The organism is Psychrobacter sp. PSP (assembly GCF_024085615.1).
Classification (GTDB): domain Bacteria; phylum Pseudomonadota; class Gammaproteobacteria; order Pseudomonadales; family Moraxellaceae; genus Psychrobacter; species Psychrobacter pacificensis.
The window spans coordinates 1-115,343 of the sequence record NZ_JABLTF010000021.1 but is presented as its reverse complement, the minus strand read 5'-3'; the positions used below and the strand labels follow the sequence as shown (position 1 = coordinate 115,343).

Here is a 115,343-nt window from a genome sequence, read left to right as displayed (position 1 = left end):
GATATTGTTGTCATTCATATATTACTGCCATCAGTATTGCTTGCCATAAGCGTTACTTTATTATTCGTGTTTAGCATCCCATTGCTAGATTGCTTTTTAATTTAGTTCCATCATTTTATAGCAGATTGGCAAACGGTGAATTAGCGATGCAACCAAGGAAACGGCTGTACGGTAACCTCACCACCAGATACTACGTTGCCACTGTCTTTGTCTAATACAATAAAGCAATTGGCGCGGCTCAGCTGTTTTATTCTGTGTGATTGTTGACTTGAAAAGCATTCAACTTGGTAATGACCCGCCTTATCTTGTGACAATACGCCGCGCTGAAAGTCTTTGCGGCCAGGGAACTTTTTGATGTCATTTGTGAGTTTAGCGTTGATCGTTAGCGGCATCGGCTGCTCGGACACACTCGCACCTGACATTTGCCATAATGCGGGTATCACAAACTGTAGCGCGCCCACAACTGTGGAGAGCGGATTACCCGGTAGACCAAAATACAATACGGGCTTATCGAGATTTTTATTTAACTCGCCAAATACGAAAGGCTTACCAGGTTTCATCGCCACTTTATAGTGGTTGATTTGCCCAAGCGTTTCGATCACCCTCGTCAGAAAATCATAATCGCCGACTGAGACGCCTGCTGTCGATATGAGCACATCACAGTCTTGCATGGCTTCGTTGACCGCAGCTGTCGTCTTATCCAAATCATCAGGAATGATGCCATAGTCACGAATGATTATAGGTAAACCAGACAGTAAGCTTTTGAGCGTTGGGGTGTTTGAATTATATATTTGGGCTAGATGTTCCAGCTCATCGCCAATAGCGACGAGCTCATCGCCTGTCGCGAGCACACCGACGACGAGTGGTTGAAACACGCTCACTTCGCTGATGCCTAAATTTGCCAGCAAGCTGATATCGGCGGGATTAATTCGTTTTCCTATCTTTAGCACAGCTTCGCCAGACTCAACCTCTTCGCCTTGCGCACGGATATTATCGTTGGTTTCGGCCGTTTGCGTGAGAGTGATGCTGTACGGCTGAGTCTTATCAATGGTCGCTTTGATATCAGCAAAGTTGGTATTTTCTTGCATGATGATTGTATCACAACAGTCAGGGACGACCGCGCCAGTAAAAATACGCACACCCTGCCCTGCTTTTGTCTCACCAGCATAGGCACTGCCTGCTTGAGACTCACCAATGATTTCAATCGTCTTGCCTTCTGACAGCTCACTTCCTTTTGCAATGGCATAACCATCCATAGCAGATAGATTCTGTCTTGGCACATCAAAAGGTGATGCAATATCTTGCGCGAGTATGTGGTTACGGCTGTCTAATAGATCACAGATATTGACGGCTCTTTTGTGCAGCGGAAAATCCATATCATTATAATCATTGATACGCAGCTTTATTGCCGCTTGTAATTCTTCCATAGTAATCATAAAGGTATGCTCTTTTGATCGTTCTCATTATTTGTGATTGAATCTTTATTATTAAAAGCTGTCCTTAGAGTCTATCATTCACAGTGTCGATTTTGTTGTATTAACCTTGTTCTGATAAGTTTTGAAGATTGCGAGATCAAGCCAACTCAAATATTTGATGATTATCACAATATTTATCCATTCAATAAATTTCAGCAAAATCAGACATAGCCTGAGGCAAAAAAAGCACCTTGGCAAGGTGCTTTTTGTAGAGCAAGGTAACATGCTTAATTGATGATTAATGACTGATTTATAATAGCTAAAAGCGTTTATGAATCGTGACCTTCATACGGTGTATAAATACCGTCAGCTTACCTCACCAGCCAGCCAATGAAGAGGCGCTATTTTGAGTGATAAACCCATCTGGCGTTTGCCCATTATCTGCTTGCCAGCGCTGAAATGCCATGCGCGTGTTGGTGCCCACGATACCATCAGCCCCTTTGGTATCGTAACCCATGCTCGTCAGACGGCGCTGTAAGTTGGTCACTTGCGTGGTTGATAACGGACGCTCATAGCGGGGCCATGATTTTCGCAGACCACTTTGTCCATCAATCGTTTTGCCCAATAGGCTCACCCCTAGCGCATAACTCGACGAGTTATTGTAAACCTTGATAACATCAAAGTTTGGGCTTAGCAGCAATACGGGACCATCTTTACCCGCTGGCAACCAAAGCTCCATCTGAGTATTGGCATCTAAATAGACGTCATCTATCGTATCGACACCCATCGCCGCCCATCTGGCTGCAGGTTGCTTACTCCCCATCAGTGAATAATCAAACGAAGCAGGTACAGTCGCCTCATAAAAAGGTGCTAGACCGCGCACCCAGCCTGAGTTGCTCAGATAGTTGGCAGTAGAGGCGAGTGCATCACCTGTGGCCCAAGGGTTACGGTGACCGTTGCCATCACCATCAACGCCTTGCTTGAGCCAAGTCTCAGGAATAAACTGCGTTTGTCCCATGCCGCCTGCCCAAGAACCATCTAATTGCGACCATGATACGTCGCCACGCTGGAGTAGCGTCGCTAAGGATAATAGCTGAGCTTCTGCAAATTCTTGACGACGACCATCGTAGGCGAGACTGGCAAGCGAACTTGGCAAATCACTGTTACCTGTGACCGCGCCATATGACGACTCCATACCCCATATCGCTGCGATCACCTCTGCATCAACGCCATACTGCGACTCTAATTGAGACAAAAACGCACGCTGCTCTGCAAACTTGCGCTTACCTACGCTCACACGCCCACTAGAGACAGCGGAGTCCACATACTCCCATGGCATCTTAGAAAACTCAGGCTGTCCTGAATCCAATGAGATCACTTGCTGATTCAGATAAGCGGAATCGAGTAATCGGCGAATGACTCCCGCATCATAGCCTGAAGATATTGCACGCATAGAAAAGTCTGACTTCCAATCAGAAAAACTGCTATAGCTTGGCTTTGGGGCGGGCTGCGGCTTAATAACTGGCGCTGGTGTTGGCTTGACCTGCACGGTTTGGGTTTGAGTAATCTCAACGCCACCTTGACGCACAGGCTTTTTTTGCATGGCTTGCTGACTTGTACACCCGACCATCACTAATGCCGGCATAAGAGTGAAGTATTGTTTTTTTAATCTCATAAAAAATCTCAAACATAAATAAATAAAATGGACCAAAGCCGCCCAGCCATCAGCGACATGGCTCAATACTAACGCCCAAGTACCGTACGTGGATCAATCGGATTGCCATTTAAGCGAACTTGGAACTCCAGCCCCACTTGATTGGTCTGACCACTGCTACCCATCGTCGCGATACGCTGGCCACGCTGTACCATATCCCCTTCTTTTACCAGCAATTGGCTATTGTGTGCGTAGGCCGTGATGTAATCATCACTATGGCGGATCATAATCAAGTTGCCATATTCTGGTAGACCGTTGCCTGAGTAAAGCACCGTTCCTGATTGGCTAGCAAGTACTGGATCACCGACATTACCAGCAAACCACATGCCCATATTGCCCGCCGCTGGATCAATGTTACGCGTCACTGGATTGCGAGTAGGATAATCATAACCAGAGGTCGAATTGGCCGTTGCCTCGTATGCTGGCGTTCGAGACTGGGTTACAGGTGGGGTATAAGTTGGTTGCGACTGTGCTGGTCTGCTATAGCTGTTGTTACTCGCTGTGGTCGCTGCACCGCCCTGCCATAGTTTGAGCCATTGCCCACTATAAATCGTATATTTACTGTCCAGATTATTTAGTGCGCCAATCTGACGATAGTTAAGACGATAGCGCGCCGCAATTTGGCTGACCGTATCGCCACGCTGTACGCGATGGTAGTTAGGGACGCCTTGTGCGTTGGTAATAATCTTAGGACCTGCTTGGTTTGGTGATTGATAAGTAGGCTTGGTTGCACAGCCGACTACAGACAAGGTAGCAACTGCCATAGTGCCAATCAACGCCGCCTTAGCAAGGTGCGATCCGGTCATGATTCTTTTCATACAAGGTTCCTGTTCTTTGTGTTGCTTATCTATTGTTTTATCATCCAAAAGCGCTTGATATCACTCAAAAGCCTCCAGATATTGTTACTACAATTAGCGATCTAGCAGATGATTTATATCACTCGTACAGCAGGCGATATAGTGACTATCACCTATGTCATTGATAATCATATCCTATCGAACTTATAAATCTAGTGCCAAAAGCTTATCCAATGCCCCCGCTGGGGTATGGTGTAGACGTACTGGCGACAAACTGATGTATCCTCCCGCCACTGCTTGATCATCCGTCATGCCCGATGTTAATACAACATTTTTTTGATTGGTTGATTTAGCTGAACTGTCTAAGGGTCGCTCATTTTTGTGCTTGCTGTTTTTACATTTTCGTAGAGACAGCCAGTACGCATCTCGGCCGCGCGGGTCAATCATATGACGCACGGGCCGGGCGATCTGCTTGTGTCCCAACGAGGTAACCTTTCGCCCTTTGATATCACTGCTGCTATCCACATCAGGAATATTAACGTTTAATACATGATAGGGCAAACTTTTGAGAAACTCTAAAATCGAGGTATCAGTGAGCAATTTGACAATTTCATTTGCCACCACTTGATAATCACTGGCTGATTCTTGTCCACCATTTTTTACGCCGCCACCTACCAAAGACGTGGCAATAGCAGGTATGCCCAATAACTGCGCGGTCAATGCCGCGCCAAAGGTACCAGAAAACATCACGTCCTGTCCTAAGTTTGCACCTGAATTGATACCTGTAATGACACAGTCAAAATCCACGTCACGGTATAGCTCATGCAGCGCCAAATGAACGCAATCAGCTGGTGAACCATTAACCGCTATAAATCCCGATGGCAATTGATGCGTATGCAATGGCTTTGATACACTCAATGCACTAGCATAGCCACTCTGCTCCTCGTTTGGTGCGACTACCACGACCTCACCGATGGTCGATAGTGCTTGAGACAGTGCCAATAATCCTGGCGCATACACCCCATCATCATTACTAATTAAAATCTTCATGTCAGCTCAGTATGTTTGTGTCAAACCGTCTTTCTAGTAGAAATTTTTGCTACCGTACCATATCTTTATTCGTATAAAAATAGCAACCAAAGGCTAGGGCGTGTTGAACATTCGCAAATAGGCACTGCTGATCGCTAAAATTGTTCCAGACAAGGCACAAAGCGACGATAATGCAGATGCCTTAGCGAGATTTGTAACGCAGTATGGGGCAATTTTAGCATCAGCCCCAACGATAAAAGCAGGGGACAGGACTCTTTTTTGCCGCTTCATCGTTAAAAATAAGCGCTTAGAGTGACTAAACTTATTATTTTTAACATCGAATCGCCTAAAAAATAGTCGCTGTCAGTGCCATGGTCGAATGTTCAACACGCCCTAGTATATAAAATAAAAAATTTGGCGATTACTCTTGAAAGCCTTGTGATATCAGTACATTAAAACTAAATTATCTTGATAGCCCGAGCGATTATACCTGAACAATAGATAATCCCGAACTCAGTCTTTGACCAAAAACTGTCTGGCATTTTTGTCTATTGTTATATTATTTGCCTCAAACGGAGTCGAAATGAGAGAAATAAGGCAACGCGTTACAATATGCAACACCGTACAACAATACAAACTGATGCGTTTATACTGATGTGACTTCATTGGTATATGCTACTGATATGTTGCTGTAAAATGCCTTTGGCTCACAAGATATCTACACATAAATCAATATTTTATGTGACTTTTGTTTTTTTACCCATTAACATATCACCATCAAATAAAGATAAGCGAGTGTAATACTGAATGAAGAATCAATCGATATTATCTATAGCTTCTGTGATAGCAAAGACCGCCTCAAAAATCGGGCTGGCAGGACTGATAACGTCTGTTGCCATGCTGTCTCAAGCGTCTAATGCTGCAAACAATCCTGCGACTACTATTCCGCTAGATATGTCTGGCATTAATATCACAAAGCATGAAATTGCTGTGATGCAGGTACTATCAGAGATCTGTCCATCAATGCTGAACGGCAATCAAAAACAACGTTTTTATAAGTCTTATACCGTGCAATTGCATGAGCTGATGCCTTCGTTAGAAGATCCAAAAGCAGCGATTCAATATCTGTCAACGCAGCAAGACTATCGTCAGATACTGCAAGGTATTCGTAGCTGGACAATGGGCTTTTCAAAGCAAGAAAATAAAGCGCTATGCGAAGATCTTGCAAACGCAGAATATTAATCGCTAAAAAGCGTGTAAGCGTAGAGAGCCGTCTTGAGCGCTAGAAAAGCCCGTCATAATTAACGACAATAAACCATGGCCTTGTTCTTTCTGGAGCTCTACTCTCATCATCGTTAAGAACAATACTCTACACTTACCCATTAAGTTTAATGAACAAAAAAGCTTGCTGTCATTGCGCTTATAAACCACAAGCGGTACAGCAGGCTTTTTTGTGGTCGTTGAATTTATACTGATCAAAAGCTATCTATAGGTTAGTAAGAGCAAACACTTAATACCTACTCGCTTTTCTTTTTATTCATGCCTTACTTTTTTGCATTTATCGATTCCCCATCGGTTGGCATTTTGCTAAGATAAGGCGTTAATTTTATGTCTATCGTACAGTCGTTCTTGTTTTGATTAATACATTATTTTAGACATGATGTTTAAGGCATGCTGCTTAAAATAATGTATGAAAATTGACAGTGAATACAAGCGATAGATACATTTGGTTCCATGATGCGGTGTAATGATATATGACAGTAAAGCGTGTAAAAAATCAGCTAGTACAGCTGGTCGTTGGTGTAAGTATCTCAATGAGTGCAGTGATGGCAAACGCAGCCATACAACCACCTGAGATGGATAATACCGCCTATGTATTGATGGACTATAATACTGGTGAGATCTTGGCTCAAAAAAATGCGAATGAGTCATTACCGCCAGCGTCTCTGACGAAAATGATGACCAGTTATATCATCGAACAGCGCTTAGCATCAGGCGACCTCAAAGAAGACGACCAAGTACTCATGAGCCAAAATGCATGGTGCCGTGGTAGCAGCAGTCAGTCTTGCATGTATGTGCCAGTCAATAAGACCGCTAGTGTCATCGATATGCTACGCGGTATCATCATTCAATCAGGTAATGATGCGTCAAAAGCCATGGCTGAGCATATCGCGGGTAGCGAAGCATCATTTGCAATATTGATGAATGAGCAAGCGCAAAAGCTTGGTATGGAAAACTCTCATTTCGTCAACTCTACTGGCATGCCTGCTGAAGGGCATGAGGCATCAGCGCTGGATCTGGCCAAACTTGCTCGCGCTATTGTCAAAAACAGCGGTGATTACTACAGTATTTATTCCGAAAAAGAGTTTACCTATAATGGTATCACTCAGGGCAACCGCAACGCCCTACTCGCAACCGATCCTACCGTTGATGGTCTAAAAACGGGCCATACTGATGCGGCAGGTTATTGCTTAGTCGCTTCGAGTAACCGCGACGGTATGCGCCTCATCTCTGTCATCATGGGCACCAAGAGCCAGCAGGCTCGTGCTGATCAGTCGCGTGAACTACTCAACTGGGGCTTTGGCCACTTCACCACAGTGACCAAAGCACCTGCTGGTCAGTTCGTTAGCAAAGTTCCAGTATGGTTCGGAGAAGCCGATGAGGTAGAACTGGCAACAGGTGATAACTTACAAATCCTAACCAGTAAAACGCAGAAGAATAAAATCACGACCGTGGTTGATATTCCTGACAGCCTAGAAGCACCGATTAAGAAAGGTCAAGAAATCGGCAAGATGATGGCCGTTATTGATGGTAAAGCTGTCGCATCTGTTCCTATTATTGCCACCAATGATATCGAACAATCAGGATTCTTGAGCCGTACTTGGCAACATATCGTACGCTGGGCAAAAAACCTGTTCTAAAAAATTTTAGAGCGTATGTTTTTTCAGCCTAACTCAATTCAAGAAACAAAAAAGACGCCTTAAAATTGGGCGTCTTTTTTATTTGTTGTAAAAAAATCCTGGCTTGTTTGTGCTTTTTATCAGGAAATTACATCTAACGGGCTAGGCGATTTTAAAAAGCCAAATGTATTTTTTATAGTGTTTTAGATCCATACTAGCCAACGTTTTAACAAGTCACTCAAAGCCTTGTGCTCATAAGTCGTACTATGACAGTAATCGATGCCAGCTGCTTTTAAACCATACTCGAAATTATCGACATAACGCGCTTGATGTTGGGGGTACCAATATATCAATAACGCACGTTGCACGCTTTCTTCGTTTTCATGTTGGCGAATAAGCTTGGCTAACAGCTCAGCTTTGTCCGCGAGCACGTCCTCAGCGAACATCACCATATCGACCTTCTGTGCTCTTATCTCATTCATCACTTGCTGTACGTCCTGGTGACAGATCACCGTAGCGCCCAGATACTCTAGCTCATTGAATAACGCACCCGTCTCTTGATCATAATAATAAATAATCGTTAGCCCATTTAAGAGCCGCTGCTGGCGAGATTGTTGTTGGTTTGGCATTACTAACGTCAACGTAAACTGCGTCCCTGATCCCAAGGTACTATCAACTTCGATGGTCGCCCCCATGAGCTGCACCAATTGCTTAACCACAGGCAAGCCCACACCTGAGCCTTCATACTGGCGCGTTTGTGACGAATCCACCTGAAAGAAAGGATTGAAAATATCATCAATATGATTGCTATCAATACCGATGCCCGTATCTTTGACACTGATTTTCCAACGATTACTTTTATCAAAATGCGTCAGTTGTGACGTGATCACTACCTGTCCAGTAGGAGTAAATTTAATGGCATTACTGACTAATATGGATAATATTTGTTGAATTTTTGCTGAGTCGCCATAAAGACTGTAATCTACATGATGAATATTACTGGTTAACGCTAAGCCTTGTTGATTGGCTATAGGTTCAAACTTTATCAAAAGATCAGATATCAACTGTAGCGGATTAAATTCATTGTTATGAATTTTTATTTGTCCTTTTTGTATCTGATTTAATTGAATAATATGATCCAGTGATAGCACCAGTTTATCACTGCCGTTGCTAATAATTTCGACAGCGTCTTTTTGCTCTCTAGTTAAGGTTTCGTAGTCCAATAACTGTAGCCCGCCCACGATAGCATTGAGCGATGTTTTTAGTTCATGGGTAATCATGCTTTGAAAATTATGCAACTGCACATCAAGCGAGACATCTTTGTTATGTAGTTGCTGCTCAAAGGCAGCAAGCGTATCATATCCTTGCTTGGCTTCTTGCAGTCGATCAAACAAGATAGCCAAGGCCTTTTTTATTTGTGTCAGCTCTTGAAAGTTAAAGCGCTGCGGAATAATAGGTAGCTGCTCTAGCTCTGCGTTTTTGATGATAATACCGCAGACACCATTTAATGCTTCGATATCTTTGACCGGCCAATTCAGCTTTCGAAAAATATATATACCTGAAATAATAGTCAGTAGTAACGTGGTCAGCCATAACGGAATAATGCTACGAAACCAATGTAAACGCAGTACTTTCACATCCATAGTGATGTTGATATAGCCAATCAGCCTGTTATTCCTATTCGTGTTACCGATCGATTCATCCGTAACTGATGACGCGCTCATACTCTCAGACAGATCTGTCGCTAACTGCTGATTAGATGTGGGCTTATTGGGTCTGACACTCACAAAATCTTCGTACTTACTAACGACAGGATGGTTGAAGCTGACCGTATCGGCAAATAAAGCATTTTTCCAGTCATCTAGTGATTGGCTGATATCGTTGATAGGCTGGGATGTGGAATAAAACACGATACTCTGAATGCTCGGCTCATTTTCTAATAAAACATTCACTTGCTCAGCGACGACGTCAGCGCCGTCTGGCGTCGATGCACTGGTTGTTAGTAACGAGGCTAACTGCTGGACATGCTGATGTTTTTCTTGGTAATGATGCACCAAACCATAAATAAAAGGCAATACAAAACCTGCCAGCAGAGCCAAAATTACGGCCTGTCCAACAGAGCGCCAAATGAGCATAGAAATGGTTTGAGACGAACGATTGTTCATATCACTCTACTGAGTCAAGAAAAGTTTTACTTATATTACAGGTATTTGAGAGATGTGATAAGCGAAAGATTGAGGTAATTAGCGAGTATACTGAACTGCTAAAAAAAGCACTATATGATTATAGTGCTTTTTTATTTTACCCTGCTGAGCTGCACGATAAAATAAGTCATAGCAAATCATGTGATTAACGAGACTTTTTATCTTTGGTAGTGAATTTTTTTGCACGATTGCGCTCACGCTGACGCAATTGCTGTGTTTTTGCCTTGGTTGGCGTGTCGCTCTTATTGGCGTATGGGTTGTCATTTTGTTTAAAGATGACATTGAGCGGCGTACCTTCAAGCTTAAATACTTGACGGAACTGGTTCTCTAAGTAACGCTGATAGCTCTTAGGAAGCGCACTGGTTTGATTGCCATGGATTACGATAACAGGTGGGTTGTGACCACCGATATGTGCATAACGTAGCTTAATACGGCGACCAGCAATAGTTGGTGGCGGATTGGCAGTGACAGCATCTTGCAAGATTTGCGTCAAGCGATTGGTAGAGACTTCAAACATTGAAGACTTATAAGCACGCAAGATAGATGGGTATAAATTACCCACACCAGTCCCATGTAGTGCTGATATCAAATGTACTTTTACATATGGGATAAAGTTAAAACGACGATCCATCTCAAGCTTAATATAGTCCCTTTGATCTGGCGTCAAACCATCCCATTTGTTGATCGCGACGACTAGAGCACGACCAGCATCAAGTGCATAGCCAATCATATGCAAATCTTGGTCAACAATACCTTCATGCGCATCAATGACAATGACAGTTACATTAGAGTCTTCAATCGCTTGCAAGGTTTTGATAACAGAGAATTTTTCTACTTTTTCATCGATTTTACCGCGGCGACGTACACCAGCCGTATCAATCAATACGTAGTCTCTGCCCTCACGCTGATAAGGGATATAAATACTATCACGCGTCGTACCAGGCATATCGAATACCACCACTCGATCTTCGCCCAACAGACGGTTAACCAGAGTTGATTTACCAACGTTTGGACGACCGATAATCGCAAGCTTCAAACCGTTTGGCTCAACTATATTCTCTTGCTCAGGCATATCAGCCGTTAAGACTTCAAGCAAGTTGCCCACACCGCGACCATGACTGGCCGCCATCGGATACGGCTCGCCCAATCCTAACGCGTAAAACTCTGCTGGCGCTGCCTCGTGGACACCATCAACTTTATTGGCAACGACATAAACCGGTTTGCCTAGGGTATGCAAAAACTTGCCAATCTCAGCATCAGCACCAATCATACCAGCACGAGCATCAACGACAAATACAATGATATCTGCTTCGTGAATCGCAGTATGCGACTGCTCAGACATATAGTCATCGATATTACCGCTGCCGTCATCTGCTTCACCAATACCACCCGTATCCACAACGATGAATGACTTATCTTCATAAGTTGCATCACCGTATTGACGGTCACGAGTCAATCCCGACAAATCAGCAACCAATGCCTGCCGACTTTTTGTGAACTGATTGAATAAGGTGGATTTACCGACGTTTGGACGACCAATTAAGGCGACCACAGGCTTGATACTCATGGGTTACTCTCAGTGAAAGGCACAATGACGGACAGTACAATTATTCTTATGACCATTGATATAACAATAGTAACGAATAGGGCTGCACTTAACCGCAAATTAAAATGAATGATAAAACAATAGCAAAAATAGTAGCTAGCTATTTTTTGGCTAAAAAATAATTGGGACGACTAAATTATATATAGTATATATGGTTAACACATCGGTCGCATAGAGTACGCGAAAGCCTGTACTTAAACAAGCGATTTACACAAAGCACTAAACGCTGACTAAGCAGCGTTTGTGTTTTGTAGATAAAAACCAGTGTACTGTTTTATCAGCGCGTTAACTGCCAGATAGCAACTTGTCCTGACGTGCTTTGAGTCATCAGGCGATTGCCTTGTACTTGCAAGTTCGTCAACGTCCCTTTTGTCTGCACGCGGCTAACAATATTGCCAGTAGCAGGGTCAAATAAATGTACCACACCGTCAAAATCACCGACTGCAATATAATTGCCAATCATGACAGGATTGGTTAGGTCACGATAAGCCAGTGCCTCACTTTCCCACAATGTCTCGCCACTATTGCGATCATAGGCAACCACTTTACCATCTAGGCTAGTAGCAATCACTTGCTGAGGGTTGACGGCAAGTGCTTTTAAACTAGCAAGCTCATTGACAAACATCACTTGACGTGAGGCCAAATCAATACCCAATAGCTGACCACTATAACTAATCGCAAACAGCTGATTTTTATCCACGATAGGCTTGCCATCGACATCGCTCATGCGCTCAACTTCGCTGCTTCCAGACCCAATGCCAACACGTCTTGACCACTTTGGTAAGCCATTATCAACGGTGACTGCATGCAAACGACCATCAGCAGTCGCCAACAATGCCGTTTCATTATCTAGCAAAGTTGGTGCCGCACTACCGCGCACGCTGATCGCTGGTACTTGTGTCGCAAACTGCCACACTGATTCACCAGTCTGTAGTGATAAGCCATGCAAGAAGCCATCATTCGCTGATAATACCACACGATTATTACTGATAAGCGCTGGGGATAAAACCGACCCTGACAACTGCTGCTGCCAGCGTTTTGCGCCAGTCATAGTATCAAACGCCATTACTTGACCATTGCGAGTACTCACAACCGCTGTCTGACTCAGCGCATCCAACGCCACACCGCCTGTGATCTGATCACCGACGTTAACCGACCATAAGCGCTCGCCTGTCTGATTAAACCCTATCAGATCACCACCGCGTGATGCCGTAACGATTTGCCCATTGGCGTAACCAACTTGCAAATCTAGAGGGTCTTTCTTACTGGCTTTTTTGTTACCTACATCGGTACTAAATACTGGCTGGAGCACGTTGATCGGTTGCGCAATCTGTACCAATTTTACTGGGTCATTAACCACTGGCTTGATGCCGCGGTTACACCCAATCACTGCAGTGCTCATTACGGCAAGTACTGCCACATGCATGACTGTCTTCTTGATAGTCTGACTACTTAACGTAGTTTTTAACATTTTGCTAGAGCGAATAGATTGAGTCATTATATGTTCTCACTACAAATGAATTATTATTAATTGGTACATTGGCCAACAGCACATTAGTCATTATGACGTCGTATCAAAAAGCATTTAATCGATTGCTACTGCTCAATACTAGCTTAGTGATTTACCGAGCTTAGTAATTTACTGAACTTAGTGACTTACTGAGCAGCTTCAACGCTCGTATTTTCTGAGTTTTCAACCACTAATGGCTGCTCAGGAGTCGCTGATTCTTGGATAAGACTGGTGGGCTCAGCAATTGGCTCAGGAGTGATACCCAAGCTTTCCATCTTTAAGGCCAATACTGCACGCGTTTCTTGGCGGCTACGTAATAGCTCCCAAGCATTATTGTAAGACTTAATCGCTGATTCTTTGTTGTCTTGTGCCAAGTAGATATCACCCAGCAGCTCTTGCTGACTGGCTTCAAACGAGCTTGGCATATCGTTGTTGGCTTCTGACAAGGCCGCATCTGCATCGCCTGTCGCCAGTAACGTCTTGGCATAACGCAGCTGAGTGATTGCCTTTAGACCGGCATCGCCCAGATCGATTGCTAGCGCTTGCTTAAATGTCTCAGCTGCCGCCGTAAAATCATCATTATCGACCTGTTGGCGAGCTTTTATCATCAGCGCTTGCCAGGCATAAACTGATTCACCATGCGTACTGACTAAAGCATCAATATCTTTGTCTAGCTGTGTACGGCTCTGTACCAGCGACTCTTGTGCGTCGGCTTCTAGATCTGGATTTTGCGAAGCCAAGCTGACTTCTTCATTCAGTCGTTGGATATCGGCATATTGATCAGCGGCGACAGTATCTACTCGCGCATGGTTGTTCTGCCAGTATGTCCAGCCAAAATAAGCAGCCAGTGCCAACAAAATCGCAGTGACAATATAACTACCATACTGCTTTAACGCTTGCATGGAGTTGTCTGCATTCGGCGAATTGGGGGTCAGAGCCATATATATTTACCTGATAAAATGTACATTAAATTGCTGATGCCAAAATCAAAACTGCGGCGTTGCAAGACGATTATTTACGAGAAAAGTTATCTTTACTCGATAGCCAGTCTTGTGTGACAGTCTGCTGCTCACCCGTCTGCATGTCTTTAATACTGACGGTATTATCATCCAGCTCTTGCTGTGCGATGATGACTGTCAATGCTGCGCCGGACTTATCTGCCTTTTTCATTTGCGCTTTTAGACTCGTTGCACTTGCCATCTTCACGCGTACATCTGGACGACTATAACGTAGGTTTTGTGCGTAGCTGATACCTGCACTATAAACGTCAGGATGCGCCACGACAAAGACATCACAAGCGGGTTTGTCAGCAATCGGTGCCACGGCTTCCATCAGTAGCAATAAGCGCTCGAGCCCCATCGCAAAACCAATAGCCGGTTCAGATTTTACAGGTTTTTTATCTGACTTATCATCGTTTGTACCTATGGACTTTAATTGTCCAACCAGACCGTCATAACGACCACCAGCGCATACCGTCGCTTGACTGCCAAGCTTATCCGTTACCCACTCAAAGACCGTTTTATTATAATAATCAAGACCGCGCACCAGATGTGGATTAATCTCAAAATCGATACCAAGCGCAGTCAGATAAGCTTGAACTTGTTCAAAATGCGCCACACTCTCTGTACCCAAGAAGTCAGCAAGCTTTGGTGCGTCTGCTAATACTGCCTGCGTACTTGCCTCTTTACTATCTAAGATACGTAATGGGTTGGTCGTCAAGCGACGTTTGCTGTCTTCGTCTAATTGATCTTTTTTGTCCGTCAAATAGGCAACCAGCGCTTCGCGATAGGCATGGCGTTCATCAAGCTCACCTAGGCTGTTTAACTGTAAGTGCATCTCATCTTTTAGGCCCAGTTCTTGCCACATCAGATGCGTCATTGCAATCAGCTCAGCATCAGCGTCTGGTAGCGCACTACCAAAGCTTTCAACACCTAGCTGATGAAACTGACGATAGCGGCCTTTTTGCGGACGCTCATAGCGGAACATTGGACCAACGTACCAAAGCTTCGGCGTGTCCCCACGCAATAAGTTATGCTCGATAACGGCACGTACTGCTCCTGCTGTACCTTCAGGACGCAAGGCCAAAGGCGTGGGTGGCTCAGATTTATCAGTGAAGCTGTACATCTCTTTTTCAACGATATCTGTCGCACCGCCAATCGCACGTGCGAATAGATCAGTTTGCTCAACGATAGGCAAGCGAATATGCTCATAACCATATCTACCAAGTACATCAGCCAATATCGCTTCTAGATGCAGCCACTTTGCTGATTGGTCAGGCAAAATATCATTAAACCCTTTAATAGCTTTAATCATGATACGGTCATGTCCTTAAAATTTAACAATTATGTCTATTATTGTTATCTACGTATTAACAAAAAAAATGTGCTGCCTACCCTTTGTTTACACAGCAAAAAGCAGATACTTGCATTGCGACTTATTTTACGCGAATAATCTCGTTCTCACGCTTTTTCGCCAAATCTTCTGCATGGGCGCGAACCATACTTTCTATTTCATCGACTACATTGTCGGTATCGATAAGATGACTTTTTTGACCCATACGGTATACCAGTGATCTTGGTGCGGCACCAACGATACCGATATCTGCTTCTTTTGCTTCGCCTGGACCATTCACTTTACAGCCAATCACGGATAAATCCATTGGTTCACGGATGTCTTCCAAACGTGATTCTAAGGCCGTCATCACTTTAATCACGTCAAACTCTTGACGCGAGCAGCTTGGGCAAGCGATAAAGTTTACGCCATTTGAGCGGATATTAAGCGACTTTAAAATATCAAAGCCAATTTTGATTTCTTCTTCAGGCTCAGCCGCTAACGAGATACGAATCGTATCGCCAATACCGTCTAATAACAGACCACCAAGCGCAATGGCAGATTTGACAGCACCAGTACGGTAGACACCTGCTTCAGTGACACCTAAATGCAGTGGGTTATCAATCTGCGCTGATAGCAGGCGATACGCATCCAATGTCAAAAACACATTACTGGCTTTGACAGACACTTTGTATTGGTCAAAATTAAGACGCTCTAAAATGTCGATATGACGCATTGCTGACTCAAGCATCGCCTCCCCAGTCGGCTCAGTATACTTACGCTGAATGTCTTTTTCTAAAGAGCCTGCATTGACGCCGATACGAATAGGAATATTGTGATACTTAGCACAAGCAACCACTTCACGCACCTTGGCATCGCTACCGATGTTACCAGGATTGATACGCAAACAATCAGCGCCGGCTTCAGCCACTGCTAAGGCAATCTTATGATCAAAATGCACGTCTGCAACCAAAGGTACGCTCACCAATTTACGAATCTCGCCAAAGGCTTTGACGGTATCCATCGTCGGCGTTGATACGCGCATCAAATCAGCGCCGGCTTCTACGCAGCGCTCGATTTGGGCGACGGTTGCCGCCACATCGCAAGTGTCAGTGTTGGTCATGCTCTGTACGCTAATTGGCGCATCACCACCAATCGCAACATCGCCGACATAGATTTTTTTGGTCAAACGGCGGTTAATAGGCGATGGCATTGACATAGATAAATCCTTAAATCAAAAATAGAAAAACCACAGGCTTGTATATATAAATGAGCTTAGACGTATAGTAGTTTTATTAAACGCTAGTAATCATGCTCGATAAGAGGCCAATGATGACTAAGGTACTAGCTCAAAGGTAGCTTGCTTATCCGTTGCATAAGTATCTAAAGCAACCGTTTCTTGATTGAGCATCAAGCTAACATTATCGATATTATCAATTTGTACACTAAATGGTGGCACGCCTGTTAGGTCATAGTCACCTGCCGTCTGTGAACCACTGATGAGACTATTACCCGATGCATCCGTGATGCTAACCACAGCATCATCGGTCAACTTCACGTTTAAAAAAGCCGTATCTGCACTGGCAGCACCTAAATTCAACGCAGAGCCAGACGCACCGATATCACTTGCATCATTGCTAATCGCAGCCCCTTGCGCTTGCTCAATAGCAGATACATCTTCAACAGTAGAGACAGGCTCTTGGCTATTTTCTTTACTCGCATTACTCACCATACGGAATAAAAATACTGCCAAGATAATGAGTCCAATCACACCGATGATCAATAGCGGATTAAAACGAATGCGATTGTGTGTATCGCGTTGCAGCGTGCCCATTGGTTGCAATGGTGTATCAGTATTATTGACCGATTTGGCTTTGAGTTCACTGGGGTAAGCGGCATCAAAACTACTCGCGATTTTGGCTGAGTCTAGGCCCAAATATTTGGCATAGTTAATAGCGAAGCCACGAGCAAATGCCGCTTGCGGTAATTCAGCAAAGTTTTCGCTCTCTAGTGCTTCTAGATGACGTTTTAAGATAAATAACTCGGCGGCTGCCTCTTCTAAACTGACTTGCTTCGTTTTACGGGCTTGCTGCAACGTGGCACCAAATGATCCCTGAGCGTTAGATTGAGTGTTTGATGATGGGGTGATCATTTCCATGGTGCCTCTGGATTGTTAAGCCAAGTCTTAAGTTGTTTCGCTTCGTCGCTCAATGGATAAGCGGATAAAAGCTGCTGTGCCAATTGCTGGCGAGTTGTAATGTTGTTTTGTGCTGCCGCAAGTTTGATACCTTGTAGGAGCAATCTAGGACTGATGCCCTGCCCTTGTACCAATATCAAGGTCTCGTCATACAAGCGCTGAGCCTGCGGTACTCGCTGCTGCTCAAGCAATAAATCTACCAGCTCAATATGAGCAATAATACTATTGCGATTGCCATCTAGGGCCCGCAAAAACGCTTTAGCAGCGGCACTATTGTCACCCAACTGAAGGTATGTACGCCCTAAATTCTCTAACGCACCGATACGGCCTTCATAACCTAATGAGGCGCCTGCAATCTCAAACTGCTCTGCCGCCTCACGATAGCGCTTCATCTGTGATAAATAAACACCGTAATTATTGTGTGCTTGCACAAAGTCTTTATCCAGCGCGATGGCTTTTTTAAAGTACTGATCGGCTTTTGCAAGATTGATGCGGCTGCCTTCTTGCTGCAACAAAACGCCCATCATATCATAGGCTGGCGCGTAACGGCTATCAGCAGCAAAGGCTTTTTCGAGTTGACGCTGCGCCGTATCGAGCTCATTTTTGCGGATATATTGTGCAGCAAGTGAGGTACGTACACGAGCAATTTCTTGCTGATCTAAGTTGCGGTCACCGCTGGGCTTCGTGGATGTCTGATAAGGCGCGATGCCTGACAAGTCATTGTTTGGTGTACTCTGACAGCCACTTAGCAATGATAATGCGAGTGCGGCAGCCAGTAATGCGCACTTCGGTGCAGTGACTCGGTTCGTCACCACACCTGCCTTTTTATAAAGGTTAAAAAATGGTTTTTGCTCTACCAACTGATAAAAATTTTTAGAAGTCATCATAGCCGCCATCATAAAACTGTGGTTCAATGCATTCGATCTTCGAGGCATCAGTTTAATAGATTTAGCCCCTATAAGTACAATTTAGTTGTTATTAATTGCTATGTTCTTCAATCTTGACCGTTATTGATACATTTTCATTACCGTTGCGACAGATAAAAGACAGCTAAGCTTCTTTTAGAACAGACGGATATTTATCCTGTCATATGCAAAACGTATCAAACATTTTCACGATCTTTGATGCTTTGTTGCCATGCAGCCGAGCGTCTGGTACGGTCAGCCACTTGTCCGACCAATTGACCACAAGCGGCATCAATATCATCACCGCGTGTTTGACGAATGGTGCAAACAAACCCAGCTTCACTCAGTATATTGCTAAACGCATGAATGCGGTTGTTGCTTGACTTATCGTACGACGCATGTGGGAACGGATTGAACGGAATAAGATTTATCTTACTTGGTAGCCCTTCTAATAGCACGACCAACTGATGAGCATGCTCATTGCTATCATTGACACCATCAAGCATCACATACTCAATCGTGACGTGCTTTTTATGACGCGGATTGACATCATAGACGTAGTTTTTTGCAGCGGCAATCAGCTCTTCTAGCGGGTACTTTTTATTAATTGGCACCAGCTCATTACGCAGTTCATCATTGGGGGCATGCAGTGAGATAGCCAGTGCTACATCGATATCTTGTGCTAGTTGGTACATTTTAGGTACCACGCCTGAGGTTGACAAGGTCACTCGACGTTTTGATAGTCCATAAGCGTGATCGCTCAGCATCAGCTCCATTGAGCCAACCACTGGTTTATAGTTTAATAATGGTTCACCCATGCCCATCATGACCACGTTGGTGACATTGTTTTCCCACAGGCTATGATCAACGTGTTCTAGACTATCATTGTTATCAGTCATATAAGAGGCATTGGCCACCCACAGCTGACCGATAATCTCAGCAGCGCTTAAATCACGCTCAAAGCCCTGCTTACCAGTACTGCAAAAACTACAATCTAGCGCACAGCCCACTTGTGAAGACACACACAAAGTCTTACGACCATTTAATTTACTGTCATCCGCTGGAATCAATACCGTCTCAACCAATGAGCCGCCCGTCACTTCAAACACCCATTTACGCGTACCATCATCACTATATTGACGATGAATCACTTTTGGTGGCGTAACGCAGGCATTGGCTGATAACTTATCCCGCAATGATTTGCTCAGATTGGTCATCTGCTCAAAGTCAGTGACTCCGTGCTGATATATCCATTTAATCACTTGCGTCGAGCGAAATGGCTTTTCACCGATACTTTTAAAGTAATCGGCAAGTTGCGACTGCGTCATCCCTAATAGATTGGTCTTGGCCTGCGCCTCATCTACTATCTTGATACTAGCCGTCTTGTTAGTGGGTGTGTGTTGGATCGGTGATTGAACAGTGGACATAATAGGTAACCTTTTGGCATAAGCCATGAACGTCGTTATACAATTAAATGATGCATTGAGCAATCCGTTATGAGCGCAAAATTTGTCCTATATAGAATGCAAATAATTATCTATATTGACAATGTGCTGATAAAGGATTGATAACGCTAGTAAATCTAATAATGAGGCAAGCGCCTATGAATTTCAATAAGCAACGACACTGTTATTACATATAACAGCTAAAACGGCTTATACCCATAAGATATAAGCCGTCTCGCGATACTATTTATTAACAATCAATATTGCAAATAATAGCTGCTATTAACGCGTACGTGCACAAACTTCGTCTTCATTGAAGAAGTAGCTGATTTCACGTGCCGCTGATTCAGCTGAATCTGAACCATGTACCGCGTTTTCATCGATGCTGCTAGCGAAGTCAGCACGGATAGTGCCTTCAGCAGCTTCTTTAGGATTGGTTGCGCCCATGATTTCACGGTGCTTAGCGATAGCATTTTCGCCTTCTAGTACTGATACCAATACTGGACCTGAAGTCATGAATGATACTAGGTCGTTGTAAAATGGACGCTCAGCGTGCTCAGCGTAGAAACCGCCTGCTTTTTCGTCATCAAGTTGTAGCATTTTAGCGGCAACAATTTTTAGACCAGCTTGCTCAAAACGATCATAGATAGCACCAATGTGGTTGCCAGCAACTGCGTCAGGTTTGATGATAGATAAAGTACGTTCGTTAGCCATGAAAAGCTCCTAATGGATGAGTGGGTTAAAAAATTGAACTAAAATAAGAAATGAAATAGCAAAGAAGTCGCCTTATCACGAACCTCTCATTTTATCTCCGACTACTATATTGGCTTAGACTTATTGAAATGGTTCATGATTTATCAATATAAATATAAATTCAAGACAGACCAAAACAGAATTATTGCTTATCAAAACGTGAAAAAGGACTCCACCTGATGTTAGGGTGGAATTGAATTTCGCCTAGCGTTTCGTTTATTATATTATATCTTTACACAAATAATATATTGAAATAAATTATTGTAAACTTTAGAGTTTATATTATATCAAAAAAAATGAATCGGCGTTATGAAAATCAACAAAGCGTATAAATTTAGGCTTGAGCCTAATGCAGAGCAACAGATTATTCTAAATAATCTTGTCGGCTCTGCACGCTTTGTTTGGAATCAAATGCTAGCGATCTCATTTGAGATGTTTGCCAAAAATGAATTTATTAATGCCACCAACTTGGTTAATAAAATCATGGTTCTAAAGAACAATCCTGATTTTGACTTCTTAAGAACCCATGCCAATGCTGTGTCTTTACAACAAAAAGTACGTGATCTTGCCTCTGCTTGGTCACGATTTTTCGACCCTAAAGTTCATGCTAGGCTCAAAGAAAACAAAAAGAAGTTTCGAAAACCCAAGTTTTTTAAGCTAAGTGATGGCACAGAGATTCAACTACGACAACTGATGCCAAGATTTAAACGTAAATCCGATGGCTGCGACTCAATCAGGCTTGTTCAGTTTGATAAATATTGCCGTGTTGAAGGTAATCGCGTCAAACTACCTAATGGCGTGGGCTTTGTAAAATTTAAAAAATCACAAGATATCATCGGCACCATTAAAAACGTCACCATCAGCAAGAAATCAGGTCACTGGTACGTGTCGTTTGGCACTGAGCGAGCATTATCTGAGAACCCAACTCACCCCTCCAAAAGCGCCATAGGTATTGATTTAGGTATCACTAAACTCATTACCACCTCAGACGGTCAATACATCAAACCCAAAAACAGCTTTAAAGCCAATCAAATTAAACTTGCCAAATTGCAGCGTCAATTAAGTAAGAAAGTAAAGTTCAGTGAAAACTGGAAAAGGCAAAACCGTAAGATTCAAAAATTACACAATCACATCGCCAATATTCGCCATGACTACTTGCATAAAATCACTACCGCGATCAGCAAAAACCACGCCATGATTGCCTGTGAAGATTTAAAAGTCGCCAATATGTCGAGATCAGCTAGCGGTACGATGGAGAAAAAAGGTCGGCATGTCAAAGCCAAATCAGCATTAAACAAATCAATCTTAGATCAAGGCTGGGGCATGATGGTTAATATGTTTGAGTACAAGCAACAATGGCAAGGCGGGTTGCAAACAGTTAAATAAAACATATACAAACCTACCTATTTATTACTATAATAGATAGATTATATCTATAATATAGAGAGCAAGTTATGGGGAAACTGGTTAGTATTGGGGAGGCTGCCAAACATTTCGGGGTTGCTCAATCCACATTAAGACGTTGGGATGAGGATGGTACGTTAGTCGCCAAGCGAACCGAAAACGGGCATAGGCGATATGATTTAAGTGAAATCAGACCGCATTCCTTGAATACACCACCTAAATTAGACCGAAAAACCATTGCTTATGCTCGTGTGTCGAGTCGTGATCAAAAAGACGACTTACTTCGCCAGTCTCAAGTTTTGGAACTTTATTGTGCCAGGCAAGGCTGGACTTTTGAGACGATTACCGATCTTGGTAGTGGAATGAATTATAAAAAGAAAGGCTTAAAAGACCTGCTTGATGACATACTGAGCAATAAAGTTGAACGGCTGGTAATTACCCATCAAGACAGGCTTTTACGATTTGGTGCAGAACTGGTTTTCATGTTGTGTGAGGCTCGTGACGTTGAAGTGGTAATAATCAATCAAGGTGAAGAGTTGAGTTTTGAGCAAGAATTAGCCCAAGATTTATTGGAGATTATCACCGTATTTTCAGCGAGGCTATACGGCTCTTGCAGCAAGAAAAACCAACAATTAATAGAGGCGGTTAAAAAAGCATTATGATCCGTGGACACATTATCGAACTCAAGCCAAACAACGTACAGGCAAATCACCTTGCTCGTGCTTGTGGCGTGGCGAGAAAAGCCTACAACTGGGCTTTGCATGAGTGGCAGCGGCAGTATGCGCTTGACAAAGCGTACCGTGATGCGTGTTTGGCCGCAGGCGTTGAGGTTGATACTAAAAATCTAAACAAGCCCTCACAGGCGAAGCTCAGACGCGAATTGAACGCCATTAAGCGTGAATTATTCCCCTATATGCTGGAAGTGACCAAATGCGCTCCGCAGGCGGCAATCATGCAGTTGGGTGATGCTTATAACAACTTCTTTAAAGGCTTAGCGAAATACCCAACCGCTCGTAAAAAAGGCCGTGACGATAGATTCAGTTTATCCAACGACCAATTTGCCATTAAAGGTAAATCCATTCGTATCCCAAACTTGGGCTGGGTTCGCTTAAAAGAAGCTTTACGTTTTGACGGCAAGATCATGTCAGCCACCATCTCTAAACGTGGCGGTAAGTGGTTTGTTAGTGTGGCTGTTGAAATACAAAAAGCTGTAATTCCTACTAAAAAGACAGGTAAAAGCGTTGGTGTTGATCTTGGTATTACCGACTTACTGGTTTTATCAGACGGCACTAAAATTAAAGCGCCAAAACCACTTCAAGCAAACCTTAAAAAACTAAGAACGCTAAACAAAGCGCTCAGTCGCACTAAAAAAGGCAGTAAAAACAGAGAAAAAGCGAAAACCAAGCTCTCTCGTTTGCACTATAAGATCAGGTGTATTAGGCAAGATTCTCTCCATCAAATCACAACAAGTCTGGTTAATGAGTTCGATGTGATTGCGATTGAGGATTTGAATGTCAAAGGTATGGTTAAGAACAGGCGGCTATCAAGAGCTATCAGTGACTTGGGTTTCTTTGAGTTTAAGCGACAGCTTATCTACAAAGCCACTGAGCAAGGCAAGGTTGTGAAATCAGTCGGACCCTTCTACCCAAGCTCAAAAACCTGTTCAAACTGCAATCATATCCTTGGTAAAGATGAGCTAACATTGAAAATGCGTGAGTGGTTGTGCCCTAACTGTCAGGTTTCTCATGACCGTGACCTCAACGCCAGCATCAATATTTTAAATAACGCGACTGTTATTTTAACAGCTGCATAATCCTGTTTATTGGACGGTGAGTTCCATCGCCAATTAAAAAAGTCTGTGGAGTCGTGGTCAGTCTAAATCTCAAATGAGAAATAGCGCGTGACAATGAAGCAGAAAGAAAACGTCAAACCTATCTAATAGTCAATATTGGCTAGGTTTGAGTAAGATTTTTGGAACGGTTGCTCATTAAGGTAAACCCACGTTACACCAGCCAAACCTGCTTTGAATGCAAGCATATTGCCAAGGAAAATAGACGCACTCAAGCAAACTTTGAGTGCGTCGAATGCAGGTATGTTACGAACGCAGATGTTAATGCGGCTCGTAATATATTAGCGGCAGGACATGCCGTTTTGTCTGCGGAGGGAGGATGCGTTAAAGGTCGCCCTTTGAAACAGAAAACTTGTGACCTTCGTGAGAAAGCCACCTAAGAGCTTATGCTTTTAGAATTCCCCACTTGAGCTTGGCGAAAGTGGTGGAAGTATGTCAATATAATGATTAAGCGTATAAATGATAGGATTAATTTATGGCGATAACTTACACAAAGATAAATTGAGCAAGGTTTTACCGCTCATCAATCTTCTTATTTACCAAAAATAAAACCCCAATGTTTGGCATCAGGGTTTTGTAAATAAAACAGACAATATCTTTATAACCAATTAAGCATCATACGGATCGCGTAATACAATCGTTTCTTCACGGTCAGGACCGGTCGAGATGATATCAACTGGGCAACCAATCAATTCTTCGATACGTTTGATGTAAATTTTAGCGTTTTCTGGTAGGTCATCATAGCTTGTGATACCAACGGTTGACTCGCTCCAGCCTTGTAGGGTTTCGTACTTAGGCGTTACTGACTCATAGAACTCAGCATCATGTGCGCCTGCACACTCAGTCTCAGGCAGGTTGTAGCCCACACCAATGAGCAACTCTTCAAGACCATCTAGTACGTCAAGCTTGGTCAGGCAGATACCTGACATAGAGTTCAGTACCACTGCACGGCGTAATGCCTCAGCATCAAACCAGCCACAGCGACGCGCACGACCAGTTGTTGCACCAAATTCGTGACCGACTTTGGCTAAGTGAGCACCAACATCATCGAACAATTCGGTTGGGAATGGACCACTACCAACACGCGTGGTATAAGCCTTGGTGATGCCCAATACATAATCTAAGTACAATGGACCGATACCTGTCCCCGTTGATACGCCACCAGCGGTTACGCTTGAGCTGGTCACAAACGGATAAGTACCATGATCGATATCAAGTAGGGTACCTTGCGCACCTTCAAACATTAGGTTTTTGCCAGCCAGACGCAATTGGTTAAGGTCTTCGGTGACATCAGTAACCATGCCATTAATCTCATCGCGCCACTCTTGGCAAAGCTTGTACGTCTCATCAAAGTCAATCGCGTCAACTTTGTAATACTCAGTTAATTGAAAGTTGTGATACTCAATCAAGTTACGTAGTTTTTCTTCTAGATCTTCACGGAACAAGTCAGCAAGCTTGATAGCACGGCGTGCGACTTTGTCTTCGTAGGCAGGGCCGATACCGCGACCTGTTGTACCAATTTTGCCGCTGCCGCGCTTGGCTTCACGAGCTTGGTCAAGGGCCACATGATAAGGCATGATAAGTGGGCAGTTGGGAGAGATACGTAGACGCTCACGTACTGGTACGTTGTTGTCTTCCAACTCTTTCATCTCTTTGAGCAATGCATCAGGCGCTAACACTACGCCATTACCGATAAAGCAAGTAACGCCTTCACGCAAGATACCTGATGGAATCAAATGCAAGACCGTGGTTTTGCCATCGACAACCAACGTGTGACCAGCATTATGACCGCCTTGGAAGCGAGCTACTGCTGAGGCTTTTTCGGTAAGTAAATCAACGATTTTACCCTTACCTTCGTCGCCCCATTGGCTACCCAAGACTACAACATTCTTACCCATGATCAATCCTTACCTTTATGTATTGAGGTGTGTGCAATAAAAGCTAAAAAATTAAAGTGACTTTATTGACTGTATCTTTTTATCTAACGAACAACATAGCGTTTTAATAACTGGTGCTTGATGCGCGTGTGTTTCACAAATGACTCATTAAACCGTTTGTAGCTGCCACTGATTGTCAGCAAAACTTAAGCGATGAGTGACGTCATTTGGGCTGTCCTGTGCGTCTAGTGGCATGGTGACGCGATAGCCTTGCTGACGTAGACTCTCAACTTGTTGTAAGAGTGTCTGCATCTCATCTTCGTTGGCATTGTTTATAGCAGCAAAATCAACTAGTACTGTGGTTGGTGCATCAAGCTGCGTATTCGCCAGCAAGCGACTAACATCCATACTAAAGCCTGTGGCAGCACGAAGTGTTTGCGTCTGGCTTTGCATACCGTCAAAACGTCCGCCGCGTACTAGTGGCTGCGTCTCACTATTAATATAACCGTTGAACACGATACCTGTATGATAGTGGTAGCCTGACAACTCTGTCACATCGATACTGACTGGGCACTGCCAGTGATTTTCTAAATAAGATTTGAGGCGTTGTAACTCATCGACAGCGGCCGCGATTTGATCGTCTTGTTGAGCTGTGTCTGACAATTTAGATAATAAGTTTGCAATATCATGACCAAAGCGTGCCAACACATAAAAATCATCGCCCATCGGCAAGTCTCGGCAGAGACGCTTAAGCTCTGGTAGGTTTTTATTGGCGTACAAGTACATCAATTGCTCAGTGGCGCTGTCTGGCAACTCAGCCAATTCGGCTAAACGCTTAAATATCGCCACATGACCCAAATCAATATGGAGCGCTGCACTTATATTGAGTTTATTGACCATGGTAAACAACACATCGATCAACTCAATATCTGCTGCCAGTGATGCACAGCCAAATATCTCAGCACCTAGCTGCAATGGTGTGCGTGAGCCAAACAATCCTGATGGCAGGGTATGAATCACATCACCGACATAGCAATAACGAGCAATCCCCGTACCGCCATGATGCGCATCAATACGCAAGATCTGCGGAGTAATATCAGCACGCACGCCCATTAGACGGCCCGTCAACTGATCGATAATCTTAAAGGTTTGACGTTTCAGATCTTCTGATGCATCACTCAGCAAAGATTCAGTAAACTCAATCATCGGCGGACAAACCAGCTGATAACCATGAGTGATAAGCTGCTCAATCAGTTGATGTCTAAGCACTTCTTGCTTATGGGCATCTTCAAACAGGACATCGACCACCCCATCAGGCAACAGCCAGCTATTGGCAACATCGCTGCCAAAGTTACTCAAGTACGGCATGCTATTAGATGCAGTACTGCTTTTGGCAGACTGAGTCACTGTTTCACTTGGAGGGTTTTGCTGGGCAGGTTTTGCAGAATCAGAACTAACAGACACAATAAATCCTTGTTTGGCGTATCGCTTACCAAAAACGCGGTACTGATGCGGTACTCAAAGGTTGTTTTACCAAGTATTGACGCCGAGTGTTTTTATTTTTAACGCGCAACATCATTGACCCAATTATTTATAAACAAACCAGGTGACTTTAAGAGGGTGAGTAATAAGTATAATTTGGAATGATAAGACGAGTATCTTCATGCGCTAAAAAATTGCGACCAATAATCAAGGCACTTTATGCTTTAGTTTAGCATAGCACTCAAGGTTCGCCTAGTGACAATTAGCCACAATCCGCATCTAATTACTGTCTAAATGCTTCTCATTAGTACGGTAGAGGCAGCCGTTGACACTCATATATTCAGCTCGGCATTGACTGACCACAATAGCGTTTATTTTTTGTTATACATACACTGATGAGCGTGATTACGGCAGCGTTATCAATACCGACTCATGGTACACTAACACATATTTTTATCTCGGAAGCCTTATGTCATCTGATTACCACCCAAACCCTGCCATCAACCAAACCAATGTCTTAGGTACAGCGCTTGCCAGCTGTTGCTTCGACCCTATCACTGGCTATTATCGCAATGGCTTTTGTCATACGGGCAACCATGATGTTGGTCAACATACCGTTTGTGCCAAGATGACCAGTGAGTTTTTAAACTTCTCAGCCAGTCGTGGCAATGACCTTATCACCCCGCTACCTGAATATAACTTTGCCGGTCTCAAGCCTGGTGATTACTGGTGTATCTGCGCCCTGCGTTGGGTCGAAGCACTAGATTTTGACATTGCTCCGCAGATAAAACTAGAAGCTTGCCACGAGAGCCTATTGGCATTGGTAGATATCGACACGCTAAAAAGCTATGCATTGTAAAAGGTTGTTCATAGATAGTGCGATCAAATGATAATGGCTTTGCTTAAGACAAGTTTTGATTCTTGCAGCTGTTTATTATATGACAGGAGGGTGTGTGGAAAACGACAACAACCAATTAATCAAAAAAACGGCTCACATTGCACCTGACTCTAATATGAGCCACATTTATGCCAATATGAATGACAGGCATCTCTACCTAGATGACGATGACAGCTATATCTACGGCGATGCTGAAGCCACGACTCAGGATACCATCGAGACCATGACGGTCTACGATCCTGACTCTGAGCGCTATGAAGACATTGATTCATCAAGTAAAGACGAAGTGGTTAATTGCTATGCGTATTCGCGAAAAACAGGCGAAAATCTAGACAAAATCGCCCTTACTGATGTGAGCCGTGCGCTGAGTAATAATGGTCAGTTTATTTGGCTCGGTCTTTACGACCCCAGCCTAGAGACCATGGTCAAGGTGAAAGACGCCTTTGATCTACACGAATTGGCGATTGAGGATGCCTTTGCTGACCACCAGCGAGCCAAGGTAGAGAACTATGACAATGATATGGTCTTTGTGGTGCTACGTACGGCCAAACTCGAAGACAACGTCATTCGTTATGGTACGACTGCGATATTTATGGGCAAAAACTACCTAATTACGATTCGTAATGGTCCGTCAAACTCCTATGCGCCTGTACGCGAGCACTGTCATCGTCGCCCAGAAAAGCTACGCATGGGTCCCATATTTGTACTCCATGCCATACTCGATTTTATCGTTGATAACTATATGCCGATCACTGATCGATTGGGACGATATTTGCGTGAGCAAGAGCGTTATGTCTTCACCTATGAATTTGATAAAGGCACATTAAAAAATCTGTATCAGCTCAAATCACAGCTGGTACATATGCGCGCTATCATCCTACCCGTGCAAGACATCTGTAGCTTCTTTATCAATCATAAAAAAAGCGAGATAGTCTCAGGGTTTTCTCAAGCAGCCAAGCCATATTTTCGCGATGTGAACGATCATCTCCTGCACTCATTGGATGCCATTAATGGTCTTAATGAGATGCTAAGCGTGGTCATGAACACTTATATGGCCATGGTCAATATGGGACAGAACGAAGTCGTTCGTAAACTTGCCGCCTGGGCGGGTATCCTTGCCGTCCCAACCGCTATCGCTGGTATTTACGGTATGAACTTTGATTTTATGCCCGAGCTGCATTGGAAATACGCTTACTTCGTTATTATGATAATCATCATCGCTCTTTGTAGCTTCTTGTATTACAACTTTAAGCGACTCAAATGGTTGTGATAACTCATTCATACACAAAAAAGGGCTACCACTGGTAGCCCTTTTTTATGCTGATCGTCAATCATTATTCGCGGCGGTGCTTGGTATGGCTGTCTGGATCTTGCGCATTATCAGGCAGTATAGCCTTGACCGTTAAATTTGCATACTGTCTATCAAGATTGTCTTCTGGGCGACCAAATGTTTTTGCCGTCCAAGTGAGTATGACAATAGCCCCACTCAATAGCATGATTGCCACGGAAATGGTGGCCAGCAACCATAGATGAAAATAATCTGACACTGCCTGCACATCAACCACTAGATGTCGTGATAAAGCCGTTATCGCAATAAATATCAAAAACTGTACGGGCAGACGATGGGTTTTAAAGTAAATCCCTATCATAGCCAGCAGCTCAAGATAAATGAATAGCATCAAAATATCTTTTAAATCCGCTGAGCCTTTTTGGACAATATAGATAAACTCTTTACCTGCCGTCCAGACCACCACCACGCTGATTAAAAATAAGATAACGTAATGACAGACATCGACAAACTCTCTACCAATACCTTGTAGTCGCTCATGAATACCTACGTCTTTTTTAGCCATTTTTAGGTCCTATCAACTAAGAGGTGGTTGATTTGGTCTGAGGCTACTTTGCCTCAAGCCCGTTATTTATTGGCAATCAGCACTCACATGACTATCTTTTTAGTTAATACCCAAACCTGCTGATTTTTCAGCCGCATCGACTGTCTGGCGAATAAGCGTGTTGATGGTCATTGGGCCAACGCCACCTGGCACTGGTGTATACGCGCTGGCAATGTTTTCCATGCCTTGCATTTCGATATCGCCAACACCGCCGTTATCCGTTGGATGAAAACCTGCATCAACAACTACCGCACCTTTTTTGATCCAAGCGGCTTTGATCAGCTCAGGCACACCCACAGCACCAACTACAATATCGGCACGCTTGATATGAGATTCTAAGTCTTGCGTTCTTGAATGACAGATAGTCACCGTACAGTTCGCATTCAATAGCATCATTGCCATTGGCTTACCCAAAATGGCACTACGTCCTACGACCACAGCCTCCAAACCCGCAAGCTCGATATTATGATGCGCGAGTAAATGCATAATGCCTTGCGGTGTGCATGAGCCGTAAGCGGATTGCTGCATCGCCATACGACCAAAACCAAGACAAGTCACACCATCGACGTCTTTTGCCAAATCGATTTGCTCAAAGCAAGCACGTTCATCGATATGCTCAGGGACAGGATGCTGTAACAAAATACCGTGTACGTCTGGATTGCTGTTTAGCTCATTTATCTTTGCCATGAGCTGCTCAGTGGTCGTGGCGCTTGGCATCTCAACACGTATAGAGTCCATGCCAACACGCTTGCAAGCGTTGCCTTTCATACGGACATAAGTGGCAGAGGCGGGATCGTCACCAACCAATATCGTCGCTAAGCTTGGGGTGCGTCCCGTTTTATCTTTGATCGCATCCACGCGCGTGCGTAGATCCTGTTCTATTTGTTTGGCAAGTGCTTTGCCGTCCAAAACGGTGGCGGACTCGTGGGCAATAGACATAGTAACTCCAATAGAGGATACGATATAAAAAAACAAAGACAGCGCGTGCAAGTACTTTGCATGCCTGTCTTTTGCTTCGTCAACCTTTGACTGATAATAATATTGTACCTGTGTACGCTGCAAAATCCTAGCGTGTATTGGGATACAACAAAAAAATGGCCTACTATAATTTAGTAGACCATTTGACTCTCATGTATTCACGTTATTTATTAGCCGCTATAGGCTTTGGCTAATAAGTCTGAAACTCTAGCCCAACGCCTGCTCCAATATCACTCGACTGAGTATCAGAGTCTACGCCCCATAAGCGAGATGTCACTAAAGTTTTTGGATTCAACTGATGCGCCCATGATATGTCAATAGCGGTCAGTTTATCTTTCATTGGAAATGCTTGGTTATCAGACTTTCCAGTGCGACGATCCAACTCTCCTGACTGATTAACCTTAGCATATTGCAGTTTTGTATTAACAAAGTTTCGACTATCTAGCCATAGCTTGCCACCTACTGATATGCTCTCTGCATCGCCGCCCAAAGAATGCCCGAGTGGATAGCCTTGCTGGTAGTACCCATCCGTATATGTACTATGATCATAGGATACGCCTCGGACTTTACCACTAGTACGTGTGTCTGCATATTCTGTATACAATTGATATGGCATACCATAAGCTTCAGAAGCGTAGTCTGCACCCGCCAAATACATGTTTTTAGCAGGCAAGCCGCCCGCTTCATCTTCACCAATATATTGACCGTAGATACTCGCAGGAATATTGATCAGTGGGGCAAGCTGCACCTTAGCATCAAAACCACCTAATTGATTAGCAGGGTCTTCACCAATCGTCGCACCATTGTCACCATTATCTTTAGTGCCTAAAATAGCATCACCAAAGGAGCTAAAACTCTCTGGACGACCCTCACCGCCCCACATAAAGGTTCGAGACGCACCAACTTCTAGCCATGGTAAAGGACTGGCCGTCAGACGAGCACCAAATAGCTTAGCATCTGGTACGGCATCATAATCTTCAAATTGACCTGCAAATAATTGATACTGCCATGGACCAACCCATGAAAGATAAGGCGAGGTTGGTGCATTTTGCGCATCACGTTGCATGGTGATACCTGCAACAGGGCGACTGGCATCGCCACGAATCAAACTGCCGTCAGTACCAGGACCCCACCATGTCGGGATCTGACCGGCAATCAACCATTGATTGGCAGCAGAGCCAGCAATATATGAGCCTTCAAAACTCAAATCATTACTGTCTTCGAGCAAACTGTCGTTTTTTAGATTGGCTTGAAGTTTCATTTCCCAATTTTCTTCACTCAAACTGAGCGCTGCTGAAACCTCTTGCCCTGCTAAATGGTTATCAGCAAAAGTTTGCGGCAACTGCTGACGATCGGTCTGTACATAAGCGTCTACTTCAGCCTTCACTAAGGAGTTGGGGTTTTTAGCAAGTGTGGCACGGACTGACTGTAGTACTTTTTGCTGTGCGTCAGTACTCACCTGAGCCGTGGTGATTGCTTTTGTAATTTCATTAGCAGTTAAAGGCCATGTACTGGTACTAATGTGAGTGACGCCTTGCGCATTTAACCATTCTAGCTCTGACTTGAGCTTCATATCATTCATATACAAATTCTGTGCTGAAGCACTCATCGACAATGTAGAAATAGCAAGTGAGCTACTGATAATGGCCAGCAAAGTCATTTTTTTAGACATGTTTGAATACTTCCCAATATTTAAGTTTATTTAACAGCATCCCCACTACCTTTGCCTAAAGCTGTTCTAGCAATATAGTAAAAGTAATTTTTCAAGTTGAGATTATCGATCATTTCTTTATCAGTTTTGGCTAAAAGCTTGGGAGTAGACATATCTACGCCACTTAACTGAGCTAGCCCTGTAATACCAGGTAACACGTCATAAACGCCTTGATCTGTTCTGGCTTTTATGAGTTCCTCTTGATTGAATAGATTAGGTCTCGGTCCGACTAAGCTCATCTCGCCTTTTAATACATTAATCAGCTGTGGCAGTTCATCAAGTTTGCTCTTGCGTAATACCTTACCCAATTTAGTGATAGAGCTGTTATCAGCTAAGTGACTAGCTACAGACGCTGTATCTACTTTCATAGTACGAAACTTCACTAGTTTAAAGGGCTTTTGGTCTTTACCGACACGTTCTTGCACAAATAAAGGCGAGCCTGTATCCAAGTAACCAATAGCAGTTGCACCAATTAACAAGGGTGACGCTGCTACTAACCCCGCAGCTGAGAACATAATATCCAATGGTCTTTGTAAAGGCATAGACTGGGAAGTTGCTAAACTTGACTTATAACATTTAGCAGTTTCCTGAATGGACTCACTAGTTGAATATTTAGGCTTCCAACCTAATAAGGTTTTAGCCTTACTAATATCTACTTGCAATGAGCCTGATAGCCTTTGAGCCACACCTGACTTACCAACTGCACTTGCTGCCGTATTAATAAATTCAACAGGTATATTTACCGCTTTGTTTTTAACGCCTAAGCCTTTTGATATCTCTTCTAACAAACCAGCGGTAGAAATATCATCATTGTCAGATATCAAAAATACTTCATTTTTAGCATCTTTGTGCTCGATACAGGTAATAATAGAATCAACCAAATTATCGACATATACTAAGCTACGTAAGTTCTTTTTGATGCCACCTATAGGAAGTGGAACACCTTTATAAGTCCATTTCATTAGCGATTGAAAATTACCTTTTACATTTTTACCATAAACTAAGGTCGGACGAATAATTACAACTTCTAATGGCGTAGTCTCTGCTAACTTGAGTAAACCCTGCTCAGCTTCATATTTTGAGATGCCATAAGGATCGGTAGGATTAGGCTTAGAACCTTCTGTATAAGGTTTACCGATCTTCGTGCCTTCACCATTAACTTTAATTGAGCTAATAAATATAAAACGCTTTACACCTGAATCAGCTGCTTGGCGAGCTAGATTTAAAGTCCCTTCCACATTTACTTTACGAAACTCAGTTAAAGGATCGGTAGACTTGTCATCCATTACATGCACACGAGCAGCTGTATGAACAACTACATCGACACTTTTTAGTGCATCACTCCAATCAGTGCTAGTTGTCAAATCATCAACTTTGACAATCCGTACAGCGTCCGACTGCTCATTAACATTACGCACAGCAATCGTTAAATCATAGCTCCCATCTGCTACAATACGTTTTTGTATAGCACTCCCAACAAACCCAGTTGCCCCAGTGAGAAGTAATCTATGTTTATTACTCATGGATAGATATCCTAAATCAAATTTCAATTGGTTTGCTGATAAATAGATAGATGCTGCTCTATCACTTTTTCAATCGCAAACTCTCGCTCTGCTAGCCGACGTCCAGCAATACCCATTTCTACTCGAAGCTCAGTATCTGTCACTAGCTTTTCAATAGCATTAGCTAATTCCTTCGAGTCTTTAACTGGAACTAATAATCCCGTCTTATTTTCTTCTATAGCATCACGGCATCCGGGTACATCTGTAGTAATCACAGCCCTTCCCGATGCGGCAGCCTCAATTAAAACTTTGGGTAATCCTTCGCGATAAGACGGTAGCACTACAACATTAGAGTCTCTAAATACAGTAGACATATCCTCCTGATATCCCAAAACAACTAGATTAGGAATGGTTTTCCATTCTTCAATATCTTTTTCTGTAGCGCTCGTATTATTACCTAAATCTAGATCTCCCACTATCTGATAGTTGGCTACCACACCTTTTTTATTCAGTAGTCTGATAGCTTCAATATATTCTGCTAACCCTTTATCGAATAGCAGACGTGCTGCGAAAGTCACTACAGGCGTATCATTTAAGTTTTCAGGAATAGACTGGAAGGTAGATAGGTCTATACCTGAACCACGTATGAGTGTAGTTTGCTCAGCCTTGACAGCTTTTAAATCTATTAATAACTGCTTGTCATCAGGATTTTGCAGTATAACTGTGGTTTTTTTAGAGCGTAAAGCAAAACGATATAAGCCTACTCCAATTTTTCGTTTTAAGTCTGCTTTAACACCTTCTGCCAAAAATAAAGTGCCTAACCCTGATACAGCAGCCACTACCTTATTAACTGATGTAAAGCGAGAAGCTATACCGCCATATAAAACAGGCTTAATAGTAACTAGATGCAATACATCTGGCTTAACATTATTTATAAGCTTCCAAATCGTCAATAAACTATTTAGCTCACTTGGAACACTACTACCATTACGGGTTAATGGTATCTCATGATGGACAAAACCGTTTTTTATAATAACTTGCACGGCTTCGCCAGTTCTAGTAGCTACGTGTACTCTGTACCCCTGCTCTTGAGCCGCTAGAGCGATTGGCAAGCGATGTGATAAGAAGAACCAAGGCTCGTTAATTATATATAATATTTTCAATTTTATTCCTATAAAACTAGTATAGACTCACTGCCTATAGAACAATATTCTTTTATTTGGAAATAGTTTATCAACCTTACAGTCAGCACAGACGAATAACACATACATAACTACGAAAGCATAGCGATAGCGTACTGCTGTACCATAATTCGCTACAACTAGTCCATATACAGACATGGATAGAGCTAAAAATAGTAGCCAGAATGCCAATCTGTCTGGACTTTTGTTCCAAGCCTGCCGAGTAATTAAGAATAAAATACCTAGCACTATTAAGTTTTCAAACGATTGTATAAATTGCAATGCGCTAGCAGCTTCCCAAGGTAAAGGCTTAGATAGAAAATAAAACCCCGAAGTTAAACCTTGAAATACAAAATCACTTATTCCTGATATCAGCCTAACATCACTTGGATCTCCACCATCTTCAACGAACATAGATACTCTATATTTATTGACTAAGGGTAAAGCTAAAGGAGCAGATAAAAGCAACGAACCCAAACCAATCATACCAATCGCTAATGCTTTAGTTAGCCCCATACCTTTTTTAGCTACATTAAATATAAAATAAATTAATACTATTGGAGCAACGATATAGAAATTTTGGAATTTAATAAGGTATATGGGTATTATACTAATAACACTCTTTAATATACTTGACTCTCTAGCATAAATGATAGCTAAAACCATAAAAAATAATATCAAAGTATCTCTTAAACTAAGCCCAGTATATAAAGCCAGACTCGGAAACAATAAGTAGAACCATATAGAGAAGCCTGTAAATATATTTTTTTTATACAGAACAAAAAAAAGTACTATATATATAAAAGTATTATAAAACCCCAAACTAATAACAGAAAATGGGGCTGGGAACGGTAATACTGATAAGAAAGCACTAGCCTGTAAAACATTTCCAGAATCGCTCAAAGCTTCGAAAAAACTAACCTCACCCGATCTTATTTGATTTACTGCAGTCCAGTATTTAAATTGATCAGGCATATATGAGGAGCTAAATAAGAAATCATTAAGAAAAAAAGGTAGTAAGCAGTGTGTGAATAGTAAAAGTTGATAATTAAGTGGAACTCGAAATTTGTATCCAAAAATAATTACCGTAAGCAAACAGATTAGCAAGCTTGGTAAATCAAACAAACGAATGCCTAAGAAGCCATAGCTATGAATCAAATTTAAATGTGACATCCGAAATCTCTACAATTATAATGTAAGAACTAGCTCAAAAAACAACATACAACATTATGATTTTTTAGAACTTTTAAAATTATATACTTTTTATATTAGTTATATAGTTTAAGGTAGGATTTCACACTGGCATCAAGGGAATAAATATTGATTATTCGTTTACGCGCATTTATACCAATTTTATGACTTTCCTCAATATTCAAACTTAATGCTTTATTTATTGTTTTCGCTAACAGAGAACTATTACTAGGATCAACAAGAAAACCTTCTGAACCAACTACTTCTGAAACACCACCACAATCTGTAGCAACAACAATACGCTCACAACTCATCGCTTCTGCAACAACAAGTCCGAAGCCCTCCCATGCTGAAGGTAATACAAATATATCTGCCATAGAAAGTAACGACGGGATATCTCGCCTAACACCTAAAAAAGTAATATTATCTTTTAAGCCCATTGAATTTACTAGACTATGCAGCTCATCTTTCAATGAACCATCCCCCACAATAAAAAACCTATAATCCTGTCGATTAGCAAGTTTTTGGACTGCTCTAAATAGATTGGGATAATCTTTTTGCTCAGAGAGACTTCCTATAGAAATCAGCACTTTTGTATCTTTATTAATATCAAATTGATTGCGCAATAAATCTCGTTCGACTTGATCAAATTTGAAATAGTCTGTGTCTATACCATTATATACAGTAGATATCTGTGACTTCTTAAAAGCTTTTTTTGCAACTAAACTGTCTGTCGCCTCTTCGCTAACATTAGTATTAATATCAGACAAAAAATTAGTTAATTTATATGCAAACATTCTAATCTGTCCACCCTCATTAGAATTATGGACAGTACAAATCAATTTGTTAATAGGGGTAATACTATTTACTATTCTACAAAGAATATTTGAATGAAACATATGAGAATGCACAACATCAGGTTGATAGTTTAAAATAATATTTCGTAAGCGTTTTGCTGCAGCAAACAGTCTAGAAAAGGATTCTAAATTTAACCTTATAATTTCTATATCTTTAGAGTTTGGTGTAACGTCAGCATTCCCAACTAAGTAGACTATTTTTACAGAGTGACCTGCATCAACCATACGATCAGCAACTGTAGTGACTACTCTTTCTGCCCCTCCCACCCCTAATCCTGTAATCACATATAAAATTTTCATAACGTTCACCCACTTTCCACTAAACTAAAAAACTTTTCGACATGATTTTTTATAGAATATTCCTTACTTAGCTTTTTAACTTTATTAGATTTTTTTATTGCTACATCAATATTATTTTTTACCTTAAGAAAGGTACTGGCTAATTCTGTTTTATTATCTTGTTCAACAAAATACGCACTTGTATCATCTACAACGTTTCTAAAGATATTATTGTCCCAACAAACCATTATTTTTCCTGCTGCCATCTGTTCTATAAGCGCATTTGAAACACCACCACCACCCAAAAAATCCGTCAGATAAGTGAGAGCTACGCAGCAATGCATTTTTGCTAACAGCTCAGGTAGCTCAGAGTTTGGAACAGCGCCATAACTTTTAACAATGCCTCTTTTTGCATAAGTTTCAACCTCTTCTCGATATGGACCGTCACCAATAATATGAAACTCAATATCACTCATATTTTTGTTTTTGTACAAAATATCTGCTGCTTCTAAGAACGCTTTTATGCCTTTTACTTCTGAAAGCCTGCCTACGAATGCAATCTTAAAATTACCTTCGAAACTTGGCTCTTCTAAATTACTCCACCTTTCCAAATCAATAGAGTTTTTTATAACACTGCATTTCACACCTTTTTCTCTATAAAAATCTGCGGTATCATTACCATTTGCAATAATGATATCAAAGAAATTATTTATCAAGAATATCTCTAATTTCAAAATCAATTTTTGAGTGAACGGGTTTAGTGCATATCCTTTTTCTTTCGTGTAGATGGTACGCAGCCATAGTATTTTATTTCCCGAAACCCCTCTCAAGGAATATCCTGCCAACGTTGCCAGAGCTTCATTTAGACTACCTACTGCTAAAACATCAGTTGCTTGTTTTTTCTTAAAGAAAAAATTTTTCAGAACAAAACCTATATATCCTATTGATATAGGAACTTTCTTACAGTTGTGGGTATATGTATAGTGTTGATCAATAAGATTCTTATTGTTTTCCAGCAGTATATTATTACTATCTAAATCCAATGTTATTAGATTAAATCTTACCTTGCCATTATCTTCATCGATATAATTTAAAAAATTATTTAACCAGGTTTCTCTACCACCGTCACCCAAGCCAAGCTTAGACAGCATTACTAAATCAATATTTTTCATTTTTGGGAATCCTTTTTGCTGGTATTCCTACTAAAATAGAGTCTTCTTCAGAAAAGCTTTTAGTAACCACAGCATTTGCACCTACAGAACATCCATTTGCGATACTTACAGGACCAAATATTTTTGCCCCGGGACCTATATAGCAATTATCACCAATGACAGGGCATAAGGTTTTCGCTATCTCTGGTGCATAAAAGCCAGCTTGACCACCAATATTTACTCCAACATGAATACGGCAGTTTTTACCAATTCTGGCATTTGGATTCACGACAATATTGCCATAATGTACAATACATAACCCATGACCAAATACATTAGGCGGAATAGAAAATCCTAATCGAATAGATAGACGATAAAAGTATATTTTGAATATATGACGCCATATTGATTTTTTATTTACTAGTAGTTCGTAATACCTAAGTGCTACTTGAAACCTAATAACAGGATTGGCAAGATGACGCCAGCGAAATTTTATTTTTCTTTGTTCAAGATCTTTTGATACAAAGTATTTAAAGTTTTTATAGTTATTTACCATTTGCAAGTCCTTCTCCTAACCTCAAATATCTCATAATAACAGCCAGGTATAGGGCATAGAATATAAATCCAGATATAGCGTAATACTCAAAAGATAAGTCTGGTTCGATCTTACATATTAAGAGCAAGACTATAACTCTAAGAAAAAAACCTACTAGTTGTAGTATTAGCGCGGCTTTTTGATTACCTGTAACATGTAATGCCATAGATACAGGAGAACTCAAGATCTGCATGATAAACCAAGGTATCATCCATACCATCATATAACCCGCTTCGCTCCACTCACTACCAAAAGCAATCGGAAATAAAAATGGCGAGGCTACTCCTATCAATATAAGGGGCAGTATAGAGATTTTCGCTATCTTTTTTACTGTTTCAATGGTATAGCTTCGAAGCTCATTGTTATTATAGTATTCAGATGCATGGGAAAGGTATACTTGTGCAATGGCACCACCTATTAATGCAGTAGGTATAGCCATTACTTTCATAGCAAGCATAAGGTAGCCTGCTTCGGCGTCTTCTGATACTGCCCCAATAATAACTATTGGTAACTGTATAGCTGTAATATGGGCTAATGCTTCAAACGTAGAAAACTTTGGGAATTTATCGTATTTCTTGGCATTTTTCTTTAGCTTTCTAACAGATATATTTTTGAACAGATGACCGCTCTCTTTCCATAATGCAGAAAACAATCTGATAATACCTGCTGAAAAGTTCACAATTTGTCCAATGATTAGACCGATAGCGCCAAAACCTATATAACCTCCAGCAATCTGTACTGTTGAGCTAGATATTGATTGTGTCATGCGCGTCTTGGCTATTGTAGAAAACTGTTTCTGTCTGGTAGTCCAATACTGTAAGGTATTGTATAAACCAGCAAAGAAGACACCTATCGGTATGAGCCATAAATAAGGCTCGAGGTCAGGCTGCTGAATCAGTGATATTATCTGATCCTCAAAAAACAAGACAGCAATTAATAATAACAGCGTTATGAAAACATTACTTAGCAGAGCCAAAGTAAATAAACATAAAGCATTTTCGTCATTTTTTGGTAAAGGAATAGCAATTTCAAAACGTAAACAAGTAGCGACTGCCAATATACCTAATATTGAAGAATAAATTGCAAATAGAGCAAACTCCTGTGGGCTATAGAGCCTAGTAATAATGGGTAAAACTAGAACGCCTATAGCTTGAGCAAAAGCCGTACCACCTGCCAGAATACTGACAGATTTCAAAAAACCACCTTGTGCTTGAAATCTATCCTTAACTTTTCGTATAACAGATGGCATTTTTTTAGCCTAAAATAGCGTTTGTGATAACTTGCTGATCTGCTTCTGTCAAATAAGGGTGTATGGGTAAACTAAGTACTTCTTCTGCAACTAAGTCACCTATGGGCAAAACTGCATCAATATTTTTAACAGCAGGCTGTTTGTTTAAAGGAATAGGATAATGGACCGCAGTAGGAATACCTTGCTCTTTCAACTTAGTTTGTATTCCATTACGATTCTTTACTCTAATCGTGTATTGAGCCCATGCACTACTATTATAACTTTCAATAAAAGGTGTTATTAATGTACTAGCACCTGAAAATAAGTCGTTGTACCTTTCTGCAATTCGCTCCTTCGCCTGAATCTCTTCGTCCAAGATTTTTAATTTTGGTAGTAAAATAGCAGCTTGGAGAGTGTCCAAACGACTATTTACACCTATACGCACATGGTGATACCGACGATCTTGACCGTGACGCGCTATTTGGCGTATAACAGTAGCTAATTCTTCATCATTAGTAAAGATAGCACCACCATCACCATAACAACCTAAGGGTTTGCTAGGAAAAAAACTGGTACAAGCGATTGTGGTCAGGTTGCAAGACTTTTTGCCTTTATAACTTGCACCAAAGCTCTGTGCAGCATCTTCAATGACTGGCAGATTATATTTAGCAGCAATAGCATTGATAGCATCAAAGTCTGCACACTGACCATAGAGGCTAACACCGATGATGGCTTTGGTACGCGGTGTAATGGCAGCCTCAAGCTGTTCAACATCGAGATTATATGTCTTTGGATTAATATCCACATAGATAGGTTTGGCACCAAGTACGGCAACGGTTTCCGCTGTCGCAATGTAGGTAAACCCTGGTGTAATGACTTCATCACCAGGACCTATGCCAAATGCCATCTGTGCTATTTGTAGCGCATCAGTACCATTGGCACAAGTAATACAATATTTTGCACCCGTATACTCTACTAGCTTTTCTTCAAGCTCATGAACTTCAGGGCCTAAAATATACTGACCGTGAGCCAATACTTTTTGGATATTAGCATTTAGTTTATCTTTTATTCTATCTTGCTGTGCGACTAGATCAATGAAATTCATCTTAGCACTCCTTAGTTACTGTACCGTCGGCTAATCTATACTTAGCGCCTGTATGGATACAGCTGGTCTCACCACTACCCGTTAATGGTAAATCTAAACGCTCACCGTACTCACTCATCCAGCCTATTTGCTTGGCAGGAACACCGACCATCAATGCATAATCTGGCACATCTTTATTGACCAATGTTGCAGCACCGATAAAAGCAAACTTACCAATAGTGTTGCCACATATGATCGTACAATTAGCACCCATAGAAGCGCCTGTCTTTACCAGTGTGCTCATGTACTCATCTTTTCTATCAACGAATGATCTAGGGTTATAGACATTGGTAAAGACCATACTTGGACCACAAAACACACCATCTTCCAAAGTAACATTGTCATAAATAGAGACATTATTTTGTATTTTGCAATCGTTGCCGATGACAACTTTATTACCGATAAAAACGTTTTGACCCATAGAACATCTTTCACCGATTACAGCTTCAGCACAGATATGAACGAAGTGCCAAACACGGCTATCTTTCCCTATTTGAGCACCATTATCGACTATTGCGCTCGGGTGCTGGTAGTAATCACTCATTATTCTATCTCCTTATTTATTCAAGAATGGATGATAATCACCTGTCAACCCAATAGGCTGCGTATCGCGAATATGTTTAACTGTGTTGATTGCTGTACGATTTTCTTCTAACCCAAAACCATTACCTTTTAATATTTCTTCATAACTACGATTATGTAAGTCCGTAAAACCACCTGAAAACTCGATTTCTTCACCATCTACAGTGATTGAACGAAATGTACGTTGTCCGGTACTTAAGACCTCATTTGGCACATCTTCTACATCAATAGATAAAAACCAGCGTACACGCGCATTTTCATACTCTAAATAGCCTGAAGATTTAGTTTCTGAAACATAATGTACAATATTTTGCTGTAAATCGCCAAATATAAAGTGCAGCATATCGAAGAAATGCACGCCTATATTAGTTGCAATTCCTCCCGACTTATTGATATCACCTTTCCATGACTGTAGATACCACTTTCCTCTTGAAGTGATATAAGTTAGATCGACTTCGTATTTATGATCACGAATTTGGCTTTTAACTTTTTCTCTAAGTTCAATAATTGCAGGATGTACTCTCAATTGTAGAATGGTATTTATTCTATGACCAGTATCTTTCTCTATTTCCAACAGACCATCAATATTCCACGGATTTAACACTAATGGCTTTTCACAAATCGCATCTGCGCCACTGCGTAAAGCAAAACGCATATGAGAATCGTGTAGATAGTTTGGTGAACAAATTGACATAAAATCAATTTTATTATCATTAGATTGACGACTTAATTTATCTACATGACGATCAAATCTCTCAAATTCTGTAAAAAAATGTGCTTGAGGGAAGTGACTATCGATAATACCTACTGAATCGTTAGGATCATAAGCAGCAGATAGGTCATTTCCAGTAGCTTTAATCGCTTGCATATGTCTTGGAGCGATATAACCAGCCGCTCCTATTAAGGCAAATCTCTTCATTTTGTATCCTATTATTAAATTCAAGACTATTTTTTGTTTGTCACATACCAAGGCATTGCTTTCTCAATACCTTGAATAATATCGAACTGTGGCTCGTAGCCTAGTGCATTTTGTATTTTGCTAATGTCGGCTTGGCTATGACGAACATCCCCTGCTCTAAAATCTCGATAGACTGCTTCTTGAGTGTAGCTAATTCCATTAGTACTTAAATGCTCTTTAAGTGCTGAAAACAGTGTATTAAGGGTCGTACGACCACCGACAGCGACATTATATACCTGATTTTTAGCGTCAGGGTCAGTCGTAGTTGCTGCTAGGATATTTGCTTGTACAGCATTTTCAATAAAATTGAAGTCACGACTGGTCTCGCCATCGCCATTGATGAAAACCTCATCACCTGTAATCATAGCGGCCGTCCATTTCGGTATCACCGCCGCATAGGCACCATCTGGTGTTTGACGCTTACCAAAGATATTGAAATACCGTAGACCGATCGTCTTAAAGCCATAAGTACGTGAGAATACATCTGCATATAGCTCATTGACATATTTAGTCACCGCATACGGCGATAAAGGATTACCGATATTTTCTTCAACCTTAGGCAACGCCGGATGATCACCGTATGTTGAGCTACTAGCAGCATAAGTAAAGCTAGCTACATTAGCATCACGAGCGGCTACCAACATATTTAAGAAGCCTGAAATATTAGTCTCATTGGTTGCGATAGGATCAGCGATAGAGCGCGGTACTGAGCCTAGCGCTGCTTGGTGCAGCACGTAATCAACGCCTTGACAGGCTTTCGAACAATCAGTTAACTGACGAATATCACCTTCTATAAAAGTAAAACCTTCCCACTGTTCAGCGCTTACTAAACTTTTCACTTCATCTAAATTATGCTGAAAACCTGTGGCAAAATTGTCCAGTCCCACCACAGTCTGATTAAGTTTAAGTAACGTCTCAAGCAAATTAGAACCTATAAAGCCTGCTACACCTGTGATAAGCCATGTTTTAGGTGATTCTATTAGTAACTCTTTAATTTTCTGGTATGCTGTCGCTGTCATATACTCTTCTCTTATGTGGCACTACAAAGTTATAGGCGAATATCGGTATCTTCTTTAGCGAATACATATTTTAAATCATAGAGTACATGATTGACTTTACCTAAGTTTCGAATGTGCTCTGCCCCCATATCGACAAACTCACTGTGAGCTACTGCTAAAATAATGCTGTCATAGCTATCGGCTGTAGGCTCATTGACAGGCTTAACACCGTACTCTTTTTGAGCCTCTACAGCATCTACCCATGGGTCGTACACATCGACATCGATATTATATTCTTGCAGCTCGTGTACGATATCGATGACTTTGGTATTACGTACATCAGGACAGTTTTCTTTAAAACTCAAGCCTAATACCAGAACCTTGGCACCTTCAACCTGAATACGTTTTTTGATCATGGTTTTGACCAGTTGTGTGACCACATACTCACCCATACTGTCATTTAGGCGGCGGCCAGCCAATATAATCTCGGGGTTATAACCGATTGCTTGAGCCTTATGCGTCAAGTAATACGGATCGACACCGATGCAGTGACCACCGACCAGACCTGGGCGGAATGGCAAAAAGTTCCATTTAGTGCCTGCCGCTTCTAAGACTGCTTGGGTATCGATATTCATTTTGTTAAAGATAACCGCAAGCTCATTGATCAGCGCAATATTGACATCTCGTTGTGTATTTTCGATAACTTTTGCTGCCTCCGCTACCTTAATACTAGGTGCTTTATGAGTACCAGCAGTGATGATTAAGTTATAGACTTCGTCGACAAAGTCCGCAATCTCAGGCGTTGAACCAGCTGTGACTTTCAGGATGTTAGTAACACGGTGCTCTTTATCACCAGGATTGATACGCTCAGGACTATAACCCGCATAGAAATCTTGATTAAAGGTTAGGCCTGATACCTGCTCTAGTACAGGGATACAAACTTCTTCTGTGGCGCCAGGGTAAACGGTCGATTCATAAACCACAATGTCATCTTTTTTAAGTAGACTACCGATGGCTTCTGAGGCTTTGATTAAAGGGGTCAGATCTGGCTGCTTATACCCATCAATCGGTGTCGGTACAGTCACAATAAAGAAGTTACAGTCCTTTAACTCATTGATATCTGAGCTGTATCTTAAATGTGTAGCTTCTGCTAACTCCTCTTCACTGACCTCTAAAGTATGATCAATACCTGTATTAAGTGCTGAAATACGTTCAGCATTGATATCAAAGCCTATAACCGAATGATTTTTACCGAACTCTACTGCTAATGGTAGCCCCACGTAACCAAGACCAATAACGGCAATTTTAATATTATCAATATTTAGCATAGTATCTATCAACCAACCTTATCAATGAATGTTTTCCAAATTAGGAGTGAACTGTAGTATCTTCTTTATATCCATCTACAAAATGTTTGAACTGCAACTTTAACCATACAACGTCGTATAATTGAGATTTTTCTGGTAACTTCTCTAATACCTGCTCAAGATCTGTTAAAGAAAACCTATGCTCCATCGCTTGCATAATAAGAGGATGAGCAGTTTCTTCAATATTATCATCACCGATTATAAGCTCTTCATAGAGCTTCTCACCAGGACGAAGACCTGTAAAGACAATTTCGATATCACCATTAGGATGCTTATCGTCTTTGACCTCATGCCCACTTAGGTGAATCATACGCTGAGCCAGATCGACAATCTTTACTGGCTCTCCCATATTAAGCACAAAAACCTCACCTCCTTGCGCCATGGCACCTGCCTGTATTACTAGATTAGCAGCCTCTGGGATAGTCATAAAATAGCGCGTGACATCAGGATGGGTGACAGTAATCGGAAGCCCCTGCTCAATCTGCTTGGTAAAAACAGGTACTACAGATCCTGATGAGCCTAGCACATTGCCGAATCTAACCATACTAATACAGGTTTTGCTACCTGGCTTGATTGAATTGGCTTCATAACTTAATGCCTGACACACAAGCTCAGCTAAACGCTTTGTGGCACCCATCACATTAGTAGGTCTAACAGCTTTGTCAGTAGATATCAAAACAAAAGTTTCTACATCCGATCGAATAGCAGCACGCGCACAATGGTAAGTACCGCGACTATTATTAATAACCCCTTGAAACGGATTGTGCTCGACCATAGGCACATGTTTATATGCTGCTGCATGGTAGACTGTTTGTACATGATAAGTCTGAAATATCCTCATAAGGTTATGCTCATCAGTCACATTACCAATAATGGATACAATTTGAATGTCCTGATATTCATTACTACTAGCCTGTTTTGCCAAAAGCTCTTGGTGAATACTATAAAGGGCAAACTCTGATAGCTCGTATAACACCAGACAAGTCGGTTTATTTTTGATGATTTGACGGCACAACTCACTACCGATAGAGCCACCAGCCCCTGTTACCAAGACAGATTTATGAGCGATATTTTTCTTCAGCAACTCTTCGTCAGGCTCTACAGTTTGGCGGTCTAATACGTCTAATATATCGATCTTGCGCATATGGCTAACCGTGACTTTTTCGTCAGCCAATTCTTTTAGACTGGGTAGCTCTTTTATCTTGATAGAGATATGTGAAAGCTTCTCAATAATTTTGCGCTTACGAGCACGGCTAATCGAGGGTACTGCCAAAAATACTTGGGCAATATCAAGGGTATTTACGATATCCAATAAGTTATCAGTATGGTAAATCTTTTTACCCATAATATGGGCACCTGTTAGCTGACGATCATCATCAACAAAAGCAACCACACTATATTTATGTGTGTTACTCAAACCTTTCATCAACTCCTGCCCTGCTTCACCTGCACCATAAATCAAAATATTATCGTAATCTATAAGTTCACCCTCAAAACGCTTACCTTGCCATCGCTTCAATAATTCTTTAATTGTCAGACGACTGTTCCACAGCCAGATATAAAGCAAAAACAGAAACAAAATAGGGGTCGATCGAGGGATTTGTGGCAGTACATCAAAGTAGATAATCAGTTCATAAAAAACAATCAGCACAAAAAACAGCTGCAATACACCACTCATAACCGTATCAAGAAACCCTCTAGATACGCCATGATAAAAGCCTACAAGGTATAAACCAATGACAGGAATTAAGGCATATAAACTTAACGTCCATAAACTAATATGAAGCTCGATATAACCATATCGCAATAATAGTGACAAAAACAGACAGGCAATAGCCATTATAAAGTCTGCGCTAATCAAAATCAGACGCTTGACATATCTTGGCAGCGACAACAGGTACTGAGCGATAGATTGCAACACATTTCCACCTATAAGCTTCGGCTTACGTTTGACACTATGTAAAGACTTTTCAACCATATGGATTGTTTATTCATCCCACATCGTTTTTAAGAACTAAGTTAGCTAATAGCATACTACTGGTTGTTACCATAGGCATAACTATAATGATAGCTGTATTTGCTCATGATACCCTGCTGTACGTCATTTAAGATAATACCATCTACTTCTATATTTGCCTTATTCATCTGATTGACCGCATAGACCAGTTGTCCCTCAATTGAGTTATCGTATCTAGTTACCATCAATACTTTATTAGCATATTGCGCCAGTATCATTGCATCGGAAGCTGCGAGGATCGGCGGTGAATCAATAATGATATAGTCATAGTGTGAGCTTAACTCTGTCATTAGGTTATTGAGCCTGCTATCAGACAACAGTGATGCAGGATTGCGTGGATACTCACCTCTTGGCATAAAATCAATATTATCTATATTGGTCGGATGGATAAAGCTCGCTAGATTACTGTTCTTTTGGGTGGTGATAGCTTCTGGGATTTGAGCGTTATTCTGCGCAAAATCAGTCATATTTTGTGATAATTTATCTTGCGATATATAGTCGGCCAAACCGTTATCTTGGGTCATACCAAATATTTTATGCAGCTCACCCAAGCGCATATCTGCGTCCATAATCAGCACCTTCTTGTCTAACTGAGCAAAAACTTCCGTTAGATTGGCCGAGATAAATGATTTACCAACGCCAGGACTCTCACCAGTGATAAGTATAACTTTCGCCCTTTGGCCCCCTTGCTCTGGGGTCGTCATACCGAACATCAGGCTCGTTCTTAGGCTTTTGATGGCTTCATAACTCAAGCTGTTACTATCAGCATAAGCCAGCAAACGATTAGGCACTTTCTTATCTTTACGTAATCTGGTCAGTAGAGGTGAACGAGGAATCGTTGCGACCACAGGTACACCCGTTTTTGCTTCAATACGTTCAGGGTCTTTAACCACATTTCTAAGCATGTTTTTCAGGAGTACGAGCATTGTTCCAAGCATTACCCCTGACAACATCGCCAATATGATAATTTGTGGCTTATTTGGCGCAATAGCATTGAAAGTATTGATAGGCAAATCAATAATACGAGCGTAGCCGATCTGACCAGCTCTCACGACTTTTAGCTGTTCATAATTTTTTAGCAGTGTTAGGTATATTTCTCTATTAATCGCTGTATCTTCAGACAACTGTAAGAACTCCCTTTGTATTTCCGGCAATCCTTCAATGGTGTCATCTATATTTTGTTTTCTACGATTAAGTACGTCGAGTTGTTCGTTGATCTGGATGACTAATGGATGCTCTTCCGTATAATAGGTAGTCAAATCAGCTTTTTTCAGCTTGAGCTCATTAATCTGTGTATCAATTTGAGAGTTCTCTGATAATAAAAGTTCAGCTTCTTTGCTAACGTCAATAGTACCGTTATTTTCACGGAATTTATTAAATACTGCTTCAGAGTCTTCTAACTTTTTCTTCAAGTCTGGAATCTGTGTTTCCATAAACTTGATTGTTCTGGTTGTTTCTTCAGTGCCCCGCGTTTGGTTCTGATCTACATAAGACAGAATTATTTCTTTCAATATCAAACTGACTTGCTGTTGGTTAGACCCTGTCATAGACAGCTCAACAATACCAGTCTGTTGCCCTTGCTCAACTACGGATAGCTTGCTGTTTATTGAATCAGTAGTAGTCTGTAGAGATTGCTTGGCTAAGTTGATAGGATGAGAGTTGTCAGGTAAATCAGTCACAGTAATCTGAATCTGACCATCTACACCCTTAAATAAATGCGGTTTATTCAACTGGCCTTTAAAATCATCGAACCCATTGCTCAAGACAAAACCTGTTTCGGATTTGGTCAGAGTAAATGTTTGATTAAGATAAGCTTGCGATACATTGAACTGGCTAATCTGAGCATCGCCGTCTTCTGTTTGTAACGATACACCATCAGGAGTATTAATTTGGGTAGCGACGCGATCACTTTTGATCCGATCAATATAGCCGATAGAAGGATCCATTAGACGTATACGCAAGTTTAACTTATCTACTACAGGCTCAAGTATCATACGAGATCTTATCAGCTCGGACTCTGTCTGAGCTTTGCTCGATTGTGGAGCGATGAGCTCTGATGCAGTTGTACCTAATGCTGATATACCTTGAGAGTTTTCCTCTATTTGTATCAAAGCATCGGATTTGAAAGTGGGGTTCACATAGCGCCCGTACAGCACACCAATCAATAAGCCAATTAATGCGAAAAACAATACAGTTTTCCAGCCACGCAAAATGGCAAATAGCAGCGCCATAAGATCAATGTCATCATTATTTTCTTTCGAAACAGGGTTTGATAAATTTTTCGAATCTGTACTCATAACTATAGGTCTACCACTTCAGCTTGTTCATCGGATAAGCATTACTTAGTTAATTTTATCGGCCCACTGATCGAGACCATCAACAATATCTTGATATGCTGTCTCAAAAGCGCTCATTTCATGTTTATATGGGTCAGCAATATCCTTATTTTGCCAGTGACCAAGCTTAAAGGTTTTACCACGGCAAAATGGCCAACGTTCCTCAATCCATTTAGTCTGACTATCTGACATGGTAAAAATAAGATCAGCCTTTTTTACTAATTTTTCGTCGATTTGTTTGGCTATATGGTCTGTAATATCTATCTGCTGTTCAGTCATAATTTTGAGAGCAGATGAATCTGCAGGATGCCCAATTAAAGCGCCAACGCCTGCGGAGTCAATTACTTTGTTAGGATAACGCTTTTTTAGCAAAGCTTCTGCCATTGGGCTACGGCAAATATTACCTACACAAACAACCAAAATATTATCAAAAGCCATGCTTATCACTTCCTATAAAGTTGAAAAACTTCTGATTGCTGAAGTTGATGGTAACAAAGCACTGATAACACGGTTCCAGCGCGTCAGACCAGTTGGGTCGACATAGACAATATCATTAGGCAACATCTCAAACCGGCTAGTCAGTGGAAAGCTAGTGAGCGCCTGCATATCTACATAGTATATATTTGTACGCTGATATTCAGGTTGATCACGTACTACGTAGATCTTAGCCGCATTAGCCGTATTAGAATTCAGACCAGCTGACTCCCCAATCACCTGCGCTAAGCTCAACCCCTGGTCAATAATAGGTACAGGTGCAACTTTGCCAAACTCTCCCAAAACATACACTTTATTGATGTCTTCGCTACTGACACGAATAGAGTCACCATCTTGTACATAAATTTGATTGGCTGATAATCCCGCCTGCTGCAGAGACTGTAATCCCATACGATAATCAATACCATTTCTTCTCAATACAATACTGTTTGAGTTACCTTCTCTCGTCGTACCACCAGCCATAGATATTGCACTGTACAATGACACAGGTTCGTCAGCAATATTGAATTGACCAGGCTTGTTAACCTCACCATCGATAAAAAACTTATTGCCTCGATACTCAGCAACTTTCACTTGCGGATCTGCATACTTTAGGTAGCGTTGCAATCTTGAACTTAGGTTTGCGGTGAACTGTGGAACACTTAGCCCGCCAGCTTGTATACGACCTATCAACGGAAACTGTATAAACCCCTGCTGATCAACAGGATAACCAGATGCTCCTGCAGCATTAATATCAGGATAATCTACCAAAATAATACTTAATACATCAGAGGATGCAATACGGTAATTCATCCTATTAGACGATCGTACTAGGTCAGATAGGTTGGCACTCATTTGTGAGCGAGCGATTTGTTTAGGTGGCAGTGTGGCGAGAGTCAATGGCAGTACATTGAAATTAATACCATTCTCTGCAGTAAAAGATCCACTGGGCGGTAACTGACCAGCTTGAAGCCCAGAATTGATGGTTGTAGTAGCACATCCATAGAGCATACTACTGGCTAACAAACACGCTGCACTCAACAACTTAGTTGTCTGTCTCATATCAAAAAGCCTCTTCTATTACTGCAATCACATAAAACGACTAAAAACAGTTTTGTATTAATAAATTTGTATCGATGTTATTTTTTTACATCTTTCACAAAAATAATCGGCATCATAACATAAGTTATCTGTTATACAGTAATGTTCTTATTGATTGATACAAAAAGCTATTTTTAAACTAATTACTCCATGTAGCATATAAATTCTTTTTATCAATTACAATTAAATATATTACGTATATTAATAATTGATTGAATTTATATTAAATTCTTACACTGCTATGTTGCTGCATATGTACGACTACCTAAAAGCTGTTAAACATTCTTAGTAAAAATATGCAAGATTTTGTTCAAATTGGCTTGAGTACAGTTGCGAGGTGTATAAGTCAAAGAAATAAGTCAAAAAATACAGTATAAGCAGTCTTTTACTAGTATAATGCTGCTCACAGCAAACAATGCATTTTCTTACCTATTATCATTTATAATCTAGTATAAACAATTGTGAATCATTATACATTGAGAAATGTAAACCCACCGACTCAAGGACATTAAGATGAAAGACGAAAAATTGCAAAAAGCACTCGCCCGTATGGGCCTTGGCTCACGCCGTCAAATGGAAGAAGTGATTAAAGCAGGTCGCGTATCTGTTAATAACGGTCCAGCAACGATTGGTGATCGTGTATCGCAAGGCGATGAAATACGTGTGGATGGTCGTCAGATCAAATATACCGCCGAAAATGAAAAGCGTCGCCGAGTGATCGCTTATTACAAGCCAGAAGGCGAAGTCTGCTCAGCCAAGGATCCAGAAGGTCGTCCGACTGTGTTTGAGCGCTTGCCAAAGCTCACTCATGATCGTTGGGTCATGGTTGGACGTTTGGATATCAATTCAACTGGCTTACTATTATTTACCAATGATGGTGAGATGGCGCATCGCCTGATGCATCCTTCTAGCGAAGTGACGCGTGAATATGCCGTTCGTGTGTTGGGTGAAGTCACTCCCGATATCGCCCGCAACTTGACTGCTGGTGTCATGTTAGAAGACGGCATGGCGCAGTTTGACGACATCAAAGAAGGCGGCGGTGAAGGCGTTAATAAGTGGTATCACGTCAAGCTTAAAGAAGGTCGTAACCGTGAAGTACGCCGCTTGTTTGAGTCACAAGGTCTGAAAGTTAGCCGCCTATTGCGTACACGTTACGGTACGATTGCCTTGCCAAAAGAGTTACGTACAGGTCGTTTCTTAGAGCTCGATAAAAAAGAGATCAATACATTGACCGATTTGGTGAGCTTACGCCCACGTTATGGCACAGGTCTACATGGTGCGGCTAAAAAAAAGCAAGAGCGTATCAGAAACAAGCCGCTTAAAGCGCGTCGCACGGACACTCGTAATGACAATCGCAACAGCAGCGCGAAGCCTAAAAGCAGTGCTAGCCCTGCCAGCCGCGGTACGCGTAATAGTCGTGACCGCAATGATAAGCGCTAATTCAATTGATTTAACATTATTCTAAGTTTTTGATAGATTTAGAATAAACATAAAAAAGGGGTCAATGACTATTCATCATTGACCCCTTTTTTTATGTATTTTTTACAGGCCTCACAGTGACTCAGTATAAAAATAACGCCTCAGCTATCGTGGGTATTAATATAATGCGTCATGACTCGCAGCTCTTTTAGCTGCTCCTCGTCCATTTGTGCCAGTAGTCTATCCAAACGCTGTTCGATGTTATCTAAAACACTTTGCAATAACTCACTAGCCTCTAACCTCTTTTCACTATTCTCATTAGTGACATTTATATTTGTTAATTGGTAGTGAGTGGCTAGCATTTCGGGTAGCCGAGTTTGCAACATTTTGTTCAATACAAACTGTGCTTCTGTTATAGCAGGTGTTTTATGTTGAGCTTGTAATGCTGCCTGATAAGCTTGATAGCCACTCACTTTGTTATCGATACGTTTTAATTGCCGTAGCTGCTGATCTGACAAGCTTTTTAAGTGCTTTTTATTTAAGTTAAGCTGCTCCCAACTTAACGTAGCCAGTGACAATGGCGCATGATCATCTTGATATATAAGCACACCTGGAGTAATACCGACCGCTTTGTGCAATGCATGCCAGCCTTTTCTACCTAGATAAAAAGTTGTGACGGTCGTTACAATACCGATGCCTATTAATATACTCATAACTGCTCGCTACTCATCACTCAATTCTATGTATGACTACTTATCGTTGGCACTTAGCATTTAGCATTTAGCGTTTAATATCTTCTGCTACTGGATTTTTCACATCCGCGCTACTCAAAGTAGGTGACTCAATAGCCTCTGTTTTCTTACTGAGATTACTCAGCGGCTGCATTGTTGAATCCATATTTGGATGATCAAAGCGTGTTTGCAGATAGCGATTGGTCGCGAGCAGTTTTTGCCCATCTTGATGGTATGAGGCATTGAGTAAATCGTCAAACTGGGTATTGATCGTTTTAAGCACTTCTAACAATGCTTGTTTACCAGTGACATCTGAATGTTTGATTTTGGTGGTATCAGCACGCGCCCCATCTGTCACATCTAAGTCATATAAGCGGCGATAATCGGCCACAGCTTGCGGAATGTGTCGGTCCATCAGATTTTGGATCATAATATAAGTTTCATTGATGGTGTCTTTATCGTCAATTTTGCCGTCATTATTGGTATCACCATAAATCAAGCGGAGTTTTTTGCCTTTTCGATTGATTTGCTCAAGTGCTGTTTTGACTTCAACAGGTAGGCTTTTCTCTGGTATATATCCCAGTTGCGGCATGGCAGTATATTCCAGCATTTTGGGCGCGGTAACTTTCTTAATACCACGATACCCCAAATATAACCCAGCGGCCGGCAGCACTCCGTATAATACAAACATCACTAACATAGCAGTCACTTGGGTCATCGGGTTTTCCTTATTGTTTTGACAGAATAGTTTGGCAGATTTCTTGTTATTTTAATCAGTATTTTAAGCTAGGCGGTTTTAGTGTCGTCAACTTTATTGCTTAGCACTGCTTTTATTAAACAAAAAAATAAGGCTCTATGAAAGCCTTATATTGTTATACATTGAGTCTGTTATGTTTTTGGATAATCTTTTATTTTATAAAATACGCTAGCTTTGCGTGCGGCTCTTGACATAACGATGGGTTGAGGCAAGACGATTTAAAACGGTTTGATGCAACTCATCCAATAGCTCATCAAGCTCATAATCGATTTCTAAAAACAAATCGGTCAACATATCACCTGCGGTCATTTTTCCCTGAACCATATTGTTTTTGGTGCGATGCGGACTAAAGCGCTGCAACTGCTCATAATGATGTAGCGCTTCAGGGATGCTCTCGGACACCAGCTTATCAATGACAAACTGGCGCTCATTATGTTGCTGCTGCTGTTGCTCGTTTAGCTCACTACTCCACTCACGATAGCGTTTTAGCTTACCATTGATACGATCTAATATCGCAACGGCTTCGATAGGCATCGCATTTAGGGTGGCCTCATCGACCACATCAACAAGCTCAGTCATAATCGGACAACGTCCATGTTTGAGATACCACAAGGTATCGGGGTCAAAAGGTGGTCTATTGGTCGGTTGCATTTGGGCGCGATTGGACAAATAGCGATCAGTCAGCGGGGTTGATGAGTGAATATCGTTCACTTGCGCTAGTGCATCACGTATACGGTGTACCCGCTCAGGTGGCGTTAATGCAGCACGCTCGTGATTTGATTGAGTGCCGTCATTATTATGATGGATATCGATATTATCACTATTGTCATTTAAATTATGGTTAACACCCATCTCCTGCGCATTGTTGGCAGCTAACGTTGGTAGGTCATCTTGCGCTTGCCCAAATGACTTTAGCATTCTTGTCAAACTGACTACCATGACTTGCTCTGCCCCTCATCCAGTACACACACGTTGTGCTCGTATTGCATACGTTCATTCAATAGCTTATCTTAACAGGTTTTTGCTGACCTGCCAGTACGCAAAGTGTCAACATTCCTACTCTCTCCGCTCACTTCCTAAATGCTAAGCGACTTGTTATGAATGCTCCCGATTATATTTCTGGTTTCCTGCTTGGGTTATCGCTCATCATCGCCATTGGCTCACAAAATGCCTTTGTACTCAAACAAGGTCTCAAACGTGAGCACATATTTTTTGTTTGCCTGTTTTGCGCAGTGAGCGACGCGCTGTTGATATCAGCAGGCGTTGGTGGATTTGGTGCGGTCACCGCACGCTATCCGCATGTGATAGATATCGCAAAAATAGCAGGCGTTTTATTTTTGTTGGGTTATGGCTTACAAAGTTTGTATGCCAGTATCCGTGTATCACACGCTTTGAACGTTGATGGGCAAGTAGTGACCAGCTTAAAAAAAGCGCTACTACTCTGCTTTGGTTTCACTTGGCTCAATCCGCACGTCTACTTAGATACATTGGTGCTCGTTGGGATGGTTTCAACAGGCGCTGCTAGCAAACTTACCTTTGCCATTGGGGCAATTAGCGCCTCATTCTTTTTCTTTTTTGCGCTCGGTTACGGTGCACGCCTGCTCAGGCCGTTATTTGAAAAGCCAAAAGCTTGGAACATACTCGATGCGTTGGTAGGACTGCTGATGTTGTATCTGGCTTGGCATTTATACCAAAGCTAAACACAACATTAGGCGTTAAATCTAGATAAACTAAGATGCCATTATCAGCTATCTGATAAGGCCTCTTAATTCAATTATTAGGATTTTAAGTGCTCAATATTAGAGACAGAATAAATAGCTTAGATTAAAGCAGGAAACAGTGTGCGCAGACCGCTAACGATAATCTCGATAGACACGGCTGCTAATAGCATACCCATGATCCGGCTCATAATATTCAGACCAGTATCACCGAGCAAGCGGCTGATACGACCAGCAGCCATCAATGCCAGGTAGCAAAATAGACTAATAAAGAGACCAGCAATGATGATGGCAGATACCTGCAAAATGCCTGAGACTTGCGATGAATAAATAATAACGGTAGAAATACCACCTGGTCCAATCATCATCGGTATCGCAATGGGGACCACTGCTGAGGCCATCGTCGGCGGTGCATCTTGCACGTGGTCGACATCGAAGTTCTCTTGATCAGGCTTAACAGGGTTGCCTTCACCGTTCATCATATTTAGTGAAATCAAGAACACCAATATTCCACCAGCCAGCTGAAACGAGCCAATAGAAATACCTAGTGCTTTTAGTAAGGTCTCACCCGCCACCGTAAAAAAACTGATGGTGATAAAAATGGTCAGACAAGCAACACGCGCAACTTTGCGTCGATTGTTCATCGAATAGCCGCGAGTCAAATCCAAGAACAACGTCAATGCGCTAAATGGATTGATCAATACCATAAAGGCTAGGATTATCTTGATAATTTCAGTATTCACTGAGCGCTCGCTTGTCTATTGATACCACTGGTGCAAAAAGATAAGGCCATCGTGCGAGTGCAACGATGACCCAATAGGCAATTCATAGTAGCATTGTAACATAGGCAGATAAGCGAGTTAAATCATTAACTTTGCTCGGTTACCCTTCTATGTCATCTTGGCGAGAAATCCAGCGAATATAAAAGCTATGAATCAGATGAAGCTGAAATACTTGATGGCCTATGCACTAAAATCTAAGCCAATATCCAGCGCAGTAGTACTGTGCGTTAGGTAGCCCATCGCGATAAAATCAACCCCTGTACTGGCGGCGGCTCGTACCGTTTCAGGCGTAATACCACCGGATGCTTCAGTCTTTGCGCGACCTTTACACATAGCAACCGCTTGCGATAGCGTTTCTGGCGACATATTGTCTAGCAATACCAAACTCACACCCGCCTCTAGCGCCTGCTCTAATTGCTCTAGCGTATCGACTTCAACCTCAATCGGAATCAGATGCCCAGCAAAGTGTTGCGCTTGCTCGATAGCCGTCTTTATATCACCTGCGATGGCAATGTGATTGTCTTTGATTAAGATCGCATCATCCAGTCCCAAACGATGATTGCGACCGCCACCGCAGCGTACCGCGTATTTTTGTACAATACGCAGACCTGGGATGGTTTTACGCGTACAAGTAATCTGCGCTGGATATTGCGCCACGCTATCGACGATCTGGCGGGTCGCAGTCGCAATACCGCTAAGATGCGTCATGAAGTTCAATGCTGTACGTTCTGCTGTTAGCAGATGGCGTGCATTACCTTTTACAGTAGCCAATACGGCACCAGCGGCGACTGTTTCGCCATCCTGCACTTGAGCCACAAACTCAATGTTTGCATCAACTAAGGCAAAAGACAACCGCGCCAAATCCATACCGCATATCACACCTGATTGTCGCGCCTTGATTTGTAGCTGGGCTTGCATATCTGCTGGGATAGTGGCTTGCGAGGTGACATCTCCACGCCTGCCCAAATCTTCCGCTAGCGCATCTTCTACCAAAGGTTTAAGCAATACGTCATCCAATACTGGCTCTTTTTCAATTGTCATGTTTGACCCTTATGTAGGCGTAATATGAATAAAAACGTCTAAATATTTAAACTCAAAATGAGCATAAATATAGCGTAAAGTTGACGCTCCTGCAAGGGAAGGTGAAACAGTTTTTATTGAGCAAGTCGATTTCTATATGAAATTGACCTAGCTGTATTTGTTAGTAGCAATTATTTACGCTTAGGAAGTTTGCTGTCCATCAATAAGCTTTGTAGCTCGATATCATGGCGAAAACGATAGAGTTTGGCGGGGCGACCACGCTGAGCACTACTACTCTCTCCTGTCTCCATCACAAGATTCTGAGATTCCAGCAAACGGCGAAAGTTTTGTTTGTGCAAGCGTATGCCTGATAAGGCCTCAACACTCTGCTGCAACTGGGATAAAGTAAACACATCTGGCATCAACCCAAAGATAAGCGGTCGATATTCAATCTTGGCGCGTAGTCTGGAGATAGCGGTGGCAATCACGCGGCGATGATCGTAATACATCGGTATGCCGATACGCTGAGACCAGTCGCTTGGCAATTGAACCGTTTGGTAATTAGGCGGATAATTGGGCGCTTCTGGTATCAGTCCTGCTTCATACAGCATCTCGTAGCGCAGCAGCACATGCTCTGCGATCCATTCTCTGCTTTCATCAGCCTTATCGCCAACTGGTTCAGTTTCTATGAACTCGCTATCTGTCAAAAACTCTTCGCTAAGTCCCCAGCACAAACCAATACGTTGACGCCTGCGCTGCCGGGCAACTGAATCTTCAGCGCTACTCGCCCACTCCAATAGCATAGGGATGATAAAGTCCATAATGATACTAGGCATACCATCTAGATGGTTCTCCCATGGGAAATAATCATACCAATTTCGCCATAGCGCTTGGCTTTGCAATGCCTGCATTTGAGTTTCTTGTACCAAACCAAGGTAGCTGACGTACACCAATGCATGACCATCAACGTTACGTCTGTTGGTATCAACAAAGGTATATAGCTGCTCTAAATATCCGAGCGGCTGCTGCGTCTGCTCTTCTACCCATTGACGTACGCCTGCCTGTAGCGAGCGATGTAGCGGCATAAGCGGCCCATTTGGCAGCAGCTTACCTTGATCAACGGTTAGGACACGAGCGATATGATCGGTAATCGCGACCAATACGGCGACCACTTCTGTCGTGCCGCTACCTTGCTGGTGCGCATGTGAATAAGACAACGTCATAATTTAGGGGGTTATCCTATCTGTATAAAGTGTGATGAGTGGACTATCAATGCTGATAATAATAAGACTCAGTATAACGTGAATCTAAAAATATCATAGTCTGCCGTTGCAATCAGACAACATCAAAATGGTCCTTCTACTATCAAGGATGGTGCAGAGAAATGCTAGAGAATCTCTATCACATAACCAAGAATAAATGATGACAACAGAGGAAATAAATCAGTAAACCTATAAAAAACACTTGTATTTATACTCAAAATGAGCATAATTAAAGACCAATTAAATTTATTTAACCAAATATCTTGTTTTAGCACACCATTTATCACTATAGCGCCAACAGAGGTTGCCATTATGAAAATTTATCCTTACGACGCACCCATCATGAGTACCGACAATCGCATCGCCACTCAGATGAACATCGAATATGCCAGAGCAAAAATGCCAGCAGACTTGCCTCGTGCTGAACGACTCGTGGTTGAAGAAAACATCAAAAAATTATTGAAAGATAATAACGCGGTACTCGTTGCACACTACTATGTCGATCCTTTTATCCAAGACTTAGCACTTGCGACAGGTGGCTGCGTCGGTGACTCGCTTGAGATGGCTCGGTTTGGACAAGCCCATAGCGCCCAGACCCTAGTCGTCGCTGGTGTACGCTTTATGGGCGAATCAGCAAAGATTTTAAGTATGGAAAAAACCGTGCTTATGCCAGATTTGGAGGCGGAATGTTCGCTCGATTTGGGTTGTCCTGCTGATGAGTTTTCCGCATTTTGTGATGCCCACCCTGAACGTACCGTCGTCGTTTATGCCAATACCAGCGCCGCGGTGAAAGCCCGCGCTGACTGGGTTGTGACATCATCGGTCGGTATCGATATCGTCCGTCATTTGCATGCACAAGGTGAGCCGATCATCTGGGGGCCTGACCGTCATTTGGGCAAATACATCGCTCGTGAGACGGGTGCAGATATGCTGCTTTGGCAAGGGTCTTGCCTCGTGCATAATGAGTTTAAAGCCACTGAATTGCTGCAATTAAAAGCCGAGTACCCAGAAGCCAAAGTCTTGGTACATCCTGAGTCGCCCGATAGCGTGGTGGCACTCGCTGATGTCGTTGGTTCAACCAGTAAACTGTTGCAATCAACGTATGAGATGGATGCTGACACCTTTATCGTTGCAACTGACCTCGGCATATTGCATGAAATGCAAAAACGCTCGCCGAACAAACGCTTTTTGGCAGCGCCTACCGCTGGTGAAAGCGCAAGCTGTAAAAGCTGTGCCTTTTGTCCTTGGATGGCGATGAATGGCCTAAAAGGTATCGAGCAATGCTTGACCAATAACAGCGGTGAGGTACTAATGACGCCTGAGCTTGCCGCCGCCGCTAGAAAACCCTTACAACGTATGCTTGATTTTGCTGAATCGCAAAAGCAACGTGTGGCCGCCAGTGGCGATATCGTTCAAGACCGTGCATTGTTTGCCAATGTTGGGGCAGCCTAGCATGAGTCAGCCGCGCTCAGCCAATCAAACCCGTACCACCATCCCTGATAACTGTATTCCTGATAACTGTAGGAGTAGTCGCATGAGCCATATTGTCAACACTGACGTCCTTATCATTGGCGCTGGACTGGCAGGCTTGAGTACAGCGTTATCGCTACCAAAGTCACTGAATATCACGGTTTTGAGTAAAGCGGCACTTGAGGTTTGCTCAAGTCACTATGCTCAAGGTGGCATTGCCGCTAGTCTAGACAAAGATGACTCTGTGTCTGACCATGTTGCTGATACCTTAGTGGCTGGTGCCGGGCTTTGCACACCCGATAATACTGCCCGTATCTTGGGTGCAGGACAGCAAGCGGTTCAGTGGCTATGCGCGCAAGGTGTCCCTTTTACGCAGAACTCACCTAACGCTTTGGATAATACAAGCGCACAGGAATTTTCTCAGTTACAGACTAGCGACTTGCATTTAACAAAAGAAGGCGGTCACGGCTGTAGACGCGTCGCCCATGCGGACGATGCGACGGGTCGACACGTGATGGACGCATTAACCATCAAAGCGCAAGCTGCTACCAATATCACTATTTTGCCTTATCATGAAGCGCTTGAGTTACTGACACTGCCTATAGCGAGCGACAAGCCTTTTTTTACAGATAATAGCGATGCTAAGCATTGCCGAGGGGTGCTTGTCTTTGATCATATCAATGGGCGCCCGCTCACCTTTCATAGTCGTGCAGTGGTACTGGCTAGTGGCGGCTTAGGTCAATTATTCAAGCGTGCCAGCGCGCCTAACGTCTGCGTCGGTGATGGCGTGATGATGGCATGGCAAGCAGGCTGCCGCTTGGCAAACTTGGAGTTCATTCAGTTTCACCCAACAGGCTTAGCGCTAGATGACAGCAGCTTTTTGATATCTGAGGCACTGCGCGGTGAAGGTGGACGGTTATATTGTCCAAAGACGGGTGTCCGCTTTATGTTGGACGTGGATGCCCGTGCTGAATTGGCACCGCGCGATATCGTCGCTCGGGCGATAGCCGCGCAGATTGATAACAACGGGCTTGGCTACGTGCATCTTGATGTCAGTCACTTAGCCACTGACTTTATAAAAGCGCATTTCCCGCAGATTTACCAAACGCTATTAACGCTCGGGATTGATATCACGACAGATCCTATTCCAGTTGCCCCGACTGCGCATTATAGCTGTGGCGGTGTGGTGACTGATGCCAATGGATTGACGGATGTACCAGGACTTTATGCGGCTGGTGAAGTCGCTTATACAGGGCTACATGGGGCGAACCGCTTAGCAAGTAATTCGTTGTTGGAGTGCGTGGTGGTTGGTCGTAATATCGCAGACCATTTGCCTCAGTATGTCACCCGTTTAGCAAACGCAGAGAAGATAGGTAATGATGCTTATCGTGACATAAATCAATCCGTCATTGAATCTTGGTCAGTGCCTACGCTCACAGATGCGCAGTCAATTATTTTGACTGATACGTTATTTACAGCGTCCGAATATGACAATGATGACAAGCTATCTGGCGCTGAGGCGGACATGACCAAAATCACTGCCGCACTAAAAGTGCTCATGACCACTAACATGGGTATCACCCGTAGCGCGGGACAATTAGAACAAGCATTAACCCAAATACAAAAGTGGCAAGTTTCGCTTGCCAGTACTGAGCTTGGACAACAAAATATCATTAAAAATGACAGCCCCACGAACATACATGAGCTGGCATATTTTCAATTAACCAGACAGCTTGCTTTAGCGACCTTAATTATTCAGTCTGCTTATCAGCGTATGGAGAGTCGCGGCGGACATTATCGCCATGATTATCCAAAGCTATCGGATATACCTCGGGCAAGTGTGGTTGAGCCGCAGCGTGAGCCATATCAGCAACATATCTCCTCTGCTCAATCTATAAATATATCGAAAACGCTAAACAATATGTGGAAAACGTTGATTGCTTGACGGAGCAGTGTGCACATCAACGTTCTAGAAAAAGTCAGCCAATAGCAGAGATTGATTGACTTGTCGCAAGTCCTATCAGCTCACAAAATATCAATCAATGTAGGCTACCTAGTGGGTTTTTAGTATTCGGTCAGGGTTATGGTACAATCGCAAGCTTCCTAAAATGTCTTGTTAAAATCGCTGCGAGCTGACCACCATGCAAAGCCTAATTACCCTCGTTTTGGTCTTGATGCCAATGTTTATTGGCTTTGCCATTCCGTCTAACCCAACCATGACCAAACTAGCCGATACAGGCTTGTCTTATTTAGTCTATCTTATCTTGGCACTGATCGGTATTGAGCTATCACAGGTAGAAGGGCTGGGTAATCAAGTTGGCGAAATTGCACTGTACGTGACTGTCTTATCCATATTGACGATTGGCACAGGATTGTTTGCACTGATGGTATTTGATCATGTACGACCATGGCATGCCAAAAAACCAAGCGTCAAATCTAAAGAGCACCGCGTCAGTATCCGCGGTAGCTTGGCACAAGTGGTTTGTGTCGTGATTGGCATGGTGATTGGTTATTTTTTACCGGCAGGTTATATGCCGCCTGAAAACTCTATGACGGTCATGCTGATGATTTTGATTTTGCTGGTCGGTATCGGTCTCAAAGGCTCAGGCATTACCTTAAAAGAAGTCATGCTCAATAAGCGCGGCGTCGAGATGAGCGTTATTTTTACGCTATCGGTGTTGGTTGGTGGGCTTGTGTTTGCCTTACTATTTACCGATGTGTCGTGGACGAAAGGCTTGGCTATGGCATCAGGGTTTGGTTGGTATTCACTATCCGCGATTGTCATGACTGATGCTTACGGCGCGGTATGGGGCAGTGTCGCGCTATTTAATGATTTGATACGGGAATTTTTTGCGCTGCTATTCATTCCTGTATTTATGCGCAAATATCCTTCTGCTGCGGTGGGGCTTGGCGGCGCGACGAGTCTCGATTTTACCTTACCGATTATTCAGCAATCAGGCGGTCTCAAGGTCGTGCCACTGGCAATTAGCTTTGGCTTTTTGATTAATATCATCTCGCCCGTACTGATGGTGGTGTTTTCGGCTTTGGGGTAGCATTTGATAAATTTACTTTTTTAATTTTCAAACGCTGAATACACTATTCAACATTGCTAATAAGCACATAAATACGCTGATTGAGCCAACTGTTTTCAGCATCATTAGGCGCAATCGGTCGCTCCGATCCATAATAGGACGTTTCGATACGAGCGGGATCTATATTGTATTTCATAACGATATAATTTTTGATTCCTTCTACACGGTATCTTGATAGTGTTTGGTTGCCGCGACTGTCTTCACGCTTGGATATATGCCCTTCAACACGCATGATAGCGTCCAAATGATCTTGCATTTTCTTGCCTGCGTTATCTAGCTGTTCATAATACTCACTTTTTATCTCACTGCTATTTTCATCATAATAGGCTCTAGCTTCCATTCTGAATTCATTTTCAGCAAAAAGTAAGGAGTGCGGACAGCCTCTTTCATCTATTACCATATTATGTGGCGTCCTTGGGCATTCGTCCATAGCATCAAGTACGCCATCACCGTCGCTATCTAAAATAACTTTAGCAACTGGAGCATTAATATTTTGAGTTGCTTGATTTTGTGAAACAGATGTTTGGCAGGCTGATAACGCCAAAGCACTTACCAAAATTAAAAATGCATTTCCCAATTGAGTTTTCATAATATTTTTCCTTTAAAACTCTCTGCATTCGAGTAACATTTGATCATACCTATCTCGCGCTGATATCCAACCGAACGCTCGCTGATTCATAATAGCTCCCTCCTCGGTATCATTAGGAGCAATAGGATTATTAGCGCTACAATCAAAGGTGCGAATTCTATACGCTGGCAGGTCAAGATTAACCAAATAATTTTTGATACTTTGTGCACGAGCACTCGCTAATGAGATAAAGTCCAGTGGCTGAGACGAGCCTTTGAGATGTAGAGCTTTCTCGTCAATGGCTTGCTGTTCAATTTTGGAGGTATGCCCTTGGACAAAAAAAGTCAGGTTAGAACAGCGATCCGCGAACGCTATGATCTTATTTAATTCCGGAGTATATTGTTCCTTTAATTCGGCACTATCTTTATCAAAAAATACTCGTAACTCCATAGACAATGTATCGTCCAAATCTACTGGCATAGGTTTGCCATTTTCATCAACAGGTGGCGGTTCAACCACGCAAATGGAGGGCTTTAAAACCTCTTGTGCTATGTTACTTGTGACTGGAGTCACTGATTGGCAGCCTGCTATTACCACAGCTCCTATCATCCATAAGGCAGTAGAGAATTTTGTTTTCTTAAACTTTGTCATAGTGAATGCCTTACTGGTTATGATAGGTCATACTTATACTCATGCTATGCCACTAACTCTGTGTCACTAAGAACAAGCAAACTAAACCCCACTAGCCTGCTTCGCAAACAGCCGCATTAAAGGTTTAATCTTGCCAACGCGGTACATGCCTTCGCTACGCAGTTGCTGCATAGGACGAGTTTGTGCAAGCGACCCTGCAAACAACCAATTCAGTGCCGAAAAGCTGTGCATCATCAGGCTATTATGCGGACGACGCGAGCGCTCATAATGACGCAGCGTTTGATTACTGCCCCACAGCGTGCCGCCACTACGGGTAAAGTCATGCATCAACTGCTCACACAACACTTTTACATCTAGCATACCGAGGTTCAACCCTTGGCCTGCTAGCGGATGCACGCCATGGGCGGCATCACCGATGAGTACCAAGTTATCAGCGACGTAGTTTTTTGCTTGTTGTGCTGCTAAAGGAAAACTGGCGATGGACTCAATCTGCTTTATAGCACCCAGCTCGTAATGACTTGCCGCTGCGAGTTTATCTGCGATAAAGCGGTCGTCTTCCTCTATCAATGCCAATGCCTGATTGCGCGGCAAGGTCCATACGATAGATTGCCAATGTTGTGGATTTGCCTTATCGTCATCAGTAATATCCGCTAGCGGCAAGAGCGCTAGCGTCCCCGTTGGCAACATGGCTTGACGAGCAGTCGCTTGATGTGGTTTCTCTGTTTGAATCGCACAGCAAATCGCGGTTTGATTGTAATCAAGCGTATCAAGTCCAATCCCTGCTTGACGACGCACAAACGAGCCACGACCATCAGCCCCAACTAACAGACGCGCGTCAATCGCTGTTCCATCATCCAAGGTCACACGGTAGCCTTGCTGCGCGCCTAGCCAGTCCATATTGACCACTTTATGCCCAGCGATAACCGTCAGATAGTCGCTGACATCCTCCTCAGACAGACGCTGCCATAAGGCGTGCTCAATAACGGCTGGCTCCACCATACTACCGAGTATCTCAGGCGCAGCGCTCTGGTCATGACTATCACCAAATAATAGCTCGCCCATGCCGTTCAACTGCCAAACCTGCATTTGTGAATAGTCGGCTTTACGCTTGGATGCGGTAATGTGTTGCCACGCGCCAACCTCTGTAAGCAGGTTAATACTCGCCAAACTAAGCGCATAGACACGCGCGTCACGTTTGCTTAGCACCGCTTGCCATGCAGACTCATCTCGAGCAGGACGGGCATCAACCAAGGTCACTGGCATTTTGTGCTGCGCAAGCTTTAGCGCGAGCGTCGCCCCAACGATACCGCCACCGATAATCAGCGTATGATTGTTTTTCATAAGGTGTCTCTCAATATTGCTCAATATTAGAATACTTATTATCAATCTCAATTACATATAGTTGATTCAGTTTAAAAGAGAGACAAGGCAACCGAGTGCAGATGTATAGGCAATACTGCAAGCGAGGTTAACGCTGTCACTCTTTTAAAGAGGATTAACTATAGCGCTATGACTTTAAACCCATCGCGTAGGTTGCCACCAATGGCTTAATGTTTGGCAATTTATCAAAGGCCAGTAATGCCATATTACGTACAAACTTAATGGCGGGATTAGGATGCGTGAAGCCATGTACCACGGCATCACAGAATCGAATCACCCGCTTTTGATCCGTTTGACGCGCTTTTTCATAGCGCTTTAGTAGTTGTGCATTACCGATGTCCTCGCCTTTGAGCACTTGTGCGCTCATCATTTGCGCCAATACATGAGCATCTCGCATACAAAGATTAAAGCCTTGACCCGCGACAGGATGCAAAGTATGAGCGGCATTGCCCATGATAACGCAGCGACCCTCGACCTGCTTATCTGCTAGCACACGCGATAACGGATACGCGCCGCGGCGACCAGCAGCAACGAATTTGCCAGCGCGTTGTCCAAACGCTTGCTGTAGCGTCTGCAAGAAATGCGCGTCGTCTTCTAGATATTTGGTTTCTTCACCTGTTGGACAGACCCAAACCACAGATCGTCTATAACCGTGTTGATATTTATCATTGCCGTCGCCCTCTGGATCTGTCAGTGGCAGCACAGCTAGCGGCCCTGCTGGACTAAAGCGCTCAATGGCGACATGCTCATGCGGTCTATCGGTCTCTACCACACCAACGATAGCGGTTTGCTGATAGTCATAGGTTGTGGTGCCGATATTTAACAACTGACGTACCGTAGAATCGCGCCCATCACAAGCGACTAACACGCTGGCTTGTAGCTGTTGCTCGTTTTCTGCTGCGTCATCGTTGCTAAAGCTCAGCATCACGCCATCCGCTTGTTGGGCAACGGCGTTGACACTGGCATTATCAATCAAGGTAATAAGTGGCGACTGCTGCGCGGCTAATAAAAGCTTACGCCCGAGCCACGCGTTTTCAATGACTTGTCCAAAAGACTCTACTTTCTCCTCGGCTTTGTTGAGCTGTGCGCGACCAAAGCTACCTTGCTCGCTAATCTGCACGCTATCAATTCGGCACGCATGGCTTTGCAATTCATCCCACAATCCAATCTCTTGATAGATCTGTACCGTACGCCGAGATAACGCTGTATTACGACTGTCCAAATAATGACTGCGCGTACGGTCATCGGTCGGACTGATGGTTGGATAACGGTTTTTTTCTAATAGCGTGCTAGCAATGCCGTGATGCGCCAGTAGTAAGGCAAAAGACAAACCGACATGACCGCCACCGACGATAAGCACTTGCTGGTCGGTGATTGCTTCTCTTCTTTCAGGTAGGCTTTTAGAATTGGATAAAGGTGAACCTGTCTCTTGCATCGTTGTTGTTCCTATTATAATTGTTGGGCAGACACGTCTTTAGCGATTGATAGTCGTTTTATTGGATAGCCTTTATCTGGTAAAGGCCGCTTCTGACTCAATCGTAAAGTGCTGTAATATCGCTCATAGATTACCACAAATTGCCTATCATGCTGCGCTCTTAACCGTAGACAAATCGTTCGTCCATCCTCATCGCAAGAAGGTTTATATCGGTAAAAACTCAACTTATCAATATCTCAATGCGAGCGTTACTTTTCCCTGATGATGTTATCTAACTGATAAATGAACTTAATAGACATGCTGTTGACTCGATTTGGAGTAGGCCTGTATGTTGATTGCAATCGACATACAAAAACAACGCTATATGCTCAATGTATCGCTTGAATTTTAAAAATTCTCTACCATAATGAAGGCAAGACTTTTATTTATTATCTTCCACAAAACCAACAATAATATTACCGTTATTTTTAGTATTTACTATAACTACTCAACACCCATATAACGCTACTAACTACTTTATCTCTGAAACCCGTGACGCTATCAAAATGAAATCACAGCGCCGGGCATACAATACAAGGATAATCGCTTGACTGATACCATGAGCCGCCGTATAAAGTTCGAATCCCTAACGCCAGCACAGCTCAAAACCGTGCTTGGCGAATATAACAACCACATGAAATACATCCAAGAACGCCTCGATATCAAAATCATGCAACGCCAAGGCGATTTTTGCTTAAGTGGCGATGTGACCGCTGTCGAGCGCGGTGAACGTATCATCTATAAGATGGTCGATGAAGCCCAAAACACCAAAGATATCAGCGCAGAAGAGCTGCATCTGATTATTCAATCTAGCATCTCGCGTGATGAGGATATGGACGACGATGAGCAGGATGATGATATTGAGGATGCAGAATCAGATGAGGCTAATGAGTTTACGCCCGTCAGTCTGCGTACGCGCAAAGGTCGCATCATACCGCGCGGTGGCAACCAGCAGCGCTATGTAAAAAACGTCTTAAGCTCTGATGTGTCGTTTGGTATTGGCCCTGCTGGTACTGGTAAAACCTATCTTGCGGTCGCTTGTGCAGTCGATATGCTAGAGCGTAACGAGATTGAGCGTATCTTGCTCGTACGTCCAGCCGTAGAAGCTGGCGAAAAACTAGGCTTCTTGCCTGGTGATTTGACGCAAAAAATTGACCCTTACTTGCGTCCATTGTATGACGCGCTCTATGAGATGATAGGTTTTGAGAAAGTTGGCAAGATGATCGAAAAACAAATCATCGAAATCGCCCCGCTTGCGTATATGCGTGGTCGTACGCTCAATAACTCCTTTGTCATTTTGGATGAAGCACAGAACACCACGCCTGAACAGATGAAAATGTTTTTGACACGTTTGGGCTTTGGCTCACGGGCTGTGATTACTGGTGACATCACGCAGGTCGATTTGCCGCGCGGTCATAAGTCAGGTCTCGCGCAGGCGATGGATATCTTGAAAGACATCGAAGAAATTCATATCACCAAATTTGATTCAAAAGACGTGGTACGCCATCAGTTGGTACAACAAATCGTTGAAGCGTATGACGTGTACGATGAAGCGCAAATGGCTCTAGAAGAAAAACGTAAGTTTGAACGTATCAAAGAACAAGAACGTAGACAAGCTGTGGCTAATGCTGCTGCCAAACTATAATATAGTCAATCCACTATAAAAGCGTTATAGCGTTAACCTCGCTTGAAGTATGACATATACATCTGCACTCGGTTGCCTTGTACCGCTCTTAAATTGGATCAACTATAATAACGCTAGAACAATTTACTATAAAGATTTATATTGCATAGAAAAACCGGATTACTAAAGTAGTCCGGTTTTTTCTTGACAGAGATTGCTTAGGTTTAGCATTACTTGGGTGAGGCATGGTCTAGATTGAGTATAGCCAACTAAACACGCCCATTTATAATAAAACAGGACACCGATATGAACCAATTTGACAGTAATAATAGCCACCAAGATCATAGTACCACTAATGATGATGACAGCTTGGTAGCACTGGATATTAATGCAGCCGATAGTATCGATGATGAGACGCTTGATACGTTTTATGATCGTAAGTATCTATTATCTGTCATGATGGCAACTTTAGATTATATGAACGCGCGCATCAATGAAGGTCTGACACTACCCTACTTTGCAGATATCGGTTCTGAGCTGTGGCAAGAAAAACCTAAAACCTTGGATATATATATTACAGATGAAATCGAAGGCCAAGCCCTCAATTTAGAGGCACGCGGTAAGGACTATGCGACCAATATTTTGTCTTATCCAAGTGAGTTGCCTGTCGCCATCATCGGACTAATGCCAACACTGTCTCTTGGTGAGCTTATTATCTGTCATGAGGTCATGGTACGTGAGGCACAAGAGCAAGACAAAACCGTGGCACAGCACATCAGTCATTTACTGATACATGGCGTGCTGCACCTACTGGGTTTTGATCATGAGCTCGGAGAGGCCGAGCAAGATGAGATGGAGCGCTTTGAGATTGAGATTTTGGCAGGCCTAAACCTACCAAACCCTTATCTTTGATTCGGTCTTAATCAATCTTTAGTGGTCGGCAGCTTTTGTGCTTGACCCATTTGATTGATCATTTGATCCAAGCCTTTGACATGGATACTGCGCTGCGGGAATGGAATCTCAATATTCTCATCATCCAATGCGTGTTTGAACTGCTCAAGCAACTGGCACTGCATGGTCCACCAGTCAGCATTGGTTGTCCACACGTTCAATGTCAAATCAACTGAATTGTCACCAAGATTGGTCACTCGTACAATAGGCTCAGGATCGGTGAAAGACAACGGGTTATTTCTGGCGAGGCTCAGCATCAGATCTTTGGCCGTTTTGATATCTGCATCATAGCCAATGCCCACGGTGATATCGACGCGGCGATTGGGTAGTGCTGTATAGTTGACCACCGCTGAGGTTGTGATGTCGCTGTTAGGAATAATGATGTCATGATTGTTAATGGTCGTTAGATGCGTGTTGACCAAGGTAATCTCGGTCACTGTACCCGTATAGCTGCTGATTTGCACATAATCACCGCGTACAAATGGGCGAAAAGTCACGATCATAATGCCAGCGGCAAAATTTGATAATTGATCCTTTAGTGACAAACCAACTGCAACCGCGGCACCGCCCAAGATAGCAACGACCGAGGTGGTCTGTACGCCAACTTTGCTAAGTGCGGCTAAGACTACGACAACCAATAGCACGCCATACAACAGACGGCTTAAAAAGCCAGAGACTGTTTCATCTAAATGACTACGCGCCATGAGACGGCCAAAAAAGTCGACGGCTTTTTTGGCAAGCCAGCGCCCAACGATAAATATAAGTATTGCCAAAGCCACCTTGATGACTATCTCTAATGCATTGCTGGTGAGCGTTGCAACATCTACTGTAAAACCTAAAAATTCCATACTAACTCTTTACTCGATAGCGGTGTGTTATAAATTTGGGTGTCGATTAATCTTAATTGCCGATTAATCTTAATTATTGTCGTCAAATATTATGACGTATTCGTTGATATTCTATGTTTATTTATCGTGTCACTGATTTTTTATCGCTTTAGTTTTGTAGTTTTCGTTTTGTGGCGTCAGTAGGTGACATCCACTTCGTCGCTATAGCGATAAGTACGTATCAGTCGTAACTCGACAATATCACTCATCTCTTTGGTAAATTGTCCAAAAGGTGCTGCTTGTCGTACTGACTGTTTTGCGGCCTCATCCAGTATCGTCGAATTTGAGCTTTCTAGCAGACGAATGGCTTTGATATTGCCATTATTACTAATAATGACCATGAGCCGCACTTCACCCGTAATGCCTTGCGCCCGTGCTTGCACAGGATAATGCAGATTGCCGACACGCTCGACATGCTCACGGAAGGTATTGATATAGTCAGCTGCTGCCCCGCGCGTGGTCGAGTTACTATCCATAGTGACCACTTTGGATTTGGTCGCATAGACTTGCTGACGTTGAGACAATTGCGCTTCTAAAGTAGCGATTTGCTTACGCAGACGCGCTTCTTGTGCCATGATGTCATCTTGTGCTTGTTTGCTATCATTATCCGACTCTACGCTCGCCTGACGCCAGCTTAACGTGGTGCGCAGATAGCTCTCTTGGTAGCGCTGCTGTCGAACTTGGCGCTGTAGATTGATGACGTCTTGTGTCTCGCTCATTTGCTCAGCAGACAATGGACTCATTTGGTCATTCTCTTGTCTTAGTCGCTCCTCTATGGTGCCGCCGCCTTCTTGTGAGGCGTTGGCAATAAAATGCGCGTCTTCGTTTGGCTGCATATTATCGGTGAGCGCCTTTGCCACATCCTGCATCATGGCAGCCGGGTCTTTACCCATCGAAAAGCTGATGCCAAAAATAATCAATACGTGTATGGCGACCGCAATGACAATCGCTACAGGTAAGCTCACATCACGCTTGGGAGGCTGCGCCGAAAAATGGTAGCTCTGTGAGTCTTTGATATAGGCCACAATGGGTCTCAGCTGATAGGTAAGGGTATGGTTTATAAATGAGCATGTAGTGATATGCACGATATATGTCGGCGCTATCATAACATGACATAGAATTAAGTCGCTAGCCCAACCGATAGTGTCGAGAGATGGCGCTAATCAGTCATTGTTTACAACCTTTCATCTACTTAAAACAAATCTCTATCACTAAAAATGTTATAAAACAGGTATCGTCTTTATGATATCAAATGAATTGTCATAAAACGCATGTGTCCATTTTGAAGCCACGGTATTTGTTATATACTGTTTTAGAATGGTAGTGCTAAGCCCTATAATTATAAGGATAATAAGTTTGAGCGACTTTGATAACGTGAATAATTCAGACAGTTTTGACGAGCTCTTTGAGAACATCGGCTATCGTTTTGACGAGTCACTTGATAGTGGTTGGGAGCGTATCGCTCAATCGGTTAAAGACATCTATCATAAAACGACAGACAAACTCGAAGATGAGATATCCCTACCAGTCGCACAAAAATACGTCAACGAGGCGCTACAAAGCTTTGTAACGGATAATGTAAAAGCCATACTAGAGCTGCGCGTTGAAATGCATGATGATTGGTTTCGCTTATACTGCACGGTTAATGCTGGCGGTATTTACGCTGAAGTGGCCAGTAATTTTAGTTTGGTCCATGTGCAGCTAGATCGTAATGTCCAACGTTTTGTGTTTGGTCAGCAGACGTATACCGATATATTAAATCTACGCTGCGAGTCTTTTGTTAAGCGCCAAGGGATCAAGCTTGCTATTTGGTTTTATCATAGCGTCCTTAAAAAAGACCCATTGGGCTTTATTCTCTCCTACGTCAATATTGCTCGCCCAAAAGACGAAGTGATTTACCTCGATATTAACCGCTGGCTAAAAAACAACAAAAAGATCATGAGTACGTTGTATAAAGTACAGGTCAACTATGGAAAGCTTGAAGAAGAGCAAATGGTTTTGAAGGCGCAGATTAACTATCGTGACTTATTGGCCTCAAGCAATAACGAAGATATCATTAGCGACGATGATGAGCCGCAATTGATGCAAGGCCCCATCAACCCTGTAGACGATGCCACCGAACCCAGCCAAGAATAACGATCCATAAACGATGTCTCCAAAAAAACGCTACATCTCACAGGTTATTAGCCTGATAGATGTAGCGTTTTTTATTAAATAAGACAATCGTCAGCTGCCCCTACCAATAGTTCTCAACAGCGATATTACCCTCACCTCGGCGATTCATCACCAATCCTAGTGTCTTCAATGCCTCTTTGGTATCATCCACCATATCTGGGTTACCACATAGCATGACATGCGTCGTATCGACATCCAAATCGATACCCGCGCGCGCTTGCAACGTGCCTTCTAATAACAGCTTTGGTAGTCGCTCTGATAACGCGCCGTCGACAGACTCACGGGTGACGATAGGAATGAAAATCAGCTTTGCAGGATTATCAACCAGCGAGCCAAAATCGTCTTGCAAGCGCTCGATTTGCTCAACGTACGCAAGCTCATCCGTCGAGCGTGCGCTATAGGCTAGCACGATATGCTCGTAATCTTCCCATGTCTTTAGGTCTTGTAGCATCGATAAAAATGGTGCAAGACCAGTGCCTGTGGCAAGCAGCCACAAGTCCTTAGGCAGGGGTTTTTGGTAACGCGCCAAGGTCAAAAACCCAAATGGCATGGTATTAAGTAATAGCTCATCGCCCACTTGTAGATGCTGCAACTGTGAGGTAAAAGCACCGTCAGGAATAACAATAGAAAAAAACTCTAGTACCTCATCAAAGGGCGAAGACACAATCGAATACGCTCGAAAGATATCTTCATTCAATGCTTCATTAGAGACTTCATCACTTGCCTTAACCTGTTGGTAATATTTTAATTGACTCGGATTGACACCCAAGCGCACAAACTGTCCGGCAGTAAACTTAAAACTATCAGGACGGCTGACGGTAAAGCTAAATAAATTTGGCGTCCATGTGGTTTTGCTGAGCACCGTTACCGTTTGAATATTATCACTCATAACTGTTCATCACTCATATTTTATTAAATGGTATTTTTATAAGATAAGTTTGCCAAAGACAAAAATTAAGCAAAAAAAGATGCGCCAAGCTTATCATAAAGCGGGCGCATCTTGGTTTTTTAACCGTAACAACAGATAAGCAACAAATGGCTTATCTTATCGCATAAATCATTGAATCTACCAAATACGAGCCAAGCTTGCCCATTCGATCATACTATTTGGCAAAATACCAAAGAACAGGATAATGGCCGTCACCGCAATAACCATAATACCGCCGGTACGAATACCCCATTGTCCGGACACGTCAAACTCGATGAACTGCTTAGGACGCTTGAACAGTGTGAGTAACACGCGCAAGTAGTAGAATAGACCAATCGCACTACCTAGGATAATCATCGCAGCTAAGAACCAGTTGGTTCCTTGTACAGCAGCCAATATCGCAAATAGTTTGGTGATAAAGCCTGCGGTCAATGGAATACCAGCCAGTGATAACATCATGATAGTCATCACTGCCGTCAATACTGGACGACGCCAGAATAGCCCTTGATAATGTGTCAGCTCATCGGCCTCACCAGATAGGCGATATGGACTCGACATCAATGTCACCACACCAAAGGCACCGATAGACGTAAAGGCATACACCGCCATATACATACTAGAAATGCTATCAGCAGCAGCGCCAATACTGACGATGACGATCATCACATAACCCATATGGGCAATGGATGAATAACCCAATAGACGTTTGAGGCTGGTCTGACGCACAGCTAACAAGTTACCTACCAAGATAGACAAGGTTGCCATCACCATTAATAACATTTGCACCGATGGCAATGCCAATAAAGAGGTATCGATTAAGAATCGAACCGCTAGCGCCATCATGGCAACTTTTGAGACAGACGCCAAAAAGGTCGCGATAGGGACAGGCGCGCCTTCATAAACATCTGGTGTCCACATATGAAAGGGAGCTGCAGAAAGCTTAAAGGCGATACCAAACATCATCATCGCCGCACCCAATATCAGTAGTGGCGATTCAAAAATATTGCCCAATACCATGCTGATTGGCTTAAATGCCAACGAGCCAACCTCTGCATAAATAAAGGCCATACCCATGAGTAAAGTCGCTGACGCTGTCGCCGACAGTACTAGATATTTTAGTCCTGACTCAAGCGAGCGGTTACGCATATAAGTATAAGCGAGCAAACCATATAAAGGCACTGACAGCATCTCAAGACTCATAAAGAATGATGCCATATGCTGCGCGCTTACCATGAGTAATGCACCAATGGTCGATAGCAGCATGAGCAAGTATAGCTCTTCTTTATTGTCTTTTAGATCGGCCAGATACGCATACGATAGCGTACAACACGCCAAGGCACAAACTAGAACTATCACCATATTGAACTGTGCAAAGTTATCAATCACAAATAACTGCTCAGCATTTGGCGCAATAGCACCGCTTTCAATAAAGCCCGTCATTTGCCCAAGTAACGTAACCAGAGCAATATTCAAACCGACTACGGTGATTGTACCAGTGACCATATGCGAGCGCTTGATAGTGATGGCAATCATCACCACGAGTACCGTAATCACTACGGCGATAATCGGTGCGTAAGGCACAAGCCCTATCAAATCATTCATTGTAATCTCATTCATGACTTAACGTGCCTCCATTACATCAAGCAGTTGCGACGCATCTACCTGTGTCACTTGACTGTATATATATGCATTGTTGATCCACTGCATCGCGTGACTTGAGGTATCAAGGAACGGCTGTGGATATAATCCGAGCCAGACCAAACCAGCCGCTAACATCAATAGTAATGACAGCTCGCGCTTGCCCAAATCTTTTAATCTACGTGCAGGCAAACCATGTGACTTAGTCTCTCGCTCTGCCAATGCAGCGATGTTGTTTTCACCAAATAACGCGCGATAAATCAAAATAAGCGAGTATAGACCTGCAAGCACCAAGCTGAATGTCGCAAATACCACAAACACAGGATACTGAGCAAAGGAGCCAAATAAAATCATAAACTCGCCAATGAAGTTACCTGTACCTGGAATACCAAGCAACGCCGCACAGAAGAACATCAATATCGGTGCGTAGTAACGGAACTGTCCCCACATACCACCCATCAAGGTCAAATCACGTGTATGCAGACGCTCATATAGCTGCCCTGCCATGATAAATAGTGCGGCTGAGCTAAGCCCGTGCGCAAGCATCTGAATCATCAGACCTTGTAAGCTGAGCAATGTTCCAGCATAGATTGCTAATACCACAAAGCCCATATGCGAGATACTGGTATACGCTAGCAAACGCTTCATGTCGGTCTGCATAAACGCGAGCCAAGCACCGTAGAAGATACCAATCGTCCCCAAGGTAATGGCAATCGGTGCAAACTCTTGTGACGCTACTGGGAATAACGGCAACACAAAACGAATCAAACCATAGGCGGCAGTTTTAATGAGCACACCTGCCAAATCCACCGAACCTGCCGTTGGTGCCTGCGCATGCGCATCTGGCAACCAGCCATGAAAAGGTACAATAGGCAACTTCACCGCAAAACCAATGAAGAAGCACAGCATGATGGGATATTCCCAGCCGCCAAGTGACGTACCGAGTAAGTCATTATAGTTAAAGCTGACCACCCCAGTTTGGGCGTAGCTGATAATGACCAATACCAAAATACCGATGAGCATGATAAGCCCAGACGCTTGGGTATAGATAAAGAATTTGGTTGCGGCATATTCTTTGGTTTTGCCAACCACATCATGACCCCAAAGCGCGATCAAGAAATAGATAGGAACCAGCATCATCTCCCAAAAGAAGAAGAATAAGAACAGATCAATCGCTAAGAAAACCCCGATAACGCCGCCCAAACTCCATAGCAAGTTTAGGTGGAAAAAGCCAACGCGGCGCTGAATCTCATTCCACGAACAGGCAACAGCTGCCACACCAAGCAAACCTGTTAAGGCTACCATCATCAGTGACAAACCATCTAGCGCCAAGTGAAAGCTAATACCAAAGCTCGGTATCCACGGCACACTAAATTCTGCGACCCAAGGCACGGCAGCATCTGGCGCGATGACCTGCTTACTCATACCGCTAAAATCACCCTGCTGCCAAAGTATTAATGACAAAGCAAAGGTCAACATCATACCGATCAAGGCAATCCAGCGCGGCAGACGTTTATTAAATCGCTCCACCAACCAGCATAGCAATCCTGCAATAAAAGGAATTGCGATTAATGCTGGTAGCATCCACGTTTGTTGTAACTCCATCATCTTTACACCACCGTTATCATTACCAGCACCAGCAATACAGCCATACCCAAGCCAAAGCTTGTGGCATAACCTCGAAGAGACCCTGTTTGCGTCGCAGACAATACTTTATTACCTGCCGAAGCCAGCTTAGGCAAGAATAGCCACGTTTTATCGATAGGGTCGGCTTTTAATAAGCGGCCGATGAACAAAAAGGGTTTTACAAAAATTATATCGTATAGCGCATCAAAACCTAGACCGTGATAGCACCAATGATATAGCGCCCCGCCAATACGTGAGCGCTTAAAGCTCATGAGCATGCGACCTTTATTGACGACATATAATAGTGCTGCCAATATCAAACCGGCCACCATCGCACCCATCGCGATATACTCTGCGGTGTGCTTAGCATGGTCTTGACCCGCGACTTCTAATAAGTGACCTACGCTCTCTGGCAATACACCTTGTAGTGGCGGCGTAATCCATGCACCAACAGCGGTAGACAATACAAGTAATACCGTTAAAGGTAACCAGTACGACACCCCTGATAGCTTGTGCGCATGGGTTTTTTCTTCACCGAAGAATATGATCCAAATCATACGGAATGTATAGATTGCTGTTAGGAACGCACCAAATACACCCATATAGAATAGTACTAAGTGACCTGTGGCATAAGTTTCCCAAAGAATCGCTTCTTTAGAATAAAAACCAACGGTAACCCAAGGTATCGCCGCGAGCGCACCGCCACCAATGATATAACACCAAAATACCAATGGTATCTTTTTACGCAGACCGCCCATTTTAAAGATATCTTGCTCGTGATGTACCGCAAGAATAACCGCACCTGATGATAAGAATAGCAATGCTTTAAAGAAAGCATGGGTCATCAAATGGAAGATTGCCCCTTGCCACGCACCCACGCCAAGCGCTAAGAACATATAGCCAATTTGACTCATGGTTGAATACGCAAGGATACGTTTGATGTCTGTTTGCGCGAGCGCACAGAATCCAGCAACGACCAGCGTCAATGCCCCGACGCCACCAACCCAATATAATAAGATGCCTGGGGTCAACTCAAATAATGGATGCAAGCGGGCAATCAGATAAACGCCAGCCGTTACCATTGTTGCCGCGTGAATCAATGCCGATACGGGTGTTGGACCTGCCATCGCATCAGCAAGCCATGTGTGTAGTGGCAACTGCGCTGATTTACCCATCGCGCCGCCGACCAACATCATCGTGGTAAGCATCATCGTTGGGTTATTTACATCGAACACTTCTGGCGCGCGCGTAATAATCTCTTGAATATTAAGCGTACCGAATTCGCGGAATAATAAGAACAAACCAAAGGCTAAGAACACATCACCAACACGTGTGACGGTAAAGGCTTTCATCGCGGCGCGACCGTTGGCTCTGTCATGGTAATAATAACCAATCAATAAGTACGAACAGATACCCACGCCTTCCCAGCCAAGATATAGCAAGAACAAATCATCTGCGAGTACCAGTAACAGCATGCTGGCCACGAACAAATTCATATAGCTAAAGAAACGGGCAAAGCCAGTGTCGCCTTTCATATACCAAGAGGCAAACAGATGAATCAAAAAGCCAATCCCAGTAATGACGCCTGTCATAGTCAATGCCAAACCGTCAAAGCTCAAACCGAAATGCGGCGCAAAGTCGCCAACTTGGAACCACGTCCATAGCGGAACTTCAATTACCGTTCCAGCTGGATTGGTGGTCAAAAAGGTATAGCTAACGACTAGCGTACATAATGCTGATAACAGCATGCTACCCACGCCAACAATCGCTGCGACCGTCTCTGATAATTTGTCGCGCATAAAGGCTAAAATCAAAAAGCCAATGAGCGGGAATATAAAGGTTAATGGTAATAAACTCATGACATCATCCTTTCATCTCATTGGCGCTATCGACATCGAGATGCCCACGCTGATGATAAAAACGCAATAATATTGCCAGACCAATCGACGCTTCAGCCGCAGCCAAGGTCAAAATAAAGATAAACATAATCTGCCCGTCTGGATCGACCCAGCGACTACCTGCCACGACAAATGCTAGTGCTGCCGCATTCATCATGATCTCAAGACTCATGAGCATAAATAAGAAGTTACGTCGTACCATGACGCCGCACAGACCAATAGCAAATAAAATACCTGCCAAAATCAGTCCATGGCTCATGGGTATCATACCCAGTACATTTTGCGCCTCAGCAACTGGCTGTACTAAGCCTGCCACCTCGTGGGCAAACGGCACGTTTGACACCTCTTGTGCCACGCTTGCTGCTAGTACCATTAGTCTGCCTCCTTGCGCGTCACTTTGTTCGCACCTGTTTTCATGCCTACCTTCATACCAACATAGTCATGCGGGTCAACATCTTTATATTCGTAGGGCTTAGCCATTTTTACGCCATCATGCTGTGTAAGCGCACTGTCATTGTCGTATTGTTTGATACTGCCTACACTTGGCTGAACGTCTTGACTCGCATGACCGACGATCTCTTCATCAATCGACTCTTTACCTAAGTGATATGCCGCCACCAAAGCCGCTAGTAGTAACAAAGCTGCAATTTCAACCAGCATGATATATTTGGTAAATAGCACCGTACCGACTGCTTTGGCAGAGATAGTCGTGCCACCCATCATAACGGCTTCATCATGACCCATACCAATCATTGCATAGAGCACAACGGCAATGATTATCGTCAATCCTGTCGGTATCGCCCAAGTACCAGCATCGAGCCAACGCTCTTCGCGCTCGTCATTACTCATGCCCAAGTTCAGCATCATGATAACGAAAACAAATAGCACCATAATGGCACCAGCATAAACAACAATCTCTAGCGCACCTGCAAACGGCGCTCCTAATACAAAGAATATCCCAGCAATTGCCAGCAACGATACAATCATCGATAAGATAGCATGCACTGGATTGGCCTGAGTCACGACGCGCAGACTGGCAAATATCGCCACTGCTGCAAGTGAATAAAACCCAGCCAGTTCAGGATGGTTCAAAATATTCATCATGGTAGCAAGCTCCTTAGATCAATCGGTGCAGACTCATTTTGTGCTGCACCTTTTGGTTTATCTGCTACCGCCATACCTGTCACACGATAATAGTTATAATCAGGGTATTTACCTGGTCCTGAAATGAGCAAATGCTCTTTTTCATAGACCAAATCTTGGCGCTTATATTCACCCAGCTCAAAATCTGGGGTCATTTGAATCGCTGTCGTTGGACAGGCTTCTTCACACAATCCACAAAAGATACAGCGTGAGAAGTTAATTCTAAAAAACTCTGGATACCAGCGTCCATCTTCACGCTCGGCTTTTTGTAATGAGATACACCCTACCGGACATGCCACCGCACACAAGTTACAAGCCACGCAGCGCTCGTCTCCATCAGGATCACGCGTAAGGACAATACGTCCACGAAAACGCGGCGGCACAGGTACCGGCTCTTCAGGATAAAGGATGGTGTCACGCGGTCTGAGTGCATGACTATTGACCATCCACATGCTGCGGACAATGGTAAATATACCAATGACGGTCTTTTTTATGGTAGTAAACATGGGATTATTATCCTTATCAGCTTTACCCTAGTTCATCAGTGATGGCTAGTAATGACTATAACGTTGGGGAAAAGATCAAAATGACCGCAGCAGTGATTAATAGATTAATCAGCGTTACTGGCAGACATACTTTCCAGCCAAAGTTCATCACCTGATCATAACGCGGACGCATGAGTGAGCCTCGAGCCAAAATAAACATGGTCATAAAGAACAGCGTTTTAATCATGAACCAAAAAACTGGTGGAATAAATGGGATATCTAAATTGAACGGCGCAAGCCAACCGCCAAAGAACAAGCAAGTCATCAAGGCAGAAATCAAGACAACGTTGACATACTCACCAATGAAGAACATACCAAACTTCATGCCCGAATATTCGACATGATAGCCTTCAGCCAGTTCTTGCTCTGCTTCTGGTTGGTCAAATGGATGTCTGTGCGTAACCGCCACACCCGCGACCACAAAGGTCAAAAATCCAAAAAACTGCGGAATGATATACCAGCCGTCGACTTGTGACTCAACAATAGCGCGTAAGTTAAATGAACCTGTTAGTGCAACAACGCCCATCAACGACAAACCTAAAAACACTTCGTAACTGATCGTCTGTGCAGCTGAGCGCAAACCACCGAGTAGCGAGAATTTGTTAGCAGATGCCCAACCACCGAACATCACGGCATATACCGCAATACCCGCCATGGCAAAGAAAAACAAAATACCAATATCCCAATCAACCACGCCAAGTGTTGGCGAGATAGGAATAATGGCAAATGAAGCCAGTGCCGTGAACATCGCGACCGCAGGTGCCAAGGTGAACATAAACTTGTCAGTAAAGTTTGGTGTCCAGTCTTCTTTAAAGAAGATTTTGAGCATGTCAGCGACTAACTGCAACGAACCAAAAGGCCCTACGCGGTTTGGACCATAACGATCTTGCCATAATGCCAGCATGCGGCGCTCATAGACAATCATCATTGCGGCAACCAATACCACGACCAAAAAGATGACTAGCGATTGACCCACCAAAAACAGAATAGACCAAGTATCAAAGCTCATGCTACCCGCCAAAAAGCTTGGCACATCAGGGATAATACGGGTAACTTGCATATTACACCTCCTGTGTGGTGGTCGGCGCTGCGTTCATTTGCGCTGTGTCGTTATTGTTCATCATATCGTTAGCCATGCTACCCATCATCGTTACTGGCGCATCTACTTTACGTACCGACGCTGGCATTGATGGGTGAATGATACTCACCTGCCCGACTGGGTAACCGATACAGCCTTCTGCCAAATAACCAACCAGCTGTACTGGCAAGGTGATTTGTTGCTTGTCAATTTCAATCGCCAAGTAATCACCAGCAGCAATATTCCAGTCTTTGGCATCATCTATACCGATACGCCATGCTGCAACTGGCAGCTGCTCTGCGACGATTGGGCTACGTGATGCCATCATTGAGCTGGCATAGATGTTATGAATCGGTACTAGCTTCGCTTGGCCTTGTTGTAAGTCAGTTGTATTCGAAGACATGGCTTCTGGCGCCACATATTGACGAGTGGCTAGACGCTCTAGCTGATCGAACAAACGCACCCCTGGATCACCATTTTTCAGATGTCCGCCGACTTTGTCTTGGTATTTGTTCCATGCCTGCGGGGAGTTCCAACCTGCCGCATTGGCAAAAGGAATCATCGAGCTTGGTGCTTCTTTACCGCTATAACCTTCCATTGAGAAGGTCAAACCAGTGTCCAAATCTTTTGGCTGCATCGGCTCATGCACTGAGATTGGCGCACGCATAGCAGTACGACCTGAGTAACGGCGCGGTTGACGCGCGATTTTCAGACCAGTCATACGGTAGTCCGCTTCAGGCGCAGCGCCTTTGATACCTGCAAGCTTAGGATGGGTGGCAATCAATGCATTGATAACATCATCTAGCTGCGTCCAGTCGACATCACGACCTTCAATACTGCTATGCACAGCATGTATCCAGCGCCAGCCTTCTTTAATACTGCTCATCGGATGGTAGTATTCGTTGTCATAAACTTGGAAGAAACGCTGCGCACGACCTTCAGCTGATATCAATGTGCCATCCGCTTCTGCAAAGCTAGCCGCTGGCAATACAATATCGACGTCCTTATGCCAATCAAGCAGCTGATGATCTAACGCAATGACCGTTTTATCAGTCAGTAGCTGTGTCAATTTATTGGCATCAATCGCATCTGTTAGCTGGTTTTCTGCAACCACAACCACATCGTAATCAGTGGCTAGCAGCTCTTCAACTGACTGACCGCCAAGCATACAAACGCCCATGCTGTTGGCATCAGGAACCGTTAGATAGATACCGGCTTGCGCATGATAGCTATCATTCACTTCTTTTAGCTCAAGCTTGGTTGCAGGCTCACGCTCGACATCGTCTTGTGCTTCTGTATCAACGCCCGTTTCCGGTTTGTTGGGTTTAGCAGACAAGTCTTTGTCTTCGCTTTGCTGAGCAGTTGCTGTTTGTGCTTCAGCGGCGCGAACCTGCTCATTATGTGCCTCAACTTGCTGCTGTTCCGTTGCTTTAATCGCAGCACGTTTTTGTGTTAATGCTTGAGTAATCTGTGCCGCCGCTTCTATTAATGCGGTAGACGACAGGCTAGTACCAGAGATGATTAATGGCTTATCCGCTTGAACCAAATCATAAGCGATCTGCTGAGCCAATGCTTGCATCGCATCCACATTAGCGTCTTGTTCAGCCGCTTGTGGGTCCGCTACTTCTGCTAAATCATCAGCGAAGTTAGCAATTTCATCAGCGACTTTAAAACCAAGTTTAGTGATGTCTTCAGGTGTCGCGACTACGCTCACTTTACTGATGTCTTCTAGCTTGGTTTGGGTCACATCAATGACATAAACTGGGCTTAATGCATCTTGCGCGATACGCTTAACTGGTTCAGCAAGCCAAGGCTGCGTTTGCAGCGCCGCCGCCATTTTTAGGCCTTCGTTCTTTGCGGCTTGGCGTACTGATAGCGCCACTCGTGATGAGGTTTGCGTGATGTCCTCACCTAATACGAGCACTGCATCATGCGTTTCGATATCGGTCATGCTAGGGTTATAAATGCCTTCCGTGCTAAGCACTTCGATGCATTTATTGACCAGTGCTTGTTGCTGATGATTCAGACCTGTTGAGAAGTTATCAAAGCCAACGAGGTTTTTTAGGGCAAAGTTAGTCTCAAGGCTGGCGCGCGGCGAGCCAATACCAATGACTTTTTTATCTTTGATACGTTTGATGGTTTCATCAAGAGCATAGTCGATATTGATTTTGACATGTTTATCATTGATGCGCTCAAGCGCTTGGGTTGGACGATCAGCGCGGTTGACATAACCGTAACCAAAGCGACCACGGTCACATAAGAAGTAACGGTTTACTTCGCCGTTATAGCGGTTTTCGATGCGGCGCAATTCACCATATCTCTCACCCGGTGAGATATTACAACCTGCTGAGCAACCATGACAGATGCTTGGTGCGTACTGCATATCCCATTTGCGGTTATAGCGTTCAGAATGCGTTTTATCGGTAAATACACCCGTTGGGCATACTTCGGTTAAGTTGCCTGAGAACTCGCTTTCAAACTGACCATCTTTATCACGGCCAAAGTAGACGCGATTGTTTGAGCCATAAACACCCAAATCTTCGCCGCCTGCGTAGTCTTTATAAAAACGGACACAACGATAGCAAGCGATGCAACGGTTCATCTCATGGGCGATAAATGGCCCAAGCTCTTGGTTATGATGGGTGCGTTTGGTAAAGCGATAGCGACGACGGCTATGACCTGACATATAAGTCATGTCCTGCAAATGACAATGTCCGCCTTCTTCACAAGTTGGACAGTCATGTGGATGGTTGGTCATGAGTAGCTCAACCATCGACTTGCGGAATGCTTTGGCTTCATCGTCAGTCACGGAGATGTACATATCATCGCCAGGGGCGACCATACATGACATGACGAGACGACCACGACCTGCTTCCATATCGTCTTTATTCTGGAATTGCTTGACCGCGCACTGACGGCACGAGCCTACTGAGCCTAGGGCTGGATGATAACAAAAATACGGCACATCAATGCCGAGTGATAAGCAGGCTTGTAGTAAGTTGTCGCTGCTATCTACTTCGACAGTGGTTCCATCAATATGTATGACTGCCATGCCGCTCTCCTTATTTCACTGCTGGCTGTTGGTTGGCTGCCGCATCAATCACATCGACACCAACCGCCTGCGCGATTTTTTGATCAAACTCTGGACGGAAATATTTAATCGCACTCATTAGTGGTTCCATCGCACCTGGTGCATGGGCACAAAACGTCTTGCCAATCCATAAGTCACGCGTCAGGCCCTCTAGTTTTTCGACATCGCCCACTTGTCCCTCACCGTTATTGATAGCGGTCAGCAATTTGACGCCCCACGGTAAGCCATCACGACACGGTGTACACCAGCCGCACGACTCGCGTTGAAAGAAAATCTCAAGGTTACGAAGTAACGGCACCATATCTTGCGACTCATCGACGACCATGATAAGCCCAGTACCCATACGGCTACCCGCTTCTTGAATGGTGTCAAAATCTACGACCACATCCAAATAATCGGCGGTTAAAAAGTCCGTCGAGGCGCCGCCCGGTAACCAAGCCTTCAGCGTTTTACCATCTTTCATACCACCGGCTAAATCTTCAATGATTTCGCGAGCCGTATAACCAAAGGGTAACTCCCAGAGGCCTGGATCATTGACCAAGCCTGAACAGCCAAATAATTTGGTGCCTGGCGTTTTACTTTTACCTTTAATCTCGGATAGTGATTGATACCACTCTACGCCGTGATTCAAGATGGCTGGCATATTGCATAAGGTCTCAACGTTATTGACAACCGTTGGTCTGCCCCATGCACCAGAGATTTGCGGGAAAGGGGGTTTGGTACGTGGGTTAGCACGGCGACCTTCTAAGCTGTTAATCAATGCGGTTTCTTCACCGCAAATATAACGTCCAGCGCCAGTATGCACATGCAGATTAAAACTAAAATCTGAGCCTAAAATATTGTCGCCCATGAGATTGTTGGCCAAACATTCTTCGATAGCAGCGACCAAACGTTCAGCGGCCAAGATATACTCACCGCGGATAAAGATATAACCGTCAGTGGCACCAATCGCATGCGCGGTAATAAGCATACCTTCAATCAACTGAAACGGTAAACGCTCCATTAATAGACGGTCTTTAAAAGTACCCGGCTCCATTTCATCAGCATTACAGATAAGATAACGCGGCAAACCGTCCGGCGGCGACATAAACGACCACTTTAGACCCGCGTTAAAACCTGCACCGCCGCGACCTCGGACATTGGCGGCTTTAATCATATTGCCGACGTCTTTTGGCGATTTAGATAGCGCTTCTTTTAGACCAGTGAAGCCTTTTAGAGACTCATAAGTGGCTAAATCAAGCACCGCATCATGATGCGCCAAACGCCAAGTCAATGGCTTGGTTTCGCTAGTGGCTGTCGCTTTATCGCCATAAATTGGAACACGCTGTGCATTTAGCTGGCTTGGCGCTTGGCCTTGACCGCGACGAGCAATCTGCTCTGAAATCGTTAAACTCATGCGTATAGCTCCAATAATTGCGCGACCTCGGAGGGCTGGACAGGGCCGTAAGTGTCTTCATCAATTAGTACCGCTGGCCCCTTATCACAGTTGCCCAAGCAGCAAATTGGCAATAGCGTAAAACGTCCATCAGCAGTTGTCTGACCATACTCAATACCCAGCTGTGATCTGATCTCAGCTGACAACGCTTCATAACCTGTCAAATAACAAGCCACGGAGTCACAGATGAGAATCACATGGCGACCGACAGGCTGGCGATAGATACGGTTAAAGAAAGTGGCGACCCCATCCATGTCTGACATCGGGATGTCTAGGATGTTGGCAATAGCGTTTGCTTGCGCATCATCGACCCAGCCGTTGCGCTTTTGCACAATTTTTAGCGCATCTAATGAGGCAGCACGCGCCTGTGGGTAATGGTGCATAAACTCATGAATGGCAGCGATTTCCTCAGTGGTGAGGATGCTTTCCACATCTACTTTTGGCATTTTGTCGGAAACAATTTTCATAATCTTCTGTCTTTCCTCACTCATCCTGCTCTATCACAAGCCAATATCAGTCTACTTAAAACCGTGGTTATATCGACAAGCGACAGCATTTTGGTGTGCCATCAGGCAATAATATATTGATGAACAAATACTTTTTAAGCAGCGGTTTAACCTTAAAGATCAAAATCTTAACGATCGCAGTCCGCCATCACAATATCAATCGATGCCAAATACATAATGGCATCAGAAACCAGTGAGCCATTAATGACCGATGGCATCTGCTGTATATGAGCAAACGTTGGCGTACGGATACGCGTACGATAGCTCATTGTGGCTTTGTCTGAGGTAATATAATAACTGTTCAGACCTTTGGTCGCCTCGACAATCGTCGTACACTCACCCGCTGGCATTACAGGACCCCATGATACGGAGATAAAGTGGTTAATCAGCGTTTCGATATCGTTCAGTGTACGGTCTTTCGGCGGTGGTACGGCCAGTGGATGATCTGCCTTATAAGGGCCTTGTGGCATGTTGTCCATACATTGACGAATGATACGTAATGACTGACGCATCTCCTCAACTTTGACCATACAGCGATCATAAGCGTCACCGTTGTAACCAACTGGCACTGCAAAATCGTAATTCTCATAGCCCATGTAAGGACGCGCTTTACGCATATCGAAATCCACGCCTGTCGCGCGCAGACCAGCGCCCGTCACGCCCCAAGCCAATGCTTGCTTGGCATTGTACTGAGCGACGCCTTGGGTACGACCTTTGAGCACGCTGTTTTGTAGTGCTGCTTTGACATACTCGTCCAGGCGCTTAGGCATCCAATCTAAGAACTCACGCACCAAACGCTGCCAGCCACGTGGCAGATCAGCCGCCGTACCACCGATACGGAACCAAGCCGGATGCATACGGTAGCCTGTCACGGCTTCGATGACGTCATAGGCTTTTTGGCGATCGGTAAACATATAAAATACAGGGGTCATACCACCTGCATCCTGAATGAATGTACCGACGTATAGCAAATTGTTGGTAATACGGAAAAACTCGCTCATCATCACACGGATAGTCTCGGCGCGAGGTGGGACGGTAATCCCAGCGAGCTTTTCGACTGACATGATATAAGGCAGCTCATTCATCACACCGCCTAAATAATCGATACGGTCGGTATAAGGAATAAATGAGTGCCATGTTTGACGCTCAGCCATCTTTTCTGCGCCGCGATGGTGATAGCCAATATCAGGGATACAGTCGACGACTTCCTCGCCATCCAACTGTAGTACCAAACGAAACGCACCGTGAGCGGAGGGGTGGTTAGGACCGATGTTCAAGAACATAAAGTCTTCATCACGACCTGAGCGCTTCATGCCCCACTCTTCTGGGACAAAACGTAGGTTTTCTTGCTCGTATTGCTGCTTGGCGGTATTCAAGAAATACGGGGTAAATTCAGTCGCACGCGCATGATATTCTTTACGCAGTGGATGACCTTCCCAGTATTTTGGCAATAAAATACGGGTCAAATGCGGATGATCTGTAAAGACAATACCGAACATGTCCCACACTTCGCGCTCATACCAGTTGGCATTTGGCCAAATATTGGTCGCGCTTGGGACATTGAGGTCATCTTCGCTCAGTGCGACCTTGACACGTATATCACTATTGCGCTCAAGCGACATCAGGTGATAAAACACCGTAAAGTCACTGTCAGGCAACCCTGCGCGATGCTGACGCAGACGCTCATCTATCGCTGACAAGTCAAATAGCATGACGTAGGGCTTGGGCAGTTTGCGCAAAAATAAAAGCACGTCTAATAAATCTGCACGCGCCACCCAGACTGTTGGAATCTCATCCACAGTGTGCTGTACGACAAATTTACCAGCATACTTTTGCTCCAGCTCTGTAATGACGGCTGGGACGGGCTTGATCTTAGGATCTGTGTTTTCGACTACCGTGACCATGAATGATGTATTCCTTCATTAATCATAACTGAGCGATGTCAATCAAAGTGAGGCTATGTCAGTCATAACCAAACCATGATGAGCGCATAAAATATTGAGGTTGCTAAATCTACATGCTATCTAAATTTAGATACTGTCTAAACTTAGATGCTGTCTGGGCTACGCAAGTTTTTGACAGCGATACGATCTGCTTGCTTACGGTCACGCTCAGGCGTCATTTGCGGCTGATAGATACCCTGCTCATTGACATGGATGCCCAGCGGACGACGCTCTTTGGTGATAGATTCTTGCAATAACATCAAGCCTTGAATCAATGCTTCTGGACGCGGCGGACAGCCTGGCACATACACATCGACAGGGATCACTTTATCCACCCCTTGTACGACCGAGTAGATATCATACATGCCGCCTGAATTGGCACAAGCACCCATAGAGATGACCCATTTTGGCTCAAGCATTTGCTCATAAAGACGCTGAATAACAGGGGCCATTTTGACAAAACATGTACCAGCAACGATCATCACATCTGCCTGACGGGGTGAGGCGCGGATAACTTCGGCCCCAAAGCGTGACAAATCATGAACGGCGGTTAAGGTAGTGGCGTATTCAACATAACAGCAAGACGTACCAAAGTTAAATGGCCAGAGCGAGTGCTTGCGCCCCCAGTTTGCTGTCGAATGAACGAGGTCTTCGAGACGACCCATAAAGACGTTTTTATTGACTTCATCTTCGATAGGATCATTGACCGTTTGGCGGGTCTGTGCAGGGTAGGTATCTGCATCAGGGTTGGCTTTTGTTAATGTGTATTTCATAACATACAACCTTTATATTAAGCTTGGCGTCATACTCATCTTGTATACGCTGTCGCCAAAAATTTCGTTATTAATAAGGGGCCAATCACAAGCAATCGTTGCAACAAAATGCGATCAGCGAAAGCCAGCAGTACTCACTAGTGCGCAGGCTTGTCGTTTTGTGCAGACGTCGCAAAGTCCACAGACGTCACATTACCTGTGGTATTGATATGATCAATGTTTTGTAGATGGCGACGGTTGGCTTCGATATTGTTTGAGACATTGATTTGACCGGATGATTGCGCGGGTACTTTACCAGTAGGATCGACCATCAGCTCATGAGCACCATCAAACTTGGTGATGTCTGCCAAATTAAAACCAGCTGGCGCAGCATGTAGCCGAGGTTTTTTGCGGCGCTTGTCAGCAGGTGCCCAGTTCATCGCACCCAAGCTCAGCTCATAAATCAAACCGATAATCAGAATAGTGATAAAGGTAGCAGCAGCGGCAAAACCAAGCCAGCCGGCCTCTCGCACTGACACAGAATACGCGTAGAGATACAGCGCCTCTAAATCGAAAATCACAAAGAAAATCGCGACCAAATAGAATTTAGCAGACAAACGAATACGGGCGTTGCCAGATCCGACAACACCCGCTTCAAATATCTCTTCTTTTTGTAAGCCTTGAGAGCGACCACCAAGTAAACGCGGTACCACCAGCATAAAGACAACTAGCCCAATGGCGGCTAAGATAAAAGCAACTGCTGACCAATTAAAAGCAGACATGATAATACGTGCTCCTCACCCAATCGAGTGTTAGACACAGCGCAGGCACTGACCCATTAAGGCCGCCTCACGACAGGTATAACGCAGACGAAAACACAAAGCAGTTGTCATTCACTGACACTGTGTTTAAGTAACTGTCATTGAGTCACATGTTAGGTATTTTGCTGGTAATAACCAATTATCAAGCTTATTAACGACGATGTCAGACCTGACCAACGGTAGAGATTCCGGTATGCACGCGGATAAAGGCTGGTCGCCCAACGCATCTTCTAACAACGTAAGATCAACGTATTAAATCAATATCATATCTGACTGCGTACTTAATTGATTTAATAGCTCATTACACGTGGTTAATAATGACGTGACAACTGGCATAAATTATTTATGTACTATACGCATATCAGTGCCTAAAAGCTAGTTTTTAACTGTATTCGACGGTCATTTTCTATGAAACAAAATGTGTTTTTTTTACCAAAAATTATGATATAGACGTTACCTTATATTAACCCCAAATCCATGCTTTGTTCGATGCGCAAACGCTGTCACGCTATTTATCAAAAATCAAGCGCGCTCATACCCTATTTTCATCACCCAACTCCTCCCCAAAAGTGACCGTTTTTGCTTTATAATGACCCACCTAATTTTACGATATGTCATCATCAAACCTTAAATTCTATTATCCTTATAACAAACATTATTAAGATATCAATTGTGCTATATCAGCGCTACCCTCTTTTTGCTTTTGTCTTACAGGTCACGTTATGAGTCAACTCAATCCCAAACAACAAGAAGCCATGCTCTACGTATCCGGCCCACTACTTGTGCTCGCAGGTGCTGGCTCCGGTAAGACCTCGGTGATCACGCGTAAAATTGCGTATCTGATTCAAGAGTGCGACATGCCAGCCGAGCGCATCACAGCGGTGACCTTTACTAATAAGGCGGCACGTGAAATGAAAGCCCGTGTGAGCAAACTGCTCCCAAGCGAAAAAACGCGCGGCTTGACTGTATCGACCTTTCACCAATTTGGCCTGCAGTTTTTGCGCTATGAGCTGATGCATACGCCACTAAAAGGCAACTTCTCTATCATGGACAGCGATGACAGTAAGCGCCTCTTGATGGAGCTGATGATGCGCGACAACTTGAGTGGCGCTGAAAGTCGTGAGCTGGTTGGTAAAGCCATCAAGATGATCTCTGATTGGAAAAACGATTTGATTGAGCCTGACAAGGCGATGGAGACGTTAGACGATCCAGAAGACATGATTTTTGCGACCTTGTATGCGCTTTATGAGCGTAACTTGCGTGCGTATAATGCCGTCGATTTTGATGACTTGATTGTACTGCCGACCAAAATCTTGCGTGAAAATAGAGAGCTGCGAGACAAATGGCAAAACCGTATTCGTTATCTATTGGTCGATGAGTATCAAGATACCAATACCGCCCAGTATGAAATGATTAAGCATCTGGTTGGTCCGCAAGGTCGTTTTACCGTGGTAGGTGATGATGACCAATCTATCTATGCGTGGCGCGGGGCGAAGCCTGAAAACATGGCACTGCTAAAAGAAGATTTCCCAAAACTAAAAATCGTCATGCTTGAGCAAAATTATCGCTCAACCACCCGTATCTTGACCTCTGCCAATGCCGTTATTCTGAACAACGAGCATTTATTTGAAAAAAAACTGTGGTCAGATAAAGGTCAAGGCGAAAAAATTCGGATTATCAACTGCCGTAATGATGATGATGAATCTGAGCGCGTCGCCAAAGAAATCGTCACGCACAAATTGCGTTTTGGTAATGAGTGGGAGCAGTATGCAGTACTCTACCGCAGTAACTTTCAGGCACGAATGCTTGAGGCACAATTGCGCCAGCTACAAGTCCCTTATAAGCTATCAGGCGGTCAATCGTTCTTTGCGCGTAGTGAAATCAAAGACATCATGGGCTATCTACGCTTGATTTTGAACCCTGAAGATGACAGCGCGTTTTTACGTATTATCAATACACCCAAGCGCGGTATGGGACCTGCTACGCTAGAAAAGCTTGGCTTATTTGCTCAAGAGCATAGTATCTCGCTACTGGCTTCTTGTACTCATGCCGGCTTGGCTCATGTGTTGCCGTCAAAAGCGTATGGCACGATCAAAGAGTTTGGCGAGTTCATCGAGCACTATACACGTGAGCTCGATCAACACCCTGATCCTGTGCCAATCGTACGCCAAATGATTGATGAGACGGGTTATATAGATTTTGTCCGTAGCGATGCCAAAACCCCGCAGCAAGAAAAAAACCGTATTGATAATATCGATATGCTCTATACCAGTATCCAATCTCTCATTAATCGCGCAGAAGAAGACGAAGACCGCACGATTGATACCATCATTCGTAAGCTGGTCTTGCTCGATATGCTCGAGCAGCAGCAAGAAGAAGAGAACACCAACAAAGTCAATCTAATGACCTTGCATGCTGCAAAAGGTTTGGAGTTTGATTTTGTTTATATCATGGGGCTTGAAGAAGAGATGCTACCGCATCGTAACTCTATTATGAGTGAGACGATCGAAGAAGAGCGTCGTCTGATGTACGTAGGCATCACCCGCGCGCGTCGTGAGCTGACTTTGACGCTTGCGGCCCAGCGCCGTGCCGGTGGTCAGATGCGCGTGACCTCAGAGTCCAGATTTTTGGACGAGCTACCTGAAGATCATGTTGACTGGCCCGCCAAGGCCAAAAAGAAAAAAGCCATCAAAGACCCAGAAGCGGTCGCTGATGAGTACTTAGCCAATATTCGCGCTTTATTGGGTAAGCGCTAACATCAATATTGACAGTGCTGATGCCAAAAAGAACTGACTCGGCAAACGCTAACCCGACGTTTTGCCATTTGCTATTATTAACACTTTATAAAAGATATTGGAATCCTTATGCCTACCTCGATGCCCGATCAGGAACGACCATCAGTGCTACCAGGAGATTATAATCCGGCTGAATACAGTGCCGAATATAAACTGCTGTATTTGCAGGATTTGGTTGCTGATAAAGCATATGAGGCGATTACAGAGTTTTTAGAAAAGCAGTCTGAGTATGAAATTGCAAGCCTACTAGAGTCTTTCCCGACTCAAAACCGCCTACTCATCTGGGAGCAAGTACCAGAGAGCATTAAAGGTGAGGTACTTGCTGAGCTCGAGTACGATACCCGCCAGCCATTATTAGAGAATATTTCTTCTCAAGAAATCTCGCTATTTACCCAAGATCTTGATGCCCAAGACATCTCTGAGATTTTGGATACTGTCACTGAGAGCGTACGTACCTCAGTCATGGCAACGCTCGATGAAGAAACGCGCGTCCAAGTCAATAAACTTGATACGTATGATGACTGGGAAGTTGGGAGCTACATGGATCCCGATATTATCCAAATACGGGATGATATCTGTCTGGCGGATGTACAGGATTGGCTACGCGAAAACGAGGATCTGCTCGATGACGAAAGCCAAGAACTGCTTGTTGTCGATCAAAGCCAGCAATTACTTGGGCTATTGAGTCTGGTAGATCTGATTAAACATGATCAAAACACCCTAGTCTCAGAACTGATTGATACGGCTATCACCATCAATGATCGCCTAGATATCCAAGATGCTGCAGCGATTTTTCGTTCAGAAGACATTCGTTTCGCCCCCGTGACAAATAGCTATGGCGAGCTGGTTGGACAGCTAAATGGCGAGGACATCATGGAGATTATCCAAGATGATGTCGATAGCACTATGAAAAATCTTGCTGGTGTCAGTCAAGACGAAGAGCTGTTTGCGCCTATTTTGACCAGTGCCAAAAGCCGTAGTGTTTGGCTGGGTATCAATCTATGTACCGCGCTCTTGGCAGCCGCGGTGATTGGACAATTCGAGGAAGTCTTGGCACAAGTGGTGGCGCTGGCGATATTGATGCCTGTGGTCGCCAGCATGGGCGGTATTGCAGGCTCGCAAACCTTGACCGTCGTTATCCGCGGGATGGCAATGGGTCAAATCGGTGGTTCTAACCGAGTCTGGCTCCTTAATAAAGAGCTGTGGGTTGGCGCGATAAACGGTATCATTTGGGCGATCATCATGGCATTTATTGCCCAATTATGGTTTCATGACATCGAAATTAGTGCTGTCATTGGCTTTGCCATTGCGATCAACATGACGGCGGCGAATGTCTCGGGAATTAGTATACCGCTGTTACTTAAGCGCATGAACATTGACCCAGCCTTGTCTGCCTCGGTGATTTTGACCACCGTGACGGATATTGTTGGTTTTATGTCATTTTTAGGCTTGGCGAGTGTGTTAATACTCTAGTGAATTGCTAAATAATAAAGTATCCAATAAAAACACAGCATTGCTATTCATATATCATTGTTGTTTATAAAATATTGTTAAATAGTCTTAATTTATAAAACTTCTAAATCGTTAAGTGAGTGTGTTATGCAAGCTGTACAAGTGAAAGTAGTCAATCCTAAAATTATTGAAGATGAAGCATTTTCTCTACCGACTCGCGCTACCGATGGCAGTGCTGGTATCGATCTGCGCGCTTGTATTGATGAGCCTTTAACGATCAAAGCAGGCGAAACCCACTTGATCGGTACGGGCCTTGCTGTTTATATTCAAGACCCTAATTATGCCGGTATGATATTGCCACGCTCAGGCCTTGGCCATAAGCACGGCATCGTCTTGGGTAACTTGGTTGGGCTGATTGATGCCGACTATCAAGGTGAGCTGATGGTCAGTATTTGGAATCGCAGTAACGAAGACTTTGTTCTCAACCCAAGCGATCGCATGGCACAGTATATCGTGGTGCCTGTTGCCCGTCCTGAGTTTGAAGTGGTTGCAGAATTCAGTGATGAAAGCGTGCGCGGTGCTGGCGGATTTGGACATTCAGGCCGTCAGTAATTATTCGCTCAATTAATGATCGTTGAGGTGGCGATTTCAGGTTAGCAGTGCCAGTTTAGTGGCTAAAATAATTATTGGGATGGCGACTAAGAGTAATTGTTTACATTAATAGAATGTTACGCTACCCGTTTTGTATTCATAATTACCTATTTACCACGTCAATAAGGAGAATAAGCCATGCCATCTTTTGCGGCGCAGCAATCCTTATTTCGTGCTTATGACATCCGTGGTACAAACACGCATTTCACCGATGAGTTTGTACAAGCGCTGGGCCATCGTTTTGCTCAGCTCTATAGCGCTGAGTCACACCACCTGACACAAGCGCTAACCCAAGATATCGATGCCAATACTGCTGATGTTACTTATTCTCCCGATAGCACCATGAATGTTCAAGAGGATACAGTAGCCGAAACTATCGTGGTGATCGGCTACGATATGCGTCATGGCAGCGAATCGATTGCACGTACACTCTCTACTGTATTAGCCCAACAGGGTTTATGCGTTATCCAGCTCGGTCTTGTTACCACACCCATGATGGCGTTTTGGGCAAAGCAGTATCAAGGTCATGGCATTATTGTAACCGCCAGCCACTCTGCCAAAGACGTATTGGGTATCAAGTGGTTGGTCAATCATAAATCTCCTAGTAGCTTAGAGATACAAGCCCTTTATCAACAATTAATCTCTCATACTCATTACTTATCTAAAAATCAGGTCGAGCAAGCAACCTTAGACTCAGAACCAGACTCACACTATATAAATATTAGCAGCAATACTGAATTGTCTAGAGCTTTGCTTAAAGAGCTGCTTGCCAAGCAAGTAGCAGATGTCTATATCGCGGCTATTGAGCAAGTCTTTTGCCAGTTGACTCAGGATAATCAGACAGCACCTACAAACAACCGAAAAACAGCGTCTAAGCTTGATTTGGTTGTGGTTATTGATTGTATGCACGGTGCCACTGGCAACATCACTCAGCGCTTATTTGACCGTTTTTGCCAGCATGTCATTGTGCTCAATGACACGCCAGATGGCAGTTTTCCTCTTGGTAATCCTGATCCAGCCGAGCCCAACCGTCTAACAGCGCTGCAGCAAGCTGTTGCTTTTCATTGTGCCGATATTGGTTTAGCATTTGATGGTGATGGTGATCGTTTGATGATCGTTGATAATAACGGCAAAGTGGTCATGCCTGATCACCTACTCTACTTGTTAGCACGCATTGCCATAACAGAACGTCCGGATTCTTTGACCAGCTCCTTAGCGTCTGAGGTGCTATTTGATATTAAATGCGCGCATCATCTGCCAAAGCTACTGGCGGATCTTGGCGCGATGCCAGTGATTAGCAAAACCGGTAGCAGCTTTATGCGCCAACAGGTACAGCATCCTGATAGTCAAATTGTCTTTGCAGGTGAGCTATCAGGGCATTTTATTTTTAATGATGGCCGCTTTATCCCTTATGATGATGCCATATATGCTGCATTGCGCTTACTGCATTGGTTTGTCAAGTCTCGTAATATCTTAGATGATAAAAATGCACTATCAGATATTCTCCAACGCTTGCCCGCCATGGTCAGTACAGCAGATCATTATCTGCCGATGCCGCAGACTGCTAGGACAGATTGCTCAATCATGGAGCAATTAACGAGGGTTTGTACCTACTTGCAGCAGCTAGCGAGCGTGACGACTCATGCTGATTCGTTTGATATTTCTGATTACCGACTAGACGCCGCCAATCTACCAACGGCTTTATGTGCGTCACCAGTCTGTACTTGCTCCACTATCAGATCCCATATAGCTGTCGAACAAGCCAAGTCTTTATTGCCAGCAGGCACTAGACTTAGCTGCATTGATGGTGTGCGCTTGGATTTTGCGCACGGATTTGGCGTGTTGCGTCAATCAAATACCAGTAATAGCCTGACTGCGCGCTTCGCTGGTGACAGCATGGATGATCTAAAAGACATTCAAGCGACCTTTGCCGCGTTGTGTCGCCCATTTGATGCAGAGCTGGCAACACAGATTATCGCCATGCCTGCTGAATAACGGCATTAAACCTGTATCGATTAAATATGCTAAAAAGAACAACCCATTTAAAACCCGCCCTTTAGGAGTTAGGAATGACACTTAATTTAGATGACGCCAAAAACACCGCTGAAGTATTAACCACTGCCCTGCCCTATATTCAGCGCTTTGTTGATAAACTCATCGTGGTGAAATATGGCGGCAATGCCATGACCGATCCTGAACTCGAAAGCTCATTTGCTCGTGATATTGTCTTGCTGAAAACGGTCGGTATACATCCAGTCGTTGTACATGGTGGTGGCCCACAAGTTGATAACTTGTTAAAAGAGCTGGGTCGTCAGTCTGATCGTATCGATGGGATGCGTGTGACTGACAAAAGCACGATGGATATCGTAGAAATGGTGCTTGGCGGCAGTGTCAACAAATCGATTGTTAGCTTGATTAACAAGCACGGCGGTCGCGCAATTGGCCTCACGGGTAAAGACGCCAATTTGATTCGTGCCAAAAAACTGATGATGGAAAAAATCGGTAACGACGGTGTCGTGGTGCCTGTCGATTTAGGATTTGTGGGCGACGTAGTCAGTGTCAATAAAGACGTCATCAATATGCTCATCTCCTCTGATTTCATTCCCGTTATCGCACCACTTGGTGTCGATAAAGAAGGCAATACTTATAATATCAATGCAGACCTAGTCGCTGGTAAGGTGGCGGAGTTTTTACAAGCAGAGAAGCTGATGCTATTGACCAATATCAAAGGCGTATTGGGCCGTGACGGCGAGGTAGTGACTGGGCTAACACCCAAGAAAGTCGATGCTTTAATCGAAGATGGGACGATCTCAGGCGGTATGATTCCCAAAATACAGTGTGCGCTTGATGCCGTGCGTAGCGGTGTTAAAAGTGCCGTTATCGTTGATGGCCGTGTGCCTCATGCCACGTTACTGGAAATTTTCACTAACGAAGGGGTTGGTACACTGATTAGCCGTGAGATAGAGGCCTAATTCAGCTAAAAACAGGAATCAGTCATGTCTCTTCCGCTATGGTTTCTGCTATTTATCTTAGAAAGTATCTACTGCTGGTGGGTCATTGGCTATGGCGGCGCAAAGTGGATAGAGGGCTGGAAGTCGTTTTTTATGATTGACTGGTTTGCCCTTGATTGGACAGCGGAGCAAATCCGCCTCTATGTGCTCATTATTTAGGGCTTTAGTGTAATTTGGTTTATTGTTGGCGTTATCAAGCCCGAGCTAAGATTTAATTATTAGCTCAGGCGTTTTATGACCGTTTTTAACCAAACACACGCTCAAACTCCGCTTCATCAAAACCGCACAGCAGTATCGGCTGATCTTTATCTGCTAATTGACCTTCTACAATCGGACGTTTGATCATACTGGTGTTTTCAACCAATAGCTCAATGGCATTGTCCACACTGGCGTCAGCTGCTTGCTTTTGCTCATCGGTCAGCTTGCGCCATGTTGTGCCGCGCTTATTGAGCACTTTATCAATCCCTAACGCATTCACCCAGCGCTGTACTGTATCTTTATCGACACCTTGTTTTTTATAATCATGAAACTCATAGCTAACGCCTAGCTCGTCAAGCTTATTGAACGCCTTTTTCATCGTGCTACATGATTTGATACCGTAAATGGTGATGGTCATGATGACTCCTTATCATTACTCATAAATACTGGTGAACGTTTCTATTATACCGGAGGCTGATTGGATATAAAAAATACCTCACTTTTAATCGTCAAACCTGATGAGCAAATGCATCATATCGTCGCAATTTTTGCCAAATTACGCTATGCTATGGCATTGTCAAATTCCACCTATTTTGAACAGTATTAAACAAATCCGTATTAAATAAATCAGTATCAACCAATTTCGAGCCGACTATGAGCAACGCCGTGACAGCAGACCAAACCGACAACCATCATTATAACCCGCAAGCGATCGAAGCCGCTCAGCAGACCAAATGGGCCACTGACAAGCGCTTTGAAGTCAGCAATGAGCCAAGCGACAAGCCAAGTCGTTACATGCTGTCGATGTTCCCTTACCCAAGCGGCAAGCTGCATATGGGCCACGTACGTAACTATACGATTTCTGACGTCTTAAGCCGTTATTATCGCCTAAAAGGGTATGAGGTCATGCAGCCAATGGGCTGGGATGGTTTTGGCTTGCCAGCTGAGAACGCCGCGATTGCCAATCAAACGCCACCTGCTGCATGGACGTTTGCCAATATCGACAATATGCGCGCGCAGCTTAAATTGTTAGGCCTGTCTATTGATTGGTCACGCGAGTTTGCCACTTGTAGCCCTGAATACTATCAGTGGGAGCAGTGGCTATTCTTGCAGTTGTACAAAAAAGGCCTAGTGTACAAAAAGCTATCGACGGTCAACTGGGATCCCGTTGATAATACTGTCTTAGCAAACGAGCAAGTCATTGATGGTAAAGGCTGGCGTAGTGGTGCGGCAGTCGAAAAACGTGACATCCCCATGTATTACTTCAACATCACTGACTATGCCGATGAATTGCTCGACGATTTGGATCAACTAGAAGGTCACTGGCCTTCTGAAGTATTGACCATGCAGCGCAACTGGATTGGTCGTAGTGCCGGTATGGAAGTACATTTCCCTTATGAGATTGCTGGCGAAGAAAACACCTTAGATGTGTTCACCACTCGTCCTGATACTTTGATGGGCGTGACTTATGTCGCCGTTGCCGCAGAACACCCACTCGCACAGTACGCTGCTGAAAAAGACGACATGATTGCCCAATTCTGTGCGATGTGCAAAAAAGGTTCAGTGGCTGAGGCCGATCTCGCCAAAGCCGAGAAAATCGGTATGGATACCGGCCTGACCGTCACTCATCCACTGACTGGTGAAGAAGTGCCTGTTTGGGTCGCCAACTATGTACTGATGAGCTACGGCTCAGGTGCAGTGATGGCCGTGCCTGCTCACGATGAGCGTGATTATGAATTTGCGGTAAAGTACAACCTACCGATTAAACAAGTCATCAATACCCCTGATGGCTATTTTGATGATTTAAAAGCAGATGCTAAGGCAAATGATAGTGAAGTCAATCTTGCTTATACCGAGCGCAACACTCTGGTCAATTCAGGTGAGTTTGACGGTTTAGATTTTGAGCAGGCGTTTGATGCCATGCTTGCCAAACTTGAGCCAAAATCGCTTGCCAAGAAAAAAATCCAATACCGCCTGCGGGATTGGGGCGTGTCGCGCCAGCGCTATTGGGGCTGCCCTATCCCAATGATCAACTGTGAGCATTGTGGTACGGTTCCTGTCGAAGAGCAAGACTTGCCCGTTGTGTTGCCAACCGACGTCGTACCTGATGGTCGTGGTAATCCACTCAAGAATATACCAGAGTTTGTCAATACCACTTGTCCTAAATGTGGTAATCCTGCTGAGCGTGAGACCGATACCTTTGACACATTCGTGGAGTCAAGCTGGTATTACGCCCGCTTTGCTAGTCCAACTGACACACAAAACATGGTCAACAAGTCTGCTGCCAATAAATGGCTGCCAGTCGATCAATACGTGGGCGGTGTTGAGCATGCAGTGATGCATCTGTTGTATGCGCGCTTCTTCCATAAGCTCATGCGAGATGAAAACTTGGTCACTGGCGACGAGCCATTTGCCAACCTAATGACGCAAGGTATGGTACTCGCTGGCACCTTCTACCGTGTCAACGCGGATGGCAGTACCACTTACTACTTTGCAGAAGACATCGATATCGACTACAACGACCGTGGACAGCCGATCAAAGCGACCTTAAAGCTGGATGGTCAGCCAGTCACGATTGGCAAAATCGAAAAAATGTCTAAATCAAAAAACAACGGTGTCGATCCACAGCTGACTATTGATAAATACGGTGCGGACACGGTTCGTCTATATACACTATTTACCGCACCTGCCGATCAGACGCTTGAATGGTCAGATGACGCGCTAAAAGGCCCTTACAACTTTGTGAAAAAAGTATGGCGCATCGCTAATGATCACATGCAAGCGCTAACGGCCGCCAATATCAGCATTGATACGCTGAACGGTGCGACATTGAACACAGAGGGATTGAGCAAAGAAGCCAAAAACTTACGCCGTAAAACGCACGAAACCATCGCCAAGATTGATAGTGATTTGGGTGATCGTTTAGCACTCAACACACCTGTATCAAGCCTGATGGAACTTGCCAACGAGTTGACTGCCTTTAACGCCAGTAGTGAGCAAGAGCTACACGTTAAAAACGAAGCGTTGACCAATCTGCTGATTATGCTGTCTGTCTATGCGCCGCACGTTGGTGAGCATTTACTTGAGCAGCTCGGCCTTGATACTTTAACCTTAGATTACCCGACTGTTGATGAAAGTGCGCTGGTACAGGACATGATTACGATGGTCGTTCAGGTCAATGGTAAAATGCGTGGTAAGATGGATGTCGCACCGAACAGCGATCCTGAGCAGCTAAAAGCACAAGCTCGAACGATGGAAAGCGTAGCAAAGTTCATCACAGGCGAGATCAAAAAAGAAATCGTCGTACCCAACAAGCTGGTTAATATCGTGGTTGCAGGCTAGTCGCCTAGGCTTAGTGCTCTAAGCCTTTTTATCATATGAGGATAGCGTTTATGTCGTATAAGCATCGAGCTTGGCAATCACAACCAACGCCAAGCGCACGGCACGTTGGTACAAAACAATCTGGTGGAAAGAAGCTTGCGACGGCATTGCTCACAGCATTACCTATGTTTGCGATATTGGGTACAACGGCAGGTCTAAGTGGTTGCGGTTTTCAGCTACGCGGCTATGATTCGCCAATGCTGCTCAATGCCAACAAAACAGCCGTCATTATCGAAGACAATCGCACCTCATTTCCTCTAAAATTGCCATTGACACGCCGCCTAACCACATTAGGTGTCGATGTCATTGGCAATATGACAGTTGATGATGTGATTCGCAGCAATCAACAAGCTGGTGCTAAACCGATTGCAGCGATCGATATCAGTAACGTGCGTTTTAAACGTTACGAGTTGGTGGGTGTATTGACAGAGATTCGCTTGGTACTCTCTGCTGATGTCAGCTACCAGACGATCGAGAATGGCAAGCCCGTCACGCTTACCAATCCCATTCAAGTCGAGCGTAGCTATCAATACAATGAAGCATCCGTCAGTACTGATGACCAGCAAGGCGACCAAATTCGTGATTGGCTCTATGACAGCTTAGCACGCCGTATCACGGATCAATATGTGGCGATCTCCTTACCAAAAGTTGCACCTGCTGCCAAGCAGTCTGTACTGATGAATAAAGGCACAACGCCAACGGTTGTTGTCTTACCTGAGAAGTAACTTTTAACAAATATTGTTATTAAGCTCTATCATTTGCAGCCATTTAAGTATGAAGAACAACGAGCGTACGCACTAACTTAGTCAGCTAAGCAAGTTCGACAGCGCTCGTCATATTTCTACAAATGCTATCATCTGTTTACCAACCTGTGTCCTACCACGCTATGCAACACACCTTTATACAAGCTTATCCCAAACTCCTGCAATCTTCGGTTGCGGTAGCTGGCTTGTGGCTGGCGCATGGTGACGAGCCATTACTCAGTCAATGGCTCATCGATGCACTACGTCCCCATTGGCGCGCGCAAAACTACGCCATCAAACGTATAGAGCTGATATCGGTGAAGAGTTGGCAAGAAGTATTGTCAGAGCTTGGCAGCCAGTCTCTATTTGATGATGCGAGTGCGGTAATCGTGACTGGCAATCATAAACCTGATAAAGCAGTTATTGCTGAGCTTGAGCGCTTTGCTGTTGAGGCGCAAACAGGTGCGCACAGTCATAGCGTATTATGGCTAACACCTAAGCAAGACAAACGCAGTCAGAGCAGCAAGTGGTTTGCCCCTTTTGCTCAATACGGCACTGTCATTGATTGCAATTTATACAACGAGCAGCAGCGCCAGCAGTTGTTGCAAATACAGGCGCAGAAGTTTGGATTACGACTGTCACAAGAAGCGTGGCAACTTCTTATGTCACACACTGAGCATCATCTACTCAGTGCTTATCAAACGCTATGGCGCCTGTCTTATCTGTTTGCACCGCAATTAGCTACTAGCAATAGTGATAATAATGAAGATAACGAGCACTCTAATAGTTTTACACAGCCGGTAAATAATGTGACATTGGATATTGCAGACTTACAAGCAGCCTTAGTCAGCGACGCGCAATTTAGCGTGTTTGATTTGTCTGATGCGATGCTCGCGGGTAATAGCACGCAGGTTGCCAAAATCATGTTTCAGCTAAAGTCGACCGATGAGCCTACTACTTTAGTACTCTGGGCTATTAGCAAAGACATGCGTCAAATTATCCAACTGCTGGATGGTCAAGACCCTCAAGCATTAGGCATTTGGCGTAGTAAGCAAGGGTTATACCAACAAGCATGCCGCCGTCAGTCAAAAGAACAAACGAGCGAATGGCCTGCTCTGCTCTATCGCTGTGACCAAGCCATCAAAGGCCTTATTCGCCAACCAGCATGGGAGCTGTTATTGCAAGCAGCATTGGAGCTGGCAGGCAAGCGTTTATTTACCATACGATAGTACTTCGTGATAGCCAGTCATCATTCACTATCACACCCTATGCCTTATTTTACCAAGTAGTATTTTAAAGGCCTCTCCCTTACTACCTCTTATCATGTCCACCCTTTCCTCATATTTATCCATTAACAGCCGCTTACTTGCTGTTATGTAAACTGTACTACATAGGCCTTAACCTTTCGTAAACTAATTATCATTCCCTTTCGTACATGAAGTCTCTACTATATCTACACTTGATTTAATTGTGATTGGATTGTTGTCATGCGCAAAATAAGCAGAAAATCTGCTATTAAATGGGGTGTCATCACCTTAATTATCGTAGCATTAGGGGCTTTGGCCTATACTTTTTTAAAACCAGAAGAAACCACACCTAACTATTTAACCGCAACCGTTGAAGTCGGTGATATTGAAAACAATGTCATGGCCTCTGGTAAAGTAAAAGCGTTAAATACCGTTGATGTCGGCGCGCAGGTATCTGGCGAGGTAAAACGCCTATACGTTGAAGTCGGTGATGAAGTCAAGCAAGGCGACTTGATTGCACAGATTGACCAAGTGACCCAAAAAAACAACCTGAGCAACGAACAAGCCAGCCTTGAGCAAAGTGAAGCCGCGCTACAAAGTGCGCAAGCAGAATTGCTCAGCAAACAGGCAGCACTAAAAAGTGCCTATTCCGATCTTGCTAGCCGCCAATCTGAGCTCAAACAAGCACAGTCTGATTTTGCGCGTTTGCAAGACTTAGTCGCTATCGATGCTATCTCACAACAAGAATATGACACGCAGGCGACCAGTGTCGAGACAGCAAAAGCAGCCGTTGCCAATGCACGTGCGGCTATCGACACAGCTAAAGCCGCGATTGCGACCACAGAAGCCAATATCAACAGTCAGCAAGCAGCATTACGCAAATCACGAACTAACGTCAGTACTGCTGAAGAAGATCTAAGCTATACCACGATTCGTGCACCAATATCAGGTACAGTCGTTTCTATTACGACTGAGCAAGGTACTACGGTCAATGCTAACCAAACGGCGCCCACATTGGTGACGTTAGCAGATTTATCGACCGTACGTATCAACGCGCAAATCTCAGAAGCTGATGTCATTAACGTCAGTGCTGGTATGCCTGCTTATTTCAATATTATCGGTAATCCAGACAAACAGTATGATGCGACATTAACCGCTATCGAACCTGCCCCAGAGCAGATCAGTAGCACCAGCTCGACAGACGCTGCTATCTATTACGTCGGCTACGTAGAAGTACCAAACCCTGACCGCTTGTTCCGAATCGATATGACGGCACAGATATATATCATCGTCAACGAAGCCAAAAATACTCTATTAGTACCATCAACAGTGATCCAAGAAAAGCGAGCTAAAGAAAAAGGCAAATCAACAACGGGCAAGTTTGTACGTGTATTAAAAGATGACGGAACCGTAGAAGAGCGTACTGTAGAAGTCGGTATTGATAACCGAGTAAATGCGCAAATCTTAAGTGGTTTGAAAGAAGGGGAAGAAGTAATCATCAGTGAAGAGAGCGGTAAGAAATCAGATAGCGGCCGCGTACCTGGCGGACCTCGAATGTAACTTGTGCTTTGACTATGTTGAGTAAGAAAGGCTTGCTAAACATAGCAGCCCTTTCATAACAACACTATAACGCTTATTAGCCTTTATTAAAGACACTGCTATGACTATATCTCAATCTCCTAAACCGTCGACTGAAGATAGCTCTGAAAGTAGCACGGCTCAAAACTTAGGGTCACACACTTCTGCTAATCGCTCAAACAACTCAGCAAAAACCAATACCGCTACCCACTCTGCATCAGGCAAGCCCATTATGGAACTATCTGGCATTATCAGAGAGTTCCCTGCTGGTGAGCAAACCATTCGCGTCTTGCATGATATCAGTCTGACGATTCACCAAGGTGAGATGGTCGCTATCATTGGACAGTCAGGCTCTGGTAAGTCCACCTTGATGAATATCTTAGGTTGTCTAGATCAAGCCACTGCTGGTGATTATAAGATTTATGGTCAATCCGCCCGTAAGCTTGATGCCGATCAGCTAGCAGAACTGCGCCGTGAGCACTTTGGTTTTATTTTTCAGCGCTATCATTTGCTTGGTGATATCAGTGCCAAAGACAACGTCGCCGTCCCTGCCGTGTATGCGGGCATGGATACCGAGGCACGCACCAATCGTGCTGAGAAGCTACTAACTGACCTCGGCCTTGGCAATAAGGTCAACAATCGTCCCAATCAGCTCTCAGGTGGACAGCAGCAGCGTGTTTCTGTCGCTCGTGCACTGATGAATGGTGGCGATGTTATCTTAGCAGATGAGCCAACTGGTGCCCTAGACAGTAAGTCTGGCGAAGATGTCATGGCGATTTTGCATGACCTCAGCGCACAAGGTCATACCATTATCATGGTCACTCATGATCCAAAACTAGCAGCACAAGCAGAGCGTGTGATTGAGCTCAAAGATGGCCATATCATCGCTGACTATCAAACTGAGCATTATAAGCACACAGACAAAAAACCAGAATCTATCCTTGGCGAGCATCGCAAAAGTGCCTTTGGTAGTTTTATTGATCGACTGCTTGAAGCGTTCAAAATGTCTTTGCTTGCCATGCGCGCGCATAAGATGCGTACTCTACTAACGATGCTCGGCATTATCATCGGTATTGCCGCAGTCGTATCTATCGTAGGTCTTGGACAAGGCTCTCAGCAGCAAATCCTTGCCAATATCAGCTCATTAGGTACCAATACCATTACCGTCAATGATGGCTACCCTAGAGGCGATCCTAGACGCCGCTATAACGATGACAATTTGACACCAGAAGATGCAGAGGCGGTCGGCAATCAGCCCTATATTATCAGTGTCAGCCCTCAGGTAAGTGCCAGCTCTAGTGTCCGCTATCGTAATATACAAGAGGATGCTACCGTCAATGGCGTTGGTGAAGACTATCTAACCGTCACTGGTGAGACATTAGCACTTGGCCAAGGGTTTGATGCAAAAAGCATTACTTTACGTAGTCAAGATATCATCATCGATGACAACGCTAAACAGACCTTTTTCTCAGATATTGATAACCCTGTTGGCGAGGTAATATTGGTTGGTAGTGTGCCTGGACGCGTGATTGGCGTACTTGAAGAGAGCGATGGTGGCTTTGGTCCCAGTGTAACGACGCCTACTATCTATATGCCTTATACGACAGTGATGTCGCGCGTCACCGGTAGTACCAATATCGACCGCTTTGTGGCGTTGTTAGATGATAGTATCTCTTCTAGTGCCGCAGAGACGGCCATCTCTGACTTGATAGAGAGTCGCCATGGCAAAGATGACTTTGAGCTACGAAATTCAGATTCTATCCGTCAAACCATTGAGTCGACGACAGGTACGATGACCCTACTTATCTCATCAGTTGCAGTTATTTCGTTAATTGTTGGTGGTATTGGGGTCATGAACATCATGCTAGTCTCTGTCACCGAGCGCACTAATGAAATTGGTGTTCGTATGGCAGTAGGTGCGCGTCAAAGCGATATCATGCAGCAATTTCTCATTGAGGCCGTTCTAGTCTGTATCCTAGGGGGACTGATTGGTATTGGAATGGCATTTGCCATTGGTGAGCTGATTAATAGTGTGGGCGGTGATAGTTTCAAAGTCATCTACTCACCGACTTCTATTATTGCCGCGTTTGTTTGCTCGACATTGATTGGCGTAGTATTTGGATTCTTGCCAGCACGTAATGCTGCCAAACTAGATCCTGTTGAGGCGCTTTCTCGAGACTAATAATTGATTATTGGCTCGCTTTAGCCAAATAGAGCAGTCAATATCGATATAATGGCAAAAATTTAAAGAAACTGGAATAAATTGGCAATTTTATAAGAGAATTACACTTTTTTTATCATGTGGGGTTGTAATTGTCAGAATTATATATATAATGTGCTCTCACGTTTAGGGATACAAATACTTTAAACGTTAGGGCTGTTAGCTCAGTTGGTAGAGCAGTTGACTTTTAATCAATTGGTCCCGCGTTCGAGTCGCGGACAGCCCACCATATTTTAGTTTAACCTTTATTCATCGTTCTACCCTATCCGGTAGTTGTTTAATAAAGTTAAGTTTAAAAAGCTCTTTTTTAAATGAATTACTCTTGTTGGCAATAATATACATTTATTGTTAGCATAACTTTTAGAAAATTCTATTTAAAGAATTTTCTCTTGCGAAGCTAAAATTGCAGTGTCATTTTTATACGCTTCTCAGGGCTGTTAGCTCAGTTGGTAGAGCAGTTGACTTTTAATCAATTGGTCCCGCGTTCGAGTCGCGGACAGCCCACCATATTTGAAAAGCCCAGTTACTATCATAGTAACTGGGCTTTTTTTCGTCTGCACTTTCTATCCTTTATTTTATATCTACTTATGATGTCGCCGTTTAAAAAGTCGGAAGCTGCCTTTCTTACGCCATAGCAGTTTATGTCTGATCGTATCTTTAATCGTGCGCGGATACTTGGGTGCTTGAGCGATGAACGCATCAAACTCTACCTCACTCATTGCACGCTCTCGGCCATGAGCCATCATTACCATTGATGGTTTTAAATCTCTGATTTTTTTTAACGATTGCTTATAAGCTTTGGGATCATAGACAGGAAATGGCGCCACAAACTTATGACGCAATTTAATGATGAGATCAGCCGTATATACCTGACGACTGGGCAAATGAAATAAAGACAGATCGCGATCGGTATGCCCAGGCGTCTCTAACACTTGCCATTCATCAAACTCTGGGACAAAGTCACCATCGGTGACAGTGATGTCTGGCTGAAGACTTGCTGGATAATATAAGTTTTTAAATGGGCGACCTTGCCGCCTCGCCACATAGTACGCAAGATTCATATCGACCAGATGCATCGCTCGTCCACCAATACCGCCGTACCACTGACTTTTCTTATCAGCAGAGATAATGCGGCATCCAGTCTCTTGGCGAAACCTGCGCGCACCACCCGCATGATCCGGATGCATATGGGTGACCACCACCACTTTTAGGTCTGTTATCGGCCTATTTAGAGTATCTTTGATATACCCAAGTACCATTGGCACATCGGCACGGCAACAGCCGTCTAGTAACATGATTTTATCTGGATATACTGCCAAGTAGCTACTTTGGATATAGCCCTCTAGACGTACAATTTCACACGAACTCATTTATCATCCCTGATCATTTGATCCTAGTGTCTCTGTATTTTTAGTATAGCGATAATCAATACAAAACAAATTGTTTTCAGTGAACGCTTGTGACTATAGATACGGTTGATAATAGTCGCATAATGCGTAACATCATTAATGACAACGTTTATACTTCCAGTAAAAACGCAAAAAACCCAGCGCTTAGGCTGGGTTTTCTACATTAAGTATTTACTTTATAGATTTAAAGCTGATACCATCAATTATGCTAGCGATTACGCAAGGTCACGAACCTTAGGCTCACGCTCCCATAGACGAGATTTTGCATTTTCTACAAAGCTGTCAAGCTTAGCGAGCGGTGTGACAAACTCATCTTTTTCTACAGGAAGTTTACTTAAGATAAACTCATCCGTTGCACCGCAATAAGCAATGGCTTTACAGTGTACATAAGCATCAGTGAACCAATCTAGCGTTGAGCTATCCTCCGCCAGTTTCTTAGCTTGATCCGGCATAATGATACTCACTACCGCATCGAAGAATACAGAGGGTGCGCCAGCAACACGCTCATCTGCTTGGATACGCGTATTGTCGTCAAGCTTGACTTCTTTGCTAGGAGCAACAATTTTGACCATACCGCCTTGAGCATTAATAGCATCTTCAAACTTCTTAACTTGCTCATGGTTTGATCCTTCAGCCACTAAGATACCAACCAAACGGCCTTTTAGTGATTTAGGCGTACGACCAATCGTTTGCAGAGGCTTAGAGGTGTCCATATCTTGTACTGGTGCTGCTGGTTCTGCCGCTTCTGGTAGCTCCATACCTAAGGCATTGGCAACACGATTAGCTAGATCTTCATCAATATTGATAAGGTGACTGAGCACGCGAGTACGAACATGCGCAGTATCTACTTTACCCAGCTCAAACGCGTAGGCTGATGCAATGTGTGCTTGTTCAGCAGGGGTTTGGCTACGATAGAACATACGTGGCTGACTATAGTGATCAGCGAAGCTCTCAGCACGGATACGACCTTTTACGCCATCGTCCAGTTTTTCATGAAACGAGTTAAAACCTTTTTGAGGACTTTCACGTGGACGGTCTAGATCTAGACTTTGAGGCTCATAAAGCACACGAGTCTTAGGCACTTGCATTTGCATATGACCGTCTTGCTGGTTATTTGCAAACGGACATTTAGGCGCATTGATAGGAATCTGAACAAAGTTTGGTGAGCCCAATCGTGACAACTGAGTATCTAAGTAACTAAATAGACGGCCTTGCAGTAAGGGATCGTTACTAAAGTCGATACCAGGTGGTATATGCGATGGACAGAAGGCTACCTGCTCAGTTTCTGCAAAGAAATTATCTGGGTTACGGTTTAGTACCATTTTACCGATGATTTTAACTGGCACTAGCTCTTCTGGAATCAGCTTAGTGGCATCTAAGTGGTCAAATGGAAACTCATTGGCCTCTTCTTCGGTAAAGAGCTGTACACCAAGCTCCCACTCAAAATACATACCATTTTCAATCGCTTCATACATGTCACGGCGGTTATAATCAGGGTCAGCACCAGATATTTTTACAGCTTCATCCCAAATAAGCGACTGTACACCTGCTACTGGTTTCCAATGATAACGGAAGAAAGTACTCTTACCTTCTTTGTTGAGCAAACGGTAGGTATGAATACCAAAACCTTCCATCATGCTAAAGCTACGCGGCAATGCACGATCACTCATCAGCCAAATCAGGTTATGCATCGTCTCTGGGCTTAGCGAGACAAAGTCCCAAAAGGTATCGTGTGCAGAGGCCGCTTGCGGAAACCCGCGATCCGGCTCCGGCTTGACTGCATGAATGAGATCAGGAAACTTAATGGCATCTTGAATAAAGAAGATCGGCATATTATTACCGACTAAATCCCAATTACCTTCTTCGGTATAAATCTTTACCGCAAAGCCGCGGACATCACGCGGCGTATCTTTTGAGCCTTTATTACCGGCAACGGTCGAAAAACGGGTAAAAAGTGGTGTTTGTTTACCAGTCTCAGTCAAAATTTTGGCCGTTGTATACTCTTCTAATGATTCGGTCAGCTCAAAATAACCGTGTGCCGCACTACCACGCGCATGGACAATACGCTCAGGAATACGCTCATGGTCAAAGTGGTTGATCTTTTCACGTAGTACAAAATCTTCTAATAGCGTAGGACCACGTGCGCCTGCTTTTAATGAGTTTTGATTGTCGCTGATAGCCACGCCTTGTTGGGTGGTCAATACTTTGGTGTCATCGTCTGCGCGCTGATGGGTTTCGCCCCCATTGCCGCGTTTAGTATTCATGTCTTTTGCTGGGTCGGTATGATCGATATTATTATTCATAAAACATCCTAGCTAATGAGTAAAATAGTCTCTTCCAAGACCATTAAAAATGTGCTTACACAGGTGTTGTATCCTTTGGGATAATACTGACTTCATCTGTCGATTATTTGTCTGTGCTGCTGCATGACCAATTATTAAAAAAGATAAAGGAATAAAAGGCATACGGCTTATCTTATCCAAAAACTAAGTCGCTTATAGTTACGTACATAGTGAAACTTGTTGATGTTTGGTTAAAGTTTACGTGCGCAGTCACTCAACCGCTTGACGGCTTTTGAGCCAGCCTAAACGTTAACAACCCAATCTTGTAATTTAGTTATTCTTTAAGGTATGCTTTATGGCGTACTAGAGATCATCGATAAATAACATTGGCATGGTTTTTAGCCATATATTTATCTCTTTTTTATATAACTATAAGGCTATCGACTATGTTACCAACTTCGAATTTCTCGTCCAAAAAACCTTACCGCTCATTATTGGCGGGTGCATCAATGGGGCTCCTGGCATTGACCATCAGCCAAACCGCTGCCGCTATCACGACCAAGAACGTCACTTATACGGTGGATAACCAAGCATACGAGGGCTATTACGCTAAAGCAAATAAGCCCTATGCTCCTTTTATCTTGTTGATTCATGACTGGGATGGTCTCACCGACTATGAACGCAAACGCGCTGATATGCTAGCGAATGAAGGTTACAACGTACTGGCCGCAGATATGTTTGGACAAGGTATTCGTCCCACCTCTATCGAAGAAAATAAGCGTTTAACAGGCGAATTGTATGACGATCGCAACAAAATGCGCCGCATACTACAAGGTGCGTTAAATGCTGGACGACTGGAGGGCAATGATGTGCGCAACGGCACGACCATGGGATATTGTTTCGGTGGTACGGTTGCATTAGAGTTAGCACGTTCAGGCTTCCCGCAAAAAGCCTTTGTCCCCTTCCATGGTGCCTTTGATACTCCGACCGGTCAAAGTTATGACAAGACCACTGGCGAGATATTGGTGTTCCACGGCTCAGCTGACCAGTCTGTCTCTCTAGAGAGCTTTGCGACTCTGGGCAAAACGCTAGAAGCGGCAAAAGTTCCTCATGAAATGGTCACTTACAGCGGCGCACCACATGCCTTTAGCGTATTTGGCAGTGACAGATATGATGCACGCGCCGATGAGCGCTCTTGGAAACGTTATTTGGACTTCTTAGCAGATGAGTATAAATAATCTAATCGTATAAAAATATCAGTCACCATATAAGCAATGCAAAAAAAAGACACCTCAACGAATCATCAGTGAGGTGTCTTTTTTTGACGTTCTAATCATTTAATACTTCTGAAAGACCAACAGCTGATTATTGGCAGGCATCGCGTACGTTCTGCTAAGCGTTAGATGATGCATATTTGCTAAATTTACAATGTCTTCTTTATGACGGATACCACTGTCAGAATTACCTTGCCTTAACATCGCATCAAATCGCTGGTTGCCCGCACTGGTATAGTTACCATGTTCGTTAAATGGGCCATAGACAATCAGCTTACCATCCACAGGTAACGCATCACCAGCCAGTGCAAATAATTTTTCGACCAACGCCCAACTGATGATATGTAGCGTATTTGCCGTAAATATCGCATCATAGGGCTTGGCTATATTGCTATTTACTGACTGACTATTAATAGGTACAGAATCGTAAGCCAAATCAAACGTTAATGGTAGAGATAGATTGGGCGCAGGATAAGCATGATACCAAGCCGCTATATGACGATGATTGCTCGTGACATCGCTGGTTTGCCACTGTATCTTAGGTAAACGAGGAGCAAAGTAAACACTATGCTGACCCGTTCCAGAGCCGATTTCTAAGACATGAGTATGCTCTTGTAGCTCGTTTTGCAATACTTCTAGGATAGGCTGCTTATTGTTCTCGCACGCTTGAGAGAATGGCAACGCGTCGATATCCAATTGGCTGTTTAGATGATCGATTTGCATGGATACTCTCCTCAGACTGCCCGTTACCTTTGCAGTATCTTTCGCGAATTATTGGCAAAATATACTACTAGTAAATACCCGCTTCAACGCCAGCGGCTAACGTCATGGCAAGCTCTTTTACTTGGTCAGCAAAGCTGTCTTGCCACTCACCTTGTAGTATCATTGCCTCTTGAATCCACGACCAACGCAGCCCCGTCGTGATCGTCTTTATTGCAAGCTTGGTACCCGTACCATCATGCCCTGCACGTATATATAGTGCAAATGGCATGCCTTGCTTTTCTTCTAGCACAGGATAATAACAGCGATCAAAGAAGTCTTTGGTCAGCCCTGCCATATATGCCAGATTTTCAGTCGTGCCTAATAGCAAAGCATCAGCAGCCAACACATCTTCAGGCTGCGTGTCCTGCGGCGACTTCAAAATGACAGTGATATCTAGATCAGGATGATTGGCACCACCATACGCCGCTTGCGCCAACTTCTCAGTATTGGGTGACGGCGCATGAGCGACAATCAATAACGTTTTTGCCATGGCATTAAAGGCCACGAGCAATACGGAACGTTAAGTTCTGCGTGATATCAGGGTGGAGGCTGTTGGCGACTGGACAAGTCAATGCGGTGTTATAAAAGATCGTTTGCGTTCTATCATCAAGCTCCTTATTAAAGGTCACGATGATATGGATCTCGCTCACGCGTCTTGGATCAGCGGCCATGACTTTGGTCACTTCAGCTGTGGTGCCTGCAAGGTCAATCTCCATGTCACGGGCTTTGATACCAATAATGGTCAACATACAACTGGCCAAACTGGTGGCTAGCAAATCAGTCGGTGAAAACGCTTCGCCCTTGCCTTGATTGTCAGTCGGTGCATCGGTAATAATTTCATTGTTTGATTGCAAATGAATAGCGGTAGTGCGCAAGTCGCCTTGGTATTGAACGGTTGATGTAGTCATAGGTTCTTTCCTAAGCTAAAATTCAGAAGTATACAATCCACTATAAGGTTCAAATAGTGGTTTTATAATGAATCACCAAACTATAGTCAATTCCACCTAAAAGTGTTATAAACTAATTATCAAATTCAATTGTTATTATAAAGACCATGACTTACTCACTAGATTTTCGTATGCAAGTACTAAAAAGCTTAGACGAGGGTATGACCTT

General features: G+C 43.7%; 94 protein-coding genes, 2 tRNA genes and 2 pseudogenes (1 of these 98 running past the window's edge). 30 read left to right on the top strand and 68 right to left on the bottom strand.

Features of this window, described 5'->3' with window-relative positions; genetic code table 11:
* The 5 genes from moaA to surE all read right to left on the bottom strand — a co-directional run.
* Nucleotides 1-18: the 5' end (the start) of a GTP 3',8-cyclase MoaA gene (moaA, locus tag HL061_RS12300; protein WP_071003389.1), read on the bottom strand. It extends 1,083 nt beyond the left edge of the window; the window shows 18 of its 1,101 coding nt (coding positions 1-18); its start codon is at nucleotides 16-18; its stop codon lies beyond the left edge, outside the window.
* Nucleotides 19-140: 122 nt separating this feature from the next.
* Entirely contained in the window at nucleotides 141-1,436 is a 1,296-nt protein-coding gene (gene glp / locus HL061_RS12295) for a gephyrin-like molybdotransferase Glp (RefSeq protein WP_252962884.1), read from the bottom strand.
* Nucleotides 1,437-1,791: 355 nt separating this feature from the next.
* The gene (locus HL061_RS12290; RefSeq protein WP_240365299.1) at nucleotides 1,792-3,090 is read right to left on the bottom strand and encodes a lytic murein transglycosylase; all 1,299 of its coding nucleotides are present in this window, start codon (nucleotides 3,088-3,090) and stop codon (nucleotides 1,792-1,794) included.
* 68 nt (nucleotides 3,091-3,158) lie between these two features.
* Nucleotides 3,159-3,947 (bottom strand): peptidoglycan DD-metalloendopeptidase family protein, encoded by a 789-nt coding sequence (locus tag HL061_RS12285; protein WP_252962883.1) that lies wholly within the window; start codon nucleotides 3,945-3,947, stop codon nucleotides 3,159-3,161.
* 183 nt (nucleotides 3,948-4,130) lie between these two features.
* Entirely contained in the window at nucleotides 4,131-4,976 is an 846-nt protein-coding gene (surE, locus tag HL061_RS12280; protein ID WP_252962882.1) for a 5'/3'-nucleotidase SurE, read from the bottom strand.
* A 786-nt stretch (nucleotides 4,977-5,762) separates the two neighbouring features.
* Here surE and HL061_RS12275 point away from each other — a divergent pair.
* Together HL061_RS12275 and HL061_RS12270 are read left to right on the top strand one after the other, a co-directional pair.
* Nucleotides 5,763-6,197, top strand: coding sequence for a hypothetical protein (locus HL061_RS12275; RefSeq protein WP_058025084.1), 435 nt, complete (start codon nucleotides 5,763-5,765; stop codon nucleotides 6,195-6,197).
* Between the two features lie 512 nt (nucleotides 6,198-6,709).
* Nucleotides 6,710-7,876 carry a D-alanyl-D-alanine carboxypeptidase family protein gene (locus tag HL061_RS12270; protein WP_252962881.1) on the top strand — a complete coding sequence of 389 codons (1,167 nt, stop codon included), beginning with the start codon at nucleotides 6,710-6,712 and terminating at the stop codon, nucleotides 7,874-7,876.
* Between the two features lie 182 nt (nucleotides 7,877-8,058).
* Here the strand turns inward: HL061_RS12270 and HL061_RS12265 are convergent, their stop codons facing one another.
* The 10 genes from HL061_RS12265 to ndk all read right to left on the bottom strand — a co-directional run bounded on the left by HL061_RS12265 (nucleotide 8,059) and on the right by ndk (nucleotide 20,767).
* On the bottom strand, nucleotides 8,059-10,020 hold the full coding sequence (locus HL061_RS12265; RefSeq protein WP_252962880.1) for an ATP-binding protein: 1,962 nt from the start codon (nucleotides 10,018-10,020) through the stop codon (nucleotides 8,059-8,061).
* Nucleotides 10,021-10,204: 184 nt separating this feature from the next.
* On the bottom strand, nucleotides 10,205-11,626 hold the full coding sequence (gene der, locus HL061_RS12260) for a ribosome biogenesis GTPase Der (protein WP_252962879.1): 1,422 nt from the start codon (nucleotides 11,624-11,626) through the stop codon (nucleotides 10,205-10,207).
* A gap of 316 nt (nucleotides 11,627-11,942) precedes the next feature.
* Nucleotides 11,943-13,163, bottom strand: a complete 1,221-nt coding sequence (gene bamB, locus HL061_RS12255) for an outer membrane protein assembly factor BamB (RefSeq protein WP_252962878.1) — start codon at nucleotides 13,161-13,163, stop codon at nucleotides 11,943-11,945.
* Between the two features lie 158 nt (nucleotides 13,164-13,321).
* Entirely contained in the window at nucleotides 13,322-14,116 is a 795-nt protein-coding gene (locus HL061_RS12250) for a tetratricopeptide repeat protein (protein ID WP_240365305.1), read from the bottom strand.
* A 70-nt stretch (nucleotides 14,117-14,186) separates the two neighbouring features.
* Nucleotides 14,187-15,488, bottom strand: coding sequence for a histidine--tRNA ligase (gene hisS, locus HL061_RS12245; protein ID WP_252962877.1), 1,302 nt, complete (start codon nucleotides 15,486-15,488; stop codon nucleotides 14,187-14,189).
* Nucleotides 15,489-15,609: 121 nt separating this feature from the next.
* Nucleotides 15,610-16,725, bottom strand: a complete 1,116-nt coding sequence (gene ispG, locus HL061_RS12240; RefSeq protein WP_071003372.1) for a flavodoxin-dependent (E)-4-hydroxy-3-methylbut-2-enyl-diphosphate synthase — start codon at nucleotides 16,723-16,725, stop codon at nucleotides 15,610-15,612.
* A 117-nt stretch (nucleotides 16,726-16,842) separates the two neighbouring features.
* Nucleotides 16,843-17,664 carry a helix-turn-helix domain-containing protein gene (locus HL061_RS12235; RefSeq protein WP_320157875.1) on the bottom strand — a complete coding sequence of 274 codons (822 nt, stop codon included), beginning with the start codon at nucleotides 17,662-17,664 and terminating at the stop codon, nucleotides 16,843-16,845.
* Complete coding sequence (gene pilW / locus HL061_RS12230; protein ID WP_227517153.1) at nucleotides 17,655-18,590, bottom strand: type IV pilus biogenesis/stability protein PilW; 936 nt, start codon at nucleotides 18,588-18,590, stop codon at nucleotides 17,655-17,657. Before pilW ends, HL061_RS12235 begins: the two co-directional genes overlap by 10 nt.
* A 215-nt stretch (nucleotides 18,591-18,805) precedes the next feature.
* The gene (gene rlmN, locus HL061_RS12225) at nucleotides 18,806-20,035 is read right to left on the bottom strand and encodes a 23S rRNA (adenine(2503)-C(2))-methyltransferase RlmN (RefSeq protein WP_186474867.1); all 1,230 of its coding nucleotides are present in this window, start codon (nucleotides 20,033-20,035) and stop codon (nucleotides 18,806-18,808) included.
* Nucleotides 20,036-20,335: 300 nt separating this feature from the next.
* Nucleotides 20,336-20,767 carry a nucleoside-diphosphate kinase gene (gene ndk, locus HL061_RS12220; RefSeq protein WP_058025095.1) on the bottom strand — a complete coding sequence of 144 codons (432 nt, stop codon included), beginning with the start codon at nucleotides 20,765-20,767 and terminating at the stop codon, nucleotides 20,336-20,338.
* 348 nt (nucleotides 20,768-21,115) lie between these two features.
* On the opposite strand from ndk, the pseudogene HL061_RS12215 reads away from it, so the two are divergent.
* The 4 genes and pseudogenes from HL061_RS12215 to HL061_RS12200 form a co-directional block, all read left to right on the top strand.
* Nucleotides 21,116-22,177 (top strand): annotated as a pseudogene (locus HL061_RS12215) (transposase); the annotation flags it as partial.
* Nucleotides 22,178-22,260: 83 nt separating this feature from the next.
* On the top strand, nucleotides 22,261-22,872 hold the full coding sequence (locus HL061_RS12210) for an IS607 family transposase (RefSeq protein WP_058025651.1): 612 nt from the start codon (nucleotides 22,261-22,263) through the stop codon (nucleotides 22,870-22,872).
* On the top strand, nucleotides 22,869-24,023 hold the full coding sequence (locus HL061_RS12205; RefSeq protein ID WP_093071385.1) for an RNA-guided endonuclease TnpB family protein: 1,155 nt from the start codon (nucleotides 22,869-22,871) through the stop codon (nucleotides 24,021-24,023). Before HL061_RS12210 ends, HL061_RS12205 begins: the two co-directional genes overlap by 4 nt.
* A 167-nt stretch (nucleotides 24,024-24,190) precedes the next feature.
* A pseudogene (locus HL061_RS12200) lies at nucleotides 24,191-24,439 on the top strand (zinc ribbon domain-containing protein); the annotation flags it as partial.
* Nucleotides 24,440-24,667: 228 nt separating this feature from the next.
* On the opposite strand, the gene HL061_RS12195 reads toward HL061_RS12200, so the two are convergent.
* Together HL061_RS12195 and HL061_RS12190 are read right to left on the bottom strand one after the other, a co-directional pair.
* Nucleotides 24,668-25,957 carry an adenylosuccinate synthase gene (locus HL061_RS12195; RefSeq protein ID WP_058024364.1) on the bottom strand — a complete coding sequence of 430 codons (1,290 nt, stop codon included), beginning with the start codon at nucleotides 25,955-25,957 and terminating at the stop codon, nucleotides 24,668-24,670.
* Nucleotides 25,958-26,104: 147 nt separating this feature from the next.
* The gene (locus tag HL061_RS12190; RefSeq protein WP_252962876.1) at nucleotides 26,105-27,400 is read right to left on the bottom strand and encodes an ATP phosphoribosyltransferase regulatory subunit; all 1,296 of its coding nucleotides are present in this window, start codon (nucleotides 27,398-27,400) and stop codon (nucleotides 26,105-26,107) included.
* A gap of 487 nt (nucleotides 27,401-27,887) precedes the next feature.
* Between HL061_RS12190 and HL061_RS12185 the strand changes: the two genes are divergently transcribed.
* A complete protein-coding gene (locus HL061_RS12185; RefSeq protein ID WP_058024362.1) occupies nucleotides 27,888-28,277 on the top strand; it encodes a DUF2237 domain-containing protein in 390 nt (129 codons plus the stop codon).
* A gap of 94 nt (nucleotides 28,278-28,371) precedes the next feature.
* Nucleotides 28,372-29,586: a magnesium/cobalt transporter CorA gene (corA, locus tag HL061_RS12180; protein ID WP_252962875.1), complete on the top strand. Its 1,215-nt coding sequence runs from the start codon at nucleotides 28,372-28,374 to the stop codon at nucleotides 29,584-29,586.
* Between the two features lie 64 nt (nucleotides 29,587-29,650).
* Here corA and HL061_RS12175 read toward each other — a convergent pair whose 3' ends face one another.
* The 19 genes from HL061_RS12175 to HL061_RS12085 form a co-directional block, all read right to left on the bottom strand.
* Complete coding sequence (locus HL061_RS12175; protein WP_240365313.1) at nucleotides 29,651-30,169, bottom strand: phosphate-starvation-inducible PsiE family protein; 519 nt, start codon at nucleotides 30,167-30,169, stop codon at nucleotides 29,651-29,653.
* Between the two features lie 99 nt (nucleotides 30,170-30,268).
* A complete protein-coding gene (folD, locus tag HL061_RS12170; protein ID WP_252962874.1) occupies nucleotides 30,269-31,147 on the bottom strand; it encodes a bifunctional methylenetetrahydrofolate dehydrogenase/methenyltetrahydrofolate cyclohydrolase FolD in 879 nt (292 codons plus the stop codon).
* A 229-nt stretch (nucleotides 31,148-31,376) separates the two neighbouring features.
* Nucleotides 31,377-32,858, bottom strand: coding sequence for a capsule assembly Wzi family protein (locus HL061_RS12165; protein WP_252962873.1), 1,482 nt, complete (start codon nucleotides 32,856-32,858; stop codon nucleotides 31,377-31,379).
* Between the two features lie 26 nt (nucleotides 32,859-32,884).
* A complete protein-coding gene (locus HL061_RS12160) occupies nucleotides 32,885-34,420 on the bottom strand; it encodes a hybrid nucleoside-diphosphate sugar epimerase/sugar transferase (protein WP_252962872.1) in 1,536 nt (511 codons plus the stop codon).
* Between the two features lie 23 nt (nucleotides 34,421-34,443).
* Nucleotides 34,444-35,562 carry a glycosyltransferase family 4 protein gene (locus tag HL061_RS12155; RefSeq protein WP_252962871.1) on the bottom strand — a complete coding sequence of 373 codons (1,119 nt, stop codon included), beginning with the start codon at nucleotides 35,560-35,562 and terminating at the stop codon, nucleotides 34,444-34,446.
* Between the two features lie 27 nt (nucleotides 35,563-35,589).
* Complete coding sequence (locus HL061_RS12150) at nucleotides 35,590-36,753, bottom strand: hypothetical protein (RefSeq protein WP_252962870.1); 1,164 nt, start codon at nucleotides 36,751-36,753, stop codon at nucleotides 35,590-35,592.
* Between the two features lie 95 nt (nucleotides 36,754-36,848).
* Nucleotides 36,849-37,928, bottom strand: a complete 1,080-nt coding sequence (locus tag HL061_RS12145; RefSeq protein ID WP_252962869.1) for a glycosyltransferase — start codon at nucleotides 37,926-37,928, stop codon at nucleotides 36,849-36,851.
* A 5-nt stretch (nucleotides 37,929-37,933) separates the two neighbouring features.
* Complete coding sequence (locus HL061_RS12140) at nucleotides 37,934-39,079, bottom strand: glycosyltransferase family 4 protein (RefSeq protein WP_252962868.1); 1,146 nt, start codon at nucleotides 39,077-39,079, stop codon at nucleotides 37,934-37,936.
* Entirely contained in the window at nucleotides 39,066-39,614 is a 549-nt protein-coding gene (locus tag HL061_RS12135) for a DapH/DapD/GlmU-related protein (RefSeq protein WP_252962867.1), read from the bottom strand. Before HL061_RS12135 ends, HL061_RS12140 begins: the two co-directional genes overlap by 14 nt.
* Nucleotides 39,604-40,902 (bottom strand): oligosaccharide flippase family protein, encoded by a 1,299-nt coding sequence (locus HL061_RS12130; protein ID WP_252962866.1) that lies wholly within the window; start codon nucleotides 40,900-40,902, stop codon nucleotides 39,604-39,606. Before HL061_RS12130 ends, HL061_RS12135 begins: the two co-directional genes overlap by 11 nt.
* Before the next feature lie 4 nt (nucleotides 40,903-40,906).
* Complete coding sequence (locus HL061_RS12125) at nucleotides 40,907-41,986, bottom strand: DegT/DnrJ/EryC1/StrS family aminotransferase (protein ID WP_252962865.1); 1,080 nt, start codon at nucleotides 41,984-41,986, stop codon at nucleotides 40,907-40,909.
* Between the two features lies 1 nt (nucleotide 41,987).
* On the bottom strand, nucleotides 41,988-42,569 hold the full coding sequence (locus HL061_RS12120) for an acyltransferase (RefSeq protein ID WP_252962864.1): 582 nt from the start codon (nucleotides 42,567-42,569) through the stop codon (nucleotides 41,988-41,990).
* Between the two features lie 12 nt (nucleotides 42,570-42,581).
* Nucleotides 42,582-43,526: a Gfo/Idh/MocA family oxidoreductase gene (locus tag HL061_RS12115; RefSeq protein WP_252962863.1), complete on the bottom strand. Its 945-nt coding sequence runs from the start codon at nucleotides 43,524-43,526 to the stop codon at nucleotides 42,582-42,584.
* A 26-nt stretch (nucleotides 43,527-43,552) separates the two neighbouring features.
* Nucleotides 43,553-44,584, bottom strand: a complete 1,032-nt coding sequence (locus HL061_RS12110; protein ID WP_252962862.1) for an NAD-dependent epimerase/dehydratase family protein — start codon at nucleotides 44,582-44,584, stop codon at nucleotides 43,553-43,555.
* Between the two features lie 29 nt (nucleotides 44,585-44,613).
* Nucleotides 44,614-45,891: a Vi polysaccharide biosynthesis UDP-N-acetylglucosamine C-6 dehydrogenase TviB gene (gene tviB, locus HL061_RS12105; protein ID WP_252962861.1), complete on the bottom strand. Its 1,278-nt coding sequence runs from the start codon at nucleotides 45,889-45,891 to the stop codon at nucleotides 44,614-44,616.
* Between the two features lie 40 nt (nucleotides 45,892-45,931).
* Nucleotides 45,932-47,851 carry a nucleoside-diphosphate sugar epimerase/dehydratase gene (locus tag HL061_RS12100; protein ID WP_252962860.1) on the bottom strand — a complete coding sequence of 640 codons (1,920 nt, stop codon included), beginning with the start codon at nucleotides 47,849-47,851 and terminating at the stop codon, nucleotides 45,932-45,934.
* 113 nt (nucleotides 47,852-47,964) lie between these two features.
* Complete coding sequence (locus HL061_RS12095; RefSeq protein ID WP_252962859.1) at nucleotides 47,965-50,244, bottom strand: GNVR domain-containing protein; 2,280 nt, start codon at nucleotides 50,242-50,244, stop codon at nucleotides 47,965-47,967.
* 45 nt (nucleotides 50,245-50,289) lie between these two features.
* Nucleotides 50,290-50,721 carry a low molecular weight protein-tyrosine-phosphatase gene (locus tag HL061_RS12090; protein WP_252962858.1) on the bottom strand — a complete coding sequence of 144 codons (432 nt, stop codon included), beginning with the start codon at nucleotides 50,719-50,721 and terminating at the stop codon, nucleotides 50,290-50,292.
* Nucleotides 50,722-50,733: 12 nt separating this feature from the next.
* Nucleotides 50,734-51,819, bottom strand: a complete 1,086-nt coding sequence (locus HL061_RS12085; protein WP_058024345.1) for a polysaccharide biosynthesis/export family protein — start codon at nucleotides 51,817-51,819, stop codon at nucleotides 50,734-50,736.
* A gap of 552 nt (nucleotides 51,820-52,371) precedes the next feature.
* On the opposite strand from HL061_RS12085, the gene rluB reads away from it, so the two are divergent.
* Complete coding sequence (rluB, locus tag HL061_RS12080; protein WP_186474893.1) at nucleotides 52,372-53,298, top strand: 23S rRNA pseudouridine(2605) synthase RluB; 927 nt, start codon at nucleotides 52,372-52,374, stop codon at nucleotides 53,296-53,298.
* A 140-nt stretch (nucleotides 53,299-53,438) separates the two neighbouring features.
* Here the strand turns inward: rluB and HL061_RS12075 are convergent, their stop codons facing one another.
* The 3 genes from HL061_RS12075 to HL061_RS12065 form a co-directional block, all read right to left on the bottom strand.
* Entirely contained in the window at nucleotides 53,439-53,990 is a 552-nt protein-coding gene (locus HL061_RS12075) for a hypothetical protein (RefSeq protein ID WP_186474894.1), read from the bottom strand.
* A 67-nt stretch (nucleotides 53,991-54,057) separates the two neighbouring features.
* Nucleotides 54,058-54,726 (bottom strand): hypothetical protein, encoded by a 669-nt coding sequence (locus HL061_RS12070; RefSeq protein ID WP_240365332.1) that lies wholly within the window; start codon nucleotides 54,724-54,726, stop codon nucleotides 54,058-54,060.
* A gap of 207 nt (nucleotides 54,727-54,933) precedes the next feature.
* Nucleotides 54,934-55,683, bottom strand: coding sequence for a hypothetical protein (locus HL061_RS12065; protein ID WP_186475400.1), 750 nt, complete (start codon nucleotides 55,681-55,683; stop codon nucleotides 54,934-54,936).
* Nucleotides 55,684-55,862: 179 nt separating this feature from the next.
* Here HL061_RS12065 and HL061_RS12060 point away from each other — a divergent pair, with 179 nt between their 5' ends.
* Entirely contained in the window at nucleotides 55,863-56,465 is a 603-nt protein-coding gene (locus HL061_RS12060; protein WP_186474895.1) for a LysE/ArgO family amino acid transporter, read from the top strand.
* Nucleotides 56,466-56,584: 119 nt separating this feature from the next.
* Here the strand turns inward: HL061_RS12060 and HL061_RS12055 are convergent, their stop codons facing one another.
* From HL061_RS12055 to HL061_RS12045, 3 genes are all read right to left on the bottom strand, one after another.
* Nucleotides 56,585-57,226, bottom strand: a complete 642-nt coding sequence (locus HL061_RS12055; protein ID WP_186474896.1) for a MarC family protein — start codon at nucleotides 57,224-57,226, stop codon at nucleotides 56,585-56,587.
* Nucleotides 57,227-57,445: 219 nt separating this feature from the next.
* Nucleotides 57,446-58,306: a carboxylating nicotinate-nucleotide diphosphorylase gene (gene nadC / locus HL061_RS12050; protein WP_186474897.1), complete on the bottom strand. Its 861-nt coding sequence runs from the start codon at nucleotides 58,304-58,306 to the stop codon at nucleotides 57,446-57,448.
* A 170-nt stretch (nucleotides 58,307-58,476) separates the two neighbouring features.
* Nucleotides 58,477-59,508 carry a hypothetical protein gene (locus HL061_RS12045; RefSeq protein WP_186474898.1) on the bottom strand — a complete coding sequence of 344 codons (1,032 nt, stop codon included), beginning with the start codon at nucleotides 59,506-59,508 and terminating at the stop codon, nucleotides 58,477-58,479.
* 381 nt (nucleotides 59,509-59,889) lie between these two features.
* On the opposite strand from HL061_RS12045, the gene nadA reads away from it, so the two are divergent.
* The 3 genes from nadA to HL061_RS12030 all read left to right on the top strand — a co-directional run bounded on the left by nadA (nucleotide 59,890) and on the right by HL061_RS12030 (nucleotide 64,070).
* Nucleotides 59,890-60,999, top strand: coding sequence for a quinolinate synthase NadA (gene nadA, locus HL061_RS12040; protein WP_228724660.1), 1,110 nt, complete (start codon nucleotides 59,890-59,892; stop codon nucleotides 60,997-60,999).
* 1 nt (nucleotide 61,000) lies between these two features.
* Nucleotides 61,001-62,962: an L-aspartate oxidase gene (nadB, locus tag HL061_RS12035; protein WP_228724618.1), complete on the top strand. Its 1,962-nt coding sequence runs from the start codon at nucleotides 61,001-61,003 to the stop codon at nucleotides 62,960-62,962.
* Nucleotides 62,963-63,158: 196 nt separating this feature from the next.
* Nucleotides 63,159-64,070, top strand: coding sequence for a lysine exporter LysO family protein (locus tag HL061_RS12030; protein ID WP_186474900.1), 912 nt, complete (start codon nucleotides 63,159-63,161; stop codon nucleotides 64,068-64,070).
* A 43-nt stretch (nucleotides 64,071-64,113) separates the two neighbouring features.
* Here the strand turns inward: HL061_RS12030 and HL061_RS12025 are convergent, their stop codons facing one another.
* The 4 genes from HL061_RS12025 to HL061_RS12010 all read right to left on the bottom strand — a co-directional run bounded on the left by HL061_RS12025 (nucleotide 64,114) and on the right by HL061_RS12010 (nucleotide 68,143).
* Nucleotides 64,114-64,698, bottom strand: a complete 585-nt coding sequence (locus tag HL061_RS12025; RefSeq protein ID WP_186474901.1) for an OmpA family protein — start codon at nucleotides 64,696-64,698, stop codon at nucleotides 64,114-64,116.
* 12 nt (nucleotides 64,699-64,710) lie between these two features.
* Nucleotides 64,711-65,328, bottom strand: a complete 618-nt coding sequence (locus tag HL061_RS12020; RefSeq protein ID WP_186474902.1) for an OmpA family protein — start codon at nucleotides 65,326-65,328, stop codon at nucleotides 64,711-64,713.
* A gap of 81 nt (nucleotides 65,329-65,409) precedes the next feature.
* Nucleotides 65,410-66,669 carry an FAD-dependent oxidoreductase gene (locus HL061_RS12015; RefSeq protein WP_186474903.1) on the bottom strand — a complete coding sequence of 420 codons (1,260 nt, stop codon included), beginning with the start codon at nucleotides 66,667-66,669 and terminating at the stop codon, nucleotides 65,410-65,412.
* A gap of 166 nt (nucleotides 66,670-66,835) precedes the next feature.
* Nucleotides 66,836-68,143: a UbiH/UbiF/VisC/COQ6 family ubiquinone biosynthesis hydroxylase gene (locus HL061_RS12010; protein ID WP_186474904.1), complete on the bottom strand. Its 1,308-nt coding sequence runs from the start codon at nucleotides 68,141-68,143 to the stop codon at nucleotides 66,836-66,838.
* A 598-nt stretch (nucleotides 68,144-68,741) separates the two neighbouring features.
* Between HL061_RS12010 and HL061_RS12005 the strand changes: the two genes are divergently transcribed.
* On the top strand, nucleotides 68,742-69,827 hold the full coding sequence (locus HL061_RS12005) for a PhoH family protein (RefSeq protein WP_252963005.1): 1,086 nt from the start codon (nucleotides 68,742-68,744) through the stop codon (nucleotides 69,825-69,827).
* Nucleotides 69,828-70,112: 285 nt separating this feature from the next.
* Nucleotides 70,113-70,718 (top strand): rRNA maturation RNase YbeY, encoded by a 606-nt coding sequence (gene ybeY, locus HL061_RS12000; protein ID WP_186474905.1) that lies wholly within the window; start codon nucleotides 70,113-70,115, stop codon nucleotides 70,716-70,718.
* 11 nt (nucleotides 70,719-70,729) lie between these two features.
* On the opposite strand, the gene HL061_RS11995 is transcribed toward ybeY, so the two are convergent.
* Nucleotides 70,730-71,605, bottom strand: a complete 876-nt coding sequence (locus tag HL061_RS11995) for a mechanosensitive ion channel domain-containing protein (RefSeq protein ID WP_071003298.1) — start codon at nucleotides 71,603-71,605, stop codon at nucleotides 70,730-70,732.
* A gap of 176 nt (nucleotides 71,606-71,781) precedes the next feature.
* A complete protein-coding gene (locus HL061_RS11990; protein WP_227517151.1) occupies nucleotides 71,782-72,669 on the bottom strand; it encodes an energy transducer TonB in 888 nt (295 codons plus the stop codon).
* 331 nt (nucleotides 72,670-73,000) lie between these two features.
* Between HL061_RS11990 and HL061_RS11985 the strand changes: the two genes are divergently transcribed.
* Nucleotides 73,001-73,780 (top strand): hypothetical protein, encoded by a 780-nt coding sequence (locus HL061_RS11985; protein ID WP_227517150.1) that lies wholly within the window; start codon nucleotides 73,001-73,003, stop codon nucleotides 73,778-73,780.
* Between the two features lie 100 nt (nucleotides 73,781-73,880).
* Here the strand turns inward: HL061_RS11985 and HL061_RS11980 are convergent, their stop codons facing one another.
* The 14 genes from HL061_RS11980 to ndhC all read right to left on the bottom strand — a co-directional run bounded on the left by HL061_RS11980 (nucleotide 73,881) and on the right by ndhC (nucleotide 91,184).
* Nucleotides 73,881-74,708 (bottom strand): ferredoxin--NADP reductase, encoded by an 828-nt coding sequence (locus HL061_RS11980; protein WP_058024558.1) that lies wholly within the window; start codon nucleotides 74,706-74,708, stop codon nucleotides 73,881-73,883.
* A 177-nt stretch (nucleotides 74,709-74,885) separates the two neighbouring features.
* Nucleotides 74,886-76,364, bottom strand: a complete 1,479-nt coding sequence (nuoN, locus tag HL061_RS11975; RefSeq protein WP_071003293.1) for an NADH-quinone oxidoreductase subunit NuoN — start codon at nucleotides 76,362-76,364, stop codon at nucleotides 74,886-74,888.
* 3 nt (nucleotides 76,365-76,367) lie between these two features.
* Nucleotides 76,368-77,990 carry an NADH-quinone oxidoreductase subunit M gene (nuoM, locus tag HL061_RS11970; protein WP_197496796.1) on the bottom strand — a complete coding sequence of 541 codons (1,623 nt, stop codon included), beginning with the start codon at nucleotides 77,988-77,990 and terminating at the stop codon, nucleotides 76,368-76,370.
* Between the two features lie 5 nt (nucleotides 77,991-77,995).
* Entirely contained in the window at nucleotides 77,996-79,870 is a 1,875-nt protein-coding gene (gene nuoL, locus HL061_RS11965; protein WP_240365338.1) for an NADH-quinone oxidoreductase subunit L, read from the bottom strand.
* A gap of 4 nt (nucleotides 79,871-79,874) precedes the next feature.
* Nucleotides 79,875-80,183, bottom strand: a complete 309-nt coding sequence (gene nuoK, locus HL061_RS11960; protein ID WP_025653102.1) for an NADH-quinone oxidoreductase subunit NuoK — start codon at nucleotides 80,181-80,183, stop codon at nucleotides 79,875-79,877.
* A gap of 98 nt (nucleotides 80,184-80,281) precedes the next feature.
* Complete coding sequence (gene nuoJ, locus HL061_RS11955; RefSeq protein ID WP_240365339.1) at nucleotides 80,282-81,013, bottom strand: NADH-quinone oxidoreductase subunit J; 732 nt, start codon at nucleotides 81,011-81,013, stop codon at nucleotides 80,282-80,284.
* The gene (nuoI, locus tag HL061_RS11950) at nucleotides 81,010-81,558 is read right to left on the bottom strand and encodes an NADH-quinone oxidoreductase subunit NuoI (protein WP_010198902.1); all 549 of its coding nucleotides are present in this window, start codon (nucleotides 81,556-81,558) and stop codon (nucleotides 81,010-81,012) included. Before nuoI ends, nuoJ begins: the two co-directional genes overlap by 4 nt.
* Before the next feature lie 55 nt (nucleotides 81,559-81,613).
* Nucleotides 81,614-82,606, bottom strand: coding sequence for an NADH-quinone oxidoreductase subunit NuoH (gene nuoH, locus HL061_RS11945; protein ID WP_186475404.1), 993 nt, complete (start codon nucleotides 82,604-82,606; stop codon nucleotides 81,614-81,616).
* Between the two features lie 52 nt (nucleotides 82,607-82,658).
* Nucleotides 82,659-85,727, bottom strand: coding sequence for an NADH-quinone oxidoreductase subunit NuoG (nuoG, locus tag HL061_RS11940; protein WP_252962857.1), 3,069 nt, complete (start codon nucleotides 85,725-85,727; stop codon nucleotides 82,659-82,661).
* Nucleotides 85,728-85,737: 10 nt separating this feature from the next.
* Nucleotides 85,738-87,162 (bottom strand): NADH-quinone oxidoreductase subunit NuoF, encoded by a 1,425-nt coding sequence (gene nuoF, locus HL061_RS11935; protein WP_071003281.1) that lies wholly within the window; start codon nucleotides 87,160-87,162, stop codon nucleotides 85,738-85,740.
* Entirely contained in the window at nucleotides 87,159-87,668 is a 510-nt protein-coding gene (gene nuoE, locus HL061_RS11930; RefSeq protein ID WP_058024550.1) for an NADH-quinone oxidoreductase subunit NuoE, read from the bottom strand. The genes nuoF and nuoE overlap by 4 nt, the downstream gene beginning before the upstream one ends.
* Before the next feature lie 167 nt (nucleotides 87,669-87,835).
* Nucleotides 87,836-89,611, bottom strand: coding sequence for an NADH-quinone oxidoreductase subunit C/D (gene nuoC, locus HL061_RS11925; protein WP_071003280.1), 1,776 nt, complete (start codon nucleotides 89,609-89,611; stop codon nucleotides 87,836-87,838).
* A 143-nt stretch (nucleotides 89,612-89,754) separates the two neighbouring features.
* Nucleotides 89,755-90,423 (bottom strand): NADH-quinone oxidoreductase subunit B, encoded by a 669-nt coding sequence (locus HL061_RS11920; RefSeq protein WP_058024548.1) that lies wholly within the window; start codon nucleotides 90,421-90,423, stop codon nucleotides 89,755-89,757.
* A 137-nt stretch (nucleotides 90,424-90,560) separates the two neighbouring features.
* Nucleotides 90,561-91,184 (bottom strand): NADH-quinone oxidoreductase subunit A, encoded by a 624-nt coding sequence (gene ndhC / locus HL061_RS11915; protein WP_093070712.1) that lies wholly within the window; start codon nucleotides 91,182-91,184, stop codon nucleotides 90,561-90,563.
* 761 nt (nucleotides 91,185-91,945) lie between these two features.
* Between ndhC and HL061_RS11910 the strand changes: the two genes are divergently transcribed.
* The 6 genes from HL061_RS11910 to HL061_RS11885 all read left to right on the top strand — a co-directional run bounded on the left by HL061_RS11910 (nucleotide 91,946) and on the right by HL061_RS11885 (nucleotide 99,291).
* Nucleotides 91,946-93,979 carry a UvrD-helicase domain-containing protein gene (locus HL061_RS11910; protein ID WP_071003273.1) on the top strand — a complete coding sequence of 678 codons (2,034 nt, stop codon included), beginning with the start codon at nucleotides 91,946-91,948 and terminating at the stop codon, nucleotides 93,977-93,979.
* A 120-nt stretch (nucleotides 93,980-94,099) separates the two neighbouring features.
* Entirely contained in the window at nucleotides 94,100-95,491 is a 1,392-nt protein-coding gene (gene mgtE / locus HL061_RS11905; RefSeq protein WP_167669402.1) for a magnesium transporter, read from the top strand.
* Between the two features lie 126 nt (nucleotides 95,492-95,617).
* Nucleotides 95,618-96,082, top strand: coding sequence for a dUTP diphosphatase (gene dut / locus HL061_RS11900; protein WP_071003269.1), 465 nt, complete (start codon nucleotides 95,618-95,620; stop codon nucleotides 96,080-96,082).
* A gap of 177 nt (nucleotides 96,083-96,259) precedes the next feature.
* Nucleotides 96,260-98,116, top strand: coding sequence for a phosphomannomutase (locus HL061_RS11895; protein WP_071003267.1), 1,857 nt, complete (start codon nucleotides 96,260-96,262; stop codon nucleotides 98,114-98,116).
* Between the two features lie 74 nt (nucleotides 98,117-98,190).
* Nucleotides 98,191-99,093: an acetylglutamate kinase gene (argB, locus tag HL061_RS11890; RefSeq protein WP_071003266.1), complete on the top strand. Its 903-nt coding sequence runs from the start codon at nucleotides 98,191-98,193 to the stop codon at nucleotides 99,091-99,093.
* 24 nt (nucleotides 99,094-99,117) lie between these two features.
* Nucleotides 99,118-99,291, top strand: a complete 174-nt coding sequence (locus HL061_RS11885) for a hypothetical protein (protein WP_197496697.1) — start codon at nucleotides 99,118-99,120, stop codon at nucleotides 99,289-99,291.
* An 85-nt stretch (nucleotides 99,292-99,376) separates the two neighbouring features.
* On the opposite strand, the gene HL061_RS11880 is transcribed toward HL061_RS11885, so the two are convergent.
* Nucleotides 99,377-99,748, bottom strand: a complete 372-nt coding sequence (locus tag HL061_RS11880; RefSeq protein WP_240365342.1) for an arsenate reductase — start codon at nucleotides 99,746-99,748, stop codon at nucleotides 99,377-99,379.
* A gap of 236 nt (nucleotides 99,749-99,984) precedes the next feature.
* On the opposite strand from HL061_RS11880, the gene leuS reads away from it, so the two are divergent.
* From leuS to HL061_RS11845, 7 genes are all read left to right on the top strand, one after another.
* On the top strand, nucleotides 99,985-102,672 hold the full coding sequence (gene leuS / locus HL061_RS11875) for a leucine--tRNA ligase (protein ID WP_252962856.1): 2,688 nt from the start codon (nucleotides 99,985-99,987) through the stop codon (nucleotides 102,670-102,672).
* A 50-nt stretch (nucleotides 102,673-102,722) separates the two neighbouring features.
* Nucleotides 102,723-103,436, top strand: a complete 714-nt coding sequence (locus HL061_RS11870; protein WP_240365343.1) for a hypothetical protein — start codon at nucleotides 102,723-102,725, stop codon at nucleotides 103,434-103,436.
* Nucleotides 103,437-103,597: 161 nt separating this feature from the next.
* Nucleotides 103,598-104,683 (top strand): hypothetical protein, encoded by a 1,086-nt coding sequence (locus tag HL061_RS11865; RefSeq protein ID WP_093070734.1) that lies wholly within the window; start codon nucleotides 103,598-103,600, stop codon nucleotides 104,681-104,683.
* A 258-nt stretch (nucleotides 104,684-104,941) separates the two neighbouring features.
* A complete protein-coding gene (locus tag HL061_RS11860) occupies nucleotides 104,942-106,261 on the top strand; it encodes an efflux RND transporter periplasmic adaptor subunit (RefSeq protein WP_093070736.1) in 1,320 nt (439 codons plus the stop codon).
* Nucleotides 106,262-106,511: 250 nt separating this feature from the next.
* Nucleotides 106,512-108,461 carry a MacB family efflux pump subunit gene (locus HL061_RS11855; RefSeq protein WP_228724661.1) on the top strand — a complete coding sequence of 650 codons (1,950 nt, stop codon included), beginning with the start codon at nucleotides 106,512-106,514 and terminating at the stop codon, nucleotides 108,459-108,461.
* A 192-nt stretch (nucleotides 108,462-108,653) separates the two neighbouring features.
* A tRNA-Lys gene (locus HL061_RS11850) sits at nucleotides 108,654-108,729 on the top strand.
* A 202-nt stretch (nucleotides 108,730-108,931) separates the two neighbouring features.
* Nucleotides 108,932-109,007 (top strand) — tRNA-Lys (locus HL061_RS11845).
* A 74-nt stretch (nucleotides 109,008-109,081) separates the two neighbouring features.
* Here the strand turns inward: HL061_RS11845 and HL061_RS11840 are convergent.
* Together HL061_RS11840 and HL061_RS11835 are read right to left on the bottom strand one after the other, a co-directional pair.
* Complete coding sequence (locus tag HL061_RS11840) at nucleotides 109,082-109,870, bottom strand: MBL fold metallo-hydrolase (RefSeq protein ID WP_252962855.1); 789 nt, start codon at nucleotides 109,868-109,870, stop codon at nucleotides 109,082-109,084.
* A 254-nt stretch (nucleotides 109,871-110,124) separates the two neighbouring features.
* Entirely contained in the window at nucleotides 110,125-112,212 is a 2,088-nt protein-coding gene (locus HL061_RS11835) for a catalase (RefSeq protein WP_252962854.1), read from the bottom strand.
* A gap of 425 nt (nucleotides 112,213-112,637) precedes the next feature.
* On the opposite strand from HL061_RS11835, the gene HL061_RS11830 reads away from it, so the two are divergent.
* Nucleotides 112,638-113,429, top strand: a complete 792-nt coding sequence (locus tag HL061_RS11830; RefSeq protein WP_252962853.1) for a dienelactone hydrolase family protein — start codon at nucleotides 112,638-112,640, stop codon at nucleotides 113,427-113,429.
* Between the two features lie 99 nt (nucleotides 113,430-113,528).
* Here the strand turns inward: HL061_RS11830 and HL061_RS11825 are convergent, their stop codons facing one another.
* From HL061_RS11825 to HL061_RS11815, 3 genes are all read right to left on the bottom strand, one after another.
* Nucleotides 113,529-114,188, bottom strand: a complete 660-nt coding sequence (locus tag HL061_RS11825) for a DUF938 domain-containing protein (protein WP_240365347.1) — start codon at nucleotides 114,186-114,188, stop codon at nucleotides 113,529-113,531.
* A 67-nt stretch (nucleotides 114,189-114,255) separates the two neighbouring features.
* Nucleotides 114,256-114,717, bottom strand: a complete 462-nt coding sequence (locus HL061_RS11820) for a flavodoxin family protein (RefSeq protein WP_240365348.1) — start codon at nucleotides 114,715-114,717, stop codon at nucleotides 114,256-114,258.
* Nucleotides 114,718-114,721: 4 nt separating this feature from the next.
* Nucleotides 114,722-115,135 carry an OsmC family protein gene (locus tag HL061_RS11815; protein WP_212563808.1) on the bottom strand — a complete coding sequence of 138 codons (414 nt, stop codon included), beginning with the start codon at nucleotides 115,133-115,135 and terminating at the stop codon, nucleotides 114,722-114,724.
* Nucleotides 115,136-115,343: the final 208 nt, after the last annotated feature.

Coding starts and splice junctions, on each gene's coding strand:
- HL061_RS12130 (WP_252962866.1), bottom strand. CDS start 40,902: ATGCCATCTGTTATACGAAAAGTTAAGGATAGATTTCAAGCACAAGGT.
- HL061_RS12145 (WP_252962869.1), bottom strand. CDS start 37,928: ATGAAAATTTTATATGTGATTACAGGATTAGGGGTGGGAGGGGCAGAA.
- HL061_RS11895 (WP_071003267.1), top strand. CDS start 96,260: ATGCCATCTTTTGCGGCGCAGCAATCCTTATTTCGTGCTTATGACATC.
- argB (WP_071003266.1), top strand. CDS start 98,191: ATGACACTTAATTTAGATGACGCCAAAAACACCGCTGAAGTATTAACC.
- surE (WP_252962882.1), bottom strand. CDS start 4,976: ATGAAGATTTTAATTAGTAATGATGATGGGGTGTATGCGCCAGGATTA.
- nadA (WP_228724660.1), top strand. CDS start 59,890: ATGAGTACCGACAATCGCATCGCCACTCAGATGAACATCGAATATGCC.
- HL061_RS12095 (WP_252962859.1), bottom strand. CDS start 50,244: ATGAGTACAGATTCGAAAAATTTATCAAACCCTGTTTCGAAAGAAAAT.
- HL061_RS12135 (WP_252962867.1), bottom strand. CDS start 39,614: ATGGTAAATAACTATAAAAACTTTAAATACTTTGTATCAAAAGATCTT.
- HL061_RS11880 (WP_240365342.1), bottom strand. CDS start 99,748: ATGACCATCACCATTTACGGTATCAAATCATGTAGCACGATGAAAAAG.
- hisS (WP_252962877.1), bottom strand. CDS start 15,488: ATGATTAAAGCTATTAAAGGGTTTAATGATATTTTGCCTGACCAATCA.
- HL061_RS12235 (WP_320157875.1), bottom strand. CDS start 17,664: ATGGAAATGATCACCCCATCATCAAACACTCAATCTAACGCTCAGGGA.
- HL061_RS12185 (WP_058024362.1), top strand. CDS start 27,888: ATGTCATCTGATTACCACCCAAACCCTGCCATCAACCAAACCAATGTC.
- HL061_RS12020 (WP_186474902.1), bottom strand. CDS start 65,328: ATGACAAAGTTTAAGAAAACAAAATTCTCTACTGCCTTATGGATGATA.
- HL061_RS11860 (WP_093070736.1), top strand. CDS start 104,942: ATGCGCAAAATAAGCAGAAAATCTGCTATTAAATGGGGTGTCATCACC.
- HL061_RS12265 (WP_252962880.1), bottom strand. CDS start 10,020: ATGAACAATCGTTCGTCTCAAACCATTTCTATGCTCATTTGGCGCTCT.
- HL061_RS12085 (WP_058024345.1), bottom strand. CDS start 51,819: ATGAGACAGACAACTAAGTTGTTGAGTGCAGCGTGTTTGTTAGCCAGT.
- folD (WP_252962874.1), bottom strand. CDS start 31,147: ATGTCTATTGCCCACGAGTCCGCCACCGTTTTGGACGGCAAAGCACTT.
- HL061_RS12160 (WP_252962872.1), bottom strand. CDS start 34,420: ATGAGTAATAAACATAGATTACTTCTCACTGGGGCAACTGGGTTTGTT.
- HL061_RS12205 (WP_093071385.1), top strand. CDS start 22,869: ATGATCCGTGGACACATTATCGAACTCAAGCCAAACAACGTACAGGCA.
- HL061_RS12065 (WP_186475400.1), bottom strand. CDS start 55,683: ATGCTAAAGTCATTTGGGCAAGCGCAAGATGACCTACCAACGTTAGCT.
- HL061_RS12120 (WP_252962864.1), bottom strand. CDS start 42,569: ATGAGTGATTACTACCAGCACCCGAGCGCAATAGTCGATAATGGTGCT.
- HL061_RS12195 (WP_058024364.1), bottom strand. CDS start 25,957: ATGGGTAAGAATGTTGTAGTCTTGGGTAGCCAATGGGGCGACGAAGGT.
- HL061_RS12285 (WP_252962883.1), bottom strand. CDS start 3,947: ATGAAAAGAATCATGACCGGATCGCACCTTGCTAAGGCGGCGTTGATT.
- leuS (WP_252962856.1), top strand. CDS start 99,985: ATGAGCAACGCCGTGACAGCAGACCAAACCGACAACCATCATTATAAC.
- ndk (WP_058025095.1), bottom strand. CDS start 20,767: ATGGCTAACGAACGTACTTTATCTATCATCAAACCTGACGCAGTTGCT.
- nuoJ (WP_240365339.1), bottom strand. CDS start 81,013: ATGATGAATATTTTGAACCATCCTGAACTGGCTGGGTTTTATTCACTT.
- HL061_RS12290 (WP_240365299.1), bottom strand. CDS start 3,090: ATGAGATTAAAAAAACAATACTTCACTCTTATGCCGGCATTAGTGATG.
- nadC (WP_186474897.1), bottom strand. CDS start 58,306: ATGACAATTGAAAAAGAGCCAGTATTGGATGACGTATTGCTTAAACCT.
- nuoN (WP_071003293.1), bottom strand. CDS start 76,364: ATGAATGAGATTACAATGAATGATTTGATAGGGCTTGTGCCTTACGCA.
- rluB (WP_186474893.1), top strand. CDS start 52,372: ATGAAAGACGAAAAATTGCAAAAAGCACTCGCCCGTATGGGCCTTGGC.
- HL061_RS12210 (WP_058025651.1), top strand. CDS start 22,261: ATGGGGAAACTGGTTAGTATTGGGGAGGCTGCCAAACATTTCGGGGTT.
- HL061_RS12115 (WP_252962863.1), bottom strand. CDS start 43,526: ATGAAGAGATTTGCCTTAATAGGAGCGGCTGGTTATATCGCTCCAAGA.
- nuoG (WP_252962857.1), bottom strand. CDS start 85,727: ATGGCAGTCATACATATTGATGGAACCACTGTCGAAGTAGATAGCAGC.
- nuoL (WP_240365338.1), bottom strand. CDS start 79,870: ATGAGTTTATTACCATTAACCTTTATATTCCCGCTCATTGGCTTTTTG.
- HL061_RS11870 (WP_240365343.1), top strand. CDS start 102,723: ATGTCGTATAAGCATCGAGCTTGGCAATCACAACCAACGCCAAGCGCA.
- HL061_RS12150 (WP_252962870.1), bottom strand. CDS start 36,753: ATGTCACATTTAAATTTGATTCATAGCTATGGCTTCTTAGGCATTCGT.
- HL061_RS12165 (WP_252962873.1), bottom strand. CDS start 32,858: ATGTCTAAAAAAATGACTTTGCTGGCCATTATCAGTAGCTCACTTGCT.
- HL061_RS11910 (WP_071003273.1), top strand. CDS start 91,946: ATGAGTCAACTCAATCCCAAACAACAAGAAGCCATGCTCTACGTATCC.
- pilW (WP_227517153.1), bottom strand. CDS start 18,590: ATGATGACTTCTAAAAATTTTTATCAGTTGGTAGAGCAAAAACCATTT.
- HL061_RS12015 (WP_186474903.1), bottom strand. CDS start 66,669: ATGAAAAACAATCATACGCTGATTATCGGTGGCGGTATCGTTGGGGCG.
- HL061_RS11820 (WP_240365348.1), bottom strand. CDS start 114,717: ATGGCAAAAACGTTATTGATTGTCGCTCATGCGCCGTCACCCAATACT.
- HL061_RS12090 (WP_252962858.1), bottom strand. CDS start 50,721: ATGGCTTTTGATAATATTTTGGTTGTTTGTGTAGGTAATATTTGCCGT.
- HL061_RS11995 (WP_071003298.1), bottom strand. CDS start 71,605: ATGGAATTTTTAGGTTTTACAGTAGATGTTGCAACGCTCACCAGCAAT.
- ybeY (WP_186474905.1), top strand. CDS start 70,113: ATGAACCAATTTGACAGTAATAATAGCCACCAAGATCATAGTACCACT.
- nuoE (WP_058024550.1), bottom strand. CDS start 87,668: ATGAAAATTGTTTCCGACAAAATGCCAAAAGTAGATGTGGAAAGCATC.
- nuoI (WP_010198902.1), bottom strand. CDS start 81,558: ATGTTTACTACCATAAAAAAGACCGTCATTGGTATATTTACCATTGTC.
- dut (WP_071003269.1), top strand. CDS start 95,618: ATGCAAGCTGTACAAGTGAAAGTAGTCAATCCTAAAATTATTGAAGAT.
- bamB (WP_252962878.1), bottom strand. CDS start 13,163: ATGACTCAATCTATTCGCTCTAGCAAAATGTTAAAAACTACGTTAAGT.
- HL061_RS12110 (WP_252962862.1), bottom strand. CDS start 44,584: ATGACAGCGACAGCATACCAGAAAATTAAAGAGTTACTAATAGAATCA.
- rlmN (WP_186474867.1), bottom strand. CDS start 20,035: ATGTCCACTGTTCAATCACCGATCCAACACACACCCACTAACAAGACG.
- ispG (WP_071003372.1), bottom strand. CDS start 16,725: ATGTCAATGCCATCGCCTATTAACCGCCGTTTGACCAAAAAAATCTAT.
- HL061_RS12030 (WP_186474900.1), top strand. CDS start 63,159: ATGCAAAGCCTAATTACCCTCGTTTTGGTCTTGATGCCAATGTTTATT.
- HL061_RS11830 (WP_252962853.1), top strand. CDS start 112,638: ATGTTACCAACTTCGAATTTCTCGTCCAAAAAACCTTACCGCTCATTA.
- HL061_RS12005 (WP_252963005.1), top strand. CDS start 68,742: ATGAGCCGCCGTATAAAGTTCGAATCCCTAACGCCAGCACAGCTCAAA.
- HL061_RS11835 (WP_252962854.1), bottom strand. CDS start 112,212: ATGAATAATAATATCGATCATACCGACCCAGCAAAAGACATGAATACT.
- nadB (WP_228724618.1), top strand. CDS start 61,001: ATGAGTCAGCCGCGCTCAGCCAATCAAACCCGTACCACCATCCCTGAT.
- HL061_RS12075 (WP_186474894.1), bottom strand. CDS start 53,990: ATGAGTATATTAATAGGCATCGGTATTGTAACGACCGTCACAACTTTT.
- nuoM (WP_197496796.1), bottom strand. CDS start 77,990: ATGGAGTTACAACAAACGTGGATGCTACCAGCATTAATCGCAATTCCT.
- HL061_RS12010 (WP_186474904.1), bottom strand. CDS start 68,143: ATGCAAGAGACAGGTTCACCTTTATCCAATTCTAAAAGCCTACCTGAA.
- HL061_RS12175 (WP_240365313.1), bottom strand. CDS start 30,169: ATGGCTAAAAAAGACGTAGGTATTCATGAGCGACTACAAGGTATTGGT.
- HL061_RS11840 (WP_252962855.1), bottom strand. CDS start 109,870: ATGAGTTCGTGTGAAATTGTACGTCTAGAGGGCTATATCCAAAGTAGC.
- HL061_RS12250 (WP_240365305.1), bottom strand. CDS start 14,116: ATGGCTCTGACCCCCAATTCGCCGAATGCAGACAACTCCATGCAAGCG.
- mgtE (WP_167669402.1), top strand. CDS start 94,100: ATGCCCGATCAGGAACGACCATCAGTGCTACCAGGAGATTATAATCCG.
- HL061_RS11920 (WP_058024548.1), bottom strand. CDS start 90,423: ATGAAATACACATTAACAAAAGCCAACCCTGATGCAGATACCTACCCT.
- HL061_RS12125 (WP_252962865.1), bottom strand. CDS start 41,986: ATGAATTTCATTGATCTAGTCGCACAGCAAGATAGAATAAAAGATAAA.
- nuoF (WP_071003281.1), bottom strand. CDS start 87,162: ATGAGTTTAACGATTTCAGAGCAGATTGCTCGTCGCGGTCAAGGCCAA.
- ndhC (WP_093070712.1), bottom strand. CDS start 91,184: ATGTCTGCTTTTAATTGGTCAGCAGTTGCTTTTATCTTAGCCGCCATT.
- HL061_RS12270 (WP_252962881.1), top strand. CDS start 6,710: ATGACAGTAAAGCGTGTAAAAAATCAGCTAGTACAGCTGGTCGTTGGT.
- glp (WP_252962884.1), bottom strand. CDS start 1,436: ATGATTACTATGGAAGAATTACAAGCGGCAATAAAGCTGCGTATCAAT.
- HL061_RS12045 (WP_186474898.1), bottom strand. CDS start 59,508: ATGACGTTGTCTTATTCACATGCGCACCAGCAAGGTAGCGGCACGACA.
- HL061_RS11855 (WP_228724661.1), top strand. CDS start 106,512: ATGGAACTATCTGGCATTATCAGAGAGTTCCCTGCTGGTGAGCAAACC.
- HL061_RS11825 (WP_240365347.1), bottom strand. CDS start 114,188: ATGCAAATCGATCATCTAAACAGCCAATTGGATATCGACGCGTTGCCA.
- HL061_RS12025 (WP_186474901.1), bottom strand. CDS start 64,698: ATGAAAACTCAATTGGGAAATGCATTTTTAATTTTGGTAAGTGCTTTG.
- HL061_RS12140 (WP_252962868.1), bottom strand. CDS start 39,079: ATGAAAAATATTGATTTAGTAATGCTGTCTAAGCTTGGCTTGGGTGAC.
- nuoC (WP_071003280.1), bottom strand. CDS start 89,611: ATGGTCACGGTAGTCGAAAACACAGATCCTAAGATCAAGCCCGTCCCA.
- HL061_RS12070 (WP_240365332.1), bottom strand. CDS start 54,726: ATGACCCAAGTGACTGCTATGTTAGTGATGTTTGTATTATACGGAGTG.
- HL061_RS12275 (WP_058025084.1), top strand. CDS start 5,763: ATGAAGAATCAATCGATATTATCTATAGCTTCTGTGATAGCAAAGACC.
- nuoH (WP_186475404.1), bottom strand. CDS start 82,606: ATGAGCTTTGATACTTGGTCTATTCTGTTTTTGGTGGGTCAATCGCTA.
- HL061_RS11815 (WP_212563808.1), bottom strand. CDS start 115,135: ATGACTACATCAACCGTTCAATACCAAGGCGACTTGCGCACTACCGCT.
- HL061_RS11865 (WP_093070734.1), top strand. CDS start 103,598: ATGCAACACACCTTTATACAAGCTTATCCCAAACTCCTGCAATCTTCG.
- HL061_RS12060 (WP_186474895.1), top strand. CDS start 55,863: ATGAATGCTCCCGATTATATTTCTGGTTTCCTGCTTGGGTTATCGCTC.
- HL061_RS11885 (WP_197496697.1), top strand. CDS start 99,118: ATGTCTCTTCCGCTATGGTTTCTGCTATTTATCTTAGAAAGTATCTAC.
- HL061_RS11980 (WP_058024558.1), bottom strand. CDS start 74,708: ATGAGTGATAATATTCAAACGGTAACGGTGCTCAGCAAAACCACATGG.
- tviB (WP_252962861.1), bottom strand. CDS start 45,891: ATGCTAAATATTGATAATATTAAAATTGCCGTTATTGGTCTTGGTTAC.
- der (WP_252962879.1), bottom strand. CDS start 11,626: ATGAGTATCAAGCCTGTGGTCGCCTTAATTGGTCGTCCAAACGTCGGT.